General features: G+C 40.2%; 81 protein-coding genes and 1 other annotated feature (1 of these 82 cut by a window edge). Of the genes, 6 read left to right on the top strand and 75 right to left on the bottom strand.

Going from position 1 to position 94,484, the window contains the following annotated elements:
- Positions 1–320: 320 nt before the first annotated feature.
- Positions 321–1,070 (bottom strand): NAD(+) synthase, encoded by a 750-nt coding sequence (gene nadE, locus G592_RS0109780; RefSeq protein WP_028247666.1) that lies wholly within the window; start codon positions 1,068–1,070, stop codon positions 321–323.
- Positions 1,071–1,082: 12 nt separating this feature from the next.
- Positions 1,083–2,588 carry a bifunctional ADP-dependent NAD(P)H-hydrate dehydratase/NAD(P)H-hydrate epimerase gene (locus G592_RS0109775; protein WP_028247665.1) on the bottom strand — a complete coding sequence of 502 codons (1,506 nt, stop codon included), beginning with the start codon at positions 2,586–2,588 and terminating at the stop codon, positions 1,083–1,085.
- 97 nt (positions 2,589–2,685) lie between these two features.
- Between G592_RS0109775 and G592_RS0109770 the strand changes: the two genes are divergently transcribed.
- The gene (locus G592_RS0109770; RefSeq protein WP_028247664.1) at positions 2,686–3,762 is read left to right on the top strand and encodes an SGNH/GDSL hydrolase family protein; all 1,077 of its coding nucleotides are present in this window, start codon (positions 2,686–2,688) and stop codon (positions 3,760–3,762) included.
- On the opposite strand, the gene G592_RS0109765 is transcribed toward G592_RS0109770, so the two are convergent.
- The 18 genes from G592_RS0109765 to G592_RS0109680 form a co-directional block, all read right to left on the bottom strand.
- On the bottom strand, positions 3,759–5,042 hold the full coding sequence (locus G592_RS0109765) for a DHHW family protein (protein WP_028247663.1): 1,284 nt from the start codon (positions 5,040–5,042) through the stop codon (positions 3,759–3,761). The genes G592_RS0109770 and G592_RS0109765 overlap by 4 nt on opposite strands.
- A 34-nt stretch (positions 5,043–5,076) precedes the next feature.
- Positions 5,077–6,441, bottom strand: a complete 1,365-nt coding sequence (locus tag G592_RS0109760; RefSeq protein ID WP_028247662.1) for an MBOAT family O-acyltransferase — start codon at positions 6,439–6,441, stop codon at positions 5,077–5,079.
- 11 nt (positions 6,442–6,452) lie between these two features.
- Positions 6,453–7,541 carry an acyltransferase family protein gene (locus G592_RS0109755; protein WP_028247661.1) on the bottom strand — a complete coding sequence of 363 codons (1,089 nt, stop codon included), beginning with the start codon at positions 7,539–7,541 and terminating at the stop codon, positions 6,453–6,455.
- A gap of 32 nt (positions 7,542–7,573) precedes the next feature.
- Positions 7,574–8,332, bottom strand: a complete 759-nt coding sequence (locus G592_RS0109750) for a TPM domain-containing protein (protein ID WP_028247660.1) — start codon at positions 8,330–8,332, stop codon at positions 7,574–7,576.
- A complete protein-coding gene (locus tag G592_RS0109745) occupies positions 8,319–9,908 on the bottom strand; it encodes a hypothetical protein (RefSeq protein WP_028247659.1) in 1,590 nt (529 codons plus the stop codon). The genes G592_RS0109750 and G592_RS0109745 overlap by 14 nt, the downstream gene beginning before the upstream one ends.
- Positions 9,909–9,926: 18 nt before the next feature.
- Positions 9,927–11,108: an SPFH domain-containing protein gene (locus G592_RS0109740; protein WP_028247658.1), complete on the bottom strand. Its 1,182-nt coding sequence runs from the start codon at positions 11,106–11,108 to the stop codon at positions 9,927–9,929.
- 106 nt (positions 11,109–11,214) lie between these two features.
- Positions 11,215–11,886, bottom strand: coding sequence for a hypothetical protein (locus G592_RS0109735; RefSeq protein ID WP_028247657.1), 672 nt, complete (start codon positions 11,884–11,886; stop codon positions 11,215–11,217).
- 12 nt (positions 11,887–11,898) lie between these two features.
- Complete coding sequence (locus G592_RS0109730) at positions 11,899–12,549, bottom strand: hypothetical protein (RefSeq protein ID WP_028247656.1); 651 nt, start codon at positions 12,547–12,549, stop codon at positions 11,899–11,901.
- Position 12,550: 1 nt separating this feature from the next.
- The gene (locus G592_RS0109725; RefSeq protein WP_028247655.1) at positions 12,551–13,429 is read right to left on the bottom strand and encodes an ABC transporter ATP-binding protein; all 879 of its coding nucleotides are present in this window, start codon (positions 13,427–13,429) and stop codon (positions 12,551–12,553) included.
- A gap of 18 nt (positions 13,430–13,447) precedes the next feature.
- Entirely contained in the window at positions 13,448–13,816 is a 369-nt protein-coding gene (locus G592_RS0109720) for a GntR family transcriptional regulator (protein ID WP_028247654.1), read from the bottom strand.
- 566 nt (positions 13,817–14,382) lie between these two features.
- The gene (locus tag G592_RS0109715) at positions 14,383–15,261 is read right to left on the bottom strand and encodes a hypothetical protein (RefSeq protein ID WP_028247653.1); all 879 of its coding nucleotides are present in this window, start codon (positions 15,259–15,261) and stop codon (positions 14,383–14,385) included.
- A 32-nt stretch (positions 15,262–15,293) separates the two neighbouring features.
- The gene (locus G592_RS0109710) at positions 15,294–15,674 is read right to left on the bottom strand and encodes a PH domain-containing protein (protein WP_036952484.1); all 381 of its coding nucleotides are present in this window, start codon (positions 15,672–15,674) and stop codon (positions 15,294–15,296) included.
- A gap of 43 nt (positions 15,675–15,717) precedes the next feature.
- A complete protein-coding gene (locus tag G592_RS17955) occupies positions 15,718–17,967 on the bottom strand; it encodes a transglutaminase-like domain-containing protein (RefSeq protein ID WP_196801836.1) in 2,250 nt (749 codons plus the stop codon).
- Positions 17,894–18,964: a DUF58 domain-containing protein gene (locus tag G592_RS0109700; protein WP_036952481.1), complete on the bottom strand. Its 1,071-nt coding sequence runs from the start codon at positions 18,962–18,964 to the stop codon at positions 17,894–17,896. The genes G592_RS17955 and G592_RS0109700 overlap by 74 nt, the downstream gene beginning before the upstream one ends.
- Entirely contained in the window at positions 18,945–19,883 is a 939-nt protein-coding gene (locus G592_RS0109695) for an AAA family ATPase (protein ID WP_028247649.1), read from the bottom strand. The genes G592_RS0109700 and G592_RS0109695 overlap by 20 nt, the downstream gene beginning before the upstream one ends.
- Positions 19,884–20,028: 145 nt before the next feature.
- Complete coding sequence (locus tag G592_RS0109690) at positions 20,029–20,850, bottom strand: CPBP family intramembrane glutamic endopeptidase (RefSeq protein WP_028247648.1); 822 nt, start codon at positions 20,848–20,850, stop codon at positions 20,029–20,031.
- Positions 20,851–20,970: 120 nt separating this feature from the next.
- Positions 20,971–22,035: a sensor histidine kinase gene (locus G592_RS0109685; RefSeq protein WP_196801835.1), complete on the bottom strand. Its 1,065-nt coding sequence runs from the start codon at positions 22,033–22,035 to the stop codon at positions 20,971–20,973.
- Between the two features lie 400 nt (positions 22,036–22,435).
- Positions 22,436–23,155: a LytR/AlgR family response regulator transcription factor gene (locus G592_RS0109680; protein ID WP_028247646.1), complete on the bottom strand. Its 720-nt coding sequence runs from the start codon at positions 23,153–23,155 to the stop codon at positions 22,436–22,438.
- A 296-nt stretch (positions 23,156–23,451) separates the two neighbouring features.
- Between G592_RS0109680 and G592_RS0109675 the strand changes: the two genes are divergently transcribed.
- From G592_RS0109675 to G592_RS0109660, 3 genes are all read left to right on the top strand, one after another.
- Positions 23,452–24,834, top strand: a complete 1,383-nt coding sequence (locus G592_RS0109675; RefSeq protein WP_028247645.1) for a condensation domain-containing protein — start codon at positions 23,452–23,454, stop codon at positions 24,832–24,834.
- A 13-nt stretch (positions 24,835–24,847) separates the two neighbouring features.
- On the top strand, positions 24,848–25,087 hold the full coding sequence (locus G592_RS0109670; RefSeq protein ID WP_028247644.1) for an acyl carrier protein: 240 nt from the start codon (positions 24,848–24,850) through the stop codon (positions 25,085–25,087).
- A gap of 79 nt (positions 25,088–25,166) precedes the next feature.
- On the top strand, positions 25,167–26,723 hold the full coding sequence (locus tag G592_RS0109660; protein WP_036952478.1) for an AMP-dependent synthetase/ligase: 1,557 nt from the start codon (positions 25,167–25,169) through the stop codon (positions 26,721–26,723).
- Here the strand turns inward: G592_RS0109660 and G592_RS0109655 are convergent.
- From G592_RS0109655 to G592_RS0109590, 14 genes are all read right to left on the bottom strand, one after another.
- On the bottom strand, positions 26,691–27,266 hold the full coding sequence (locus tag G592_RS0109655; protein WP_036952475.1) for a TetR/AcrR family transcriptional regulator: 576 nt from the start codon (positions 27,264–27,266) through the stop codon (positions 26,691–26,693). The two genes, G592_RS0109660 and G592_RS0109655, sit on opposite strands and share 33 nt — an antisense overlap.
- Before the next feature lie 79 nt (positions 27,267–27,345).
- On the bottom strand, positions 27,346–29,028 hold the full coding sequence (locus G592_RS0109650; protein WP_028247641.1) for a phospho-sugar mutase: 1,683 nt from the start codon (positions 29,026–29,028) through the stop codon (positions 27,346–27,348).
- A 199-nt stretch (positions 29,029–29,227) separates the two neighbouring features.
- On the bottom strand, positions 29,228–35,203 hold the full coding sequence (locus tag G592_RS17060; protein WP_081660376.1) for a DUF5695 domain-containing protein: 5,976 nt from the start codon (positions 35,201–35,203) through the stop codon (positions 29,228–29,230).
- A gap of 30 nt (positions 35,204–35,233) precedes the next feature.
- Positions 35,234–37,186, bottom strand: a complete 1,953-nt coding sequence (locus G592_RS0109640) for a glycoside hydrolase family 127 protein (RefSeq protein WP_028247640.1) — start codon at positions 37,184–37,186, stop codon at positions 35,234–35,236.
- A 9-nt stretch (positions 37,187–37,195) separates the two neighbouring features.
- Entirely contained in the window at positions 37,196–38,029 is an 834-nt protein-coding gene (locus G592_RS0109635) for a carbohydrate ABC transporter permease (protein ID WP_028247639.1), read from the bottom strand.
- Between the two features lies 1 nt (position 38,030).
- The gene (locus tag G592_RS0109630) at positions 38,031–38,945 is read right to left on the bottom strand and encodes a carbohydrate ABC transporter permease (protein WP_330362040.1); all 915 of its coding nucleotides are present in this window, start codon (positions 38,943–38,945) and stop codon (positions 38,031–38,033) included.
- 66 nt (positions 38,946–39,011) lie between these two features.
- Positions 39,012–40,289 carry an extracellular solute-binding protein gene (locus G592_RS0109625; protein ID WP_028247638.1) on the bottom strand — a complete coding sequence of 426 codons (1,278 nt, stop codon included), beginning with the start codon at positions 40,287–40,289 and terminating at the stop codon, positions 39,012–39,014.
- Between the two features lie 132 nt (positions 40,290–40,421).
- On the bottom strand, positions 40,422–41,624 hold the full coding sequence (locus G592_RS0109620) for a sugar ABC transporter substrate-binding protein (RefSeq protein WP_028247637.1): 1,203 nt from the start codon (positions 41,622–41,624) through the stop codon (positions 40,422–40,424).
- Entirely contained in the window at positions 41,621–43,105 is a 1,485-nt protein-coding gene (locus tag G592_RS0109615; RefSeq protein WP_028247636.1) for a response regulator transcription factor, read from the bottom strand. The genes G592_RS0109620 and G592_RS0109615 overlap by 4 nt, the downstream gene beginning before the upstream one ends.
- A gap of 2 nt (positions 43,106–43,107) precedes the next feature.
- Positions 43,108–44,778: a sensor histidine kinase gene (locus G592_RS0109610; RefSeq protein WP_176754487.1), complete on the bottom strand. Its 1,671-nt coding sequence runs from the start codon at positions 44,776–44,778 to the stop codon at positions 43,108–43,110.
- 264 nt (positions 44,779–45,042) lie between these two features.
- The gene (locus tag G592_RS0109605) at positions 45,043–45,729 is read right to left on the bottom strand and encodes a 5'-methylthioadenosine/adenosylhomocysteine nucleosidase (RefSeq protein ID WP_028247634.1); all 687 of its coding nucleotides are present in this window, start codon (positions 45,727–45,729) and stop codon (positions 45,043–45,045) included.
- Between the two features lie 112 nt (positions 45,730–45,841).
- Positions 45,842–46,303 (bottom strand): S-ribosylhomocysteine lyase, encoded by a 462-nt coding sequence (locus G592_RS0109600; protein ID WP_028247633.1) that lies wholly within the window; start codon positions 46,301–46,303, stop codon positions 45,842–45,844.
- Between the two features lie 13 nt (positions 46,304–46,316).
- Entirely contained in the window at positions 46,317–46,868 is a 552-nt protein-coding gene (locus G592_RS0109595; RefSeq protein WP_028247632.1) for a DJ-1 family glyoxalase III, read from the bottom strand.
- A 53-nt stretch (positions 46,869–46,921) separates the two neighbouring features.
- Positions 46,922–47,752, bottom strand: a complete 831-nt coding sequence (locus G592_RS0109590) for a MerR family transcriptional regulator (RefSeq protein ID WP_028247631.1) — start codon at positions 47,750–47,752, stop codon at positions 46,922–46,924.
- Between the two features lie 146 nt (positions 47,753–47,898).
- On the opposite strand from G592_RS0109590, the gene G592_RS0109585 reads away from it, so the two are divergent.
- The gene (locus tag G592_RS0109585) at positions 47,899–49,596 is read left to right on the top strand and encodes a carboxylesterase family protein (protein ID WP_028247630.1); all 1,698 of its coding nucleotides are present in this window, start codon (positions 47,899–47,901) and stop codon (positions 49,594–49,596) included.
- A gap of 43 nt (positions 49,597–49,639) precedes the next feature.
- On the opposite strand, the gene G592_RS16180 is transcribed toward G592_RS0109585, so the two are convergent.
- The 7 genes from G592_RS16180 to G592_RS0109550 form a co-directional block, all read right to left on the bottom strand.
- On the bottom strand, positions 49,640–50,965 hold the full coding sequence (locus G592_RS16180; RefSeq protein WP_081660375.1) for an MFS transporter: 1,326 nt from the start codon (positions 50,963–50,965) through the stop codon (positions 49,640–49,642).
- A 211-nt stretch (positions 50,966–51,176) separates the two neighbouring features.
- On the bottom strand, positions 51,177–52,637 hold the full coding sequence (locus tag G592_RS16175) for a carbon starvation protein A (RefSeq protein WP_036952465.1): 1,461 nt from the start codon (positions 52,635–52,637) through the stop codon (positions 51,177–51,179).
- Positions 52,638–52,803: 166 nt separating this feature from the next.
- Positions 52,804–53,166, bottom strand: coding sequence for a hypothetical protein (locus G592_RS0109570; protein ID WP_028247629.1), 363 nt, complete (start codon positions 53,164–53,166; stop codon positions 52,804–52,806).
- Between the two features lie 162 nt (positions 53,167–53,328).
- Positions 53,329–54,252: a SufB/SufD family protein gene (locus G592_RS0109565; RefSeq protein ID WP_028247628.1), complete on the bottom strand. Its 924-nt coding sequence runs from the start codon at positions 54,250–54,252 to the stop codon at positions 53,329–53,331.
- A complete protein-coding gene (locus tag G592_RS0109560; protein ID WP_028247627.1) occupies positions 54,252–54,992 on the bottom strand; it encodes an ABC transporter ATP-binding protein in 741 nt (246 codons plus the stop codon). The genes G592_RS0109565 and G592_RS0109560 overlap by 1 nt, the downstream gene beginning before the upstream one ends.
- Before the next feature lie 180 nt (positions 54,993–55,172).
- Positions 55,173–55,931: an SGNH/GDSL hydrolase family protein gene (locus tag G592_RS16170; protein WP_196801834.1), complete on the bottom strand. Its 759-nt coding sequence runs from the start codon at positions 55,929–55,931 to the stop codon at positions 55,173–55,175.
- 85 nt (positions 55,932–56,016) lie between these two features.
- Positions 56,017–57,426, bottom strand: a complete 1,410-nt coding sequence (locus G592_RS0109550) for an alanine/glycine:cation symporter family protein (protein ID WP_196801833.1) — start codon at positions 57,424–57,426, stop codon at positions 56,017–56,019.
- A gap of 105 nt (positions 57,427–57,531) precedes the next feature.
- Between G592_RS0109550 and G592_RS0109545 the strand changes: the two genes are divergently transcribed.
- Complete coding sequence (locus tag G592_RS0109545) at positions 57,532–58,305, top strand: histidinol-phosphatase (RefSeq protein ID WP_028247625.1); 774 nt, start codon at positions 57,532–57,534, stop codon at positions 58,303–58,305.
- 14 nt (positions 58,306–58,319) lie between these two features.
- On the opposite strand, the gene G592_RS0109540 is transcribed toward G592_RS0109545, so the two are convergent.
- From G592_RS0109540 to G592_RS0109375, 34 genes are all read right to left on the bottom strand, one after another.
- Positions 58,320–58,955 (bottom strand): response regulator, encoded by a 636-nt coding sequence (locus tag G592_RS0109540; protein WP_028247624.1) that lies wholly within the window; start codon positions 58,953–58,955, stop codon positions 58,320–58,322.
- Positions 58,956–59,975, bottom strand: a complete 1,020-nt coding sequence (locus G592_RS16165) for a sensor histidine kinase (protein WP_051194852.1) — start codon at positions 59,973–59,975, stop codon at positions 58,956–58,958.
- Positions 59,965–61,128 carry an ABC transporter permease gene (locus G592_RS0109530; protein WP_028247623.1) on the bottom strand — a complete coding sequence of 388 codons (1,164 nt, stop codon included), beginning with the start codon at positions 61,126–61,128 and terminating at the stop codon, positions 59,965–59,967. The genes G592_RS16165 and G592_RS0109530 overlap by 11 nt, the downstream gene beginning before the upstream one ends.
- Positions 61,115–62,260 carry an ABC transporter permease gene (locus tag G592_RS0109525; RefSeq protein WP_028247622.1) on the bottom strand — a complete coding sequence of 382 codons (1,146 nt, stop codon included), beginning with the start codon at positions 62,258–62,260 and terminating at the stop codon, positions 61,115–61,117. The genes G592_RS0109530 and G592_RS0109525 overlap by 14 nt, the downstream gene beginning before the upstream one ends.
- The gene (locus tag G592_RS0109520; RefSeq protein ID WP_028247621.1) at positions 62,260–63,201 is read right to left on the bottom strand and encodes an ABC transporter ATP-binding protein; all 942 of its coding nucleotides are present in this window, start codon (positions 63,199–63,201) and stop codon (positions 62,260–62,262) included. The genes G592_RS0109525 and G592_RS0109520 overlap by 1 nt, the downstream gene beginning before the upstream one ends.
- Positions 63,202–63,323: 122 nt before the next feature.
- Positions 63,324–64,889, bottom strand: coding sequence for an ABC-F family ATP-binding cassette domain-containing protein (locus tag G592_RS0109515; protein ID WP_028247620.1), 1,566 nt, complete (start codon positions 64,887–64,889; stop codon positions 63,324–63,326).
- Positions 64,890–64,922: 33 nt separating this feature from the next.
- Complete coding sequence (locus G592_RS0109510; RefSeq protein ID WP_028247619.1) at positions 64,923–65,780, bottom strand: patatin-like phospholipase family protein; 858 nt, start codon at positions 65,778–65,780, stop codon at positions 64,923–64,925.
- A 51-nt stretch (positions 65,781–65,831) separates the two neighbouring features.
- Positions 65,832–66,551, bottom strand: coding sequence for a hypothetical protein (locus G592_RS16160; RefSeq protein WP_028247618.1), 720 nt, complete (start codon positions 66,549–66,551; stop codon positions 65,832–65,834).
- Positions 66,548–67,009, bottom strand: coding sequence for a LytTR family DNA-binding domain-containing protein (locus G592_RS0109500; RefSeq protein ID WP_028247617.1), 462 nt, complete (start codon positions 67,007–67,009; stop codon positions 66,548–66,550). The genes G592_RS16160 and G592_RS0109500 overlap by 4 nt, the downstream gene beginning before the upstream one ends.
- Before the next feature lie 143 nt (positions 67,010–67,152).
- On the bottom strand, positions 67,153–69,465 hold the full coding sequence (locus G592_RS0109495) for a DUF2298 domain-containing protein (protein WP_028247616.1): 2,313 nt from the start codon (positions 69,463–69,465) through the stop codon (positions 67,153–67,155).
- 113 nt (positions 69,466–69,578) lie between these two features.
- A complete protein-coding gene (locus G592_RS0109490) occupies positions 69,579–70,100 on the bottom strand; it encodes a 2'-5' RNA ligase family protein (protein WP_028247615.1) in 522 nt (173 codons plus the stop codon).
- 23 nt (positions 70,101–70,123) lie between these two features.
- Positions 70,124–70,477, bottom strand: a complete 354-nt coding sequence (locus tag G592_RS0109485) for an arsenate reductase family protein (RefSeq protein WP_028247614.1) — start codon at positions 70,475–70,477, stop codon at positions 70,124–70,126.
- A 16-nt stretch (positions 70,478–70,493) separates the two neighbouring features.
- Positions 70,494–70,772: a hypothetical protein gene (locus G592_RS0109480; protein WP_028247613.1), complete on the bottom strand. Its 279-nt coding sequence runs from the start codon at positions 70,770–70,772 to the stop codon at positions 70,494–70,496.
- A gap of 24 nt (positions 70,773–70,796) precedes the next feature.
- The gene (locus G592_RS0109475) at positions 70,797–71,630 is read right to left on the bottom strand and encodes an LD-carboxypeptidase (protein WP_028247612.1); all 834 of its coding nucleotides are present in this window, start codon (positions 71,628–71,630) and stop codon (positions 70,797–70,799) included.
- Positions 71,631–71,663: 33 nt separating this feature from the next.
- Positions 71,664–73,793, bottom strand: a complete 2,130-nt coding sequence (locus G592_RS16155; protein ID WP_036952459.1) for an ATP-dependent helicase — start codon at positions 73,791–73,793, stop codon at positions 71,664–71,666.
- Positions 73,793–75,328, bottom strand: coding sequence for an alanine/glycine:cation symporter family protein (locus G592_RS0109465; protein WP_028247611.1), 1,536 nt, complete (start codon positions 75,326–75,328; stop codon positions 73,793–73,795). Before G592_RS0109465 ends, G592_RS16155 begins: the two co-directional genes overlap by 1 nt.
- Before the next feature lie 74 nt (positions 75,329–75,402).
- Complete coding sequence (locus G592_RS0109460; RefSeq protein WP_242830161.1) at positions 75,403–75,951, bottom strand: hypothetical protein; 549 nt, start codon at positions 75,949–75,951, stop codon at positions 75,403–75,405.
- Positions 75,935–76,357 carry a DUF4430 domain-containing protein gene (locus G592_RS0109455; RefSeq protein ID WP_028247609.1) on the bottom strand — a complete coding sequence of 141 codons (423 nt, stop codon included), beginning with the start codon at positions 76,355–76,357 and terminating at the stop codon, positions 75,935–75,937. The genes G592_RS0109460 and G592_RS0109455 overlap by 17 nt, the downstream gene beginning before the upstream one ends.
- 85 nt (positions 76,358–76,442) lie before the next feature.
- Positions 76,443–77,276: a Cof-type HAD-IIB family hydrolase gene (locus G592_RS0109450; RefSeq protein ID WP_028247608.1), complete on the bottom strand. Its 834-nt coding sequence runs from the start codon at positions 77,274–77,276 to the stop codon at positions 76,443–76,445.
- A gap of 28 nt (positions 77,277–77,304) precedes the next feature.
- Positions 77,305–77,688: a VOC family protein gene (locus tag G592_RS0109445; RefSeq protein WP_028247607.1), complete on the bottom strand. Its 384-nt coding sequence runs from the start codon at positions 77,686–77,688 to the stop codon at positions 77,305–77,307.
- A 152-nt stretch (positions 77,689–77,840) separates the two neighbouring features.
- Positions 77,841–79,028, bottom strand: coding sequence for an elongation factor Tu (gene tuf, locus G592_RS0109440; RefSeq protein ID WP_015548549.1), 1,188 nt, complete (start codon positions 79,026–79,028; stop codon positions 77,841–77,843).
- Between the two features lie 117 nt (positions 79,029–79,145).
- A complete protein-coding gene (fusA, locus tag G592_RS0109435; protein WP_028247606.1) occupies positions 79,146–81,263 on the bottom strand; it encodes an elongation factor G in 2,118 nt (705 codons plus the stop codon).
- Positions 81,264–81,278: 15 nt separating this feature from the next.
- Positions 81,279–81,749, bottom strand: coding sequence for a 30S ribosomal protein S7 (rpsG, locus tag G592_RS0109430; RefSeq protein ID WP_028247605.1), 471 nt, complete (start codon positions 81,747–81,749; stop codon positions 81,279–81,281).
- A 142-nt stretch (positions 81,750–81,891) separates the two neighbouring features.
- Positions 81,892–82,311, bottom strand: a complete 420-nt coding sequence (gene rpsL, locus G592_RS0109425; protein WP_015548550.1) for a 30S ribosomal protein S12 — start codon at positions 82,309–82,311, stop codon at positions 81,892–81,894.
- A 170-nt stretch (positions 82,312–82,481) separates the two neighbouring features.
- Complete coding sequence (gene rpoC, locus G592_RS0109420) at positions 82,482–86,156, bottom strand: DNA-directed RNA polymerase subunit beta' (RefSeq protein WP_028247604.1); 3,675 nt, start codon at positions 86,154–86,156, stop codon at positions 82,482–82,484.
- A gap of 19 nt (positions 86,157–86,175) precedes the next feature.
- Complete coding sequence (locus G592_RS0109415) at positions 86,176–90,081, bottom strand: DNA-directed RNA polymerase subunit beta (protein WP_028247603.1); 3,906 nt, start codon at positions 90,079–90,081, stop codon at positions 86,176–86,178.
- Between the two features lie 228 nt (positions 90,082–90,309).
- Positions 90,310–90,684: a 50S ribosomal protein L7/L12 gene (gene rplL, locus G592_RS0109410; protein WP_028234586.1), complete on the bottom strand. Its 375-nt coding sequence runs from the start codon at positions 90,682–90,684 to the stop codon at positions 90,310–90,312.
- A 59-nt stretch (positions 90,685–90,743) separates the two neighbouring features.
- Positions 90,744–91,316, bottom strand: a complete 573-nt coding sequence (gene rplJ / locus G592_RS0109405; protein WP_028247602.1) for a 50S ribosomal protein L10 — start codon at positions 91,314–91,316, stop codon at positions 90,744–90,746.
- Positions 91,317–91,361: 45 nt separating this feature from the next.
- Positions 91,362–91,502: a sequence feature (ribosomal protein L10 leader region), on the bottom strand.
- A 29-nt stretch (positions 91,503–91,531) separates the two neighbouring features.
- Positions 91,532–92,227: a 50S ribosomal protein L1 gene (rplA, locus tag G592_RS0109400; protein WP_028247601.1), complete on the bottom strand. Its 696-nt coding sequence runs from the start codon at positions 92,225–92,227 to the stop codon at positions 91,532–91,534.
- 82 nt (positions 92,228–92,309) lie between these two features.
- A complete protein-coding gene (gene rplK, locus G592_RS0109395) occupies positions 92,310–92,735 on the bottom strand; it encodes a 50S ribosomal protein L11 (protein WP_028247600.1) in 426 nt (141 codons plus the stop codon).
- Between the two features lie 25 nt (positions 92,736–92,760).
- The gene (gene nusG, locus G592_RS0109390) at positions 92,761–93,291 is read right to left on the bottom strand and encodes a transcription termination/antitermination protein NusG (RefSeq protein WP_028247599.1); all 531 of its coding nucleotides are present in this window, start codon (positions 93,289–93,291) and stop codon (positions 92,761–92,763) included.
- Between the two features lie 14 nt (positions 93,292–93,305).
- Positions 93,306–93,503, bottom strand: coding sequence for a preprotein translocase subunit SecE (gene secE, locus G592_RS0109385; protein WP_028247598.1), 198 nt, complete (start codon positions 93,501–93,503; stop codon positions 93,306–93,308).
- Positions 93,504–93,521: 18 nt separating this feature from the next.
- Complete coding sequence (gene rpmG / locus G592_RS0109380) at positions 93,522–93,671, bottom strand: 50S ribosomal protein L33 (protein WP_028234592.1); 150 nt, start codon at positions 93,669–93,671, stop codon at positions 93,522–93,524.
- Positions 93,672–93,936: 265 nt separating this feature from the next.
- Positions 93,937–94,484: the 3' portion of a carbohydrate ABC transporter permease gene (locus tag G592_RS0109375; RefSeq protein WP_028247597.1), read on the bottom strand. 325 nt of this gene lie beyond the right edge of the window; only the last 548 of its 873 coding nucleotides appear in the window; the start codon falls outside the window, past its right edge; it ends in the stop codon at positions 93,937–93,939.

Here is a 94,484-nt window from a genome sequence, read left to right as displayed (position 1 = left end):
GTAGAAGCTCCATTGATAAATCTTATGATTTAGACATCTCAAGCTTAGTTATTTTATCAATGACAAGCGAAAACACTTGGTTTATAGCTTACAAATTGATAAAGCAATCTTAGAGGACCTTGATTAGAGGTTGTGGCTCTGCCACAGCCCTATTTTCACCCCTGCTTGATTATCACATATCAGCTAAAAGTCGAGATGTCAATGCCGCGCAGCGCCAAAGGGAAGCATTGACTTTGAGACTGAGCTGATATGCTGTATCAAGCAGTGTGAAAATAAAAAGAGGTTTAGCCATCGACTAAACCTCTGAGATAAACTTATCTTTAATGTCTCTTATATGCAGGCATAAGCTGGAGCTTGTGAAGGTTTGCCACGTGCTTTCTATCGATGGAAGCCTTTACATCTGCAGGGATGTCTGCATTTTCATTTGAAATATATTCATCGAGCTGAGCATACTTGAAGCCAAGCTTATCCTCATCTGACATTCCAGAAAGTCCGTCCGAAGGAACCTTGTGAACAAGCTGCTCTGGAAGTCCTAAGTATTCTCCAATCTGAAGAACCTCTGTAACTGTGAAATCCTGAAGAAGTGAAACATCACCAGCTGCATCACCGAACTTTGTAGAGTAGCCTACATAGTCCTCTGAAGCATTGCATGTATTTACAACAAATGTTGTGACAGGCTGGCCCTGGGCTACAGCGTAAAGTGTGGACATACGAAGACGTGGTGCAAGGTTAATCTTAAGATCCTTTGTAACCTCAAACTTCTCAGCCTTCTCAAAAGTAGCAATAGCTGCATTGTAATAATCTGTAATAGGAACAATCTCGTTTGGAATCTTAAGGAAATCAACGAGAAGCTTTGCATCATCAAGGTCGCTCATCTCACCGTTTGGCATGATGATTCCAAGTACTCTGTCAGCGCCAAGTGCTTCCTTTAAAACTGCAGCTGTAACTGATGAATCCTTACCACCTGAAATACCAAGTACTGCGCGGCTGTTCTCTCCAAATTTGTTGAACCATTCTCTGGTGTACTCAATCAATTGTTTTGTCTGCTTTTCTACATCAAATTCTCTCATAAAAAATGCCTTTCATATAACTTTATTTATATTTGCGATAATATCTCTCGCTAATAAGCCTTTTATTCCTGTGTCTTCAGTGGCTATGGTTCCAGCCTTTCCATGAATATATGCCCCGGCTGATGCAGCCACATCTGCCGATAATCCCTGACCAAGCAACGCTCCAATAATGCCAGCAAGCACATCGCCACTACCTGGTGTAGCAAGACCTTCATTTCCACTGTCACAATAGAATATCGTATTTACGATAGCAACTACTGTAGTGAAATTTTTAAGAACCACAATACAGTTATGCTCTGCAGCAAATTCCTTTGCCACATTTTCCATATTGTAATTTATCTCATTTACAAGTGTATTGCAAAGTCGCTCCATCTCCTTTAGATGAGGAGTGAGAATTACAGGAACTCTGCCTGCCAATTCATCAAGCTGCTTTAAATCTTTCGCCAGAAGATTTACTCCATCTGCATCCACAATCACAGGTACTTTAGCTTGATCACAAACTGTCCTAAGAATCTTCTCAGAAACCTCAGAGGTGCCAAGTCCCGGACCAATGACAATGGCATCAGCCCAGCTAATCTGCTGAAGTACCTCAGCTTCATCAAAAGCTGTATATCCCTTATACATAGTCTCAGGCAATGTCTGCTGGATGGATTCTATATTATTCTGATGGGTGTAAATCTTTACCAGGCCTGAGCCTGTCACAAGCGCTGCATTTGCAGCTAGATAACATGCTCCATAAATGCTTTCGCTACCTGCAATCACAAGAACCTTTCCGCAGGTTCCTTTATTGGCATTAGCCTCACGCTTTGGAATGTATGTCAGTATGTCATCATCAAGCAGCTGTGCCACCTTATCATCCTTGCAATAGATGCCAACATCAGCCACATAAACATTTCCAGCTGCCAACTTACAATCGCCAAGAACCAGTCCCTTTTTCATATAGGCAAAGGTCACAGTGGTGTCAGCCTTCACGCCTACGGTACCAAGAAGTTTTCCACTGTCAGTATCATAACCGGATGGGATATCCACAGCCATGACAGTCTTTCCACTTTGGTTAATGTACTCTGCAGCAACGGCATAGTCGCCTTCCAGACCTCTGGTCAGTCCAATGCCAAACATGGAATCAATCAGAATGTCACAGTCAGCAAACATTCTTAAAAACTCTTTTATGCTTACATCATCTATGTTCCATGGATAAACAATATCCACTCCATAATTTCCAGCTATCTCCAGCTCCTGCCTAAGCTGAGAAGAAAATTTCTTAGAATCTCCTAAAACAATGGCCTTAACAGGAAATCCCTTTGTATGCATAATACGTGCGATCGCTATGCCATCTCCACCGTTGTTTCCTGGACCTGCGAATATTCCAATCTTTGGTTTATCAGAATATGAATGCAGGATTCTGTTGCATACTGCAAGGGCAGCTCTTTCCATTAAAACAAGTGATGGAACCCCCATTTGTTCAATTGTTTTTGAATCCCATTCTTTCATTTGGGACGCTGATAAAATTGGTTTCATAATCCCCCTAAATGACTAATCCGGATATAAGTGTTATAATACTTTTTACTAACGTCAATTATAAATTAATTAACATGTTTTTGATAGGAGAATTATTTTGAAGAAGAAGATAGTAATTACTCTATGGATATCGTTATTTGCATTGATTATTGCGCTGGGATTTCTTACAGTTCAGAAGAACAAGCAGGAAGCTGAAGAGAGAGCCCGCATCGAAAAAGAGCAGGAGGAACTTCGAATCGCAGAGGAAGAAGCTGCTCAGGCTGCAAAGCTTAAGGCTGAGAAAAAAGAAAGCAAGGATTCCTCAGAAAAGAAAGATAAATACACTTTCTCAAAAATGGAAGCTACCTACTATGCTCAGTCAAAGGCAACTGTACGTCAGGAGCCATATGACACAGCAGAAATCATTGGTACTCTTTCATTAGATTCACGTGTTTCTATCGTAGGAAAATGTAAGCAGACTGATTACTACAAGATTAAAATAAACGGCGATTACGGATACGTAGCCTTTGAGGATGTTTCTAAGGAATACTTACCTATTCCACTTCCAATCTCAAGCTCAAAATCAGTACCATCTGCCACAAAGGATATTTTATTTATTGGAAACTCCATCACACTTTATCCTGCAACAAAGGATTGGTGGGGTTCAGGCTGGGGTTGCGGCGCCACAGCACCAGAGAATGACTATGTACATCTTACAGTTGCAGCCAAGGGCTATAGCTCATTTGATTACATGTCACTTCGTTCATGGGAATTTTCAAGCACAAGAAATTATGAGTTAGATGATTTGGATCCATACATCACAAAATATCAGTATGGAACAATCGTTATTGAGCTTGGTGAAAATGTAAAGGGTCACGAGAGCCACTTCAAAGAGGATCTCACAGATATGATTACATACATCAAGACATACAATCCAAATGCAAGAATTGTCATGCTTGATAATTTCTGGGCATACAAGAGCATCATCAGCACAAAGAAGGAAGTAGCTTCTGCAAATGGCATCACATACGTAAGCCTTTCTGACATCCAGGGTGTGCAGGATTACATGCTTCAGGCTGGCGATCAGTACACAACACCAGATGGTACTGTGTACACAATCGGCTCATTCCTTGCAGGCCATCCAAATGATGCAGGCTTCGCAGCCATTGCACAGCATTTGATTGGTGCGCTTTAATTACTCAACAAATTAATTACCTTCTGTATAGTTTTAAATCCTTCATAATCGTAGCGTTCTACAGCCTCGATTACGATGATATCTGCGTCTTTGATGTCGTTTGATACTTCCTTCATATAGTCACGATGAACGAAGGTACAGTTGGTAAAATCTTTAGCTATATATGGCATCATGTTTACACGGAAGCTGTCGCCGATGAGGCACAGCTTCTTTTGATTTGCGCCATTACTTGTGGTTCGGCAAATCATTTTTTCCACATCCAAACCATTCACTTCTATCTCTGGTCTGTAGTCCACAGTGTACTCAGCATCATCATGAGTAACCATAGAATCTGGAATTCCCATGTAAGTATAAAGCTCATATTTATCAGCATCCTGAGTTCCTACAATCCATGATGCAGGATCTGTCTGCTCCACTCCCATTGCTGCATAAAGAGCGTTGGTGCCATAAAGACCTCCCAGATGATTCCAATGGCTGTCGTACTTGTAATATACCTGGAACACATTGGATGCCTCCAGCTCCTCTATGATTGGATAGATAAATGGAGCATTGGCCTCATTTTGCATCTTCTGATAGAGACGGGAAATACGTCTCCAGTCATCCACCTTTTCAACTGTCGGCATGTACTTTGGATAAACGGAAGACTTGTTAGGTGCTATGTAAACATACAGCTCTTTTCCCCGAGCCTGGCATATAGCCTGTAACTGATTCACCAGATTCACGTAATGCTGCATCTCATCGTCACTTAAAATATTGGAACCCACATAGCATTCATACTCATTCTCGCCATATAGATATAACCAGCCAAATCTTCCCACAATAACATCCTGATTTACACGAAGTGGGAAAAAGATATCATCATCTAAAATATCATCCGCTGCCTGCTGCACCTCTTCTCCAGGCACAATAGGCATGTTGGTGCGGCCTCTCTCCACAACCTTATTCTTATTGGCATCGGCGCTATAAAGCTTCTGGCCAACGGCTGTTGCCATCTTCTGATACTGGCCATCTATGACGTCATTCATAGATTTATAAATGGAAATCAAAGTATATCTAAAAGGAATTCTGTCATCTATAAATCCACTTACACTCTCACCGGTATTTAAAAGGTTGGACCACTCAATGTTCTGCATCTGACGCTTTTCTGTCTCCACCACGGAAACTGCCTGGTATGTGTCAGCTGAAAATAGGCGCAGTAAACCACCCCCTACCCAAGGGATGGTGAGGATGAGTAAGAATACCACTATAAATATTTTTGTTCTCAGATTTTTAAAGGTCAATTTACACCTCATCAGTCACCTGCGGTGCCAGCTTCTAGAATTGATAATAAATAAATGGATTATAAGTACCGTTCACCAGGAACAACAAACTAAGCAACAGCAACCCGAGGCACACAAATGCATTGCCCTTCACTGCCTTTACACTCATATGCGACTGCACAAAACCTCCAAAGAGACATGCGCATATAAATGCCATTACACTTAAGCCCGAAAGCTGATTCACAAGGTTGATAGGCTTGATGCCTCCAACAAACATTCTTGAGATAAATGTTCCTGCAGTAGCAACACTAGGGGCTCTAAACACTACCCAAAGTATAGTCACAACAATAAAAATCAGCATCCTGTTCAAAAACTTAACTGGATTCTTGTCCAAAATCTTTCCAAACCAAAGCCTCTCGAAAATAAGAAGAATACCATATACAACACCCCAAACAAGGAATGTCCAGTTGGCTCCATGCCAGATACCTGTAAGTAAAAATACTACAAAAATATTCAGGCATGTTCTGGCCATTGAGCAATGGCTTCCTCCCAATGGGATATACACATAATCTCTAAACCAGCTTGAAAGGGAAATATGCCAGCGTCTCCAAAAATCTCGCACTGATTCTGCTCGGTAAGGGTGATTAAAGTTCTCTTTGAAATCAAATCCAAACATCTTTCCCAGGCCAATGGCCATATCGGAATATCCGCTGAAATCAAAATAAATCTGGAATGAATAGCAAATAGCACCAAGCCATGCCACTGTAGCATCCAGCTTTGAAATATCGCCACTCCAAACATTGTCCACAACCACAGCTAACGTATTTGCGATAAGAACTTTTTTGCCAAGGCCAAAACAAAAGCGCTTGATTCCCTCGGCAAATTCATATGAGCCAACCACTCTGTCTGTGAGCTGTCCTGCTATGTCCTTATAGTGGACAATAGGACCTGCCACCAGCTGTGGGAAGCACGAAATATAAAGTGCAAAATAAAACGGATTTCCCTGCACCTCTACTGTATCCTTATACACATCGATTACATAGGACAGGGCCTGAAAGGTAAAGAAAGAAATACCAACAGGGAGGACTATTTCCTGTGGATTGTAATATTTGAAAAAGAAAAGCAATCCCATGTCAAATACAACGGCTCCAATAAGACCTAAATGTCTCACAAAATCACCGTGACGTCCTTTTGACACAAGGAAGCCTGCGCACCAGTTCATGAAAATAACCGCAGCAATCAAAAGCAGATATTTCACGCCACCAAAAGCGTAGAAAATCAAACTGAAGCACAGCAATATATAATTAGATAAAATAATTTTGCGTGTCTGCCCTCCACCAAGTACTCTTGGAACCCCATAGTAAACCAAAAGGCAAAGTGGAAGGAAGATTGTGCAAAAAATAAGTGAGCTGAAAACCAATTTATTCTCCCCTAAGAATTAATGATTAACCTGCTTATAGGTTTATTTTTTATGAACCACCCTACAACCTTATCGCAGACAAAAGCGCCTGCAAATGTCACGATGGAACATAAAAATGTTTTCACTGCAAAGCTGGATTCTTCGCAGAGCTCCTGTACCAATCGGATGGCATAAAATTGATTCAGATAGATCATAAGACTGACCCTGCCCATCCAGTAGAAAACAGGCTTGTCAAAAAACTTTTCACAAGGATTAATATTTGAAAATGAAAGAATAACTGCAACCCATAAAACAAAAATTACTGGGAAGCTATATTTCACATCCATTTCTGTACAGGCATATCTAAATACAATCAAGTAACAGAAAATTTCCAAAAATCCAAGAATTATCTTTCCTGCTTTTGTAAAATTATATCTGCTAATCTGTCTGGTAAGACTATAGGTACTACAGCCCAATGCCATCTCAGAAAGGCCTCTCAGAAAGCATTTGTAAAACATTCCTGTCCAGCCATCTACACCTGCGATTCCATCATATTCGTGAGCCATGTATCCCAGCACAAACAGTGCCAGAAGTGGGCACACAATCTTAACGAACACATCATAGTGTTTTCTCAGTAATGGATAGAAGATAAAGGTAACCATAAACCATACATCCAAATACCATGTAAGTTTATTTACCCATGTACTGTCGAATCCAAATACCTGTAAGAAGAATATAGATGCCCAGGAATCCACTACATAGTGATATCTGTCCAGAGCTGTCTTCTCCAGGAAATACGCATTTACGATAATCGTAAGTACGGTTGCAAAGAGATGATAAGGAAAAACATTCCAAAACTTTTTCTTCATCATAAGTGCTGTTTCGGTACCAATCATCTCTGTAGATTTTTCTCTTTTGGCATAGGCACTTGCAGCGAGCAAATAACCTGATACCAAAAAGAAAAACTCTACTCCAATATAGCCTCTGGCGAAAAAGTTGAGACCTGTATTTCCAAGCTCAATCATTCCCCCATCTGCAAATCTTTTGTGAATATGAAAGAACAATATAGCCAAAGCAAAAATAAAACGTAAAAACTCCACCCGTCCATTTTTCTTTGTCATCATTGCCTCCTTAATAATTCAAAACAAATCCATTAGAAGCTGTGTCCACCGCCTGAGTGACCGCCACCTCCTGAGAAGCCACCGCCTCCACCGGAGAATCCGCCACCTGAATGGCTTCCGGAACTACTATTTTGAGAGCGTCGTACTCTTCGTGTGTCATATATAGCAGCTGTGCCTGCAATTGCGGCGCCAGCCATGAGAATCTCTGCGCCTTTGCCGTCCATCTTAACATTTGAACGTTCTGACATAGCCATAAAGAAACTGAATAATAAACCAATAATTATGGCAAGCAGGAAGGATACAATTATTCTCATAGGTCTTAAGATAAAACCTTTATTTGTAAGTGTATCTGCCTGAGTGAAGGCCTTAATGATACAGGTTTTATAATCGCCCTTTGATGCGTAGCGATAAATGTTATCTGTGATATCTGTAGCATCTGCACTGGAAATACTCTTCTGGTATTTTCCATATCCGGACATCCAGATTACACGCTCATCCATATCGATGATAAATGCCACGCCGTCATCATAATTTGAATACCTGGCTGTGTAGTAATCAAACAGCTTTTCATCTGTAGAGTCAATGCTTGAAGCATCAGTAGTGGCTACCACGTACTTTGTATCACCGCTAAGTGTCTCCAAATATTCTAAAACCTCTGCCTCATCAGCGTCTGTGAGAATATTTGCATCATCAGCAATATAAATGTTTGAAGCTGCTGCATATACATTAACAGGTGTAAGCAGCATAACTGCTGCAATCAACCCAAGGACTATTTTTCTAATCTCTCGCATTTTCTAACCTACCTCCCTTCTTAAGGAACTGAGGTGCAGGATGAGTTGCGAATCGATTATATTCATTCACAATGGCATTTATGGAAACAAGAATTACCACAAATGCTACTATCAAAGCTGCATAGTAAAAAATATCATTTGGCAAATTAATAAGCCTTACAACTATTGAGACGGCCCATGCAATTATGCCAAGACGCATTACCTTTTTCTCGCCCTTCTTCACCTTAATCAGTGCCACAATAATCATGATTACACTGACTGGATAGAAGATATAAGGAAGAATACCAAGGAGCGCGCCAGTAAATTCCATTGAAACAGCAAAGATAGCAATGGCTATTACTACCATCACTCCTGTTAAGGTTGCACCACTTAAGGCTGATGATTTCTTAGCCTTCTTCACCTTCTTTTCCTTCACAGTCTCTGCATTCTGGAAATATCCCTTGTCATTAAGATGATTATCTGTGCTGTAAGTCTTCTCTGCCAATATCGCTCCCACTAAAGCAATCAATGCTGAAACAAGAGCGCCAAAAGAGCAAAGGCTCTTAACATTAAAACTGAAGTTCAAAATAAAGCTTAACAAAAGAAGCACTACAAAAATTCCTGCAGATACTTTTCCTGCAAAGAAATACATTTTTTTCTTATCAATAGGCATATCGATGTATGACACACCGTTGGCTCCATTGATAATAGAGTAAGCTACTCTGTCATCATACTTAGTAGTCATGAAGTACATTGGCATGTAAGCGCCCTGAGCATCATCGTACTTCAAATCATTTGCAAGCTTCGTCTGGATTTCGTATTTTGTGCCTGCCTCAGGGCTGTAACCGTGACTGCCCTTACTTACTTCGGAGCAGAGATAGTCTACTGCTTTATCCAAGGAGTCTGATTTATAAACATCCTTGTCTACAGTAGAATTCTCAACGAAGAAGCCTGCCAAATATCCCGGATTAAAAGTTCTTACTTTATCCATTGGAAATGGCTCAAGCTTTGCCGCAATACTGTCATCCAAAGTCTGAGATGCATCAAAAGGCACCTTCAAACTATCTACCTTTACCGACACATCAACATTTGCATAGTCGGTAATATAATAATCTGCTGTGGATCTTGTTGTCTTACCTTTGTATTCTATTTCATCATCAATACTGTAATCGTAAAGATAATATGGCACATACATGCCTACCAGCTTCTCGATATTATCCTTGTCACCAAGGCCATCTGGAGCAAAATGAAGATGTCCTGTAAGACTTTTATATTTATCTCTGGCCTTCGCCTTGTTGAGCTGGAATGGAAGGATGTACTTTGGAGCGCCCTCTGTAGAGAACTTCTCCTGCATTGTGGCCTGATTACCACAATATGGGCAAAACTCCATTCCGTCGTTATCTATAAGCTGGATTTCTCCACCACAGCAAGGACACTCATAAACATTTGTTGTGATGGTGTCCATGCCGATTTTATCATCTGGTGTATAACTGTCTATTTCTGTAAGTGAACCACAGGATTTACATTTCAATTGCTGATCTTCCGCAGAAAATCTAAGCTGCCCTCCACAATTAGGGCATGGAAACATTGTTGCCATTTATTACTCTCCAAACCCTTATGGTCTCTTTGTGCCGCAGTTTACGCAGAAGTTGCCGTAGTTCTCATTTCCACAATTTGGGCAGAACCATCTGCCTGCCTGTGGCTGTCCGCCCTGAGGAACTTCATTGAAGCCCTGCTGTCCCATAGGCTGACCTGCTGGCATTCCCTGCTGAGGCATAGCCTGCTGCTGTGCTGCCTGCTGAGCTGCTCCTGCATTTAATAAATCTGCTGCGTTTGCACCGCCTGCCTGTGTAGCCATATTTAATCCATAGAATCCCATAGCTGCACCGTTTGCATTGCTTGCTGCTGCCTGCATAGCTGCTGCCTGAGCCTGAACAAGTGTAGCACCTGCCATAGCCTGTGAACGGAATGCACCTGTCTTCTGAAGCTCCTTAAGAGTAGCCTGATCATCCTCTGGCATTACTGCTGAGAGAATCTGAACAGAAGTAACAGCAAGACCGTACTTCTCTGTCCACTCTGTATTAAGCTGCTGTGCCATTGCGTCAGAGATTTCCTTTGTGTGACCTGGAACACCTGAAGGTCTGATTCCCATTTCAGAAAGCTGACCAAGTGCTGGCTGAAGAGCCTGAATAAATGTAGCTCTAAGCTGATCAGAAATGTCGTCGATAGTATACTCATCTCTAACATTTCCTGCTAAGTTTGTATAAAGTGCAGTAGGATCTGAAACCTGCATACTATAATTACCATTGCACTTTAAGCTTGTATCTAAATCGAATCCAATATTGTTATCTAAAATTCTAAATGGAATTGGAGTTGGAGTACCGAACTTGAGCCCAGTGATATCCTTCGTATTTACGAAGTAAACTCTCTGCTGTACTGGCTTCTCACCACCGAATGTGAAACGACGGCCAAACTCTTTGAATACAGCTGCGAAGTTGCCGGCGAAGATTGATGCAGAACCATTATCCTCCCATGAGTATGCACCTGCCTCAGCAGCTACATCGATAATCTTTCCGCTGTCTACTAAAAGGGCACACTGACCTTCGTTAACGATTACAACAGAATCCTTTGTAATAACGTCCTGCTCGCCCTTTGTGTTGCTGCTCTTTCCAGAGATTTTGTGAGTAGCTCTCTTTAAAAGCACATCGTTTGACATAGAATCGCAAACGAAGAATTCTTTCCACTGGTTAGCCAGTTCCGCCGATACTGACCCTTTAAATGCTTGAATTAATCCCATTTGTTACATTATCCTCCTGATAATTAAAAATATTTATTTTATATTATAAACAATATTACCCACTAAAACAAATTAGGAGGCCTTACGGCCTCCCATAACTAAATTTTTATGATGCGTAATTCACTGGAATCTTTCTAAATGTAAGCCAGTTAACAATAAGTCCAAGCAAATCAAATACTAATATTGATGTCCAAACAATTCCCTGATTGAAAAATGGGTTAATAAAGAAATCCCAAGCAAGAGCTAAAGGTGTTCCAAATGAAGGGATGAAATATCCCAATCTTGGCAATGCAATAACTGCAAATAGAAATACGAAATAATAAACCCAGTATGCAATCTTGCCATATCTCACAACACTATTTCCAGCTAAGCCTTCCACCCACATATATACACCATACAGTGCAACAGCAACTTTTAAAATCATTGATACGCCAATAACTTTAATGAATGCAAAAGCTACCAATGTAAAGAACAGGATTTCCAGCATATCCACTATTCTACATCCAACGAATAGCTTCTTTCTTGTCATACCAAAGGTAAGACCTCTTGGTACTTCATCTGCGATAAAAAATATCTTAAAGAACATACTTGTTCCAACGTATCCACCAATGATACCGCCTGCCAGTATCATAGATAATCCCTCTGTATCGAAAGAAGTATTAGTGGAAAAAACTAAACACATTATTAACATCGCAGCTATTATTATTGCAATCATAAATAAATTGAATAGTTCATTATATTTTTTTATATGAAGTATCGCTTTAATATCTCTACTCATAATTCCTCCACTCTAGCTCACCATACACTTCTGGTTTAATCTGTATGCCCAAAACTCAAGTAAAACGAATACTGCAACAGCTCCAGCTCCAATTAAGGATAGTATCATGGCACTATTTAAGCTGCCAATTGGAAGCTTAATTCCAGTTGCCAATACAAATCCCCAGATACCTGCTTGTACACCTACGATTATTAAAAGTCCAAATATTACAATCTTTCCATATTTTTTTACCTTGTATCCAATCACAAGACCAAGGGCTCCTAAAATCATAGCAGCAGCTACGGCTACTATGGTATATCCCAGGAAATTTTCATGTTTAAAAACAACACATAATACTATACTAAGGATTGCTGATAATCCCACAAAAACGCTCTGCTTAATTAACTGACCCCAAAATACATCTCTTCTTCTGGCGCCCATAGAAAGCACCATGCTGTCATACCAGTTAGGACCATATATTGCAAACAGCATGTTGAAGAGCACCATGAACATTGCATTGAATGTAATGACATTTTGAGAGACAAATCCCACAATATCCTCTTCCTCAACACCAAAGAACGTCCACTCAACAACCAAAAGCAACTGCACTGCAGCCACGTATCCAAATAGTTTTAACCCTGCAAGAAAATAATATTTTCTTGTTCTTGCTAATAAGCTATTCATGCTATGCCTCCTTTCTGCCATCTACGCACATAGCATAAAAGAGATTCTGGAGTGCAACCGGCTCAACCTGAACGTCTTCTCCAAAGCCAGCAACTGGTTCCTCAGCAAGGACTGTAACCACCTTATTTCTGCCGATGCTCTCTGGATGGTAAACCTTATATCCATCAGTTGCCTTATCTACATTCACATCTTCGCCACTTACTCTGTATGCTCTGCTTAAGAGATCCTCAGTATTTTCATTTAAAACAATCTGACCATCATCGATGATAATTACTTTTTCAAATAATGAAGCTGCCTCTTCGATAATGTGTGTACTGATGATAAATGTACGACCTGTCTGTGCATACTCATCAATTACAAGCTTGTAGAACTGCTCTCTTGCCACAACGTCAAGTCCTGCAACTGGCTCGTCAAGGATAGTGATGTCTGCCTTGCTGGCAAGAGCGATGATGATTGTAAGAGCTGAAAGCATACCTTTTGAAAGCTTGCTTACTTTCTTCTTTGGATTAAGGTTGAATAATCCTACCAACTCTTTTGCATATTCCTCATCCCAATTCTTATAAAAAATCTTTGCTGTTCCAAGATAATCCTTAACCTTTAATGTGTTAGGGCCAAACATGGTAACCTGTGGAATCTCTCTTGAGTAGCAGATGTGAGAAAGAGCTTCCTCATTTTCCCATACAGGCTGACCATCTAATGTAACTGTACCTTCTGTGGCAGGATTCTGAGCTGTAAGAATTGAAAGAAGTGTAGTCTTTCCAGCACCGTTTCTACCAATCAGTCCGTAAATCTTTCCTGTTTCAATATCGATATTTACATTCTTAAGAACTGTATCCTTGCCATATTTCTTTACAATATTTTTACCTGATAATGTTCCCATATATTTTCTCCTTTTATTCTAAAGCTCATTAGTGTCATCAATCATTTTCTTAAGCTCTGCCTTGTCGATTCCGATAAGCTTTGCTTCACTTATGATTTTCTTAACATAATTCTCATAAAAGCTTGTTTTTCTAGTCTCTTGTATTGTTGCCTTAGCCCCTTCACACACAAACATACCTATACCTCTCTTTTTGTACAAAATACCTTTGTCTACCAGAAGATTAATTCCCTTAGCTGCTGTAGCCGGATTAATCTTGTAAAACTTTGAGAGCTCTGTGGTGCTAGGCACCTGCTCTTCTTCTCTTAGAATGTCCCTTAATATTTCATCTTCAATCATCTCGCTGATTTGAAGGTAAATAGATTTATCTTCCCCAAGATTCTCTATCACATTTCCACCTCCTTTAGTCCGTCGGTTAATTACTTGTGTAATTAACCATAACACCGAAGTTGTATATTGTCAATACAATTCCCGAAATTCCTTAAGTGAAATTTCCGAAATTTTTAAATATTTATAACACTTTCAAGGTCTAAGTCATCTGGCTTAGACCTTTTTTATCAGCAGGCTTTATCAGGTCTTACTTTTATCGCAAATTAACGATAAAATACTACTTCAGCATATATGCTGTGATAAATCGCGCCTATTATTGCACTATATTTATCACAGATTAAAGAAGATATGCAGGCTGTAAGCATTGCTTGCGATAAAAATCACTTCAAAATTGGCATAATATGGCATATTTTTATCGCAAGACTTATGTTCAAACCGCTATTTATCGTTTTTATGCGATAAATTACTTTGCAAATTATGCTCTTTTTATCGCACAGAAATCTATAAACCTTATATATCCATTATTTTGTGATAACTACATGTACAGGTGGCTCCACCACAGTCTCATTTTAATCCTGCTTGAAAATAAAAAAGAGATTCTAGCCAATAACTAGAATCTCACATTTCTATAAATCTATAATTTCTACATCTATCTCTGAATTATCCTCTACAGGCTTTGGGCGATTTTGTCTTCGCTCCCTTCTTTCCCTAGGTGGTCTTGATGATTTCTTTGTACCATCCAGCTTCTTCACCTTCTTCTTGGCTACCAGTCTGGCAGGGATAAAGTGTAATACAAAAATTACAACTATCATGTACAGATGGGTGAAGAAAATATTGGTGATGACTCCGTTATGTTTAAGAAGATATCCTGTGGAATATCCGTAGGCACATAGGATAGACAGGTTAATCAGCGCCATAATCATGATAGGAATATTTGCAGCTGCATTTTTAATGCAGTGAAGGAAATCCTTAAAGCTGGCATCGAAATATACGAATCGTCCAATCATAAGAGTAAGGAAATAAGCGATAAGTGTATCGTAGTTATTACTCTCATAGATAAACTTGAGATAACAAAGAATCAATATCATATATCCCATTCCAGTTAGTCTGATTGATGCCATCGCATCTCTGTCCAGATGCTTTAATCTAACAAGAACATGATCGCAAAATGAATTAAGCAAAATGGAAATAATCATGAATATTAATAACAGGTAATCTTTATAGGAATCCCATATTTCTTTAAAGGGCCCTGATTTTAAAAATAATGTAATCAGGAAGTACACTGCCATAAAACCAATGATGCTTCCACCTGAGAAAATCAACTCATAGTATCGCTCTGATAATGAGAAAAACTCCTGCTCAAAGAACTCGGCATCTTTACTTTTACTCTTAGTATAAAAATAGAAAACAATATGTACAGCTGAAATAAGTACCGCTGTCAAAAGTAAAAAAATTATAAATTGTGGCATCTGAAAATAGTGTGCCACGTATTCACTGTAACTCATTTAATAAAACCTTCTTTACTATTTAGTCATTATTAGGCTTCATCATTATCGTCTTCGAAGTCCATGTCGCCGCCCATATACTCACGGCCAACTACTCTCTTGGCTTCGCGCTGCTGTTCTACCTGAACAGAAAGCATCTCCTTTACATTTGCTGAATTCTTGATATTTCTGATTTCGAATGTTCCAAGATTCTTGTCAGATGAACTTACGTAGATAGAGCCTACGCCAAAGATTCTCTGACCAAGGCTTCTCTTTAGCTGAAGATCAAGGATTCTATAAAGTCTTACCTCGTTCTGTGTAAGATTTAAAAACCCTGTTTCTACAAATAATCTGTCCGCACTCATGCTGTATTTTGTAAAGCTAAGTGGAAGACCTAAATGTCTTTTTCTATCATGCCATAAAATGTCTGCCATTATTCTCCTCCTAATCTAAACATTAATTATTTATTCATTATAATCATTTGCTTTTCCTATGACAAATTGCATCCCTAACGTCCTTTGCCAGAGTTCCCTCTGCTTCTGAGACCTGTCGAATACTTTCCTGACCATAGACTGTTCTGTAATATACTTCAAATGTGTTCTTCACATCTTCCCTCAATTCCTCCGGAGCCAGGGAGATATAATCTGTCAAGAGACCTCTGTCATTTACTGGTTCTAAAGATTGTTTTACAAGCTTATCCTTAATAAGCTGCACATCCATTTTGATTCTGTCTTCTGGCGTAGCCATCCTGTAAATCAATCTTCTTATCAGCGCAGCTCCCGCAAGGATAATAAGAATAAGCAGTGCTATGCTAAGTATTACAAGACCGAAAATTTTGATTAACTGTAAACCATCATTTCGATATGTTTCCTGCTCTTCCTCCACTTCAGGAATATCTGGCAAAACTGGCACTTCCACCTGATTGTCAGTCGCTTCTACTTCAGCTGTTCCCTTTCTATGCCAGGTATATTCTGAAGCTGTGGTGTATGCGCTTGTTGGCTCAAATGGAATCCAGCCTATGTTTTGTATATACGCCTCCGGCCACACATGGGCGCAGTTTGCCTCCACCACATAGTTCTCCTGAGTTTCAAATGGGAAACTGTAGCGATATCCAATTACAGGTCTGGCTGGTATCCCTGCTGCCCTTAAAAGCATTACCATTGATGAGGTGTAATGAACACAATAACCTGACTCAGTTTCAAAGAGAAATCTATCTGCGATATCTGCCATTCCCTCAGGTGTGCTCATATCAGAGTCTGGGTTATGCCCTCCCACTGCTTTGGTGTTGTATGTATACTGTCGAAGATAACTTTCGATTAGCTTTGCTTTGTCATAGTCATTATCTGCACCAGCTGTAATCTGATTTACCAGATTCTCCATTCTGTCAGTGACACCTGCTGTATCTCCATATATCTGGTAAATATCACTTTGGTTTACATAGGCTTCATACTCATCAGCATCCATCACATCATATAAATCCTGATTATAAAGAGCCAGATAGTATTCACTGGCCTCAGCATATGTCATTGGATTTCTATCAATGAGAGCCCCACGAGGATTCTGATACAGTTCAATCAAATTAGGGCTGCCATAATCTATATCCAGATACTTGGCCTTTATTTTATAACCCTTTCTGTGCCTGTCATCACTGCGTCCTTTTTCTATGGCGCCATCCTGATTGGATAAAACGAGAGCACCTGCTGGAGCAATCTCATCTGCAGTATCAAGGTATACGTACTCCACGTCCAGCTTGGAAATCTGAGAAAAGACCTGTGCCTCTTCCTTATCCACACCATTATCTTTTAAAAACTGAAGCCACTCTACAAGGGCTTTTCCATCTACTCCTCGCCCTCCAGCAAGATAAAGAGTACGTCTCATTTTCATTTTTTGACCTGTTTCCGAATCCGTATATACGAAGTAAGGTCGTTCCACAGATTCCAAAACAAGCTGCAGCTTATCTGAGTTTGAAATCCTTCCTCCTGTGGCATTAAATGAACCATATCCAACGGTATACTCACTGTCACCAATCACCGAGCACAGATAATATGCTGTTGCATCTGCTGCATTTCCAAAGACTCCCTCTATTCTGGACCAGTCTATAGGGTCCCTATTCATAGGTATAAAAAGCAGCACCAGACCCAGCATCAAGAAATAATGAAATGGAAATTCCCCTTCTATTTTTCTCCAAATAATATTCTGTAAAGCTGAGAATGTCAGTACAGCCAAAGCCACAAAAAGCAATTTATCAAGAAGCTTGTCGCCCCAGAAAGATGTCCAAAAGATACGTATATACAAAGCTGCACCATCAAGGACAAAACTTCCAAACAACAGAACTTTTTCTCTGGCTGGCATATAATCAAAAATGATTCTTATAACCACCGCCACAATCACAGCAACGGCTATATTGCTCCATTTTTCATTTACTTTCAAAAGGAAAAACATAAGAGTAGCAGGGACCAGTGAAAACAATGGAATCGCCCTGCTCTCAAGAAGTTCATAAAAAACAAATTCAAGAACGGCAAAACAGAAAAAGAAAAATATGAACGCAAAAACAAAGCTACTCCTGTTTAGGTCGTAGCCCTCGCCCTTAGTAAGCAAAAAAATCTCCAGACATATGGTGATTAATGCAAATACAAACAGATGAACTTTTTTCTCAGCCGCAAATAAGGCAGCTACTTTCTCCTTCACCAGGATCTTCTCTGATGATAATCCAGGTATCGTTGTCATTGACATTGTTCCTCCGCTCTGCCACCAGCCTCTGAATCTCATTAAAGGCTTTGTCCGAGCCGTAAAAAATACCATCTGCTACTATACTGTAAAAATCCATAAAGCTTTCGCGGGAATCTACTGTAGACTCCTTAACATCGCCAGATGGATAAATCAATCTAACAGGTACTCCCTGTTCTCCGAAGTGCCATGCTGCCGACACCACAAACTCCAGGAAGATATCACGCTTTTTCAGATACTCCAAATCCTCTCTGCTCTCTGGAGGATTGGCTGCATCCATCAAAATTGTTACCGTCCTCTTTTCCATCTTCTCAGGGAGACGAACCATCAGCTCATTATGCTTTGCTGATACTTTCCAGTTTATTGATTTTAAAGAATCTCCACTTTGATATGCCCTCATATCGCTTCCAGGAATATCCTCGTAAAGCCGGTTACTCTTTAGTCCTGTATTGTTAATAAGGTTCTCAATATCCAGAACCTTTGTGGCTACGTCAGTTATCTGCGGCCTAACAATAGCCCTGAAATTGTACTGAACATCAAGTTCCACGGTATACATATAAAAGGGATCTGACAGGGAAATTCTGTCTATTCCAATGTCATAGGCACCTGCATATTTACAGGTAATCCCAGACAGTAGCTCCTTCTTTTGATGATTATCAAGAGATATCTGCTGACCATTTTCAATCTCATACAGACTGCATCTATCATCCAGGGTATACATTCCCATACGATGAACCGGAAGAATCCCCGAATTTTCAAAAAGTACACGGTACCTGTGCTCCTCACCTTTGGTAACCTTATAAACCTCTATCTCCTGAAATATATTTAGAAATCTATAATTTAATATGGTGTACAAAATAGAAACCGGAATTACAAGCAGCATTCCATAGAGCCATGCAAAAGAAACAGGCCCTCCATAATAGCTGGCAAAGACAATGCTTAATACCAGTCCTAAAAGATATGCAATTACTCCCCGTTTATGAATTCGAACTCTCATTACATCTCACCTGCTCAAGAATCTTCCTTACCAAATACTCCTTAGTAGTGCGGCTAAGTCTTGCCTCGCTTGTAAGAATAATTCTGTGAGTCAATGTGAGTGTGGCTGCCTCCGCAATATCCTCAGGTACGCAATAATCACGGTCTGCCATGAAAGCCAAAGCCTGTGCACATCTAAGAAGTGAAAGCAGAGCTCTTGGCGAAGCACCGCAGGCAATTTCAGGATTAGTTCTTGTGGCCTCCACAATCTCTACGGCATATCGTCTGAGATTATCCTTGATAGATACGGCGTTTACCTGCTTACGCATCTCATTTATATCTTCCCCTGTAAGAACAGGCTTAGTTTCATCGTGGAGCTGTCCCTCAAGGAACCTTTTGACCATATCTTCAGAGGCATCCTGATTTGGATAGCCTACGCTAAGTTTAATCATAAAGCGGTCGAGCTGAGCCTCTGGAAGTGGATATGTTCCTGCCATTTCCACAGGATTCTGAGTACCAATTACCATAAATGGCGATGGAACTGGAATGTCGTTTCCATCTATTGTAACCTGCTGTTCCTCCATTACCTGAAGTAGGGCAGACTGAGTTTTTGGGGATGTTCGATTGAGCTCATCAACAAGAACTATGTTGCTGACAACTGGACCTGGCATAACTTGAAAGCTCTGGTCTTTAGAATTGAAAATAGAAACACCGGTAATATCCGATGGCATTGTATCCGGAGTACACTGAATTCGCGCAAATGATAAAGAAACAGAATCCGCAAGCGCCTTTGCAAGTGATGTCTTTCCCACACCTGGAACATCCTCTAGCAGCACATGTCCTTCAGCTAGAAAGGCGGCAATCAACTTGTCTATTACTTCACCTTTTCCGACGATACGCTGTTCCATACTCTCTTTGAGAGCAGCAACTTTCTCATTCATTATTCTAATCCCCCTGGTAATTTAATACTTTTATTATAGTATTATACACTATTCTCCCAAAATGTATATTTAAAGAATATTCTAAATTCTTATCAAAATAAAAAAAGACCCTCCCATATCAGGGAAGGTCCGGATACCTTATCTTTTATTCATTTCCTTCGCGTTTTGCGATAGCTCTTATTACCTTACGGCTAAGGAAAAATGAGATTATAGCCAAAATTCCGTAGAATACGACTGCGAAAATCATTGCTCCGGCGTTCTGACGGCTAGTTTCAGCTGTCTCTGCCAAATCCATTCCCATATTCTGTAGTGTCTTCTGAGCCAAAAGCACGATTCCAATATTAGAAGCATTAACAAGAAAATGCATGATAATTGAAGTGAAAATACTTCCGCTGGCTTTGTTAACATATGCAAAAATGATGCCTAGTACAAGTGTGTAGCAGAACTGATTAATATTTAAGTGAAGTAATCCAAACATTACAGCAGAAATAACTGCAGCTGCTGCGAATGGAACTGTTTTCTTTAATCTATTTGTGAAAAATCCTCGGCAGATTATTTCCTCTGCTATAGGTGCAAAAACAGCCATCGCAATAAATGATGCCCCCATAGAATCTCCCATTAAATTATCCATGTTCTGGATAAGTACGTTTGGAACAACAAGCTGAGACAGCACATTTGCAAACATATACATTGGTGCACTTACAATTGATAAAAGAATTGTAAAGAAGAAAGTGCTTACCTTAATTTTTCTAAAGCCAAAAGCTTCTGCTGTACAATCGCCCTTCTTTATCGCATATACAATAACTGGTACAAGTAAAAGAATGTATATTAAAGCAGCCTTAGCAATAATTGGCATATTAGGCGCCAGATTAGGAAGAGCATATGAAAGCCCTATCATAATTGCCAAGTCTACCGCATATACGATAATTAATTTTATCAACTCTGATTTGTTTTCTGTTTTATCCATCTTTATTTTCTCCTTCTTGTTTACTAACTATAAACATGGTACAGTGCACAAAATAAAAACTCAATCAATCTGTTACCAACAACATTTTTATGTGTTAAACGACACAAAAATAGAGGCGGTTTATACTAACGCCTCTACTTTTACCAAATCTCCGTCCATTTTTATCTGGAAATCTCCATCATATTTATCAATTACAGCCTGAATATTACGCATACCATATCCTGGAGCCTTATATTCCCGCTTTGTGGATAACAGCACACCATTTTTATATTCCAATGAATGAGTAGTTGTATTTGATGAAATGATACAAAGATTCTCGTTAAATGGCCACGACTTAATCTCTACCTTTCCACCACCTCTATTTGCTTCAATAGCATTCTTGATGATATTGAAGGTTATAATACAAAGATCGTAATCTGATATCTTCTTTTCCTTTGGAACTGTCATTCTAATATCCAGGTCCACATCGCTGTCATTTGCCATGCCTTTAAGCTGATTGAGAACCCCATCAAGAGCTGGATTTCCTGTGTATGCTACTCTTGCAAAGGAAGCCGTATCAGTTAAAAGATTATCACAATAATCTTTAACCTTTGATACATCTCCCTCCTCAGCAAAACCTGATAAGGCATTTAAATGAGCAATTAAATCATGTTTAAAAGCATGAAGCTTCTCTTCACTCTTAATGACTGTATCCATCTGTTCACTTTGCATTCTAAGCAAAAACTCATTCTCTTCTGCTATTCTTTTTGCATCATCGAGTCTTCCTTTTATAACACTCAAATAAAATGCAAGAATACAAAGAAGAACACATGCGCCAAGCATTGCATTATGAATTAATTTACTGGCTCCAATCCCAATATATGTAGTATTGGTATTAAAAAACCGCTGAATTTCTCCCAATAAAATAAACAAACATACAGAAATAATATTCAAAAAAATTATCTGTCCAACAGAATATTCATGTTCTGCACCCTGAATTGGATGTATGAAATAATATGCTACCGAAAGGAGAATGAAAACCACTATACTAACAAAGGCACTATATCCATTTTTTCCCATAATTACTTTGGCAAAGCTCAATGTTGGGATAAAAATAGTCTGAGCAACTGACAATGCAACTAAGTTGGGCAAAAACAGAGCCATCCATTTTTTCTTACTACCTGCCAAAAGAAAAACTACTGGCATCAAAAACACAATTCCTATTATATCTCTTATATTATTATCATTAATAGGAAAAACAATAAGGGTCACACTAGTCACAAATACTGCAATATATATTAATGATCTTGTAATAGTGAATTTTAATCGGGCCCCCATCACTATCATGTACGTTAACAAAAGGGAACTACAGTCTATTAACAAAGCAAGTCCCCAAAAGTGCTCATTTAATACCATTTCATTACTCTCCATAAAACTACCATTTCCGTTTCATGATAGCAAATATATAAAAAAAAGAGAAGACGAACACCTCGTCTTCTCTCTTTCTTTTTTAGCCAAATAAAATGTCGAAAATACCGCCCCAATTGATGTACATTAATGTTGCCATTTCATTATCCTCCTCTTTAAAATATATATTATTATAAAATTAAAACCTTGCTTGGGCAACACTTAAAGCAATGGCCCTATATTCTGATTTAAATGAATTCAAATAACTTCTTCCAATTGAAATCTGTACATTATTCGACATTGCTACTAAGGATCTGTCACACTTTTTTATGTCATAGGCATTTACAATATATGATTTGTGAACCCGTATGAATGTATCTCCTAACAGCTTCTTAAAATATGATAAGGAGCTTCTGATTGCTTTTATAGTTTTTCCATCAACGCAATAAAAATCGCAATAATTGCCTTCAGCTTTGATAAAGCTAATATCTGATTTTTTGACAAAAATATCTTTAGAAATTTCAATAAGAATGTCATCTGTATATTCATCAAATGCATTTTCTACTCTTTTTTTTACATCCTCATATTTAAGAGGCTTCAACATAAATCCAATTACCTTTGCGCCAAAGGCTTCCTGCATATTTTCATAATGGCTGGTTTCAAAAACAACTCGCTTAACCTTGTCATTTTTTTCCAGCTGAGACTTGATTTCAACACCTGACATTCCTGGCATTTCTACATCTAAAAACAATAGCTCTATTACTCTGTCGTTATTATCAATCCAACTAAATAACTCATCACCATTTGAAAAAGTAAGAGTCTCATATTCAGTATTTTTATTTTCTAAGGCCCTATCTATGAACTGAGACAAACCACTCTGTATCATTTGACTATCATCGCAAATGGCTATAGTAAACATTAATATTCCTCCACCACATAATTCAAGTAATCAATTTAATATTAACCATTTTAATGCTTATCTGCAATTTTAATACTAAATCACCACTTACCACTCTTCAATATCTATGTGACAAGTTGCAATTTTATGTGACAAACGACATTCATTACTTAGCCAATATCAAACATATTTCAATAAAGTGTCTGATATCTCTTGTACAATTTATTCCAATCTGTCCGTTAACTACTTCCCCCTATGGTACATACAAAAATGCTGTGCTATTTTACTGTGAAAAGAATTGATGTGGAGGGGAGCTTATGAAAAAATATCCATTAACTGCTGCACAAAATATGCATTACCAGTGGATTCGTAAATACGGTACACAGCAGGTCTCTGGTCTAAGCATAGTGGCATCATTACAGGCTGACCTTGATTTTACTCTTTTAGAAAAATGCATTCGCATGGAAATCAAGCGCTACAGTTGTATGCGTGTTCAATTTACAAAGCCTGATTCCAACGGACACATAAAACAATATATCTCTTCGGCCGGAACCTATGAAATTCCACTGAAAGATTTATCAGACATGACAATGGAAGAAGCAGATAAGACCATGCAGTCATGGGCTTATAAAACAATAGACGGTGATGACATCCCTATGTTTGAAATCTTTATGGTAAAGCTTCCAGAAGGTTACCGTGGTTTCTTCCTTCATATGGATCACAGGCTCATAGATTCCTGCGGAGTGGTGGTCATGACTAATGACATCATGTCACTCTACACCCATTTTAAATTTGGATCAGAAATGCCGGAGGATTTAGCAGATTTTGAAGAGGTTCTGTTAAAAGATTTGTCTAAGACCAAAAATGAGAAACGATTCCAACGTGATAAAAATTTCTGGGACAACATTTTAGATAAGCTGGGGGAACCAATTTATTCCGATATTCAGGGACCTCTCACCTTGGACAGAGCCCGCAGGAAGCACAATAATCCAAATCTTAGAGCTGCTGATATTGAGCTTAAAGATTTATTTGTGGCTGTTGAAGACTACAAGTTAGACCCTGACTCTTCGCAAACTTTGTATAATTTCTGCCAGAACAATCAGATTTCCATGACAAATCTTTTGCTTCTGGGGATGCGTACATATCTTTCAAAAGTAAATAATGGGCAGACAGATATTTCCATACAAAACTTTATTTCCAGACGTTCTACTCAGGATGAGTGGACCTCCGGTGGTAGCCGCACCATCATGTTTCCTTGCCGAACAAAAATCAGTCCTAACACAGATTTTCTTTCGGCAGCTCAGGAAATACAGGATATGCAAAACCAGATATATCTTCATTCCAACTATGACCCACAGCTGATATACGACGAGATCAAGAAGCGCTATCACACACCAGATAATACCACCTATGAAAGCTGTTACCTTACATATCAGCCCCTGACTGCCAAAATGGATAATCCTTATCTGAAGGACATTCCAATGCATTCAAAGTGGTTCGCCAATGGGGCTGCCACAAAGAAGATGTATCTTACCGTTTCACATACCGAGGATGGTGGAATGAATTTCTCATATCACTATCAGACAGCGGACTTAAATGAGAAACACGTGGAATTATTCAACTACTATCTTATGAGAATCATATTCAGAGGTGTTGAGCAACCAAATCTCACAGTAGGTGAAATTATGGCAGCAGTGTAAAGGAGGATTAAATATGAGTACAAAAGCAAAATTTTTGAAATTGGTATCACAATATAGCAAAACATCACTTGATCAACTTAGTGGAAATGCCAGATTCCGAGAAGACCTGGATTTCTCTTCCCTTGATTTCATGTCCTTTCTCGGCGAACTGGAAGATGAATTCGATGTGGAACTGGAGCAGGATAAAATCATACAGATTCGTACTATTGATGAAGCACTTTCTATGATTCAGGAGTTACAGGAGGTGGGCTAATGAAGCTACTTAAATGGATTTGGTATAGATTTTTTGATAAGACCGGAAAAGCATTCTCTAATTTGATGGAGGTTTCATAATGGAAAATCTTAGAACTCTCTGGGACAATACTGCTTCCAACTTTCAGGACCTGACTGCTGTAAGATGGCTTGATAAAAAAGCTGTCTGTGACACTACCTATGGTAAGCTCGATGAGCGAATTAGAAATATCCGCGCAGGCCTTGCCGCAACAGGATTTTCAGAAGCCCACATCGCTATCATTGGTGAAAGCAGCCTCCAGTGGATTGCCAGCTATCTTGGTATTGTCACTGGTACTAATATAGCAGTTCCTTTAGATGCATTACTTCCACAGGAAGACTTGATTGATCTGATTAATCGGGCTGACTGTCAGGTTCTTTTCCTTAGCCCCAAGCTTATCTCCCTTGCTGAACCTATCCTGCAGTCATGCCCTAAGATTAGTCAGATGTGGCTCCTTCAGGATTCCTATGAGCAGAATATTCCTAATGCTAAAATCGGTGTTCTCTCTGAGCTTATTGACCTTGGCAAAGGTAAGCCGGATGTAAATGGAGCCAGCCCTGATTCTATAGCCACCATCATCTTCACTTCAGGTACCACCGGAAAAAGTAAAGGGGTTATGCTCACCCAGCGAAATCTTTTTGACAATGTAAAAAACGTGGATTATGAAGAGTCTCCTGGCTGTGTCATGATGAGTGTTCTTCCAATCCATCACGCCTACTGCCTTGTTATGGACTGGCTAAAGGGCTTTTCGTTGGGGGCTATCGTATGTATCAATGACTCCTTCATGCACATGGTCAGAAATATAAGTATTTTCAAACCAAAGGTAATCCTCATGGTTCCCCTTATGATTGAATCTATCTACAAAAGACTTTCAGCCATTGAAGACCTTTCTCCAGAAATGATTTATGAAACAGTATTTGGTGGAAATCTCAAAATAATTTTTACTGGCGGAGCTCATCTGGATCCGTTTTACATTGATGAGTTTAAGAGATATGGTATAGACATTTACGAAGGCTACGGTATGTCCGAGTGTTCCCCTGTAATCACCACTAACACTGTCGATAATCATAAGGCCGGCTCAATTGGAAAGCCCCTTCCTAATGTTGAAATAAAATTTGTGGATGGGGAAATTCTTGTAAAAGGCACAAGTGTCATGAAGGGCTATTACAAAATGCCTGAAGAAACTGCTGCTACTCTTGAAGATGGCTGGCTTCACACTGGCGATAAAGGCTACCTTGATAAGGATGGCTATCTTTTTATCAACGGTCGTGTAAAGAATCTAATCATCATGTCCAATGGAGAAAACATATCTCCTGAGGAAATTGAAAATAAGCTGGCTCTGAGTCCGCTTATCGCAGAAGTTATTGTAACTGGAAACAACACTGGTCTTACAGCAAACATCTATCCAGATGAGGATTATGCACAACGACAGTGTCTGAATCCAATAGATATCAACAAAGAGCTTCAGGATTATATTGATAAATATAATAATGGCCAGCCAAGCTACCGACATATCACTAATCTGGTAGTCAGGACTGAGCCATTCATTAGAAACACTACTGGCAAAATTAAAAGAAATGATCCATCAATTCTCCATGAAGGGCAAAACGCCGTTTAGGAAAACTGAGGTCAGAATATCAGCTATTTCTTCAGCGGGAGTCTCACAGGCTTCCGCTGTCCATTTGTGTAGCACACCCAACGTTGAGCCGATTGTGGCAGCTATCATATAAGAAAAGTGCTGTTGGTTGCCAGTGCGCACTGTTTCACTCTGACTTACATTAGCTACATACTTGTGAAACATCATCATGGCTTTTTCCAAAAAGCGGTCACCTCTTGGGCTGTGAAGAACACTGGCCAGAAACTTGTTTTCCTTTGTATAATTACAGATTGCAAGAAAGTAAGAATGGCAAAGCTGGTGGTCATCCTTTGGATGAAAGCTTTCCATAAGCTGAAATATATCATCAATTGTCTTGTCCTCAGCCGCCGATAAAAGTGCCGGAACATTCTCATAATGATTATAAAATGTGCTTCGAACAACACCTGATTTTTTCACCACATCAGAAACAGTGATTTTTTCAAATTCCTTTTCACTGCTAAGTATAAAGAAAGAATCTATTATTGCCTCTTCAGAGGTAGTGTAGCGCTCATCTAATTCGTTCATAACTTTCTCCCTTACGTGCAATTGCTGATACAAAAAAACCACCCATTAGGCTTGTTGCCGTAACTGGGTGGTCATTTTTTTATTTGAATATAGGCTTTAAAGCGTCAGCAAGCTTGTCCTTCATAGCCTCTGCCTCAGCAAGATCCTTACCCTTTGTAGTGAAGTAAGCTTTGATCTTTGGCTCTGTACCAGAAGGGCGAACAACTACTGTACTTCCATTCTCAAGGCCATAGATAAGAACGTTTGCTGAAGGAAGTCCTGTCTCAGCTGTGTTCTTGTAATCTGTAACCTTAGAAACTGCGATACCTGCAAAATCAGCTGGTGGGTTCTCACGAAGTGAGCTCATGATACCAGCCATTGTATCCATACCTGAAAGGCCTGGGAACTCGAATGAGTCTACCTTGTTGAGGTAACGGCCGTACTCAGCATAAATCTCCTCAAGACGCTGCTTAAGTGAGCTTCCGATGCTGCGGTAGTAAGCTGCCATCTCGCAGATAAGCATAGAACCAATAACAGCATCCTTATCACGAACGTAAGGACCTGCAAGGTATCCGTATGACTCTTCGAATCCGAAGATAAATCTATCAACTTCTCCATCAGCCTCAAGACCGGCAATCTGATCACCAATCCACTTGAAACCTGTAAGAACTGAACGAAGCTCTACCCCATAGTGCTCTGCAACTGCATCAGCAAGTGGTGTAGAAACGATTGACTTAACTGCAACTGGGTTCTTTGGCATTGTGCCCTTCTCGATACGACCTGCTGCGATGTAATCAAGAAGAAGAACACCAACCTCGTTACCAGAAACAAGCTCATAGCTTCCATCTGGACACTTCATAGCGATACCAACACGGTCTGCGTCAGGATCTGTAGCAAGCATAAGATCTGCGCCCTCTGCCTTTGCAAGCTCAAGACCAAGCTTAAGAGCGTCAAAGATTTCAGGGTTTGGATAGCTACATGTTGTGAAGTAGCCGTTTGGATACTCCTGCTCTGGAACGATAGTGATATCTGTGATACCGATATCGTTAAGAACACGTGTAACAGGAACTAAACCTGAACCGTTAAGTGGGCTGTAAACAAGCTTAAGACCAGCTGTCTTGCAAAGACCTGGACGAACCTGTCTCTCCTCGATTGCTGCATAGAATGCATCCTTGCAATCATCACCAACGAACTTGATAAGTCCCTTCTCAACGCCCTCAGCAAATGACATAACCTTTGCGCCTGTAAGGACATCTGTCTTCTGAATCTCAGCATAAACGATAGCAGCTGCATCATCTGTCATCTGGCAGCCATCTGGACCGTATGCCTTATAACCATTGTATTTTGCAGGGTTGTGTGAAGCTGTCACCATGATACCTGCATTGCACTTATAATAACGTGTTGCAAATGAAAGTGCTGGAACTGGCATAAGTGCATCGTAAATACGAACATTAATACCATTAGCTGCAAGTACACCTGCTGCTGTCTTAGCAAATACATCGCTCTTAAGACGTGAGTCATAGCTGATTGCAACTGTCTGATTGCCACCCTGAGTCTTAACCCAGTTAGCAAGTCCCTGTGTAGCCTGACGAACAACATAAATGTTCATTCTGTTTGTACCAGCGCCAAGAACACCACGAAGGCCAGCTGTACCAAAAGCAAGTGCTACAGCAAATCTGTCTTTGATTTCTTCTTCATTTCCTTTGATTTTTGCAAGCTCAGGCTTAAGATCACAGTCCTCAAGGTCTGCGGCAAGCCAACGCTCATAATCTTTCATATACATAATCTTCATCTCCTCGTTTTCTTCTACTTAAAAAACTCCTTTAATTTTAAGTTTTCCGGTTAGGCATGTCAACCTAAGTAATGTTAATTATTTTTTGTATAGGCTTTTTATTCATTACTTATTTGAGATATTAGATATAGTGAACCTGCAATCTGAAAAAGACCTATTTGGCATTTATCACCAAATAGGTCTTTCTATATTACTTATTGCCCTTTTTCAATATCTTTGCGAATACTACATATCCGCCACTTACAAGAATTAGTGCCAGTGCAACGAGTATTAATATCAGAATTGCATTACTATCTTTTTTCTCGCCTGTAGTAGGTGTTTCTTCATCAGATATGATTTCTTCTGATTGCTCATTATTCTCGTCTAATGTGCTCTCAGCCGAATCTTCCAATGTAGAATCTTTACTATTTTCTAATTTCTCATCTACGCTGCTTTCAGCTTCGGGCTTTTGCTTAGAGCTATTAGCTGCCTTTACCTTATCAGTTGTTTTAGCAACTTTATTGTTTCCAGCAGCAGGCACCTTAGGAGTATCAACTACTGTGATGTCCTTTGCTGGGCTTACAGCTTTGTTTACCTCATGATTAACTGGTGTGGTACCAGTGCTTCCACCTTGCGATGGCTTGAAAGGATTAACTGGATTAATGATAGGCTCCTTTGTTTTGTCTTCTTTTATCTTGCCCTTTGTTAATTCATCTGTAAGTTTAACATATCCGCAGAAGCCTCCTGCCATGTCAATAAAGCTTACTCCATCCACTGCTGCAAATACAGGATTTGGATTGTAGCTATAGCTTGAATCATATCCAGTATCATTGATATCCTTAACTAATCTAGCTTTCTTATCTAATGACTTTTCCCCAAAATCATATTCGCAAAGCTTTTCAGGTAGCTTATCACCTTTTGCAACCTTAATCTTAATATCATCAGATGATGAAAGTTCTCCATCTGAGACTGTAAGTGTAAGTACATAGTTACCAGCTTGATTAAAGCTTACATCAGTGATTGCCTGATTATCCTTGTCTATAGCTACTGCTGCATTGTTTGGCTTGCTCTTTACTGTCCACTTGTATTCTAATGAAGAATTAGGATATCCATCATCAATAGCAGATGCTCTTAGTCTTGTAGTTGCAACAGCTCCTAAAAGTAAGTTTGTTCCTGTAGCTACTTCTAATTCTGTCAGCTTTTCCTCTGGCACTACTTCATCTGTTGTAACTTTCAGCTTAGAATCCTCTGCTGTGACAGATTCAACTTCATCTGTGTTTTCCTCTGTTGTTTCAGCATCTTTTTCAGTAGCTTCTTCGGTAGGTACTTTACTAGCTTCTTCGATATCAGAGTCTTTCTCTTCTTTCTTTTCTTCTGACTCCACATCCTTTTCTAGCAATTCTTCCACATCTTCCTTTTCTAGCTCTTCAAGCTCTTCTTCCACTGGCTCACCACCTAGGACAGCCCATTCAATTACACCTACACCAGAGTTATTAGCTTCCTTCTTATTTAACTGAATCCTCAATCCATCAGTCATAACAGGTTTGAAGGATGTAACATTATATTTATCAGCTTCAAGGCCATAGCCTGATGCATCCTTTACTTCTTTCCAATCATCACCGTCCTTGTAACTAATGGTATAATTCTTAGGGAATTGAATTCCCACTACTTCCTCAGAATCATTATCCTTCCAGAAGTAAATAGCTGATTTGCTAATGCTTATCTTTTTATCCCAGGTGTATGTAATGGTCTCGTATTCTGATGTGTTACCCCACGAACCATAGGCACCAGTAGCTGGTTTTTCCATTGATGCAGATGATGAAACGCCATCATTTACTGCACCTAATGTTTCCCAGCTAGAAACATAGCTTGTTGAAACTGAAGCATCTAAAGCCAGATTAGTATCCATATCCAGGGAATTAACTGCACTATTAAGTCTGTCGGCAATCTCATCTAATTCTTTTTGAGACACACCCATCTTTGCAACCAATTCCTTAGCCTCTGCCAAAATAGACTTCATATCAGCATATCCTGATTTAACAAAGAATGGATCAATCTTTTCAGCTCTTGAAATAGCACTATTTAATCCAGACTTATCAACAGCGCCTTCCTTAAATCCGTATACTTTCCACTCAATTACACCACAGCCTAATGTCTTAGGATTAAGAGTCATTCTAAGTGCTGTTGTTTGAATAGGTTTGATTGTTGTAGTGTTGTATTTATCAAGTTCTGTTCCAAGACCTTCTACTATATCGCATTCCTTCCACTCATCACCCTCAAGATACTCCAGCTTTACAGCTGCTGGTGAGAAATTACCACCATTATCCTTGAAGTAATATGCGTCCTGACCTGTGATGATAACCTCATCATCCCATGTGTATGTTACCCATGCTGGTGCGCCCTGAGCGCCTCCTAACCAGTTGTGCCATACACCATGTGAAGTATCGTTTGATGCCGATGGGTCATAACCATCATTTAAACCAGCTACACCACCTAAATCCTGTGGAGTGTTTACGATAGCACTAGGTGTTGCATACGCTGCAAGATTTACCTCTTTTCCATCAACTACAACAACATTAGCTTTGGCCTTAACTGTAGATTTATCTACTGAACCTTCTACAGTAAACACGCCCTTAGCACCATAAGATTCTGCAGATACTTCATCCCATTTCACTTCCACATTTCTATATACGCCATCTGAATACAGGGCGCTAACTTCTTTCGGAAGTTTAGGTGCTTCGTTTATCTTAGTTACAACTGCTGCATCCTTTATAGATACAATTTCTCTATCCTTCAAATCTCCAAAAAGCTTTGAAATCTCTTCTTCATCAAATGCTTTTGAATACATACTAAAGCCTTTGATTTTTCCATTTAGGAAGCTAATAGATTCCTCGTGAGAGCGTCCCAGATAGTTTCTTTGAGCATCTCCTAAATCTGAAAATACAAAGCCTGAATCTAATGTAGCAATCTTATCTCCATCAAGGTAAGCAGCAATATTTCCATTATCATTTGTTAATACTAATTTCTTATCATATTCTGGTGCTATCGCATATACGGTATCCACTGTTTTCAGCTTCTTTGACTTCATATCAGTAGCAGCGATGCTTAACTGATTATTTCCTTTGAAGCTCACATACAAGTAGTTTTCATCTAAATCACCAAATTCGATAAGTCTTGTTCCATTCTCCTGATTTGCAGAAAGATTGAAGTCAATGACTATTGTAGCCTCATCTATTCCATCTACTTCTGGAAGATATGTTTCAATATCATTACCTGCATCTACAATTGGAGCTGTGTTCTTTGCAGCTGCTCCAATCTTAAATTCAACCTCTGATGTATCTTTCTTTCCAAGAGGAACTGACACTGTCACAGTCTGATTCTTTGCTGCCTTAAATGTTCCGCGCTCTTTACCATCAACAAGAATGGTGTAGCAACCATCTGCAAATCCTGTTAAGTTAATATCTGTATTATGCTCTGTCTTTTCTAAATTTGTTACAGTAAGCTTTACATCACTGCAATCCTTAGTAATTATCGCATTTACGTATCTGTCTCTATCAAGCTCTACATAGCAACCATCATCTATCAGGTTTAATCTGGTGTTCAATCCGTCAAGCGGCTTTATAGAATAGCTATCTCCATTATCAGCCACATTACAGCCGTAACCAAATAAACCAAATACTGGGTCTGTTGCTACATCTGCGGAAAGAATTTGAAGCGCTCCAAAAAGTCCCAAATCTGCTTCACCAGCCATCTGTCTCCAGCCGTTGTGAATCTTTCCACCGCCAGTTCCCTGTCCGCCTAGATTTCCCATTTCACTTTGATAAGTCCAGGCAACGGTACCTATATTTTCTGGGTCAGCATCTATCTGACCTGAATTGATGCATGTAAGATTTGCAAGCTTTGCAGCATAATTAACTCTTTCTGCCTTGGCAGAATCTACTGAATTTAATCCATTATTTTCAAGTCGCAAATAATCATCCATGCAATATCCTGCAAGTGCTGCTGTATACTGGAAGTTCCACCAGCTTTCGCCACAGATAGTGGTAGGATTAGCGTAGTGATACCATACAGGCTGAAGACCTCTACATGCTCTAGTCTTCAAATCAATTTTCTGCATCATGCTAAGGGCATTTGCCTCATCTGTTCCCAGATTAAGCTTTGCCAGCGTATAAACAGCTTCCTCACCTGTATTATCGTATGAATACTCTGAGCCGTATGGATATTTTGTGCTAGAGAAATTCTTATATTTTCTTACCATAATATCTTCAATCTCAGCAGCCTCATCGGTATATCCTTCTGCTTTTAATGAACCGATAATGTCAGGGGTAGTAAGCTCTCCCATTACACCTGTTGACCAGTTGTAATACACCCCGTCTGTATAAAGAGCCTTCATTATGTTGTATGCTCTAAGTAGATAGGTATCTTTATCTTCAATGTACTCTACAATGTCAGGATATTTGCTGGCAATCTTGTACATTGAATAGTAGGTGTTGTAGATGTGAGGATATGCATAGCCACGGTATGTAGGAGTATCATTGGGTTCCTTCATTTGGAAATCGTGGATAAGGTAATCCTCCTGATGCTCCTGCATAAGTCCATGCCATATAGCAGTATCCAGGTATTCATCAATTGCAGTTATTTCCTTTTCTACTGGGATGTAAACATTCTTTTCTGCGATATATTCACCGTGGGTCAATCCCCAATCATCGCCCCAACCCCAATAGCCATTGAAAACACCGCGCTTTGATTTGGTGTCCATCATCCAATCGTCAAATACCTTATCATAAAGCTCTCCTTCGGCATCCCACTGGGTTTTGTCTATCATAAACTGAGAGTGAGTGTTCAAAGCCTCGCTTACATCATCCATGATATAGAACTGCAGCTCAGTTTCCTTTGTTCCATTGTCATAGTAAACCACTACATCATTCTGACCTAAATCATCAAAGGAAATATCGTATATATGATACTGTTCTCCATCGATTAGCTTTGTAGATTCGTACTTTGCATAAGTGCCAGCTTCGCTTTTTTCACATGGAAGATTGTTGCTGACACTATTCTTATTATCATCAAATAGATTCAACTCATGAGGACATTTGATATTTACCTTCAAATCCTTAGCAGCATATTTTGTATGAAGATACATTTTGGCTGGCATATTCTTGGCAAAGGTCATACCTGGAACAGCTACTGCATCTATAATTCCCTCTTCATAAAGGGTAGACTTCATATCCTCTTCATTATCAACTGGACTAAAATCAAAAGAATACTTCTTTGACTCGCCTTTCTTTAACTTTAATGATGTGTTATCAAGGTAACCACGATTAGTTTTCTTTATAACATCTGAATGAATATAGAAAACATTCAGGCCACTGGCCCATCCATCCTGGTCCTGACACCATGATTTTTCGTTAGCTGCTCTTTCCTCTACTCTCCAGTGATCCTGATATTCAAAACTGGCATCCGTTGCGTCATCTGGAGTAAGTAATACATACTGTCCCTGTCCACTAGGGCGTATAGCATATATGTATGAAGAATTCTTTCCCACAAAGCTGTGGTCTACTACTCTTGTTTCGTAGATTTCATCTCCACCAGACCAGTATTCGTTAAATGTAATAGGAAGTCCTAAATCTCCTACTGTAAGAACTTCATCGCTCTTGTTTTCTATTTCGATATCCCACTTTATCCTGTCATTAACAAGAGTATAGGTTTCCTCTACCTGATAACCGTTTATTCCTTTAGCTTCAGTTGCCTTTCCGCTGTATGTAACTATTACCTTGTTATCATTAAGCGTGATGGTTCTATCAGAGTCGGACTGGCTTGTGTATCCTTCTTTATATTCACCATCACCAAATTTAGTTGCAAGCATCAGCTCACCCATCCATTGGTGGGTGCTGCTAGCCCCCTGAGCAGGAGCATTTTCTTCGTTCATCACATAGTTTGTAGGATATTTATCTCCCACAATATACAGCTTCCTAATCTGGCCGTATTTACCTATGTTTACAGAGAAATAATCATTGGATAATGTGTAGCTTCCATCTGCTTCCTCTGTCGCCTTTGTTTGACTTGTTGCCTTATCTTCCTTAGCCAGCACATCGATTGTCCCCATACTCCCTGGCAAAGTTGTAAATGCTGTAATCGTAGCCAGTGCAAGTGACAGAACCTTTTTCTTCATTCTCGTGTTTGACATTTGTCCCCCTTAATTCTCCTTTCTACTACATTAAAACTTCTCCTTCATCCAAACTAACATCTCTTCATTCTTCTGTCTGTTTCCCCAATAACAATAAGGGATGGCTGTTAATTTCACCTCCTCAAAATCACTTTCCACTTCACCATATAATTTACCAGAATCCCATCCTTCTTCTTTTATCCTTTGAGCGTTGAATGTTATTCTAGTTGTTCCCCCTAAGATGTTATTGTCAAATTCTTCCTGCAGCTTTGTTTTACCGGACACAAAAATGTTGGCTAGATTATCCCCATTATCTACCTGTTCTAAGGCATACACTAATGGTCCTTTCATGATTGCAAGCTTGCCTACATCTGCTCTAACCTTTGGATTTGAATGTACAAATCTTGCAGGCATATCAAACTCAAAGCTTACATCCATACTTGTACTAGACAAGGTTATGTTGATGTAGCCTTTATCCTGTTTCATATCAAGCCCTGCTCCGCTAACGCTGATTTTTGGATTCTTTGCATAATATGGAATCCTTAGTGCAAGCGTTCCTTTCATTTGTTCATCTGATTCTACATGAACTGATACTTTGCCATTCCAAGGTATTTCGCTTTTAATATCAAGTCTGACTTCCTTGCCTGAAACCTCTGCCTTTATCTTAGATGAAACATACATATTCAAATAAAGCTTATTCTTTGATTTATATGCTATATACTGTCCCAAAGATGCAAGTGTTCTAGCTATATTAGGTGGGCAGCAGGCCACGCCAAACCATTTCTGTCTCTTGCTCTTTACATGAAGTCTTGAAGTGTGGTCCATACATGCAGCTGGCCAAACTTCCAAAGGATTTACATAGAAAAAGCCTTTTCCATCCATAGCAATTCCCGACAATACTGTGTTATATAATGCTCTTTCTACCTCATCAAAATATGTAGCTTCCCCTGTGATTTCACCCATTCTTTTTCCAAACATAGCCAGTCCGATGGATGCGCAGCTCTCAGAATAATTACAATCATTTGGCAGATCATAATCGGTTGTAAATCTTTCCAACCAACCTGATGAGCCTATGCTTCCTGTGACATACATTCTTCTGTGAACTATATCATCCCAAAGCACCTTGCAGGCATCTAACAGTTCCTTATCATCTGTTTCTACAGCTACATCTGCCATAGCACTATACAAATAAGCTGCTCTAACAGCATGTCCCTCTGCAGTTTTTTGCTGTCTTACTGGAAGATGGGACTGACTGTAGCTAGGATCATAATTTATGAATTCTGGAAAGATTCTCTCATAATCTTCCTGCTTTTCTTCTTCAAGAAAATAGTTATCTCCTACACCTCTTATATCAATAAAGTGCTTTGCCAAATCCAGATATTTTTTCTCCCCCGTCACTCTGTAAAGTTTTACAAGGCCTACTTCTACTTCTGGGTGTCCAGGGTATCCGTGGCATTTACCTTCTTCCTTACCAAAAACATCACATAGCAAGTCCGCCAAGCGGCATACTACGTCTATAATTTTTCTTTTGCCTGTAGCTTCATAATAAGCAACTGCGGCTTCCATAAAATGGCCTGCAGTATATAATTCATGGCCTTCACATAGATTCTTCCATTTTTTATCCGGCGCATTGATGATAAAGAATGTATCTAAATATCCATCAGGCTGCTGCGCCTTTGCGATTAAATCTATAGCTTCGTCTGCCATAGCTTCCAGCTTTTCATCACAGCCATAGGCTGCCAGATAAAATCCAACAGCCTCTAACCATTTTGCAAGGTCCGTATCTTGGAAAACTGCTCCCTCAAATTTCCCATTTGATAAACCTGCCGCTATCTTAAAATTTTCAATGCAATGACTGGTTTCAACATCCTCTAACCTGTCATTTAAAACATCCCACTGATATGGAATGATTACTTTTCCTACTAAATCTCTGTACTTATTCCAAAACTCATCAGTGATTTTTATGTCGCTGATTGGAATTGATGAATTTGCATTATATTTCATTTATTCCCCCTATGCCTTTACTGCTCCGTTTGTAAGTCCACTAACAATGTATTTCTGCATAAATATGAATATCAACACAATTGGGAAGATTGCTACAAGTCCAAATGCCATAGTCGCATTCCAAAGTGTCTGATATTGCTGAACATAATTATAAATATTTGATGTGATTGGTCTCATATTTGGATCTGTCATAAATGTGATTCCATAAATCAAATCGCCCCATGCATAAACAAATGAGAACACCGCTGCTACAATCACACCTGGCTTTGCAATCGGCAACATTATTTTAAAAAATGATGTTACCGGATTGCAGCCATCTATTGCCGCTGCCTCGTCTAGCTCCTTTGGTATAGAAAGGAAATAAGTACGAAGAATGATGATTGAGAAGGGAATTCCCAAAGTCGCATCTGCAAGGATTGGCGCTAAGTAATTATTTAATAATCCCACTTTTGAAAACATAATGTACAGTGGTGTCAAAATAAGTGTAGATGGCAACATTTGCATCATTAAAAAAAACAGTATCAGCAGCTTTTTGGCATTAAATCTAAATCTTGCAAGACCGTATGCTGCTGGAATAGATAATACTGTTGATATTACCATTGAAGAAAACGCTATAAGAAAGCTATTCTTAAAGCCCTTCATTGTTGCTGATGATTCAGAAAACTGGCTTTGGAAAGCTTCTAGTGTAAGGTTTTTAGGCCACAGTGGAGTAGGAACCTGGAAGATTTCCACCTGCGTTTTAAGTGCTGTAACAATCATCCAATATAGAGGAAACATAAGAATAACGAATATCACCACTCCAATGATAAAGCTTATGGTGTTTTCTTTTCTTTCTCTTTTCATCCTACATTACCTCCTCTTCTGCATTTATTAGCTTGATGTAGAACATTCCTACTACAAATAGAATTAAAAATAGAATGTTTGCAGAAGCTGCGCCTTTACTAAATTCAAACTGTTCAAATGACAGCTTGTAAGCGTATGTTGAAGCCAATTCTGTTGCATTGATTGGTCCACCCTTAGTCATAACCCAAACTAAGTCAAATACTTTAAAGGTATATACGAAGCCAAGTGTTAAAACAGACATGATTGCTGGTTTAATCACTGGAATTGTTATCTTAAACAAAGTCTGAAGCTTATTGGCCCCATCGATTTTTGCACTTTCATAAATATCTGCTGGTACAGTTGTTAGACCTGTAAGCAGTAACATCATATTAAAAGGAATTCCAATCCAAATATTCGCAACTACAATAGCCACCATAGCAGTTGGGCCATTCAATAGCCAATCAACAGGTGTTTTAATAATATGCAATTGCATTAATAGCTGGTTTGCTATACCACCTGAGCTTGCAAAAATAAACTTAAATAAAAGACCTGCTACAGTAACTGGAAGCAACCAGGATATCATTGTTGCACCTCTGAAAAATGCTGATGCTGGAAACTTCTTACTAAATAATAATGCAAGTATAAATCCAATAATAAACTGGAAAAAGATTGAAGCTACAGTAAATATTAAAGTATTCAAAATAGCACGGCTCATTACAGAATTAGCGTCTGTAAATAACTCTACATAATTTGAAAGACCAATAAATTCCTGGGCCTCTGGTCTTGAAAAATTAAAGACATTAACATTCTTTAAACTAAGAATGATATTTGAAATTGTGGGATATCCAACAAAGATAAGCATATAGATTACTGCTGGAAGAGAAAACAAAAATCCCATTTTCCCTGGTCCATTCAACTTCTTTTTTCTAGAAATCATAACATCCCTCCAAAATAACTATTTCTAAAAATGGCGGGGAATTACTTCCCCGCCAAATGTTACTTCTTACTTAACGGCATCAACTGCTGCCTGTGTATCCTTTGCCGCCTGTTCTGGCGACTTAGCAAGTGTAAGTACTTCCTGGAAACCAGTCTGAATTGCATTTGAATATGAAGGCCAAATTGGTGAAGGTCCTCTTGGAATAGAAGTTTCAAGCTGTGTAATGAACTCTGCCTGAATAGGATCATCTGTCCAATAGCTATCCTTAGCTGCCTCTGTCTTAGGTGGGAATGAACCATACTGCTTCATTGCATCTACCATAACATCTGTCTGATTGTAGTACTCAAGGAATGCCTTGGCGCCTTCCATGTTGTCTTTCTTAACAGCGCCCATGTTTTCACCACCAAGAATAGATGTAGCCTGGCCGCTTGAAGCATCCTTCTTAGGAAGGACAGTTACACCATAGTTCATATCAGGAGCATCTGCTTCGATACCAGGAATCTGCCATGGACCATTTTGCATCATGGCAATGTTTCCTGCTTTCCAGTTATTACATACATCTGTCTGAGCCCAGTTTACACACTCTTTAGACCAAGAGCCGTCGTTAATCATATCCTGCATAAGCTGATATGCATCCTTACCAGCTTCGATATCTGTGTAAGAACCTCCTGCTGTGTATAACCACTGTAGGCACTGGAATGTACCTTCATCTGTTCCGATTGCTGCATTACCAAAGCCTGTTACGCCATAATCTGTAAGCTTCTTAGCCATCTCATGGAATTCGTCCCATGTAGTGTTCTCATCTGGATAAGGAACTCCTGCATCATCAAGAATATCCTTATTGTAGAAAAGAGCTGTACAGTTTGTTGCAAAAGGAAGACCATAATGCTTGCCATCCATCATTGTAGAATTCATTGGACCTTCAAGGTATTCTGACCAATCTATGTTGGCATCTGAAATATCACCGAACAAATCCATAGCAATGAATGATGACATATCGCAACCATCAAGAATAACTACGTCTGGAAGCTCGCCAGATGCAATACCAAGTGTTAACTGCTTCTCATAATCAGCAAATGGTACATAAGTATGACTTGCTACATATTCATCCTGTGATGAGTTAAATCCATTAATCAGGGATTCCATCATTTTCTTCTGAGCATCTGTCTCAAAGTAATCCCAAATAACTACCTCTTGCTTGTCTCCTGCCTGTGCTGTCTGTGTTCCTTCCCCTGAATTAGAAGCATCTGGTGTTGTTCCACTTCCTGAGCTACCGCAGCCTACCATAAGTGACGCTGCCATTGCACCTGCTAATGCCATTGATACGGCTTTCTTAAATCTCATAAAAAACCTCCCTTCGAATACTTACCCCCGAGATACTTTGTATCTCCTTTGTTTATATAAGTATTCTAAGAGAGGTTTTGATTTTAAAAAATTCTAATAAATTAAAAAAGGTGGAAAAAATTCATCCTAATTTTAGTTCAAGGTTTTACCTGCCGCTTCATCTGGTGTTAACTCTCCAGTCACTACATCTGCAAAGCTCTTAGGTAATTGCTTGGATATTCTGGAATATCCCTCTATTCCTGTGCGAGGAATTGCATAATTCATTTGCTGACTAATAATTTCCAGCTTAGGATTATCCACTATTATTTTATTTGCTGATTTTATTCTGGATGGGAGTAGATTTGCATCGCTGCAGAATCTTTCCGTTCCGCCCTGTTCCATGCAATATTTTATAAACTCAATGGAGCCTTCTACATTTTTACCTTTGATTATTCCTAAGTTTTCTCCACCTAGTATTACTGCATTTCTTTTATTCATAGGCATAGATGAAAGGCCATAGCTAATTCCTGCTTCATCTAGCATAGGAAAAACCCATGGTCCGTTTTCCATCATAGCTATATCCCCTTCTATAAATCTTCTTGCAATATCTGTTTGGCTGTAGTTAAGACAATCCGCCGGCATACAGCCATCTTTTATAAGTCCTGCTAAATAATCATAGGATTCACTGATTGCTTCCCTGGTAAGCTGTGTATCAGAATCAGAGGCAGCCATCACCCATGACAATAACTGAAATGAGCCTTGCTCAGAATCCATGGCACTCATCAAGAATCCGTAGGAGCCATCTTTTGATAATAGCTTTGCTGTTTCACTAAGCTCATCCCAGGTTTTAGGTGATGTAACACCTGCCGCCTTTAACAAATCACTTCGATATATCAAACAAACATTGTTGCTGTTAAACGGAACTCCGTAGTATTTATCATTGTATTTGATAGTATCTACAGATGCCTCATAATAATCTGTATCTAGATTAAGGGTACTGGCATACTCAGATATATCTTCAAACATATCCAGCTGAATGAATTTTTTCATATCAGGATTATCAATAATTACCACATCTGGAAGCTCTTGTTCTGTATATGCCCTGGAGATTTTCTTGTCAAATTCTGTCATTGGAACATACTCCCATGACACCTGATATTTGTCCTGGCTTTTGTTAAAGCTGGCTGTTAACTTATCCAGCCCATTAGCCTGTGCTTCTGTTTCATAGTAAGACCATATCAACAATTGTTCTTTTTCATCAGGTGTGTTTTCCACATCAGAAGTACTTCTTCCACAGGCTGTATTTGTAATTGCCATGCACATAGCCAGTGTTATTAGTTTCAGACCTTTTTTCATCTTTCTCTAAACTCCTTAGGTGATACTCCCTCTATATCCTTAAATACTCTATTAAAGTATTTGGTATCTGTAAAACCTACCTGTTCTGCAATCTCGTATATCTTCAGATTGCTGCCTGTAAGCAGGCGCTTAGCATGACTTACTCTAAACTCATTAACAAATGAAGAGAAATTCTTATTCATTTCTCTATGGAAAAGAGTGCTTAGATATTCTGGGGTTATAGACAAATAATTTGCTACTTCCTCCTGGGAAATCTTGTTAGCATAGTTTTCTCTGATGTAGGCTATTGCCTTTAGTATAGTATAATTGTGAATATCATCACGGGTAGCTTCACCAGCAAACACTACTGCTGCCGACTCGTCCAAGCATTCCTTTATTTCAGATAACAGCTTTGCCCTTGATATCTTTTCTACTGTATCTAACTCCCTAATCTGTCTGCCTTTATCAGGCCATATTTTAATGGCAAGCTGCAAAATAAACCCTGCAAGGCTTTGATATGCACTTCTTACAGAATATGGATCGTAGGCTTTTCCTATGAATCCTTTGGCAAAGCCATCACTCCATTTTTGCCAGCCTTCCTCATCATTATTCACAAGTATTTTTTCTATTTCTTTTTCAGTATCTTTACTATATTTATAATCCGTATATACGATATTATTACCGTCTTCTACAATTCTAGTTCCTGCCATTTCTCCATCCAAAAATTTCTTATCAGATTGAAGAGCAATATCCTTTAGCTCCTTCAAGCTGGACAAGCTTGCCACATACCACACAGAATCCTTTAGGCAATCAACAACATCTATTCTGCGGTCAAGCATGGCTACTATTTCCTCGTCAGATGAATACTTTCCGGTAGACTTATCATAAAGCATGAACAAATCCTTATTATCTTCAGATACATACAAGCCCTTATATTCCTTAAACTTTTCCATAACGGTAGTCTTGTCTAAGCATCCGCTTGTGCTATATCCTCTTAAAAAGCATAATTCATATCCTTTTGATAATTCAAAAATCCGCTCAGCCTTACCTATGTTTTCATCATTGTTTTCAAGAGCTCCAGAAACTATTGCTCTAATGTAAGATGCTGGGTCTGCATCTATTCTTGTGGCTTCGGCACTAATCTTGGCAGAGATGGATTTTAGCACCCCGTCTACCGCATCCACGGTAATCGGCTTAAGCAAATAATCATCAGCTCCGCAGGTGATAGCACGCTTGGCATAATCGAATTCTGCATAGCCTGTAAGTATTACGCTATGGCATTTTATCTGGCGATTTTTTATTTCTTCTAACATCTGTAGTCCATCCATCTCTGGCATTTTAATATCAGTGAATACCAAATCAGGATGAAGGCTTTCTATGGTTTCCAATCCCTCTCTACCGTTTTTCGCCTTGGCAATTACTTCATGTTCCCCATAGCTAGATAATAATCTGGATAACCCATTTCTTATTTTGATTTCATCTTCAACTATAACTATATTCATACCTACTCACACTCACTTTTAGGAATATACAATGTTATCTCCGTTCCGATTTTCTCCACACTATTAATATTCCAATGAGCCATACCTCCGTAATACATTACTAGCCTTGAAAATGCATTTTTCAGGCCTAACCCCGCTTTATCTATGTTGTCATCATTGATAACTGCATCTCGATTATTCATTTTGTTAACAAGCTCTTCCTCAATTCCATTCCCATTATCTGCAATACTTATTTGAAGGAACCTATTATCTTCTGATATGTCCATATTTATAGAAAGCATTCCACCTTCTTCTATTCCTTCAAATCCATGTAATATAGCATTCTCTACAAATGGTTGGATAAGCAGCTTGTGAATATGAAAATTCTTTATTTCCGGCTGCATGTTAATCTCATATTTAAATGCCCCCTCATATCTAATCTGCTGCAAATCCAAATATCTTTGAAGGAAATCACATTCTGCAATTATAGGCGTCTTTTCCTCCACCTTGCTCACTGAATGCCTTAATATTAGCCCCAGGTTACTAAGTGCTTTACTGATTTCATTTTCCCCATGCTCAATTGCCATCCAATTAATTGTATCCAGTGTGTTATACAAAAAATGTGGATTTATCTGGGCTTCTAATGCCTTTAGTTCCGCATGGCGCTGCCTATCCTTAGCAGATGATATTTGTTGCAATAGCTCCTTTACCCTGGCTGTCATTATGTTGAAGTTAGCTGCGATTGTTCCGAATTCATCCTTACTTTTTACTGATATGCGTTTGTCCAAATCACCTGCCTGAACAGTCTGCATTCCCTTCACTATCGTATTTACGGATTTGTTGAAGGTCCTTGTGGTGTAAAAAATAATCAATCCCACTACCATAATAATAACAGAGCTTATTAACACTGTTATTATTTGAATCCTTCTAACATCCTTTAGCATCTCATCTGTGTCATAAGCATTTACGAATGTCCACCCTGTGGATTCATCCTTGTATTTATTGATTCCTATATTATGGCTACTTTGTAAATATCCACTTTCTCGTACGAAAGCTTCTAAGTTTTCCCCAGTGCTCATTGCTACATAAGCTTCACTAGGATATGAGATTACCTTGCCAGCGTCATCTAAGATGAAGTTAATTCCTGTTTTGCTCTCCTTAGATGAATTACATATTGTATTTAGAACCTCTTCATCAACAGTCATTATGACAGTTGCTATGCTGCCCTTCTCCAACTGGTCAAAGTTGTACAAGCGTTTTGATATATGAAAATAATATTTTTTTACTCCATTTTCATCAAACTTCATACTAGGAGTAATAACCATCCCTGATTTGCTTTCCGCATCCAGATATGGTGGCGCTATTCTCATATCTTTAAATCGATTCCATATATTATACATAGATGAATCTGTAGCAAAATCGTATGTTACCGACTCCCCATTCTTACACACCAGGCTGATAGAACGCACTCCTTCTACCACACTTGTGTATCTATGGAGCAACTCTCTAATATCGCTTTTAGCCGCCGCCCGTCTTGTAGGGGTACCGTTCATCAGTATCATTACCTGGTCGATAACATTCTCATCCACATATATCTGATACATTAAATTGGTATAGTTTTCTAAGCTGAGATTGGTTCTCTCTGAAATCTGAATTAAATCACTTTGGATGATTTCATCCACCTGAGAGGTCATAGTTTTCCTGACACTAGTAAAATGAAATACCTGTAATAGAATAATAGGTATTATAGATATTAGTAAAAATATAATAATAAGCTTTTTGCCTATTTTAAGATCATTGTATCTTCTAATAATGCTATGCATAACATTCACCCACCCAATACAGTCATCATACAAAAAATAAGCTCATTGCACAACAGGCAATGAGCTTATATACATTTATGGAATTATGTTAAAAATTTATCTAACCGGCGTTTATTATCATATTTTTTATTGTTATTATTTTATTCTTGCAATCACATCTAAAACAATATTTATAGACTGCTCTGCAGCTTTGCCTGCAAATGTGTTGTAATCCATTGCACTGCCGTCTCCATCAGAGATAGAACGAATAAGTGTGAATGGTACATCATTGATATAGCAAACGTGAGCAATACTTCCACCTTCCATCTCACATGCAATAGCCTTGAAGTTCTGACGGATTCTGTCTCTCTGCTTGTCTGTATCTACAAACATATCACCTGAAGCGATTACACCTGTCTGATAAGGAATTCCTTTATCCTTGAGAACATCGCAAACAATCTGAGTAAGCCTTTTATCTGCTTCAAAGTTTACTACGTTGATTCCTGAGATAAGACCAACTGGATCTCCGAGAGCTGATGTATTCATATCATGCTGTACAGCTGATTCTGCAACAGCTACATCGAGAACTTTAAGGTCTCTTACAAGTGTACCTGCAACACCAATGTTGATGATGTGATCAACACCAAAATGAAGAATCATAATCTCTGTACAAACAGCTGCAAATACCTTTCCGATTCCGCTGACTGCTGCAACTACATCGATACCATTAATCTGGCCTTTGATGAAAGTGACACCGCTGATTGTCTCTAATGTAGGGTTCTTAATAGATGGTTTGAGGTTCTCAATCTCCATCTGCATTGCGCCAATAATACCTAATGTCATAATCTACTCCTTTTCTCGCTGGTTACATTCACAAGCCTTAGTGTTTCCCCGCTCATCTAACACGATTCGCTAAGGAAACCTAAGAGCTTGTGAATTACCAGCTATTTATAGTTTACTCTGGGTAACTAAACTCCATATTATCCCAAGAATTGAGAACTTCCAGATAACGTGCACACTCTGTCTTGGCTAACGAAATATCCAAGTTCTCGTAGTGACCACATTCGATTGCAGACTTTCCGAATACATCTCCATCATGGTTTACAGTCTGCTCAAATACCTTCTTAACAACCTCGAAGGTCTTCTTTGAATCTACGCCCTTTACTACAAGGTAAAATCCTGTCTGGCATCCCATTGGTCCAAAGTAGATTACGTGGTCTGCGATTTCTGAATTACGTATATACGTAGCAATCATATGCTCAACTGAATGCATTGTAGCATTGTCCATGTAGTCGCCTGCATTTGGCTTACGTGTACGTAAATCGTAAGTGATGATATCACCATCATCTACACGTGAGATGTAAAATCCTGGTGTAAGAATGTTGTGATTGATTGTGAAACTCTTTATTCTTTCCATTTCTTTCCTCTTCCTATCCTTTATAAACAATTGCTTTTGCTAATTTATCAGCTGCTGCATCACCCTGGAAGGTTCTAACTATCTCAAGCGCAAATGGGATAGCTGTTCCAAGTCCACGGCTGGTGATGATGTTTCCATCATGACAAACCTCGTCAGTTGAAACATTAGCGCCATCCAAATCGCCTTCCATACCTGGGTAGCAGGTAGCTTTCTTTCCCTTTAAAAGTCCTGCCTTACCAAATACTGTTGGAGCTGCACATATAGCTGCAATGTTCTTTCCTGCGTTATTAAATTTATGAACCTGCTCCATAAGAGGCTGGCAAAGCTCCAGGTTAAGTGTACCTGGCATACCGCCTGGAAGCACAAGCATGTCTGCTGTGCTGAAATCCACCTCTTCAATAAGCTGATCGCAGACAGTTACTATTCCATGACTTCCTGGAACCATTCTGTTGCTGGTAACTGAAACTGTCTCTATCTCGATTCCTGCACGTCTAAGTAAATCTACTACTGTGAGGGCTTCGATTTCCTCGTGCCCCTCTGCCATAAATAATAATACTTTGCTCATGCTTACCTCCCATTTATTCTCAAAATATATCCACAGTATCTTTATAATACCATTTATTCTATTGGTATTGTAGTCTGCACCTGCAAAAACTCGCCATCTGCCTCATGGCTAACACATAGTCGTTTCTGCCATACAACTCCCTTATTTTTCATTCCATTGTCTTTCAGGATTTTGAGTGGCTCAGATAAATCCCATACCTTATCACTCAGCTTCCCTGACTCATCATAGTCTGTTGGAATGGCATGTTCATATACAAAACACTTTACTCCGCCCACAACCATTATTTCATTATTAGGGTTATTACTGGCTTCTTTGTAAATGATGTTTGAAAAAGGCTGCACAGCGCCCCAAAGGCGCTCGAAATTTCCTTCCTCTAGCCTATCGCAATTACGGTCCTTCAATTTCACATACTGTGTGATATTCATACTGAAATTGTCTTTCCATACAGGATTCTTAACAGATTCTTTATGCTCGAAGGATTTTGGATATACAAAATAGGATACCGGTACTTCTGCAATTCTCCAGCCTCTATTGTTTGCGATGTTTTCGATAGCAAATGATGTATCCTCTATTTGCTCTAGGAATAATTCCATCTGCTCCAGTTCTTGTCTCTTTTCCTCGCAGGCTTTTTTATAGATATTAAGTCTTTCTTCGAGACTGGCATGCTCTTGGATTCCCTTAGCATCCTCTAAGGATACCCCCATCCTGCTTAGCTGCTGGTATTCCATAAAATGGGTCACCTGATAGTCAGCATAGTATCTGTAGGACCTGTCGTCCTTCCAAGCCGGTGATACTAATCCCTTCTTTTCATAAAACTTGAGAAATTCAGGAGAGACTCCCACTTTTTTGGAATAATCTCCGATTGATAAGAATCTTTTTTTCATTTCTTTTCCTCTAAAATGATGATTCACAATTATATCGGCAATTTTACTAAAATTCAATTAGCGTATTTTTAGTTGCATGGTAGTTACTACCACCCCCTATACTCATCTCATAAAAACTTTTTGGGATGAAAAAGGAGAAGAAGAAAATGAAAAAGAGGTTATCAAGAATTATGGCATTATCACTTGCCATTGCAATGGTTAGCAGCTCGAGTCTAACAGTATTGGCTGCTCCAGAAGCAACCATTAGCGTTGAAAAAGACGTAGCTGCTACATCACTTGTAAAACAGACACAATATGGTGCTGTTAAAGGAACCAGCACCGACACATGTAATGTATGGTATTCTATCCCATACGCTGCTGCACCTACTGGTGATTTAAGATGGGCTGCTCCTACTGCTCCTACAAGCTGGGCTACACCATTAGATTGCTCAAAGCTTGGCAATAAGGCTATCCAAAGCGGAAAGGATTATGCAACTGGAAAGACAGTAGTCTCTGGTTCTGAAGACTGTCTAAACCTTGATGTCTATGCTCCAGCCAATGCAGAAAATCTTCCAGTTATGGTTTATATCCACGGAGGAAACAATCAGACTGGAAGCTCAACAGAGATTGACGGTACTCAAATTACTGTAGATGAAAATTGCATCTATGTTTCTCTTAACTATCGTCTTGGAATTCTTGGATTTAATGCACTCCCAGCTTTCCATACAACAGAAGGCTCTACTGGCAACTATGCTATGTTGGATATCGCAATGGCTCTCGACTGGGTGAAAAATAACATTGCACAGTTCGGTGGAAATCCTAATAACATCACGGTGTCAGGATTCTCTGCAGGTGGTCGTGATGTAATGGCTATGCTTATCAGCCCACTTTTCGAAGGCAAATTTGATAAGGCTGTAGTTTACTCAGGTGGTATGACAGTCGCTGACAAGGACGAAAGTGCAGAAATCATGGCTAAAGCTGTTGCTCCTTTAGCAGTAGAGGATGGCTTATTTGCTGATATAGAAACAGCTAAAACATGGTTATTATCTAATGACCCAGCTGTAGTTACATACATGAAAGGAATCGGTGCTGACCGTCTCTGCCAGCTTATGTCAAACGCAGGCATCAGAATGAGCGTGTTCCCTCATTTATATGCTGATGATGTTGTCATTCCTTCAGAAGGCTTCAAGACAACTAAGTTCAACAATGTTCCTGTATTAATGCTTACAGGTGAGACAGAATTCAGTTTATTCTCTGCGTATGATGGATATTTCTCAGGAGCTGATATGAAGGCTTTTGATGCAAAAACTCAGGATCTTGCTAAATCATATTCTATTGAGTACGGTTCAGAAATGTACAGAATCTTCAATGCACAGTGCTCTGCTGAAGAAATGTATGGCAAATATAAAAACAACATGTACCTCTGTCAGGTAAGATACGGTAGCAATAACAGTGCAACCAGAATACCATTAATGGGTTCCTTCCATGGAATATTTGTACCTATGCTTACAGATAATCATTCTTACGGAAGCTTTGCTGATTTTAGTGCTACAGGCTACCAGAATATGGCGCATGTATTTGATCAGTATCTTACAAATTTTATTGCTACTGGCAATCCAAATGGCGCTGGCTTAGATAAGTGGAGCAATTGGACAAGCTCTAATCCTGTATCACTAGTCCTTGATGCTGATGCTAATAACGCTATTGTTTCTCTTGAAAATGTCTCTTCATCATATGGAAAGATTATTGGTCAGATGAACTCAGACAATATTGTTTCAGATGATGTAAAGGACCTTATGGGTAAAAACGTTCTTAATGGAAGATGGTTCTCGTCTACATTAGACAACTACTATAAGAATAAATAATCATTTAAAAGGGGTGGCACATAATGTACCGCCCCTTTATAGTTTATATGGCTTCCTCAATTGAATTAACTTCTAAATCAGTTTCAACTGACTCTTCACATGATATAGCTGAAGCTGGTTCATCATCACTAAGAAGATATGCTTTTCTAGACATAAGCGCTGTTACAAGAAATGCCAAAACACCACTGACAATAAAGATTGTCTTGACTGATACTACTGTAACAACAGCACTAACTAAGAATGATGTTATTGGCATAGCTGCAACACAAACCGATGTAGCGATAGCTGCTGCTCTGGCGATATATTCCTTCTTAACTTTTTTCATAAATACTACACTAGTCATTGAATTAGCTATGGCTATTATCATACCTGTAAGAACTGATAATACCGATAATATCGCATATGTCACCCACTGATTTACATACAATGGCTGTAATACTACCAAAAGTATATAATATCCACTAATCATAATTCCCATTCCCCAAAATATTGCAACATTTCCCAATATCCTTGATACATATGGAAATACCACTGCTCCCAAAAGCATACCTACAGTAAATGCAATTGAGAAAACTGATAATGCCTCTACCCCACTATGAAGAATTTCTTCTACCATTGGTGCTTGTAAACCATTAAGTGGTACTAACACTGCATTAATGAATACTGAGAACCACAAGAAGAACACAATAACTGCTTCCTTTGAAACATACTTAACACCTTCTACAAGGTCAGTCACATAGTTCTTTGCATTAAACGCTACTTTTTCAGTAACTGCCTCCTTCGTATTCACGAATATTATTATTGCAGCTGACATGATAAATGTAGCCATATCAATATATAATGCACCTGAGATGCCAATAAGCGCTATAATTCCGGCAGCACAGCCCAAACCAATAAGCTGAACAATCTGGGATAATGAATCCTTTAATGACATCCCAAATTCATACATTTCTTCGTCAAGTATGTTCGGGGTTATAGCAGTATTTGCTGGGCCTCTAAAAGCTTCAGCCGTTGAGATAGTAATTGTAGAAATAAGTAACATCCATGGCTGCAAAAGATTAAGTAAAAACAGCGAAGCGACAGTAGCCACAACTACTGCTCGAATTAAATCTGTCACTATCATTATTCTCTTTTTGTTTCGTCCCTCTACCCATGCGCCTGCAAGTGGAGTCACTACTACTGTAGGAAGATTATTTATACCGAAAATCAAAGCAGACCATGCTGCAGAGCTGGTAAGCTGATAAACAATCCATGTGCTGGCAATTGCATCAATAGAATCACCAAATCTGTTAATAAGTGCTGCAAACATCATTTTGACATATTCAGTCTGAGTGAATACGTCCTTGTAGCCAATCTTCTTGTTGTCCATTATTCTCCTCCAAATATCGCAGATATACATATTACTATTCACAGCAACATTTTCATCCACATAATATTTGGATTGTACCATATTGATTTATCACTTTAAAGTGCTATTGATATTTTGCAAGATTTATTATTTTCGTAAAAAAAAGAGGCCATATCTCTATGGCCCCTTTCTAACAAACTATTTAGTTCTGTTTATCTACATCACCTGTCCTTTAGGTATGATGGAACAAATGAAAATGCTTAAAGAACTCATGATGTTCAACAGTTGCATGGAAGAATAATCCTAAGAATACAAGTGCTGCTACCAGTCCGATTGGATAAGCTATCGCTGTCGATAAATGTAAGCACTCTGGTGCACAGAAGAAATAAGTTACTGATACCGCTGACATAAAGGTTGCAGGTACAACTGTAATCCAATAATTCTTTGCATTCTTATATAAATACATTGAAGCTGTCCAAAGAGCTATCATAGCAAGTGTCTGATTAGACCAGCTGAAGTATCTCCAAATTACACCATAATTTAACTGGCTGATTAATGCGCCTGCTGCAAGAAGAGGTACGCAGATGTATAAACGATTACGATACTGCTTCTGCTCAATCTTGAACCAATCTGCAATAACAAGTCTAGCTGAACGGAATGCTGTATCGCCTGAAGTAATAGGACATGCAATAACACCAAGCATAGCAAGAATGATTCCTACTCCGCCCATTGTCTTTGTGCAAATATCATATACACAGGTTGCCTGACCATTTGCAAGCATCTCTGTTAATCCTACTGTCAATCCGCCAGTTCTAGCATAAACTGCACTACCTGCTGCTGCCCAAATAAGAGCGATTACACCTTCACATACCATAGCGCCATAGAATACCATATGACTTTCCTTCTCTGTCTTACAGCAACGTGCCATAAGTGGAGACTGTGTTGCATGGAAGCCTGAAATAGCGCCGCAGGCGACTGATACAAACATCATTGGCCATATAGGTGTATTGGCTGGGTGAAGATTTGATAACTGAATCTCAGGAATTGTATAGCCATGAGTAACGATACCAATTCCAACACCAACAGCCATTACTAAAAGACAAATACCAAATACTGGATAAAGCTTTCCAATAATCTTATCGATTGGAATAAATGTTGCTATGAAGTAATAAATCAATATAATTGCAAGCCAGAAATATGTATTAGTAAGAAGACCAGTGCCTCCGTGATTACCAATCAAAAGTGAAATCAAACCAGCTGGTCCAACTGCAAAAACTGTACCTACCATAACAAGAAGGACAACGCTGAAAATTCGCATAATAGTCTTCATTATGTTTCCAAGATAAATTCCTGTAAGCTCAGAAACACTTGCACCATCATGACGCATGCTCATAAATCCTACAGAAAAATCATGAACACCACCTGCAAGAATAGTACCAAGTGTAATCCATAAAAATACTGATGTACCCCACTGAGCACCTGCTAATGCACCATAGATAGGTCCAAGTCCAGCGATATTTAAAAGCTGGATAAGGAACAGCTTCCATTTAGGCATTACTACAAAATCAACACCATCGTTGATTCGTACCGCAGGAGTTTCTCTGTCGTCAGGGCCATAAATACCCTCGACAATTCTGCCATAAACAAAGTAGCCACCGATGAGTACTGCTAAACAAACTAGAAAGCTGATCATAAAAAAATTCACCCCCATTCATTGTTAACGTCCAAATTGGACCCTTTTCAGCTTGATTATAGTTCTCGTAAATTCACAGTTCAACAAAGCTGGTTAAAATTTCACAATAAATACATAAAAGAGGCAAGAGCCTTTGCTCTTGCCTCAGATGCCATTCATTATTTAATTAAGCAAAAGCATCAAATCTATTTCCTGCAAGTCCGTAGGAATTTCCGATACCTGCCTTGCTATATCCTGTGTTGGCTGTTCTGAACTGAGATGCAATCTCATTGAATGCACTTGCAGTTCTCCTTCTCTGCTCCAGCATAGCTGTAGGATCAATGAGCTGCTCCTTTTCAATAGACTCTGTCTTTACATTGGCATTAGGATATTGAACAGGATTAGCTCCATTTACACCAGCAGTGTTTTTTGTTACCTCAGCAGCAAATACATCTGAAACCTCTGCTTCATTCTCTACTGCATAACTCATAGGCTGAATACTTGCGGTAGACATATATGAATTTACTCCACGAATAGGTGAAATAGCCATATAAAAACCCTCCATAGGTGAGCACTCTTATACTAACACCTTTGGAGGGTTAAAAACTAAAATACACAAAGAATAGATATTAAATTCTTAGATTGTTCACTATGGGACAGTATGAGGTTTTTACCCCTCATCGGTCACCTTCGGTGACAGATTCCCAACATATTATCTAAGGAACCCAGCTACAATCTGCTCCTCAGCCTCTTCCTCTGTAAGACCAAGAGACATAAGCTTAATAAGCTGATCTCCAGCAATCTTTCCGATAGCTGCCTCGTGGATAAGAGCTGCATCTACATTCTTAGCATCAAGCTTTGGAATAGCTACAACGTGCGCGTTGCCCATGATGATAGCATCACATGCAGCGTGTCCGTTACAAGCTGTGTTACCTTCGATAGATACCTCGAAGATCTGCTCTGACTCATCCTTTGCTACTGAACGAGAAACTACGTCAGCGCTGGAACCTTCACCGTTAAGAACTACCTTGTAATCTGAAGTAGCTGTCTGTGTACCATGAGTCATAAGAGCTTCGTGGATAAGAAGTGTAGCGTTATCCTTAAGCTCTGCAAGATTAGTACGAAGTGTAGAATCAACACCCTTAATCTGTACCATCTCCATCTCTACGTAGCTGCCTTCCTCCTGGTAAACCTCTGTAACAGGATTAAGGATGCGAGCGCCCTTACCGTCACCCTCTCCGTAGTGCTTCTCAACATATTTAACTCTGGCATTCTTTCCAACGTGGAATGTGTGAATACCATCATGCTGTGAATCCTGATCACCACAGTTGTGAATACCACAACCAGCTACGATAGTAACATCAGCGTCATCGCCAATGTAAAAATCATTGTAAACCATATCCTTAAGTCCGCTCTCTGAAAGAACTACTGGGATATGAACGCTTTCGCCCTTTGTGCCAGCCTTTACGATAATATCAATACCTGGCTTATCTTCCTTTGTAACAATGTCAATGTTTGCTGTAGTGTTGCGACCAGCACTAGTTCCGTTGGCGCGGATATTGTAAGCACCCTGTGGAATGCTGTCTAAGTCAGCAACCTCGTGAAGTATGTTCTTCTGAATTGCATCAAGAGTCATTACTGGTCACCTCCTAACTTCTCGCATGCCATGTTGGCTGCAGATGATGTACCAAGAAGCTCTGGGAGGATTTCATCCTTAGGTCCCTTCTTCTTTACCTTGCCGTTTTCAATAACAACGATTTCGTCGGCAATGTTAAGAATACGCTCCTGATGTGAGATGACGATGATAGTACCATTGATTGTCTTTCTCATGTTCTCGAAAACCTTGATAAGGTTCTGGAAGCTCCAAAGATCGATACCAGCCTCTGGCTCGTCGAAGATTGAAAGCTTTGTTCCACGTGCAAGAACTGTAGCGATCTCGATACGCTTAAGCTCTCCACCTGAAAGTGATGCATTTACTTCACGCTCAACATAATCCTTAGCGCAAAGGCCTACCTTTGAAAGGTACTCGCATGCTGCTGCAACAGAGATGTGCTCTCCTGCTGCGAGACGAAGTAAATCAATTACTCTGATTCCCTTGAAATGAACTGGTGCCTGGAAAGCAAAACTGATTCCCATTTTTGCACGCTCAGTAATATTTTTCTCTGAGATATCAACTCCATCAAGAATAATCTGTCCTGATGTAAGCTGGTTAACGCCCATGATAAGCTTTGCAAGTGTAGACTTACCACCACCGTTTGGGCCTGTAATAACGATGAATTTGCCATCTTCTACAGTAAGGTCAAGACCATCGATGATTTCCTTTGTAGAATCACCCTCATCATCAACCCTGTAGGTAAGGTTTTTGATTTCTAACATTTTAGTACTCCTCTAACTATATCAACTATTACTGGTAATTATCCTGCCAGAGACAATTACCCTACAAATATTAGGTCAATAAATTTACGCCAAACTATAATACCATGAAACTTTAATTTGTCTAAGCTTTTTTTCAAAATAAAAGGTCTACTGATAAATGTTATCAGTAGACCTTTATCATTAACAGAGATTAGCCATCTTCTGCTCTAATTTGTCTATTATTATCCCCTGATTGATAAGGGTATAAATTGTCTTGTAAGTATTCTTGCTATAGTGAATACCATCTTTTGAACTTACATTTCCAAGCATGGTTGAGTATGTATCAATGTAGTGAACATTCTCACTAAGACCGTCCTGCATCTTTGTATTCCATTTCTCGATAAGAGAGTTTGTAATACCAGGATAAGACTTTGTCTCAAATGCCATTGGATTCACTGACACATAATAAACATTTGCGCCAAGTGTAGTCCATGCAGCTGCTTTTTCATTTATGTAAGAAACGTATTTATCTGTGTAGGATAAGCTGCGAACGTCATTTACACCCATGAGAATAACCACATCAGTGTTCTCATTAATGCTGGCCTCTACAGAAGGAACTCCTACATTCTTCATCCATGCAAGACCCATTCCTACCTTAGCAGACCAGATATTGGCGTTCTTTCCAACTGCGCTCTTCATTCCAACAGTTCTTGAATCTCCGATGATTACAAGCTGGCGTGTAGACTGCTCTGCTGTAACCTGAGCCAACTGCTCCTGCATAATAAGCTCTGCCTGCTGCTCCTCAGTAAGAGGCTGAACTGGCGCTTCCTGTACAGGTACTTCCTGAACTGGTGTCTCTACCGGCTGTGTTATTTCCTCGGCCTTACTGTTCATTGAAGGAACGGCACAAAGAGTAAATAACAATCCTACTGCTACACATCTTAAATATCTTCTACTCATCTTCATTTTCTTTACCATTATTTGAAAACACAAAACCACAAAAAACTTCATGCATTATAATATCGATATGTGAAGATTTTGTGAATTACTTCCAGAAACTTAACTCTTTCTCATCAAGCCCAACTTCTCCCCCTATGAATACAGGATTCTTTCCTTCTTTCTTCTGCTTTTCATAATCCTTAAGAACCTTATCAACTGTTCCAAACAACAGCGCACAGCATGGAAGGTTGATAATTGTCATAAGTCCCATGGTAATATCAGCAGCTGCCCATGCAGTATCCATAGAGATAATTGCTCCCACAAAGATAACTGCCACGCAAAGAATTCTGAAGGCTGTCATAAATACTGCTCCTGGCTTTTTCTTTCCATTGAGATAAATTAATGCGTTATCTACATAATAAAGATTTCCAAGGAGTGTTGTAAAGGCAAATAATAACATTGCCCCTGTAATGAACAACGGACCGAAACTTCCAAATACTGAAGCAATAGCCTGCTGCACATAAGGAATACCGCTTACATCCTCGCCTGCCTGTACACCTGAGCTAAGACACATAAGACCAGTAGCTGTGCAAAGAAGCATTGTATCAATATAAACAGAAACTGTCTGAACAAGTCCCTGCTTAACAGGATGACTAACATTAGCTGATGCAGATGCGTTTGGTGCAGAACCAACACCTGCCTCATTTGAATAAAGGCCTCGCTTAATACCATAAATCAAGCATGAACCAGAAACGCCACCAAAGATTGACTTGAAATCAAATGCATCCTTAAAGATGGCAGCAAACATAGCTGGAACATTTGTAATGTTAACAAGGATTACAATCAAAGCTACGATTACATAGCAGATTCCCATGAAAGGAACCAATACCTCTGTAAGCTTGACAATCTTCTTTCCTCCGCCCATTACGCAAAAGCCAACAAGAAGAGCGATAACTGCGCCAATGATAGCTGGTGTGATTGCTTCATTATAAAAGCTGTAAGTAGCAAATGTTGACTGAAGGTTGTAAGAACAAAGTAAGTTGAAACCTACTGCATAAGTTGCTATAAGGCATACGCAAAAAATAACTGAAAGCCAAGGAGCTTTAAGAGCCTGCTCAATATAATAGGCAGGACCACCGTAACAGCTGCCATCCTTTTCCTTCTGCTTGTAAACCTGAGCCAGTGTACTTTCTACGAATGCAGAAGCTGCACCGATGATACACATGAGCCACATCCAAAACATTGCACCAGGTCCACCGATGCAAAGTGCTGTGGATACACCTACAATATTTCCTGTACCTACACGTGAAGCTGTGGATACCATAAGAGCCTGGAATGAAGATACGTGAGCCTTGTCCTCTGGCTTCTCCATAACAAGTCTGCATGCTTCCTTCAAAAGTCTAATCTGAACGAAGCGTGTTCTAAAAGTAAAATATAATCCAGCGATGCCCATTACGATTATCAAAATCGGATAGTACATCACATCATCAATTTTTGTTAATAGGTCTAATATCATACATTTCTTCCTTTAATTTTTTTATTGGGACATTATATATGTAAAATCTTTATATTGCAAATTTGTGGCGTTTGTGGGTATAGTTTATGGGAATGGAGGATTATCATGCTAGCTAATTACCATACACACACAACAAGATGTAATCACGCCGAAGGTACCGAAAGAGAATATATTGAAACAGCAATTAAAAACGGATTTAAAATATTGGGCTTTTCAGACCATACCCCTCAGCCATACCCAAAGGATTTTTACTCACACATTCGAATGGGAATGGATGAGCTGGAAAACTATACAGACACTCTAGTAAAACTTAGAGATGAGTATAAGAAGGATATCCAGATTTATATTGGACTGGAGGTAGAGTACTCTGATAAGTATTTCGGTACTTTGATGGAGCACATTCGCCAGTATCCTATTGATTATATTATTCAGGGGCAGCATCATGTTCCTAATGAAATCGATGGATTCTATGCCGGATTTGAAACCACTGATGAGTCTAAGCTGAAAGAATATGTTGATTATACAGTAGAAGGAATGAAAACAGGACTGTTCAGCTACCTGGCCCATCCGGATCTGATGTACTATGCAGGCCCTGATATGGTTTATCAGCACCACATGAAGCGTATTGTTAAGGCTTCCATTGATTTGGACATTCCTTTGGAAATCAATATGCAGGGATTCTTCTTAAATAGAAATTACCCTAGCGACCGCTTCTTCTCAATGGCTTCTGCCATGGGAGCCAAGTTTGTAATCGGATGTGATGCACATCATCCTGAGGATGCAATGCAGCCTTGGCAAATGCAGGATTTTGAAGCCTTCCTTGAAAAAAACAATATTGAATACGGTGACAATGTAATAGAGCTAAGACCTGTAAAATAGGCCTTAGCTCTTTTTTAGTTCTTAAGGTAAAATATTGCAAGCTGGGTGCGGTCTCTAAGCTCCAGCTTTTCCAAAATGGTGGAAAGATAATTTCTCACAGTGCCCTCTGATAAGAAGAGCTTCTGTGCAATCTCTTTATTGGAAAATCCCTCTGCTACCAGCTGGATAACTTCATATTCTTTCTCAGAAATATCCTTTGACTCATAATCAAATCCACTATCCTCTTCTGCGGTACTCATAAGTGCAGGAAGTTTATCAACAATGGCGCCTCCAAAGACACTCTGTCCATCCATGGCAGCATGAAGAGCTGCAGGAAGTGACTTGTAGTCCTGCTTTAAAAGATAACCACGAACCCCCAGCTTTAAAGCCTTTACGATATACTCGTCGTCCGAGAAGGTTGTAAGGAACAGTATGACAGCATCCTTATGCTTTGCCAGAATTTTTTCTGCTGCCTCCAGACCATTCATATCAGCCATACGAATATCCATGAGAAGCAGATCAGGATTTAGCTCGTCAAAAAGCTGCACTCCTTCTCTTCCACTGTTTCCTTTTCCAATTACTGAAAACCCCTCTTCTGCGTTGATTATCATTTCAAGGGACATTGTGATTAGTTCATCGTCGTCGATTAATAAAATTTTCTTGTCGTCCATTTATAACACCTCTTCAGCAGCCTTTACTACAAAGGGAAGCCTTGCGAATACCGTAAAGCCATCGTTGGTATAAATGTATGCATCTCCCCCAAGAGCATTTGCTCTGTTTCTTATATTTGTAAGGCCTATGCCTTCATAATCATCTAAAGCAATCTTTTCCTTCATCTCCTGAGACACTGTTCCGTTATCAGTAATAGAAATGGTACAAAAGCTGTAGTTTCTCTGCAGGATAATTGATACCTCATCGCCATTGGAATGCTTCAGGATATTTGTAACTGCCTCTTTTAAAATTCCTATCAGTGACAGTTTTATATTTGTCGGGATAGATTCATCCAAATCTAAATCCGTATTTACGGTAAAGCTTTTCAGCTCTCCGATAATGTCATCAAAGTTCTTTTTCAAATCGATTGAATCATCATGTAAATCATGTACTGATGCTCTCATCTTTGCCATAGATTCGTCTAATGTACTGGCAAGCATTTTTAACTGAGGCTCCAGATTTTCGTCCTTATTTACAGTAGAGATAGCTCCCAGCAGAAGGATGGCTCTTGATAGCAGGTGTCCCACATTATCATGAATCTCTCTGGCTATTCTGTTTCGCTCTGCAAGGGTAGCCAGATGCACCTGCTGATCCTGCTCTGATAAAAGCCTTCGGTTCTTTTCCTCTAAAATTTCCTCCAGCTCCTTACTGTCGTCTCGTGTGCGATGCAGAAGTCTCTTATAGGTCATTACCTGCTCATATAATATAGTAGACACCAGCGTAAATGACGCAAGGATTGCAAATATGGCCAAATAACCAAAAGCAGTGGTATCCTCACGTATCATATATATCAGAGTGGCTACAAATGGTATGGCGGTCAGCACTCCGTATATACGTTTCTTATCAACTAAAAGGCTTATTTCTAATATCAAAAAAACGCAAATAGACATTACAACCGAGAGGGTTGTAATGCCACTTGCGTTAATAAGTACGGTTAATCCTAATGCCGCTAAAAAGCGGATAATCACATCAAATAGCATACTGTTCCTTTTTCCTTGAAATAATCATTCCTGCAAATATGAACACTAATGCAAAGAGGATTTCAATAAATATATAAATACCAAACTTGCGACTCCAAATATCATTCACTGGAGTATCATTTATAAATTTAATAGCTGTGGTGTACCAGTACAATGGCATGAAATGTGCTATCTGAACAATCTTGTCTGACAGGAATTCTGTATCTACGAATACTCCACAAAGGAAGCTCATAGAAAGCACCATCATGTTTCCAATCATGTTAATAAGGTTTTCATTTGATGTAAGTGAGCATATGAAATATGCCATTCCAAGTCCTACCAACATCAGACTGTAGCTGTCAATCATGTAGTAGATAAGCTTATTGTTTGCATACTGTAGACTCATAATCTGGATAACACCAATCATTAATGTTGTCAAAACCACTCCTACTGCAAACACACCACCGATTGTAGCTGCGCTTCTTGTGAAGAAATGCATTCCACTAACGGATATTCGATTTTTAACATCCTTGTCCTTCATAAATGTAAGTGTGCATGCACAGCAGATACAAAGGATAATCATGTGTGTATAACCATTGAAGGTGAACATTCCTGTATAGAATGAACGATGATTTTCCTCAGCAGAATCCATAACAGTAGCTTTTGTTTCGCTAAGCTTTACCATCTGGTCGTGGGTCAGGCTGATAGCCTCTTCCTCGCTAAAACCACTATTTAAATATATCACAACATCCTGTAAATAGTCACCAAGCTTCTGTGTGAGAAGAAACTGAGATGCAGTAGTTCCAGGCGCAATATACTCAAGGACATTTTCTGTCTCACCTGATAAAACCTTTTCCTCAAAATCTTCAGGAATAATAAGTGCATATTCATAGATTAAAAATCTTACGTTATCATTCATTTCCTGAGGGTCATCTGTCTTTGGATCCACAACAATCTGTGTCTCTTTAAGATAATCCACCAGTGCATGGCTGAGAACAGAATTATCGTTATCTGTAACAGCAACCGTCACCTGCATATCTTCAAACATATCTTCCTGAGTAGAGACAGTAGCCTTGGCCTGCATATTTCCGAATACAGCGAAGATTGCAAAATAAACGATGATGTTCACTATATTCGCTCTAAGTGATTTTATAATTGCATTAAATACTGGCATATTTTCTCCTCCTCAAGAATAATGAGCTTACAAAAAGACCTCCAACAACCATGCAGCCCATAATCAAAATGTCCTGATAATACATATCTGTTTTGCCGTAGGTAGCTCTTGTATAAAGACAATCAACCAAAAGTGCCGCTGGGTTGATTCTATTTAAAATAGGACAGTTACTTTCAATAATCTGTCTAATCTGATGCCACATGAGACCACTGCAGAATGAGCATCCCATTGTAAATACAAGTGGTACTGCAACCAATAATCTTTCGTTTTTGATAAAGGAACCAATCAAAACTCCTGCTGAGATTCCCAGGGCACTTCCCAGTGTAGTAATCAAAACAAGGTTGATAAATGGCGCGCCCATGTTGATTTTAAGTATGTACTGAACATATACAACAAGTACTGCATTTGATACTGACTGAATTGTAAGTCCTGCCATAACACAGCCTGCAATTGCAAGGAGCTTGTTGGTAGGTGCCACCTCAAATCTCTTTCCTGTCTCAGTCATATTTGCGCACATGCCTTCAAGCATTGCTGTACTAATCCATGAGCTGAAAAGTGATGACATGGCAATCAAAGCGAAGAAATACTGCAGGTATGGTGAAGTGTTAGTACCAAAATCATGCTCCTTCATAATCTCCATTTGATTGGAAACCATATCGATGGCTTTCTGAAGATTTTCAGGATGTTCCTGGGCCACTTTTTCAATGACTGAATACATATTTTTATATTCTCGAACGATTTCATTTAATGTGGTGGCCTTGTAGCCATTTGTTAGCACGTATGTGGAAATATCATCTCCATCCTCAACATAGAATCCAGAAATCATTTCGGAATTCATAGCCTCTGCAGCTTCTTCTTTTGAAGAATACTCATGAACCTCTACAATCTTTGTACGGTTATCACTTACTTTTGACATTTCCTCTAAGAGCATTCCAAAATTTGTTTCTTCCTGATTCGTATTTACGTATCCTACATTTATGGTTTTGAAATTATCAGGATCATCACTTATAAGATTTCCAAATCCAAAATAAAATACTGTAGCAAGGACAAGTGGGAAGAAAATATTCCAGCCCACAACGTACTTGTTGCGAAGCATCTCTTTTAATTTATATACATAGATTCGACCAAACATTAATCTCTAAGCTCCTTTCCTGTGATTTCAAGGAATACATCATTTAATGTAGGAAGTTCTGTTGATACGTGTCCAAATGGCACATTGTTATCATTTAAATAACTGAGGATATGTACCAGGTTATGATCTCCACCATCACATTTAATAACCAGATCATCTCCGTCCTCCTTAACCTTATAAACATGGTTGATTTCCTTGATTCCTGCGATAATCTTGTCCGACTTATCAGGAAGACCAACACGGATTGTTTCTCTGTTGATGAGGGAAGATTTAAGCTCCTGAGATGTTCCGTTTGCAACGTTCTTTCCATGGTCCATAATTACAACTCGTGTGCAAAGCTCCTCAACCTCTTCCATGTAATGAGATGTGTAAATGATTGTTGCACCATCTCTGTTCATCTTTCTAATTCCCTCAAGGATTGCGTTTCGGCTCTGTGGGTCAACTGCAACTGTTGGCTCATCAAAGATAATAAGCTTTGGCTTGTGAGCGATTCCGCAGGCGATGTTTAATCTTCTAAGAAGACCACCTGAGAGCTTCTTTGGAAGATACTTTTTATATTCTGTAAGTCCTGTGAACTCCAGTGCATCCTCAACATATTTCTTTCTTGTTGCCTTGTCCTTGATGTAGAGGCCACAGAAGAAATCCACGTTTTCATAAACTGTAAGGGTTTCAACCACTGCCACATTCTGCATTACCACACCAATCTGTGACTTGATATCGTAGGCCTCTGGCTTCATCTCCTTATCAAAGATTGTCACTATTCCTTTATCGTATTTAAGAAGTGAAAGCAGGCAGTTAATTGTTGTTGTCTTACCTGAACCGTTAGGTCCAAGAAGTCCAAGAATTTCCCCTTCGTTTACATTTAATGAAAAGTGATCTACAGCCACCTTATCTCCATATCTTTTTACCAAGTTTTCGATTTCTACTACGCACTGACTCATATCCTTCTCCTTTACGGCTTTGTTTTTCGTTTCTGATGATAATATAAATGAAAAAGACAGCCCTCTGTAGTGAAGGCTGTCATTTTGTTAAGTGACATTTGTCATTATGTGGTGTGAAAAATCTATATTGTCTTAGTTGTCCATTTACTGCAATCCCATACATCCGTCGCGAGACCCTCGTAGAACTCAGGCTCATGGCATACCATAAGGATGCTTCCGTTGTATTCCTTAAGTGCACGCTTAAGCTCATCCTTTGCATCCACATCAAGATGGTTTGTAGGCTCATCTAAAAGAAGAAGGTTTGTCTCGCGGTTCAAAAGCTTGCAAAGACGAACCTTTGCCTGCTCACCACCGGAAAGAACTCGGCATAAGCTTTCAATATGCTTTGTTGTAAGTCCGCACTTAGCAAGGGCTGCACGAACCTCATTCTGATTATATGAAGGGAACTCGTTCCAGATTTCCTCGATACATGTAGTGGAAATATGCTGATCCATCTCCTGCTCAAAGTATCCAATCTCAAGGAACTCTCCCTGATATACTGTACCTGAAAGTGGTGGAATGAGACCTAAAATACTCTTTAAGAGAGTAGTCTTTCCAATACCGTTTGCACCAGTAAGTACAATCTTCTGCTTGCGCTGCATCTCCAGATTCAAAGGAATTGAAAGTGGCTCGTTCTTGTCGTAGCCGATAACAAGCTCCTTTGTAGAGAAGATTACACGGCTAGGAGTACGTGCCTCCTTGAAGTAAAACTCTGGCTTTGGCTTCTCTGCTGCAAGCTCGATTACATCCATCTTATCAAGCTTCTTCTGACGTGACATAGCCATGTTTCTTGTGGCAACGTTTGCCTTATTGCGGGCAACGAAATCCTTAAGCTCAGCAATCTCCTTCTGCTGTCTATTGTAGGCAGCCTGAAGCTGACTCTGCTTCATTGCATATACTTCCTGGAACTTGTCATAATCTCCCACATAGCGGTTAAGCTGCTTGTTATCCATGTGGTAAATGAGATTGATAACTGAATTCAGGAATGGAACGTCATGGGAAATAAGGATAAATGCATTCTCATAATCGTTCAGATATCTCTTAAGCCATTCGATGTGCTCCACATCAAGGTAGTTTGTAGGCTCGTCCAAAAGAAGGATGTCTGGCTTCTCCAATAAAAGCTTTGCCATAAGTACCTTTGTACGCTGTCCACCGGAAAGCTCTGTAACATCCTTATCAAGTCCTAGGTCAAGTACGCCGAGAGCTCTGGCTACTTCCTCCACCTTGGCATCTATCATATAAAAGTCGTGCATAGTGAGAAGGTCAGCTATAGTTCCTGCTTCCTCCATGCGCTTATTCATCTCGTCATCGTCGGTGACATCGCCTAAGCTGGCATAGATGTCGTTCATCTCCTGCTCCATGTCATAGAGGAAATCAAAAGCTGAGTGAAGGACGCTGCCAATTGTCATACCCTTCTCAAGAGCTGTGTGCTGATCGAGATAACCAACACGAACCTTCTTTGACCACTCAATCTTTCCCTCATCTGGCTGAAGCTTGCCTGTGATGATATTCATAAAAGTAGACTTGCCTTCGCCGTTGGCTCCAACAAGTCCGATATGCTCACCCTTCAACAGTCTGAATGACACGTCCTCAAAGATGGCGCGGTCACCAAAACCGTGGGATAAATGTTCTACGTTTAAAATACTCATTCTTACTACCTTTCAAAACCGGGGCACAGTCTCCTATGCCAAATACTGCTTTAATCCCTCCAGGGATCTGATTGCCTCGGCGCGGCCCATTTCATAGACGCGCTGAAGTTCATCAGGATTTTTCTCGGTAGGATTAATATTAGGTGCTACCGATGGCCTGATAACAAAGACCTCACCTGCCTGCTCCTTCTGTCGCACGTATGCCTTTTCCTCGTTGTACATAAGATGTCTGTCCCTCATGACCTTTACCATGTTTGGAAACTTGCCAAGGAACATCTTTACAATGCCCATATACTTCTGAGGCTTCTTAACAAAATCTGCTGGCTGTGTTTCAATCACAAGGATTCTATCACATTTTTCACTTTCCATAAACCTCAAAGGTATAGAATCTGCCATTCCCCCATCTAAATACAGCTTATTATCGATTTCTACAGGGCGTGAGAACATAGGCATTGATGCAGATGCTCTAATCCATCTGATGTCAATTCCATCCCTTGTGTAGTCCCTGTTGTCACACTTGTGATAAACTGCTGCACCTGTATTGATATCTGTGGCCACAACGAAAAAGTCCATTGGGTTGTCATAGAAGGTCTCTCCATCCCACACATCAAGCTCATATGGAAGTGTGCCATAGCAGAATGGTACATTGTACAGATCACCTGTCTTAACCCAGGAATTTATGCTGCAGTATCTCTTGTCATTACAATAAATCTTATTGTATCTAAGCGGACGGCCTATCTGTTTTGACTTGAAATTCAAGCCAAATGTAGCTCCGGCAGATACACCTACCGCACTGTCAAACTCAATTCCATTTTCCAACAATACATCAATAACACCGCAGGTGAAGATTCCGCGCATTGCTCCACCTTCCATAACAAGTCCCTTTTTCATCTTAACCTCCAAAAAGAGGGACCTGTCGGGTCCCTCATCAATTCATTTGCCTTACACGAAGTAAATATCTACCTGTCCTAATCCGTTATCAATCTGTGTCTTAACAAGTGGCTGTGCCTCATCCTGTGAGCACTCGCCGTGAACATTAATTTTCCCCAGACCATTGTCAAAGTTGAATGACATTCTAAATTCCTTTGGGAAATATAATGACATTGCACCAAGTCCATTGTCAATATCAAGGAAAGCACCTTCCTCTGCAACTGTAGAACCATCAAAATAAGCAGTCAAAGTTCCCAGTCCATTGTCGATTGAACCCTTGCGCATATTCTTTACAGATACATACTGTGTTCTTGAGCCAAGGCCGTTATCCAATGTAAAATTACCATCTTCTTCCCAGTATTCTGATGTGTGATTCTCACCCATGATATACTCCTTTCCCTTATGGTCAAATACAACCTTTGGCTTATGTCCGAAGATTGTAGAAAGTCCAATACCGATAAGGATTACAGCAATCATAATAAGAGCATAGTGAACATCACCTAACATAAGCTCGTCTCTAAATAAACAGGTTACAACACCTACAGGAATTGCCATTCCCACAAAGCTCTTCTCAAGAAGCTGCTCACCAAAGAACAGTGCCATAATGATACATACAGCAATCTTTGCCATTGGCATATCTGTAAAAAATGTTGATCTGCTAAGTAATAAACATACCGCAAATGCGATAATTGCTAAACCTCTAATTGCGTTTCTAATTTTTCCTTTTCTCATCTCTTTATCCTCTTTTCATCCATTATTTCAATAAGTGCTTTAATGTAGTTGCGTGATGCATAAGCTTTCTTTGCAGAATTTCTAAATGAAATCTCACTTGCTCCCGTGATATTTTTCTTTATCGAGGAAATCAGTTCCGTATTTACGATAGTTGATTTTGATACCCTCAGGAAATCTCTCGGTAGCAGTTCTTCAAGCTCATATAATTTTTGTCTTATCCTGTAGATGGATTTTCCAGTGTGGATTGATATGTAATTTCCATCAGCCTCCATAAATAGGATTGATTTCACTTCCACGTAATATTCCGTGTCATCAATGTAGGCCGATATTCTTTGTGCCCCCATCTGCTTACTCGACAACAGTCGCTGCAGCTCCAATATCTCATCTGTTATCTCTCGGCAGTGAATGGTTATCATGTCCTGCTGTAAAGAATCATCTACGTCAATATTTATCTTCATAACTATTGGCGCCTCCTTGATTATCATTTTACATATTTAATCCCCACAAACAACAATTTGGGATAAGAGGTAATTATTTGAAGGTCAAAGGTAAATTTTGCATCTACAAAAGGAACAGCCACCATGTGACTGTTCCTCTGTTACTAATCTGCATTCACTCTAATTAGGTAGTTGTGATAGCCGCCATAGTAGCTTGACTCAAGCTGTAACTCCACATCACCAAGCTGTAAAAGCTTGTAGAGATTGATAGGTGTTCCGGCAAAATCATAACTCTGGTACTCAAATTGACCAATATAAATGTACTGGATATTGTATTTCTTAATAAGTTCCTTTGTTGTCTCTAAATCATAACCTGTATAGATTTCTCTGATATCTGTAGCTCTGCTCTCTACAGCCTCCTGGCTGAATCTCCAAAGCCACTCATGGGCATACCAGCCTAAAACTGTAGGACATCCTGAAGCTACTGACATTCTGCCTGCATCAGTGTATGCGTCTCCATAGTTTTCAAGAACTACAGGTGGCTTATCATAATCAAGACTGTTTAGATAGTTTACAACCTGAAGATCCTCTGCAAACTGAGGATTTGTCTCCATAAATGCTGTGGCATTTAAAGTTCTGGTTCGTGAGCTGTCAAAAATATTTCCGAACCAGCTATGACAGCTTACGAAATAGTAAGACATGCAGACAAGTGTTGGAACCAGAAGAATGCAAGCCAACACCTTTTTAACCTTTGTCTTTTTGAAGGCAAAAAGGGAAATCATTGCATAGCCTGTGATTATACCAAACATAATGCAAGACTGATATGTAAGCTTGAATGTTGTATTTGCTCTGGCGTAATCGATGTTGTAGATATCTTTTACATAGATGACCTCTGGGATAATAATCAATCCAATTGAACAGCATGTAAAAAGCATAACCATAAGGTCTGCAATATTCGCATTTACGATAATTCTTCCAAGAACATTTACCTTCTTATCCTGAGCCTTGTCCTCATCATTTAAATAATCCTTAATAGCAAATACAAGGCAAACTACTGCAGTCGCCACTGGTAAAAGCCAAAGGACAAGTAGCTGATGGAATAATGTGTGGTTCTCGCAAAGGAAAATACCACCCTCCATCTTTGTGAAATTCAGCTTAAATGGAAGGATAACAACATTTGCAATAACCATCATAAATATGATTTGGATTGCAGAGAACAGTGTGCTCTTCTTTGTAAATCCATATACTTTAAAATCCACAAATAAAACTGTAAGTGCTGAAATCATCATGTAGATTGCATAATCCCAGTAGTTGTTTCCCTGGAAAAATCCTGTGAAGAAACCACAGAGAAGCACTGTAGGAGTAAGAGCCTTAAGGATGAAATCCTTGGGTGTGAAATCAAGCTCAAGCTTCTGGCTGCTACCCTTCTTGTCTGCCATCTGAGTAGCAAAGGCAATGATAATTCCAATTATAGTAAGCACGAACATGATGTTGATAACGTGTGCGTGCAAATCTCCAATTACAAATGAATATGAAGGAGTCTCAGTGATGGTCTTATCCATTCTCTCTGGAACATAACCAACGTATCTGGTACTCTCTGGGAACCAGTAAGAGTACTCTGCATTTCCGATAATAGCGTTGTAGATTTTTAATACGATTCCAAAAACGATAAAGTGAGCGCTACCCTCGAAGCATACTCCGGCGCCACCAAGTAAACCACCGATAATTCCGTGTGCCTTCTTGAACTTAGGGCCAAACTTTGTCTGGATAAGTTTGTATGTGCAAGAGAATGCCTCCACAAATGCCATAGAGCATACTGTGTAGAACATAATGTTATAACTGAATCTTACATCGTTAAATGAAAGCTGATTGATGAAAGCAGCAAAATACTGACCTAAATAATAGTAGTTGAGATTTTCATGTGCAAACCAGATATCCTCAACAGGGAAATATGTGAGCTTTGTCATGGTATTCATAAATCCATAATCCATGAATTTCTCTGTACCATATGCATCTGGTTTGAAGGATTTCATATAAAGAAGACATGTGAGAAGAAGCAGGAACATCAGCTCCTCTGCAATCATGAACTTCAGATTTTCCTTATCAATAGAAACTGCATTGCCTTTTTTCTTGTCCTGGATAGTGGAAATAGTTGTAGCCACTACCGCTAAAAGCACTGTGACAAAGGCGCAATTCACAGGTGTAAATTTAAGCAGTTTGAGATTCGACAGCCAGAATACCACCATTCCGGAAATAGAGACACCTATTACCTTTGAGAAAATGTATCCTCTGTCAGTGAAGTTTTTGAAGACCTTTTTAGTCAATGAAAAAAAGCCTATACCAACTATTAAAAGGGCAAAATACCACTTATAGATGTATACGCTTTCTTCTTTAAAAAGAAGACCAATCATGCCAATAAGAATTACAAATATAATTCCCTCTGACATGTAGTCTGTTAATTTAAATTTCTTGTTCAAAACATTAGTCCCCCAATCGTATGTAGTCCATACTCATCTCCCCGCATTCGTCAATTATAGCGTAAAACTGGGGGAATTCCTAGGGAAAAACGAGATTTATTACAAAAATGTTACTATTCTAATGTTATTATTCTTATATCCTTATGAGGATTTACTGTTGATAGCCCTATTCTCACGATTTTTCCTTTGATTGGTGTGAAATCCTGCATGGCTTCAAGAGCCTTACTCATCTGCTCCTTTGAAAGCTGTTTGCCAAGGGTAATGTGTGGCAGCCATGAACCTGGCCTGTAATATCTGCTGACGGTCACCTCTGGGATATCTTTGAAGGTATCAAATACCTTCTGTGACATCTGCTGCAAATAATCATTAAGAATAGGTGCACCGTAAAAAACATAAGGCAGAAACTGGCCTAGTGAGACTATCTGAATCTCCTGTGATGTCAGGCTGCCTTCGAGGGTTTCAAAGCCTGGCACCAGCACATCCACATTTCTCGCCTCCAAAGCTGAGATAGTCATATGTGGTGGCACATGGTTTTCCACCATAAATCCATTTCCTGTTGCTTCGTATATACGATTTATATATTCCTGTAATTTTTTAGTTGTTGTTTCATCAAAATATGCAGAAATCAAATACATGATTATTTTTTTTGCTCACCTATTTATTTGGTTGCTTCTTTCCACTGTTCCTCTTTGAATCCTGGTATTACAGCTTTATCTGTAATAAGAAGTGGGCGCTTTACAAGCATTCCATCTGATGCAAGAATCTTGTACATCTCTGCTTCAGTCATGTCAGGAAGCTTCTTTGAAAGCTCCATTTCTCTGTAAAGCTGACCGCTTGTGTTGAAGAATTTCTTAAGAGGTAATCCACTCTTCTTATGTAAATCCTTAAGAGTCTTCTCATCAGGATGATTTTCCTTGATGTCGATAACCTCATGCTTAATCTTGTTATCTTCAAGCCACTTAATGGCCTTCTTACATGTTGTGCAACGTGAATAGCAATATACTTTAATCATAGTAAAACCTCCCTTTTTATATGCAGCTCTGAGCTTTTCTGGCTAGCTCCAATTCACACTTGATTCTCTTGTTTAAGATTTCCTTTTGCTGAACCACCAGCTGAGCCACTGCCTCATCAGTCTCCACCATCTTTTTCATAGTCTCCACTGTATCAAACATGTTCTCGTACTGATCCACCTTATTTTTGTACTCGCTCATAAGCATAGTTGGGATCTTGGCTGTCTTAAACAGCACATCCACTCTACCGTGGACTTCTTCCATTCTCTTGTGCAAATCTCTTAATTCGTTATCCATATTTTAGCTTCTACCCCCTCCTGTTTAGAATCTATAATACCGACCTATCACTACAGCTTTGGCGTCATGGCTATGACCTACATCATGTGTCTTGCCCACTGGTAACCCCTCTGGGATGTGCATCTTAAGCAAATCAAATACTGACATTTTAAGATTAGCTCTTTCATACCCGGTAAATGTACCAAGCATAACACCTGCCACTTTTTCAAATACTCCCATCAGCTCAAGCTGGGCAAACAGTGTGGCAATCTGTCCAGACTCACCACCATATGCCTCCAGCATCAAAATTTTTCCTGTCACATCAGGGAAATATTTTGTGCCTGCAAGCTTAAGTAAGCAACGTATGTTACCACCTACTAAAATCCCCTCCATGGACTGTCCCTGAAGAAAATCGTAATCAATGTTAAACAGCTCATTATTTGCCCCTTTTATATAATCAGCAAATCTCTTCTGTTGCAACTCAGCGGCTGAGTAAACCATATTTTTAACCTGGAAAAGTACTGACTCTTTTCCGGTCTGAGAATATATGGCATTGATTACTGTGGTCAAATCGCTGTAGCCCCAAAAAGTCTTATCAGAATTTTTTATCGTCTCAAAATCCAGATACTTTAGGACCCCGTTGGCCAAATCTCCCCCGGATATATCATAGATAGCCTGGATTGTGTCATCCTGATAGAACTGCATTAAATCCTGCGCTCTTTCCACATCTGTGCCGCTAAATTCATCAGTTATGCACATTATATGCTCAGCTTTTACAGTCTCGATGTTCATATCATTAAGAACCTGGCACAACTCATCCACCTGACTTGCCCACTGTTCACTATGTCCATTAGAGCATGCTGCCAAACCAACCTTCATACATTTTCTCCACTTCTCGTTACATTATTATGTTTATTGTACTTTCATACCATATGAAAAAGCAACTGGATAGGAAAAACTCTTTTCTACCCCTGACTCAAATTCCACAGAAAATGTTTCTGGAGTGCCATAATCATCAAGGATTACATCGGTTATTGTTCCTGCTCCATATTTTGTCTGAGTTACTCTCTGACCTATGATTAATCTCTCTGGCACTGCAGACTGATTTGTCTTTTGTGGTTTAGGTTGCTTTAGGTATGATGTAACCTTTGTATTTCCATAGGACTTCTTCTCTTCTGTTTCCGCTTTCTGAGTCTCTGGCTTTAGTTCCTTTATGAAGGTGGAATTTCTGTTTTCATATTTGAAAATTGTTAGCTTTTCCTTGGCTCTTGTCATTCCTACATAAAAGATTCTGCGCTCTTCCTCGTAATCCCTCTTCTCCTGAGGTGTAGCCTTTGTATGAGGTCTAAGCACCTTGTTAGGAAATACACCGTTTATTACATCAATCAGGATAACATCATCGTACTCCAGACCTTTGCTGGAATGGATTGTGGAAAGGATGAATTTTGCACTGCTGTCATTCTTCTTTTCCATAAGAATTCTTCTAAGCTCTGTGAGCCTGTTAAGGAAAGCTGGAATATCCTTTTCCTTTTTAGCAAGCATCTTCAGGATGAATATCTTGTTTGTATCTATGTTATTGGAATTAAGGTAATCACCGTATCCCATAAAATTCTCAATTCTATTAATGGCCTTATATGGAGTCTCATCCACCATGTTTCTGTAGTGGGTTCTCAGGGATTTGCAATTGCCCAGTACGTGGCCATTAAGGTTGAGAAGCTCGATGGCATCCAAGACTCCTGAGTGATTTCTCTCTGCCAGCTCACACATTTCTATAGCGTCCTTCTTGCTAAGGTATAGCTGGAACTTGAAATATATCTTCATAAACAAGTCTGCATCCATTGGCACAAAGGCAAACTGTAGCATGTTGATTATGTCTATAACCACCCTGTTGGTGAAGAAAGCCATATCAACACTCTTGATGTTGTAAGGTACTGACTGTCTTTCCAACATATCTACAAGTGGAAGTGCGCTTTCATTATCTCGATATAAAACAGCTGTCTTCGTATTTACGTTTTCAGCTACCTTCACCAGATAGCTGTACTGCTTTTCCCTGTCTATCTTTACAAAACTGATTTCGCTTTTGGCATCCTTTGTAGCACATATATGCTTCTTGTGTCTGTCCTTATTGTGCTGGATGAAGATATCTGCAGCCTCTACAATCCTTGCATTGGAGCGGTAATTCTTATCCATTACAAGAACCTTGGCACCTACATGATTTCTTTCAAAATTCAAAAGTGCCTCTGGATATGCAGCTCTAAATCCATATATACTCTGATCCTCATCTCCAACCATAAATATATTTCCACTTTCTCCTGAAAGCAGGGAAATAATCATATGCTGAATCTTTGAGGTATCCTGAGCCTCATCCACGCAGATATATCTGTACAGGTTTCTATAGTAATTGAGAACCACTGGCGAACCTTTCAGGATTCTGTAGGCATAAAGCATCTGGTCATCGTAATCCATCAGGCTGTGATTCTTCAACTCATTATTGTATGCCTCGTAAATCCTGCGAAGATTGATATCCTCATCCTTACCAAGTTTTTCTATCTCATCACTTGTAAGGTACATATTCTTACAGTAAGTTATGAGAGTTCTGATGTTTTTTATATCGCTTTCTGTTGGGTATTCTCCCTCTACGTTCAGATAGATATTTGATAGAAGCCTGATTATCTCCTTTTCATCTGTAAGCAGTTCAAAGGAATTCTTTCCAATCATTCTGCCGTAGTAGGCTATAACCTTGGAACAGATACCATTGATGGTTCTAAACTCTAATCTGTCCGAAAGATCTGGCCCAAAGATTTTCTCAAATCTGTTTGCCATATCCTTTGTGGCTGCTACCGTGTAGGTCAGGGTCAAAATGTTTTCTGGTGCTATGGCCTTGCAGTAAATCATATAGCCCAGGCGGTTTACCAAAACTGTGGTCTTACCACTTCCCGGAACAGCCAAAAGCAGCACGGGCCCTTCGACGGTCCGTACTGCTTCCATTTGTTGCTCATTTAATTGTGATGTGTATAACTCTATAAAATCTTTTTCTAACATTAATTCTTTCTAGCTCTTTCATCCCAGACACTTACGTCCATGCCGATAACGTCAGATGTAAATGGTGTTCCGTCTTCCTTCTCGTAGTGGAGCTGGGCTTTTTTAACATACTTAAATCCAATGTAAAGAAGTGGAATGTTGCAGTATGCAATCAAGATATTAGCAAAATCTGATAAATCCCACAATGCCCCTAAATCCATTCCTACAATAGAAGTAAGCATACCAAAACAGATTACCAGAATATCAAGCACTCTGATTACATTGATAAATGCCTTGCTGCGGTTGATTCTGTTGGCACATATCTCTGAGAAGGACATAAATCCAAGGAGACATGTGAATGCAAACAGACCAAAGCAGAGGGAAATCAGCAGTGTGACAACGTTATTGAATGCTGTTCCTGGTGTAAGTTCTGCTGCAGATGCAAGATACTTTGGAAGCTTTCCAAGCTCGAACCATGCAGCACCATTATCTGTGAGCCATACACGGCCCATAATGACTACAAAACCTGTTAGGGTACAAATTACTATTGTATCAAGGAAAACGCCGATAGCCTGTACACAACCCTGATCACAAGGGTGCTCTGCATCTGAAGCTGCTGCAGGCATTGTGATAGTACCTTGACCTGCTTCATTAGACATAAGGCCTCGCTTAACGCCCTGCATCAATGCGATACCAAAGGCTCCTCCGAATACTGCCTCAGGCTTGAATGCCTCAGTAAATACAGCATAGAAGAACCAAGGGATTCTTGTGATGTTGATAACGATAAGTACAAGTACTGTAACCACATATACGATTGCCATTACGGGTACGAGAATATCTGTTACGTGAGAAATCTTCTTTGTTCCACCAAATGAAACAGCGATTGTAGCGATGATGACAATTACAAAGCCAATCCAGTATACAGCATGTGTTGTAGGAAGCTCTGTGCCGCTAACAATGCTGGCAATCTGTCCCATTGCAGATACTGTGTTAAATCCTTGGGCTGGGAAACAAAGCAGAGCATAGATGATATACATGAGCGAAAGTACAACACCTACTATTGCAGAATTTTTGATAAGGCGTCTTCCATAGAAAGCCATACCACCAATATATTCATCATCTTTTTTCTCTTTGAAAATCTGTGAAAGTGTAGACTCCACAAAAGCTGTGGCCATTCCAAAGAAAGCTGAAATCCACATCCAAAGGAGCGCTCCAGGACCACCGACAGATACCGCACCTGTAACACCAAGGATATTTCCAGGGCCTACTCGCATAGCTGTAGAAAGGAAGAATGAAGCCAGTGGCGAAATACCAGTCTTTGCCTTGCTGTTCTTCAAAACTTCTATTCCACGCTTGAATTTGCGCACCTGAATAAATCTCAGCCTAATAGAAAAGTATATTCCTGATCCAATTAAAAGTATTATAGCTAGTGAAAAATTACCAAGAATCGGTATGTTTGCATACCAATCAAAGTTTGTTGGGAAATCCCAGAATAAATCTGATACAACCTGAATCCTACCGCAGACCGCAGTAATAAAACTCAATAAAGCTTCCATAAGCATCTTCCCCCTTAAGTTTTTCAACTAATGTTACTTTTATTTTAACCTTTTGTATTCAATAAAAAAAGATTCTAGTTGTAAGCAAAACGCTTCATTACCGAACGGATAGGAGTATATAAAACCATCATAAAGGTGAAATTTCCTACGCAGTGAATGAAATCCCATGGGATACCAGAAATCCACCACGGGAATGCTGTAGCAAATCCACCTCGAATTCCTCCTGTGCTAAATCCAATAAAGAAGTAAACAAAGGAACATAAGAAACCAAAGCATAGCCCAAAAATGCCTGACAATATGGACCAGAATAGGATGGACTCGGTTTTCCTGAATATCCATGTAATTATTACTAACAGAGGCCATATATACAGATACATAATCCACCAGGTATTCATTCCATATATTGCGCCCTCCACAAGAATAAATGCAGGAATTGCAAGTCCTGCTTTTCTACCAAAATAAAGGGTGAACATTATAATCCAAAAGGTGGTCAACTCAATATTTGGCATAAAACTCAATGCAAACTTGGATACTTCAATAATAGCCACCATCATTCCAATGGTGGCTACATCCTTTGTAGTTATATTTATCTTTTTGTTAAATGGATTACTCAGCTTTTTCATAAGTCCAGGTATATGTATCCTCGTTTACTACTGGCTGCTGGTCTGCACCGTACTGACCGTATTCACCATTTACATAAAGAGCCCAGTATGCATTATCCTCTGTGAAGATTGCCTGCTCGCCGTTTACTTCCTCTACCATGATTCCATAATCAGACTCTGTACCGTTATATGAGAAGGAACTATCAGCATCTGCCAACTCATCCATTGCATCCTTAAGATACTCAGCATCTGTATTCATCTCGTACTTTGTGCTGTCGCCCTTTGAATCTACAACTTCAATTGTGATAGCCTTTGCACCAACTGTACTCTTGGCAGCAAACTTGTTGTAGCAAAGTGCAAATACGGCAATCAAGGCTACGAGAATGACTGCACCAATAACTATTTTTTTAGTATTTTTCTTTTCCATTTTTAATATTCTCCTTTTTACATAGTTGTCCTTTGGAATTTCAATACTCCCCATTATAGTGCATTTGTGTAAATATTACCATTATCTATATAAGTCCAAAATGCTTAAAAGCATTGTATATACCGTCATCATCTACAGCATCTGTCACATAATCGGCCATTGCTTTTATCTCGTCGCCACCACTGGCAACTGCAACGCCAACTGCACATTTTTCAAACATAGGAATATCAATCTTTGCATCTCCAAAAGCAAATGTATCCTCGATAGATGCTCCAATATGTTCAAGAAGCATATCAACTGCTTTACCCTTGTCTATGGACTTTACACCCACATCACCGAATAATGCAGTCTCTCCTGCACCACCCCAGGTGCCTACTTTAAGATTAGGGAATTCTTTAACAGCTTCAAGATAATCATTATATGACTTTAAAATAAAAGAGACTTTGTTCAAATCATCTCTGTATAAATCAGCCCCAAAAATCATCTCTGGGAAAATGGTTCTCACTGTTACCTGACTTCCATCACGGCCTTTTCTGTTTGTATATTCCTGAATAGTCTGAAGACCTACCTCTTCGAAATGCTCTGAAGCATATAGTCCACTGTTGCTTTCCAGGTAGAACTCAAGCCCCTTAGCATGAAGCCAGTCTACAATGTGTTTACTTTCTTCCTTAGAAATCACCTGATGGAAAACTACTTCGTCTCCGCTTTTGATATATGTGCCATTTCCACCAATCATGCCATCAAGGCCTATATCCCAAATATTCTGATATACCTCAGCCTCTGAACGGCCAGTGCAAATATAAACCTTATGACCGTTGCTTCTGGCCTTTCTAATGGCATCAACAGCCGAATCCGGCAACACATTCTCATAGTTAACTAATGTTCCATCTACATCAATAAAAATAACCTTATTTCCCAAATTTAAATCCTACCTATACTTTTTATTACTATACTGTCAGCTCTATCTGATTTCCTTCAATCACCACAATACATGACTCATAATAGCCATCTCCTGTGGTTCTAGGGCCGCTTACCACTTCAAATCCATCAGCTTTCAGACGGGCTGTCAGCTCATCCACCTTTTCCTTGCTACCTACTGAAAAAGCTATATGCGCATAACCTGTCCTGTTAAGTGTCTTTTCCACCTCTTCTATCTCAGGCTTAGTCATCACCTCAAGCCTTGCCCCATCATCGAAAGAAATGAAGTATGACCTAAAATCTGTATTCTTATTATGATATCCATCATTAGAAGTCCCACCAAGATACTTCACAAAGAAATCCCTGGCATTCTCTAAATCATTTACATACATAGCGATGTGTTCGATTAACATTTCATACCCCCTTATTTAAACATCTATTTGATATCATAATTTAAAAATAATTCAAAAAGCAACCATATTTCAATTTGTACACAAAAAAGGCTCCCGAGTCACCTCGGAAGCCTTTGAATTTTTAAAATTTGGGTTGGGCTGTTCGCTCTCGATTATTCGATGATTGTAGCAACACGACCAGAACCTACTGTTCTACCACCCTCACGGATAGCGAATGTAAGACCCTGCTCCATAGCGATTGGGTGGATGAGCTCGATTGTCATCTCTACGTTATCGCCAGGCATGCACATCTCTGTACCTGCTGGAAGCTCGCAAACACCTGTAACGTCTGTTGTTCTGAAGTAGAACTGTGGACGATAGTTGTTGAAGAATGGAGTATGACGACCACCTTCATCCTTTGTAAGAACGTAAACCTGAGCTGTAAACTTTGTGTGGCATGTTACAGTACCTGGCTTAGCAAGTACCTGTCCACGCTGGATCTGGTCACGGTTAACACCACGAAGAAGTGCACCGATGTTATCACCAGCCTGAGCCTCGTCAAGAAGCTTACGGAACATCTCGATACCAGTTACAACAGTCTTCTGTGTATCTTCCTTGATACCGATGATCTCAAGCTCGTCGTTAAGGTGAAGAACACCACGCTCTACTCTACCTGTAGCAACAGTACCACGACCTGTGATTGTGAATACGTCCTCTACTGGCATAAGGAATGGCTTGTCTGTCTCACGCTGTGGATCTGGGATGTAAGAATCTACAGTATCCATAAGTTCCATGATCTTGTCGCCCCACTCGCCGTTTGGATCCTCAAGAGCCTTAAGAGCTGAACCCTTAATGATTGGACAATCATTGAAGTCATACTCTTCAAGCTGCTCTGTAACTTCCATCTCTACGAGCTCGATAAGCTCCTCATCATCAACCATATCACACTTGTTAAGGAATACAACGATGTAAGGTACACCTACCTGACGTGAAAGAAGGATGTGCTCCTTTGTCTGAGCCATAACACCGTCAGTTGCAGCAACTACAAGGATAGCGCCGTCCATCTGAGCAGCACCTGTAATCATGTTCTTTACATAATCAGCATGGCCTGGGCAGTCAACGTGTGCATAGTGTCTCTTCTCTGTCTGGTACTCAACGTGAGCTGTAGAGATTGTGATACCTCTTTCTCTCTCTTCTGGAGCCTTATCGATGTTCTCGAAATCTACCTTAGCATTACCAGCAACACGCTCAGCAAGTACCTTTGTGATAGCTGCTGTAAGAGTTGTTTTACCGTGATCTACGTGTCCGATAGTACCGATGTTACAATGTGGTTTGGTTCTGTCAAAATGCTCTTTTGCCATTTTTAAAAATCCTCCTTAAGATAATGCCCTTCAATGGGCTGTTTAGTTCTAAACTCTCGATATTTCCGATTATAATGGAAATATCGAGATTTTTCAACTATCTAGTATTTTTCTAAATTATTTAGCGTGATTAGAGATAATCTGCTCCTGAACGTTCTTTGGAACTGCCTCATACTTCTCGAAGAACATTGAGTAGTTACCACGACCCTGAGTAGATGAACGAAGCTCTGTAGAGTATCCGAACATCTCTGCAAGTGGAACAAGTGCTCTAACGATCTTGCCGCCGCCAAGATCATCCATAGACTGGATCTGACCTCTCTTAGCGTTAAGAGATCCGATTACATCACCCATGTACTCCTCTGGCATAGTAACTTCAACCTTCATGATAGGCTCAAGAAGAACTGGAGCTGCCTTTGCCATAGCTTCCTTGAAGCACATTGAACCAGCAATGTGGAATGCCATTTCTGATGAATCGACTTCATGGTAAGAACCATCGTAAACGTCTGCTTCTACACCAAGAACAGGGAATCCGCAAAGGATACCAGCCTTAGCTGCTTCCTCGATACCCTCACCAACAGATGGGATGTATTCCTTAGGAATAGCACCACCAACTACTGAAGACTTAAATCTGAATGTCTCTTCAGCGTTAGCATCCATTGGAGTAAATCTAACCTTACAGTGACCGTACTGTCCACGACCACCTGACTGCTTAGCATACTTGTATTCCTGGTCAACAGGCTTTGTAAATGTTTCCTTGTATGCAACCTGAGGTGCACCAACGTTAGCCTCAACCTTGAACTCTCTAAGAAGACGATCAACAATAATCTCAAGGTGAAGCTCACCCATACCAGCGATGATTGTCTGACCTGTCTCCTGGTCAGTATGCTGACGGAATGTAGGATCCTCTTCAGCAAGCTTTGCAAGAGCCTCACCCATCTTCTGCTGTCCAGCCTTAGTCTTAGGCTCGATAGCAAGCTCGATAACTGGCTCTGGGAATTCCATAGACTCAAGGATTACTGGGTGCTGCTCGTCGCAGATTGTATCACCAGTTGTTGTAACCTTAAGACCTACAACAGCTGCGATATCACCAGAGTAAACCTTCTCTAACTCTGTACGCTTGTTAGCGTGCATCTGAAGAATACGACCTACACGCTCCTTCTTATCCTTTGTAGCATTAAGGCAGTATGAACCCGAGTTCAATGTACCTGAATATACACGGATAAATGCGAGCTTTCCAACGAATGGATCAGCCATAATCTTGAAAGCTAAAGCTGCGAATGGCTCATCATCTGATGAGTGCTTCTCAACTGGGTTGCCATCCATATCTACACCCTGGATAGCTGGTACGTCTGTAGGAGCTGGCATGAACTCAAGGATTGCATCAAGAAGCTTCTGAACACCCTTGTTTCTATAAGCAGATCCACAGCATACTGGGATAGCCTTACACTCGCAAGTACCCTTACGAAGTGCTGCCTTAAGAGCATCTACAGATGGCTCTTCGCCCTCAAGATACTCCATCATAAGATCATCATCTAACTCACAGATCTTCTCAACAAGCTCTGTGTGATAAAGCTCAGCATCCTCTGCCATATCAGCTGGGATGTCTGTGATAGAAATATCATCACCCTTATCATCGTTATAGATGTATGCCTTCATCTCGAAAAGATCGATGATTCCCTTGAAATCATCTTCCTTACCGATTGGAAGCTGAAGAACGATAGCGTTCTTCTTAAGTCTGTCACGGATCTGATCAACAGCTCCGTAGAAGTTTGCACCAAGGATATCCATCTTATTGATGAAAGCCATTCTTGGTACGTTATATGTGTCAGCCTGTCTCCAAACATTCTCTGACTGTGGCTCAACGCCACCCTTTGCACAGAAGACACCAACGGCGCCATCAAGTACACGAAGGGAACGCTCAACCTCAACAGTGAAATCTACGTGGCCTGGTGTATCAATGATATTGATACGGTGCTCAAGAGCACCCTTCTTAGGCTTGCAGTTTTCCTGCTCAGTCCAGTGACATGTTGTAGCAGCTGAAGTGATTGTGATACCTCTCTCAGCTTCCTGCTCCATCCAGTCCATGGTTGCAGTACCTTCGTGAGTATCACCAATCTTGTAATTTACGCCAGTATAGTAAAGAATACGCTCTGTAAGTGTAGTCTTTCCGGCATCGATATGAGCCATAATACCGATATTTCTGGTACGCTCAAGTGGATATTCTCTTCCTGCCACTGTTCGTCCCTCCTATTAGAATCTGTAATGAGCAAATGCCTTATTAGCTTCTGCCATTCTATGCATTTCTTCTTTTCTCTTAACAGCTGAACCTGTGTTGCCAGCTGCATCCATGATCTCGTTTGCAAGACGCTCTTCCATTGTCTTCTCTGTACGTGAACGTGAGAACATTGTGAGCCATCTAAGGCCAAGGGCCTGACGACGATCTGGTCTTACCTCGATAGGTACCTGATATGTAGCACCACCGATACGTCTAGCCTTTACTTCAAGTACAGGCATAACGTTGTTCATTGCTTCCTCGAAAACCTCAAGCGCAGGTCTTCCAGTCTTTTCCTCGACTTTGCCAAATGCACCATATACAATCTTCTGAGCTACACCCTTCTTACCATCAAGCATGATGTTGTTGATAAGCTTTGTAACTACCTTGCTGTTGTATATAGGATCTGCCAAAACGTCTCTCTTTTGAGTATGTCCTTTTCTTGGCACGATACTTCCCTCCTTAACTAAAATTTGTTAGATCAACGGTACTCACACTTAAAACTATGTGTTCATGCGCTATTTATTCTATAGAGAAAAAATAACAACATTAACCAAAATAAATGTGAATTACAACTTTTTGCTAAATATCTTATTTAGCGTCCTTAGGTCTCTTAGCGCCGTACTTTGAACGTCCCTGCTTGCGGTTAGCAACGCCGGCTGTATCAAGTGTACCTCTGATTACGTGATAACGTGTACCTGGTAAATCCTTAACACGACCACCACGAATCAAAACAACGCTATGCTCCTGAAGATTGTGACCCTCGCCTGGAATGTATGATGTTACTTCGATTCCGTTTGAAAGACGAACTCTGGCAATCTTTCTAAGAGCTGAGTTAGGCTTCTTAGGTGTAGCTGTCTTAACAGCTGTACATACACCACGCTTCTGTGGTGAAGAAGTGTTTGTAGGCTTCTTCTGAAGAGAGTTATAACCTCTCTGAAGTGCTGGTGCTGTAGACTTCTTTACAGATGTCTGACGACCTTTTCTAACTAGCTGGTTGAATGTTGGCATTCTTTTTTACCTCCTAATTTATTTCTTCGCATGGATATAGGCATAGTTATCCTATTAGCGCATGCTAGAACATTATATTTCCTTGAAATCATTATGTCAACCCTAAAAATGTGAAAAAACTAGGGTCATTTCTGACCCTAGTCCATCAATTTCAATATATAATCTCGAGATTACTCCTCAATTTCTACTAATTCGTCTGAAACTAATTCTTCAGACTCACCAGTTACATCCTCGAAATCCTCTGGAATCTCAACATTAGCTAAATCGTTGTCTGTTGAAAGAGGAATATTTGAGTATCTCTTCATACCTGTACCAGCAGGGATTAAGCGACCGATGATAACGTTCTCTTTAAGACCGTTAAGTGGATCAACCTTACCCTTGATAGCTGCATCAGTAAGAACCTTTGTTGTCTCCTGGAATGAAGCTGCTGAAAGGAATGAGTTTGTAGCAAGAGCTGCCTTTGTGATACCAAGAAGCTCCTGTGTACCTGTTGCAATCTCCTTGCCCTCTGCTTCCATCTGCTCGTTAGCTTCCTCAAAATCAAGCCAATCTACAAGTGAACCTGGCATGAATCCTGTATCACCTGCTTCGTCGATTCTGATTCTCTTAAGCATCTGACGGCAAAGAACCTCGATATGCTTATCGTTGATATCAACACCCTGTAAGCGGTATACACGCTGTACTTCACGGATGAGGTAATCCTGAACGGCTGCCTTACCCTTGATAGCAAGGATATCATGTGGGTTTACAGAACCTTCTGTAAGCTCATCACCAGCCTCAAGTTCCTGTCCTGAAAGAACCTTGATACGTGATCCGTAAGGGATGAGATATTTCTCAACATCGCCTGTAGAAGAGTTTGTTACAACTACTTCTCTCTTCTTTGTCTTAGAGTCCTCTTCAATAGAAACTGTACCAGCAATCTCTGTGATGATAGCAAGTCCCTTAGGCTTTCTAGCCTCGAAAAGCTCCTCTACACGAGGAAGACCCTGTGTAATATCGTTACCAGCAACACCACCAGTATGGAATGTTCTCATGGTAAGCTGTGTACCTGGCTCACCGATTGACTGTGCAGCGATGATACCGATTGCTTCACCGACCTGAACGGCACGACCTGAAGCCATGTTAGCACCATAACACTTAGCGCAAACACCAACGTGTGAACGGCAGTTAAGTACGTTTCTAATCTTAACCTTCTTGATTGGCTCGCCCTTATCATCAACACCACGCTCAATGATTGCAGCTGCACGCTTAGGTGTAATCATATGATTTGCCTTAACAATCATCTCGCCCTTAGCATCGTAGATAGAGTAGCAAGAGAATCTACCTGTGATACGGTCCTTAAGAGACTCGATCTCTTCACGACCATCCATGAATGCGTATACCCACATACCTGGAATCTCACGGTCTGTTCCAGCAACACAGTCTGACTCACGGATAATAAGCTCCTGAGCAACGTCAACCATTCGACGTGTCAAGTATCCAGAATCGGCTGTACGAAGAGCTGTATCTGAAAGACCCTTACGAGCACCATGAGCTGACATGAAGTACTCAAGTACATCAAGACCCTCACGGAAGTTAGACTTAATAGGAAGCTCGATAGTCTTACCTGTTGTATCAGCCATCAAACCACGCATACCTGCGAGCTGCTTGATCTGCTTTTCAGAACCACGGGCACCTGAGTCAGCCATCATGAAGATGTTGTTGTACTTATCAAGACCATCGAGAAGGTCCTTTGTAAGCTGATCATCAGTCTCTTTCCATGTATCTACAACTTCACGGTAACGCTCTTCCTCAGTAATAAGACCACGCTTGTACTGACGAGTAATCTTATCAACTGTCTCTTCAGCCTGTGCAATAAGCTCTGGCTTCTGAGGTGGAACTGTCATATCTGAAATTGAAACTGTCATGGCAGCAATTGTTGAGTAGTGGTAACCCATTGCCTTGATATCATCAAGAACTTCTGCTGTCTTTGTAGCTCCGTGTGTATTAATAACTTTTTCAAGAATCTGCTTTAACTGCTTCTTACCAACGTGGAAGTCTACCTCAGGAACAAGCTCGTTCTCAGGATTTGTACGATCTACGTAACCAAGATCCTGTGGAATGATCTCGTTGAAGAGAAGTCTACCAAGTGTAGATGAAACTCTACCTGTTACAACTGTACCATCTGGACGTGTCTTAGAAACACATACTGTGATACGAGCGTGCATTGTAAGAGCATCGTTCTCATAAGCAAGAATTGCTTCGTTAAGGTTCTTAAATGCCTTACCTTCACCAAGCTCTTCTCTGCCATCGCCTACAGTAGTACCACGCTCCTGTGTGAGGTAGTAAATACCAAGTACCATATCCTGTGAAGGAACGGCTACAGGACCACCATCTGAAGGCTTCAAGAGGTTATTAGGAGAGAGAAGCATGAATCTACACTCTGCCTGAGCCTCCTGAGTAAGTGGAAGGTGAACGGCCATCTGGTCACCATCGAAGTCGGCGTTGAACGCTGTACATACGAGTGGGTGAAGCTTAATAGCTCTACCTTCTACAAGGATTGGCTCGAAAGCCTGAATACCAAGACGGTGAAGTGTAGGAGCACGGTTAAGCATAACTGGATGCTCTTTAATGACATCTTCGAGGATGTCCCAAACCTCTGGCTCAAACTTCTCAACCATCTTCTTAGCATATTTAATGTTGTGGGCCATACCATTACCAACGAGCTCCTTCATAACGAAAGGCTTGAAGAGCTCAAGTGCCATCTCCTTTGGAAGACCACACTGGTAAATCTTAAGCTCTGGACCAACGACGATAACCGAACGTCCTGAGTAGTCAACACGCTTACCAAGGAGGTTCTGTCTGAATCGTCCTGACTTACCCTTAAGCATGTCTGAAAGTGACTTAAGAGGTCTGTTACCAGGACCTGTAACAGGACGACCACGTCTACCGTTATCGATAAGAGCATCAACAGCTTCCTGAAGCATTCTCTTCTCGTTACGAACGATGATATCAGGAGCACCAAGCTCTAATAATCTGCGGAGACGGTTATTTCTATTAATAATACGACGATATAAATCGTTCAAATCAGATGTAGCGAAACGGCCACCGTCAAGCTGTACCATAGGACGAAGATCTGGTGGGATAACAGGGATAACTGTCATAATCATCCACTCAGGTCTGTTTCCTGACTCGCGGAATGCCTCAACAACCTCAAGTCTCTTAATGATACGTGAACGCTTCTGGCCTGTAGCGCTGTCTAATTCAATCTGAAGCTTTGTAGCCTCTTCATCGAGATCGATATCTCTAAGAAGCTCCTGGATAGCCTCAGCACCCATTCCTACTCTAAAGCCGTTACCATACTGCTCTCTAGCTTCCTGGTACTCAGCCTCTGTAAGAACCTGCTTGTACATAAGAGCTGTCTCACCTGCATCAAGTACGATGTATGATGCAAAGTAGAGAACCTTCTCTAATGTCTTTGGTGAAAGATCAAGAATAAGTCCCATACGTGAAGGAATACCCTTGAAATACCAAATATGTGAAACTGGTGCAGCGAGCTCGATGTGACCCATACGCTCACGACGAACTGATGCCTTTGTGATTTCAACACCACAACGATCACAAACTACACCCTTATAACGAATCTTCTTGTACTTTCCGCAGTGACATTCCCAGTCCTTGCTAGGTCCAAAAATCTTCTCGCAGAAAAGACCGTCCTTTTCAGGCTTCAGTGTACGATAATTGATTGTCTCAGGCTTTTTAACCTCGCCACGAGACCACTGTCTGATCTTCTCAGGTGATGCCAATCCAATCTGTATTGCGTCAAATGCTATTGGTTGATATGTCGCTTCTTTATTCTCTGGCATTTTGTAGCTCCCTTCCTATTTATTCCTCATCAAAATCTGTTGGTATATCAGAAAAATCATCTTCTTCATCTTCGAACTGCTCGTCCTCGTCATCTACGAGTTCGCCCTCAGTATCAAACTTCTTTGTAGAGAAGCCTGCCTGTGCAAATGAGCTGTCATCTTCGAATGCGAAGTTTCTGTCACTACCTGCGATAATTGCATTGAGGTCAGTATTTCCATATTCACTTGTCTCCATGAGCTCAACCTCTTCGCGGTTCTCATCAAGAACACGAACGTCAAGACCAAGTGACTGTAATTCCTTAAGCAATACCTTGAATGACTCAGGGATGCCTGGCTCAGGGATGTTTTCACCCTTAATAATAGCCTCGTATGTCTTAACACGTCCGATAACATCATCTGACTTCATTGTAAGGATTTCCTGAAGTGTGTATGATGCACCATAAGCCCCGAGGGCCCAAACTTCCATCTCTCCGAAACGCTGTCCACCGAACTGTGCTTTACCGCCAAGTGGCTGCTGTGTAACAAGAGAGTAAGGACCAGTTGAACGTGCGTGAATCTTATCATCTACAAGGTGGTGAAGCTTCAGGTAGTGCATGTGTCCGATTGTAACAGGACCATCGAATGGCTCGCCTGTACGACCGTCGCGAAGCTGAACCTTACCATCTCTAGAAATAGGAACACCCTTCCAAAGAGCTCTGTGAGCACGGTTTGTAGATAAGTACTCCATAACATCGTCACGAAGAATATCAACATACTTATCGTAGAATGTCTCCTCACCGTTTGTAGCCTCTTCCTTATCAAATGGCATATTTACATAGTCATTTGCAAGCTCAAGAGTATCCTGAATATCAATTTCCTTTGCACCATCAAATACTGGTGTCTCAATATCAAATCCAAGAGCCTTTGCAGCAAGTGAAAGGTGAATCTCAAGGACCTGACCAATGTTCATACGTGAAGGTACGCCCAATGGGTTAAGTACGATATCAAGTGGACGACCGTTTGGAAGATATGGCATATCCTCTACTGGAAGCACGCGGGAAACTACACCCTTGTTACCGTGACGACCGGCCATCTTATCACCTACACCGATCTTTCTCTTCTGAGCGATGTAGATACGTACTGACTTATTAACACCTGGAGAAAGCTCATCGCCATTCTCACGTGTGAATACCTTAGCATCAACAACGATACCGTAAGCTCCGTGTGGTACACGAAGTGAAGTATCACGAACTTCTCTAGCCTTCTCACCGAAGATTGCAAGAAGAAGTCTCTCTTCTGGAGTACGCTCTGTCTCTCCCTTAGGTGTAACCTTACCAACAAGGATATCACCTGCACGAACCTCAGCACCGATACGGATGATACCGCTCTCATCAAGATCCTTAAGAGCATCATCACCAACACCAGCTACATCACGAGTGATTTCCTCTGGTCCGAGCTTAGTATCACGAGCATCAATCTCGTACTCTTCAATATGAATAGATGTGTAAACATCATCCTGTACTAATCTCTCTGAAAGAAGTACAGCATCCTCGTAGTTATAACCTTCCCATGTCATGAAACCAATAAGTGGGTTCTTACCAAGGGCAAGCTCACCATTCTTTGTAGAAGGACCATCAGCGATTACCTCGCCAACCTCTACATGGTCGCCCTTGAATACGATAGGTCTCTGGTTATAGCAGTTAGACTGGTTAGAACGTGTGAACTTGAAGAGTGTGTACTCATCACGAGTTCCGTCCTCGTCAGCCTTAATGATAATTCTATTTGTCTCAGACATCTCAACAATACCTGCGCGCTTAGCAACTACGCAGACACCTGAATCGACTGCTGTCTTTGGCTCCATACCTGTACCAACAACTGGTGCTTCTGTAGTAAGAAGTGGAACGGCCTGACGCTGCATGTTTGATCCCATGAGGGCACGTGTAGGGTCATCGTTCTGAAGGAATGGAATTGAAGCTGTAGCAACTGAGAATACCATCTTAGGAGATACGTCCATGTAATCAAACATCTTCTTATCGTACTCCTGTGTCTCCTCACGGAAACGACCAGATACGTTCTTTCTCATGAAGTGGCCTTCTTCATCAAGCTTGACGTTAGCCTGTGCTACGTGATAGTTATCTTCTTCGTCAGCTGTCATATAGATAACCTCATCTGTTACGCGAGGATTCTCTGGGTCTGACTTATCAATACGTCTGTATGGCGCCTCAACAAAACCATACTCATTAATACGAGCATAGCTAGCAAGAGAGTTGATAAGACCGATGTTAGGTCCTTCAGGTGTCTCGATAGGGCACATACGTCCATAGTGAGAATAGTGAACGTCTCGAACCTCGAAACCTGCACGGTCTCTTGAAAGACCACCAGGACCAAGAGCTGAAAGACGTCTCTTATGTGTCAACTCTGAAAGTGGATTATTCTGATCCATGAACTGTGACAACTGTGATGAACCAAAGAACTCTTTGATTGCAGCTGTAACAGGCTTAATGTTGATGAGTGTCTGTGGAGAAATGTCCTCAAGATCACGAGTAGTCATACGCTCACGTACAACCTTCTCAAGACGTGAAAGACCAATTCTGTACTGGTTCTGTAATAACTCACCAACTGCACGAATACGACGGTTACCAAGGTGATCGATATCATCATCCTTACCGATAGCGTACTCAAGGTGCATGTTATAGTTAATAGATGCAAAAATATCCTCAACAGTGATGTGCTTTGGAATAAGATCTGCTACTGAACGAGCAATTGCATCCTCAATATCTTCTTTTGTTGTGTTCTCTGAAAGAATTCTCTCAAGAACTGGATAGTAAACGAGCTCTGTAATACCAAGAGCCTTAGCATCACAATCTACGAACTTTGTGATGTCTACCATCATATTAGAAAGAACCTTTACGTTGCGAGTCTCAGTCTGGATGAATACATGTGTAACAGCTGCGTTCTGGATATCATCGGCCATCTCAAGTGTAATCTTATCTCCAGCCTTAGCGATAATCTCGCCAGTTGTTGTATCGATAACGTCCTCAGCAAGAACATGACCAGCAATACGGTTTCTGAGCATGAGCTTCTTATTGAACTTATAACGACCAACCTTTGCAAGATCGTAACGTCTTGGGTCAAAGAACATACCATGAATAAGTGACTCAGCGCTATCCTTAGCAAGAGGCTCACCTGGACGAAGTCTACGATAGAGCTCTAAAAGACCTCCTTCGTAGCTACCCTGTGGGTTCTTCTCTGTAATAGCTGGATCCTTTGCAAATGTAGCAAGAATCTTTGGCTCCTCGCCAAATACATCAATAATTTCCTGGTTAGTTCCTAAGCCAAGAGCACGAATAAGAACTGTAACAGGTACCTTTCTGTTACGGTCTACACGAACATAGAAAACGTCATTGGAATCTGTCTCGTACTCAAGCCAAGCACCACGGTTAGGGATTACAGTACATGAATATAACTCCTTACCGATTTTATCGTGGCCAATTGCATAGTAAATACCTGGTGAACGAACAAGCTGCGATACGATAACACGCTCCGCTCCATTAATTACGAATGTGCCTGTATCTGTCATAAGTGGCAAGTCACCCATGAAGATTTCGTGCTCCTGCATATCGCCGGACTCCTTGTTTACAAGGCGCACTTTAACCTTTAAAGGTGCTGCGTATGTTGCATCTCTCTCCTTGCACTGTGGAATTGTGTACTTCACCTCGTCTTTACACAGTGTGAAGTCAACAAAATGCAATTCAAGCTGGTTACCCCTGTCTTGAATAGGTGAGATATCTGCAAATGCTTCCTTTAATCCGTCCTTAACGAACCAGTCGTAACTGTTCTTCTGGACCTCGATTAAATTAGGCATCTCAAGTACCTCTTTTTGTCTCGAGTAACTCATACGCAAGTTCTTTCCAGCTTTCACTGGACGTATTCTGTTTTTCTCCATTGACGTTCCACCTCTCATTTTATTTTTAATTTGGATATATCTTTCAATAATAGTGTGGCATATTTCCTGCCATGAAAAAAGGCATAGGAATGCACACTGCACCATAATAGTGCAAACTACATTCTATGCCAAATGCAATACTAAAGTCAAGAAAAAAATTGTATTTATTTTAAAGCAAAAAATTGGCAGGTCCCTAAAGACCTGCCAATAGAAAATTCGTAACAATGATTACTTAAGAGTAACCTTTGCACCGATCTCCTCAAGCTGAGCCTTGATTGACTCTGCTGTAGCCTTATCAGCTGCTTCCTTGATAACCTTAGGAGCGCCATCAACGAGCTCCTTAGCTTCCTTAAGACCAAGGCCAGTTGCCTCACGAACAACCTTGATAACCTTAACCTTCTCAGAACCTACTTCTGTAAGCTCTACGTCGAACTCGTCCTTCTCCTCAGCTGCTGCTGCATCGCCAGCTGCTGCTGCAACTACAACGCCTGCTGCTGCAGAAACGCCGAACTCTTCCTCACATGCCTTTACAAGGTCATTTAACTCTAATACGCTAAGCTCTTTGATAGCTGCGATAAACTCTTCTGTTGTCATCTTTGCCATGATAATTTTCCTCCATTAAAAAATTAATATAAATAATAATTTGTTTTGAGTATTCTAAATTACTCTGCTGGAGCCTCAGCTGGCTCCTCTGCTGGTGCCTCTGCCTCTGCTGCTGGAGCTTCCTCTGCTGCAGGTGCCTCTGTAGATGCACCACCCTGCTCTGCGATCTGGTTGAGAACACGAGCGAAGTTTGTGATTGGTGACTGTAAGCTTCCAAGTAACTTTGAAAGAAGTTCCTCTCTGCTTGGTACTGCTGCAACTGCTGCCATACCCTTTGCATCATAGAATGTTCCTTCAACTACACCTGCCTTGATCTCAAGGTTCTGAGCTGTCTTACCAAACTTAGCAAGAATTCTTGCTGGTGCTGTAGCATCATCCTTTGAAACAGCGATTGCGCTAGGTCCTTCAAGAACCTCGTCAAGCTGTGCAAAGTCTGTTCCTTCGAAAGCGCGCTTCATAAGAGTGTTCTTGTAAACCTTATATGTAACGCCAGCTTCACGAAGCTGCTTACGTAACTGTGTGTCTTCTGCAACTGTAAGTCCACGAGCATCAACAACTACAACTGAAGCTGCATCTTTAACCTGTGCTGAAATCTCGTCAACGATTGGCTGCTTTAATTCAACTTTTGCCACGAATTTTTTCCTCCTTATAATATTTTTGTGTTGCTTATATGAGGATAAAGTAATTAAAAAACCTCTATGCCATAAAGACATAGAGGTTTGATTAGTCGATAAATACTTAATCGTCCTCGGCTGGTAGAGATAAATCTCTTTACGGCTAACGCCACCTGCTGTCTTCGGCAACAACTTTGTGCATTATATCATTATGTATATTGGATTGTCAACAATTAGTTTGAAACCTTTGCAACATTAAGCTTAACGCCAGGTCCCATTGTAGGAGCAAGTGAAATGCTCTTAATGTACTGACCCTTTAAGCTTGATGGCTTAGCCTTGTTGATTGCATCCATAAGAGTCTGGAAGTTGTCCGCTAACTGCTCCTCTGAGAAAGAAGCCTTTCCGATAGGTACATGGATAATGTTTGTCTTATCAAGTCTATACTCAATCTTACCTGCCTTGATTTCCTCAACAGCCTTAGCAACATCCATAGTAACTGTACCAGCCTTAGGGTTTGGCATAAGTCCTCTAGGTCCAAGTACACGACCGAGACGACCAACAACACCCATCATGTCTGGTGTAGCAACTACTGCATCGAACTCATTCCATCCTTCGTTCTGGATCTTTGGAATAAGCTCCTCGCCGCCAACGAAATCAGCACCAGCAGCCTGAGCCTCGTCAAGCTTAGCACCCTTAGCGAATACTAATACTCTAACTGACTTACCTGTTCCGTGTGGAAGTACAACAGCACCACGGATCTGCTGCTCTGCGTGACGTCCGTCACAACCAGTTCTGATATGAGCCTCAATTGTCTCATCAAATTTTGCAGTAGCATTCTTCTTAACCTGAGCGATTGCTTCTGCTGGATCGTATGCAACTGACTTATCGTATGTAGCTACAGCTGCAACGTATTTCTTTCCTCTTTTCATGTTTACCTCCTGTGGTTAATCGAGCCTTAAGCTCTCCCACTCAATAATTAATAGTAAGAACGTTGTTTTCGCTAAGCTGTGATTACTCTACAACCTCAACGCCCATTGATCTACATGTTCCCTCGATCATGCTCATAGCTGCCTCAAGTGAAGCTGCGTTAAGATCAGGCATCTTTGTCTCTGCGATCTCCTGAACCTGAGCCTTTGTGATCTTTGCAACCTTTGTCTTATTAGGTGTGCCAGATGCCTTCTGGATCTTGCATGCCTTCTTAATAAGAACTGCTGCTGGTGGAGTCTTTGTGATGAAGCTGAAGCTTCTATCTGCATAAACAGTGATGATTGTAGGAACGATTGTATCTCCCATATCTGCTGTCTTTGCGTTAAACTGTTTTGTAAACTCCACGATATTTACACCGTGCTGACCAAGTGCTGGACCTACAGGTGGGGCTGGTGTAGCCTTGCCTGCTGGAATCTGCAACTTGATATAGCCTTCGATTTTCTTTGCCATTATCCTATTCCTCCTGCAAAAAATCTTAATCTAATTTGCGTACGTCCGTGAAATCAATCTCTACTGGAGTCTCACGTCCGAACATTTCAACGCTGATTGTAACTGTCTGCTTCTTAGCGTTGATAGACTTAACAACACCAACAGTATCTTTCCATGTACCGTCGATAACGCTAAGTGTATCGCCAACCTCGAAGTCAACCTCAACGCTGACTTTCTCAGTGTTATCACCTAGTAAGTAAGCCTTAACTTCTGCCTCTGACAATGGCACTGGCTTGCTTCCTGGTCCTACGAAGCCTGTAACACCTCTGGTATTTCTGACAACGTACCAGGTCTCGTCATTCATAATCATCTCAATAAGAACGTAACCAGGGTACATCTTCTTTGAAACTTGCTTCTTTACGCCGTCCTTTGTCTCTGTTACCTCAACCATAGGTACGCGTACATCAAGAATCTGCTCCTCGAGATGTTGTGTCTCGATAGCCTTTTCAATGTTTGTCTTGACTTTGTTCTCATAGCCTGAGTAAGTATGAACTACATACCACTTTGCCTCTGCCATATCCGATGCCTCCATTATAAATTAACTAGGATATTTACACCTTTGTTGATCACTGCATCTAATACGATGATGATCACTGCTACAACTACTGACACAGCAACAACTGCTGTTGTCTGCTTTGACACGTCTGTTGGGTCTGCCCAGACAATCTTGTTAAATTCTGCCTTGAGACCTGCGAAACGTCCTGACTTGGTTTTCTTCTCTTCTGCCATAATAGCACCCCCGTTAGACTATTTAGTCTCCTTGTGCATTGTGTGTTTCTTGCAAAATCTGCAGTACTTCTTTGTTTCCATTCTGTCAGGGTGTGTCTTCTTGTCTTTTGTCATGTTGTAATTACGCTGCTGGCATTCTGTACATGCCAATGTTATCTTTGTGCGCACAACTTCCACCTCCGTTATAATTCTACTTTGGTCTTACTTACACTCACTCATCATAGCGAACAATTTGATGAGGCGAAAAAAGAGCATAAAAAAAAGACCTGCTTTTCTTAGTCGCTAGCTAAATTTATCACACGACGCAAGAACTGTCAAGTCTTTTTCTATTATACATTTTTTAAGGCTACGGGAAAGCAGGGCCCATACAAATTGCCTTCGGCAATAGGCCCGCTGTAGCTAACAGGTTCCTCCCACAAGTGGGCCCCTCCTATTAGCCCTTTACACCACCAAGAGTTACACCACCAACGATGTGCTTAGAAAGAATAAGGTAAACAATGATTACAGGGAAGATTGAGAATGCAATCATCATGTAAACCTGTCCCATATCAAACTTAAGCCAATCTGCCGAACGTAACTGAGCTATTAATATAGGAAGAGTCTTCTTTGTATCATCATGAAGTACAAGTGCTGGAGTGAAGTAATTGTTCCAGCTGTTTACGAAGCTGAAGATTGCCTGTACGGCAATAGCTGGCTTCATAAGTGGTACTACAATCTGATTAAATGTTCTAAACTCTCCAGATCCATCGATTCTGGCTGCCTCTACAAGTGAAAGAGGAAGTGTTGAATCCATGTATTGCTTCATATAAAAGAATACTGCTGGTGAAGCAATTGCTGGCACAATAAGTGCAGCTGCGTTGTTATCAAGCCCCATCTTACCGATTAACTGTAAGAAACCAAGAACAGTTACCTGTGTTGGAATCATCATAATCATAAGAATGAAGGTAAACATAAACTTCTTTCCTTTGAAGTCATAGCAAT

The organism is Pseudobutyrivibrio ruminis CF1b (genome assembly GCF_000424005.1).
In the GTDB taxonomy this organism is placed as follows: Bacteria; Bacillota; Clostridia; order Lachnospirales; family Lachnospiraceae; genus Pseudobutyrivibrio; species Pseudobutyrivibrio ruminis_C.
Note: the sequence above shows the minus strand (reverse complement) of the source record. Positions and strands in the feature narration are given on the sequence as shown.

Bases quoted from the DNA above. Each gene is read 5' to 3' on its own strand.
- nadE (WP_028247666.1), bottom strand. From the start codon at position 1,070: ATGAGAGAATTTGATGTAGAAAAGCAGACAAAACAATTGATTGAGTAC.
- G592_RS0109775 (WP_028247665.1), bottom strand. From the start codon at position 2,588: ATGAAACCAATTTTATCAGCGTCCCAAATGAAAGAATGGGATTCAAAA.
- G592_RS0109755 (WP_028247661.1), bottom strand. From the start codon at position 7,541: ATGACAAAGAAAAATGGACGGGTGGAGTTTTTACGTTTTATTTTTGCT.
- G592_RS0109750 (WP_028247660.1), bottom strand. From the start codon at position 8,332: ATGCGAGAGATTAGAAAAATAGTCCTTGGGTTGATTGCAGCAGTTATG.
- G592_RS0109745 (WP_028247659.1), bottom strand. From the start codon at position 9,908: ATGGCAACAATGTTTCCATGCCCTAATTGTGGAGGGCAGCTTAGATTT.
- G592_RS0109740 (WP_028247658.1), bottom strand. From the start codon at position 11,108: ATGGGATTAATTCAAGCATTTAAAGGGTCAGTATCGGCGGAACTGGCT.
- G592_RS0109735 (WP_028247657.1), bottom strand. From the start codon at position 11,886: ATGAGTAGAGATATTAAAGCGATACTTCATATAAAAAAATATAATGAA.
- G592_RS0109730 (WP_028247656.1), bottom strand. From the start codon at position 12,549: ATGAATAGCTTATTAGCAAGAACAAGAAAATATTATTTTCTTGCAGGG.
- G592_RS0109725 (WP_028247655.1), bottom strand. From the start codon at position 13,429: ATGGGAACATTATCAGGTAAAAATATTGTAAAGAAATATGGCAAGGAT.
- G592_RS0109715 (WP_028247653.1), bottom strand. From the start codon at position 15,261: ATGAGTTACAGTGAATACGTGGCACACTATTTTCAGATGCCACAATTT.
- G592_RS0109710 (WP_036952484.1), bottom strand. From the start codon at position 15,674: ATGGCAGACATTTTATGGCATGATAGAAAAAGACATTTAGGTCTTCCA.
- G592_RS17955 (WP_196801836.1), bottom strand. From the start codon at position 17,967: ATGACAACGATACCTGGATTATCATCAGAGAAGATCCTGGTGAAGGAG.
- G592_RS0109700 (WP_036952481.1), bottom strand. From the start codon at position 18,964: ATGAGAGTTCGAATTCATAAACGGGGAGTAATTGCATATCTTTTAGGA.
- G592_RS0109695 (WP_028247649.1), bottom strand. From the start codon at position 19,883: ATGAATGAGAAAGTTGCTGCTCTCAAAGAGAGTATGGAACAGCGTATC.
- G592_RS0109690 (WP_028247648.1), bottom strand. From the start codon at position 20,850: ATGGATAAAACAGAAAACAAATCAGAGTTGATAAAATTAATTATCGTA.
- G592_RS0109685 (WP_196801835.1), bottom strand. From the start codon at position 22,035: ATGCCAGTAGTTTTTCTTTTGGCAGGTAGTAAGAAAAAATGGATGGCT.
- G592_RS0109680 (WP_028247646.1), bottom strand. From the start codon at position 23,155: ATGTTTACTATAGCCATTTGCGATGATAGTCAAATGATACAGAGTGGT.
- G592_RS0109675 (WP_028247645.1), top strand. From the start codon at position 23,452: ATGAAAAAATATCCATTAACTGCTGCACAAAATATGCATTACCAGTGG.
- G592_RS0109670 (WP_028247644.1), top strand. From the start codon at position 24,848: ATGAGTACAAAAGCAAAATTTTTGAAATTGGTATCACAATATAGCAAA.
- G592_RS0109660 (WP_036952478.1), top strand. From the start codon at position 25,167: ATGGAAAATCTTAGAACTCTCTGGGACAATACTGCTTCCAACTTTCAG.
- G592_RS0109655 (WP_036952475.1), bottom strand. From the start codon at position 27,266: ATGAACGAATTAGATGAGCGCTACACTACCTCTGAAGAGGCAATAATA.
- G592_RS0109650 (WP_028247641.1), bottom strand. From the start codon at position 29,028: ATGTATATGAAAGATTATGAGCGTTGGCTTGCCGCAGACCTTGAGGAC.
- G592_RS17060 (WP_081660376.1), bottom strand. From the start codon at position 35,203: ATGTCAAACACGAGAATGAAGAAAAAGGTTCTGTCACTTGCACTGGCT.
- G592_RS0109640 (WP_028247640.1), bottom strand. From the start codon at position 37,186: ATGAAATATAATGCAAATTCATCAATTCCAATCAGCGACATAAAAATC.
- G592_RS0109635 (WP_028247639.1), bottom strand. From the start codon at position 38,029: ATGAAAAGAGAAAGAAAAGAAAACACCATAAGCTTTATCATTGGAGTG.
- G592_RS0109630 (WP_330362040.1), bottom strand. From the start codon at position 38,945: ATGATTTCTAGAAAAAAGAAGTTGAATGGACCAGGGAAAATGGGATTT.
- G592_RS0109625 (WP_028247638.1), bottom strand. From the start codon at position 40,289: ATGAGATTTAAGAAAGCCGTATCAATGGCATTAGCAGGTGCAATGGCA.
- G592_RS0109620 (WP_028247637.1), bottom strand. From the start codon at position 41,624: ATGAAAAAAGGTCTGAAACTAATAACACTGGCTATGTGCATGGCAATT.
- G592_RS0109615 (WP_028247636.1), bottom strand. From the start codon at position 43,105: ATGAATATAGTTATAGTTGAAGATGAAATCAAAATAAGAAATGGGTTA.
- G592_RS0109610 (WP_176754487.1), bottom strand. From the start codon at position 44,778: ATGACCTCTCAGGTGGATGAAATCATCCAAAGTGATTTAATTCAGATT.
- G592_RS0109605 (WP_028247634.1), bottom strand. From the start codon at position 45,729: ATGACATTAGGTATTATTGGCGCAATGCAGATGGAGATTGAGAACCTC.
- G592_RS0109600 (WP_028247633.1), bottom strand. From the start codon at position 46,303: ATGGAAAGAATAAAGAGTTTCACAATCAATCACAACATTCTTACACCA.
- G592_RS0109595 (WP_028247632.1), bottom strand. From the start codon at position 46,868: ATGAGCAAAGTATTATTATTTATGGCAGAGGGGCACGAGGAAATCGAA.
- G592_RS0109590 (WP_028247631.1), bottom strand. From the start codon at position 47,752: ATGAAAAAAAGATTCTTATCAATCGGAGATTATTCCAAAAAAGTGGGA.
- G592_RS0109585 (WP_028247630.1), top strand. From the start codon at position 47,899: ATGAAAAAGAGGTTATCAAGAATTATGGCATTATCACTTGCCATTGCA.
- G592_RS16180 (WP_081660375.1), bottom strand. From the start codon at position 50,965: ATGGACAACAAGAAGATTGGCTACAAGGACGTATTCACTCAGACTGAA.
- G592_RS16175 (WP_036952465.1), bottom strand. From the start codon at position 52,637: ATGATCAGCTTTCTAGTTTGTTTAGCAGTACTCATCGGTGGCTACTTT.
- G592_RS0109570 (WP_028247629.1), bottom strand. From the start codon at position 53,166: ATGGCTATTTCACCTATTCGTGGAGTAAATTCATATATGTCTACCGCA.
- G592_RS0109565 (WP_028247628.1), bottom strand. From the start codon at position 54,252: ATGACTCTTGATGCAATTCAGAAGAACATACTTCACGAGGTTGCTGAC.
- G592_RS0109560 (WP_028247627.1), bottom strand. From the start codon at position 54,992: ATGTTAGAAATCAAAAACCTTACCTACAGGGTTGATGATGAGGGTGAT.
- G592_RS16170 (WP_196801834.1), bottom strand. From the start codon at position 55,931: ATGAGTAGAAGATATTTAAGATGTGTAGCAGTAGGATTGTTATTTACT.
- G592_RS0109550 (WP_196801833.1), bottom strand. From the start codon at position 57,426: ATGATATTAGACCTATTAACAAAAATTGATGATGTGATGTACTATCCG.
- G592_RS0109545 (WP_028247625.1), top strand. From the start codon at position 57,532: ATGCTAGCTAATTACCATACACACACAACAAGATGTAATCACGCCGAA.
- G592_RS0109540 (WP_028247624.1), bottom strand. From the start codon at position 58,955: ATGGACGACAAGAAAATTTTATTAATCGACGACGATGAACTAATCACA.
- G592_RS16165 (WP_051194852.1), bottom strand. From the start codon at position 59,975: ATGCTATTTGATGTGATTATCCGCTTTTTAGCGGCATTAGGATTAACC.
- G592_RS0109530 (WP_028247623.1), bottom strand. From the start codon at position 61,128: ATGCCAGTATTTAATGCAATTATAAAATCACTTAGAGCGAATATAGTG.
- G592_RS0109525 (WP_028247622.1), bottom strand. From the start codon at position 62,260: ATGTTTGGTCGAATCTATGTATATAAATTAAAAGAGATGCTTCGCAAC.
- G592_RS0109520 (WP_028247621.1), bottom strand. From the start codon at position 63,201: ATGAGTCAGTGCGTAGTAGAAATCGAAAACTTGGTAAAAAGATATGGA.
- G592_RS0109515 (WP_028247620.1), bottom strand. From the start codon at position 64,889: ATGAGTATTTTAAACGTAGAACATTTATCCCACGGTTTTGGTGACCGC.
- G592_RS0109510 (WP_028247619.1), bottom strand. From the start codon at position 65,780: ATGAAAAAGGGACTTGTTATGGAAGGTGGAGCAATGCGCGGAATCTTC.
- G592_RS16160 (WP_028247618.1), bottom strand. From the start codon at position 66,551: ATGAGAAAAGGAAAAATTAGAAACGCAATTAGAGGTTTAGCAATTATC.
- G592_RS0109500 (WP_028247617.1), bottom strand. From the start codon at position 67,009: ATGAAGATAAATATTGACGTAGATGATTCTTTACAGCAGGACATGATA.
- G592_RS0109490 (WP_028247615.1), bottom strand. From the start codon at position 70,100: ATGTATTTGATTTCTGCATATTTTGATGAAACAACAACTAAAAAATTA.
- G592_RS0109485 (WP_028247614.1), bottom strand. From the start codon at position 70,477: ATGATTAAAGTATATTGCTATTCACGTTGCACAACATGTAAGAAGGCC.
- G592_RS0109480 (WP_028247613.1), bottom strand. From the start codon at position 70,772: ATGGATAACGAATTAAGAGATTTGCACAAGAGAATGGAAGAAGTCCAC.
- G592_RS0109475 (WP_028247612.1), bottom strand. From the start codon at position 71,630: ATGAAGGTTGGTTTGGCAGCATGCTCTAATGGACATAGTGAACAGTGG.
- G592_RS16155 (WP_036952459.1), bottom strand. From the start codon at position 73,793: ATGTTAGAAAAAGATTTTATAGAGTTATACACATCACAATTAAATGAG.
- G592_RS0109465 (WP_028247611.1), bottom strand. From the start codon at position 75,328: ATGGAAGCTTTATTGAGTTTTATTACTGCGGTCTGCGGTAGGATTCAG.
- G592_RS0109460 (WP_242830161.1), bottom strand. From the start codon at position 75,951: ATGAAAAAGCTGAGTAATCCATTTAACAAAAAGATAAATATAACTACA.
- G592_RS0109455 (WP_028247609.1), bottom strand. From the start codon at position 76,357: ATGGAAAAGAAAAATACTAAAAAAATAGTTATTGGTGCAGTCATTCTC.
- G592_RS0109445 (WP_028247607.1), bottom strand. From the start codon at position 77,688: ATGTTAATCGAACACATCGCTATGTATGTAAATGATTTAGAGAATGCC.
- tuf (WP_015548549.1), bottom strand. From the start codon at position 79,028: ATGGCAAAAGAGCATTTTGACAGAACCAAACCACATTGTAACATCGGT.
- rpsL (WP_015548550.1), bottom strand. From the start codon at position 82,311: ATGCCAACATTCAACCAGCTAGTTAGAAAAGGTCGTCAGACATCTGTA.
- rpoC (WP_028247604.1), bottom strand. From the start codon at position 86,156: ATGCCAGAGAATAAAGAAGCGACATATCAACCAATAGCATTTGACGCA.
- G592_RS0109415 (WP_028247603.1), bottom strand. From the start codon at position 90,081: ATGGAGAAAAACAGAATACGTCCAGTGAAAGCTGGAAAGAACTTGCGT.
- rplL (WP_028234586.1), bottom strand. From the start codon at position 90,684: ATGGCAAAGATGACAACAGAAGAGTTTATCGCAGCTATCAAAGAGCTT.
- rplA (WP_028247601.1), bottom strand. From the start codon at position 92,227: ATGAAAAGAGGAAAGAAATACGTTGCAGCTGTAGCTACATACGATAAG.
- rplK (WP_028247600.1), bottom strand. From the start codon at position 92,735: ATGGCAAAGAAAATCGAAGGCTATATCAAGTTGCAGATTCCAGCAGGC.
- nusG (WP_028247599.1), bottom strand. From the start codon at position 93,291: ATGGCAGAGGCAAAGTGGTATGTAGTTCATACTTACTCAGGCTATGAG.
- secE (WP_028247598.1), bottom strand. From the start codon at position 93,503: ATGGCAGAAGAGAAGAAAACCAAGTCAGGACGTTTCGCAGGTCTCAAG.